Below are 114,111 nucleotides of genomic sequence, written 5' to 3' on the forward strand. Positions count from 1 at the left end.
CGAGCTGAACATCGACACATTCTGTGCGAGCAGCAGTTCGGCCAAGGGACGCGTGGAGCGAGCGCACCTGACGTTGCAGGATCGATTGGTCAAGGAGATGCGATTGCGCGGGATCAATACGGTGGCCGACGCGAACGCTTATGCGCCCTCCTTCATGGCCGCCTACAACGCGCGCTTCGCGAAGCCGCCGAAGAGCGACTTCAATGCGCATCGGCCGCTGCCGGATGACGAGAATCTGAACATGGTGTTGACCTGACGTGAAACACGTCGGGTATCGAGATCGCTGACAGTGTTGCACGACCTCGCCCCACGTGTATTGCCACTTTCAATGTCAATAGATCACTCGTTGTCTCGCTTTCCAAGTACTTACAGCGCACTCACGCTCGAACGAACAGCGTCGAAGCGAGTCTCTTGATTCCCCACCCGACGTTCACCCAAGGAACCGGTTCACGTCGCCCCGCGCATTCAGCTCGACACCCCTACGTTCTACTTACGACCATTGCAAGCTTTGAAACCTTTCTCGGCAACCCTGCCAAACCTCGATCTAAACATTTTAGATTTCATCAAAAAATATTTGACGCTCCGTTTTCTTCCTTGTTATCTTTTCCCGCAATAAATGTCGACAGGAGTTTGAATTGCGCAAATAAACCAAAAACCCGACAAATAACTTCCATTTTAATTACACCATTGTGATGGCGATATCCGGCTCACAAAGCCGCAATTACTTCCGCGAGGGAAAGTTTCTCGACTCACCGCCATCCAGCTTCGCTTCAGGCTGGACCGTTTCGTCACGATGCGTCGCAAGGAAACGTCGTCAGCATCGCGATCTGCTTGACGGCACGGCAGGTTTCATCCGCCGAGCCTAGCTTGCCGAACCACACCGTTCGCACCACACGAAGTTGCATCGTCAGTCCCATGCAGCATTGCAATCGCCTGGAACAACCGTAGCAGCCCAGGGCGTCGAATGGCATCGCAATACGGTCTTTTCGGCTCAAATAACTGGCATTCCTAATCAATAGATAGCGAATCGAAGCTGTTCTATCCGCAAACCGCGGACTGTACCCAAAGCAATTGTCGGACCACCGCACGCAGGATCGCGGCGGGGCCCGACAAACAAGAGGGCCGAGCGCAGAATCGGTGCCCGCGATACGCGAGCCCGATACCCGACCGGCCTCCAATTCTGATGGTGGGTGGGGAGGAATACTAATGTCGCCTTGAATTCTGCTGATCGTTCTGGCTTGCGTCAGGTTGCATCGGCCGCCCTTCGCTACCCGCGATCCGGGCCGCGCGCCGCACCCGTTCTTCGTCGAAATCTCGGAGCTCACAATGCAGAGAACTCAATACGTCAATCGCAAACTCCTGCAACGCTTTGCGCTGACGGCAATTGCAGTTGGAGTAGCAGCCACGATGGTCCCGCTGTCCGCCCAGGCGGCAACCAACTGGGTCCAGACCCGCACCAGCGCGTTCCTCCTGTCCAATGCACCGGCCGCGGCCGCATCGCAGGCACTGGCCGCGTCCGCTGCGGCGCCCAGCTACTCGCTGAACAGCGTCGGCACGCCAGCGCTTACCGATACGAACGTGACGCCGCTCGAATTGAGCCAGCCGCTGCACGTGACCGTGGTTCTGAAGAATCGCAACGCGGACCAGCTCGACACGTTCCTTCGCGACGTCAACCAGCCGGGTAGCGCGAGCTATCACAAGTACCTCACGCCCGCCCAGTTCAAGGCGCGCTTCTCGCCGACCGACGCACAGGTCGCAACCGTGGTCGCTCACCTGAAGGCGAACGGCTTCAGCAACATCACAGTCTCTGACAACAACACACTGATCGCCGCCGACGGCAATGCCGCCAACGTGCAGCGCGGCTTCCAGGCGAGCATCAAGCGCTTCAACTATCGCGGCAAGCCGGTCTACGCGAACGATTCGGCGGCACTGATCCCGGCCTCGCTCGGCTCGATCGTCGATTCCGTGCTCGGCCTGCAGAACGCCGCCGTGCCGCATCGCCTGCTGCACCGCTTCGCGCCGGCCGCCGTCATCGAACCGAATGCGGTTTCGAAGAATGCGTCAGCGGCGTCGCAGCAAGTCGGCCACCAGCCGACCGATTTCGCAAAGATCTATGACGCGAGCGGCCTGCCCGCCGCGACCAACACCACGGTGGGCATCATCACCTGGGGCGACATGACCCAGACCATCGCCGACCTGAACACCTTCACGCAGAACGCCGGCCTGGCAACCGTCAACACGGCAGTGGTCGCGGGCGGCTCCGGCACACTGGCCGACGACGGCGATCCGGGCGAGTGGGATCTCGACAGCCAGGACATCATCGGCACGTCGGGCGGCGTCAAACAGCTGATCTTCTACTCGGCCATCAACGGCGACAGCAACGACAGCGGCCTCACCGACGCGACGCTGACCGCCGCCTACAACAAGGCGGTGACCGACAACAAGGCGACCGTCATCAACGTGTCGCTCGGCCTCGACGAAACGGCCGCCAACTCGGACGGCTCGCTCGCGGCCGACGACGCGGTATTCAAGCAGGCTGTCGCACAAGGGCAAGTCTTCTCGGTCTCGGCCGGCGATGCAGGCGTCTATCAGTGGTCTACGTCACCGCAAGGCGAGCCCGGCTATATCGGCACGTACAACGGCACGTCGGTCAAGACGACGATCAACCTGTCCAAGTACAGCGTGTCGTCGCCCGCGAGCTCGCCGTACGTCGTCGCCGTCGGCGGCACGACGCTCTCGACCACCGGCACCACGACGTGGGCCGGCGAAACCGCGTGGAATGAAGGCGTCGCCTATGCGGACCTCGACAGCAACGGCAACCCGGTCGACAACGCCGTGCGGATCTGGGCAACGGGTGGCGGCGTGAGCGCGTTCGAGACCGCGCCGAGCTGGCAGACCGCCGCGCTCGGCAGCACGGTGACGAAGCGCGTGCTGCCCGACGTGGCGTTCGACGCCGCGCAGGCGACGGGCGCGTACATCGTCATCAACGGGCAGACGAACCAGCTCGTCGGCGGTACGAGCCTCGCGTCGCCGATTTTCGTCGGCGGCTGGGCACGCGTCGAATCGGCCAACAACAACAGCCTCGGCCTGCCGACTTCGGCGTTCTACCAAGGCCTGCCGACCAATACGTCGCTGCTCCACGACGTGTCGTCGGGCAACAACGGCTACAGTAGCCACGGCTACACCGCGAAGGCCGGCTGGGACGACGACACCGGCTTCGGCAGCCTGGATTTCGCGAAGGTCAGCGCGAGCTCCGTCAAGTAACGCGGCACGACCCGATGGGGCGCGGCAAGCTCGCCGCGCCTCTCATTGCAAAGTCGGGCTCACAGGATGGCACTGCTTGCCGGGGCCAGCCTCACATTCGTCCCGCACCTCGATTTTTTGCCGCGAAATACGACCGCAGCCGGCGAGTGTTGTAGCAAGGAAGAACGTGCGATGTCGGCGTAGTCGAAGCGGACGGCTCAGCGCTCGCCCGCTTCGGTGGCGAGCGCGCGTTACTCGCGCATCCCTTCCAGATCGCGAATCAACTCGCTAGCCGAGATTTCGTCGAGCGTCGACAACGCATCAGCGTCGCGAATGCTGCCCCAGTTCGACGGCGAGCCGGCCTGCAACGCACCGAGTTCCTGATCCGGATACATGTCGACCGCCCCGACGATGATCCCCGGGTCAAGCGACAGCTCGATCACCTTGCCCGCGCCGAGCGGCTTCGTGAAATACCAGATGCAGCCGGCATCCTGCACCTGGCCGCGGCGCCAGCCCTTGTTGACGAGCCCGAGCACGCGGCCGGTCGGCACCTTGACGCCCTTCCAGCGTTCGAGCTGCCGCCCGTTGCGCTCATCGTCGGTCAGCCGGTACACGTCGCGGCCAAGCTGGGCGAACGGCTGCAGCAACTCGTAGTCGGCGAACACCTGCCCGAACGCGGCGGCGTCGGCCGGCGCGATTTCCAGCGCATGCGGCACGCCGATGCGGATCGTCGCGCCTTCCGGCAACGTGAACGCATCGTCGTCAGCCGTGGCCGCGGTGCCGTCTTCCGCCACGCGGAAGCAGGCCTTCAGCGTGCCGCCGAAGTTGCCGCCATCGTCCACTTCGTACACCCCCCAGACGAGACGCTGAACCAGGTGGCGCACCAGCGGATGCTCGGCGAGAAACGCGCGAAACACCTCGGGCGTCCAGCGGCGGCGGCCGCACATCGCCACCTCGAGCCGCGCGAGCTGCTGGCTCGCGATGGTGCGCGCATCCTTCTTCAGCAGCTTGAAGCGCTCGACCGCTTCCTTGCTCTTCACCGGATCGTCGGTCTTCTTCGGCTTCGGCAGGTCTGCCAGCCGCGCGCCGGCCACGCCGTCGGCGCCGGTCTCGCGCACATACGGCTTCAGCGTCTCGTCGAAGCCGACCCGGAACGCGCGCGGACCGAAGTCGAGCAGCATCGTGCCCTGCGCGTCGAGTCCGAGATCCGGCGCGAGACGATCTTCCAGTTCCTCCGACGACAGCCCGCGCGCTTCCGCGATCGCATCGATCTTCTCGCGCGCACGGTCCTGCAGTGCACGGAACTTGACCTTCTGCGCGATACCGTTGAGCAGCATCAGCGCGACGTCGCTGCCGATCGAGGCCAGCACGTCGAGGCCGGTCGCCGCGCGCGCGTGGGCCGATTCGCCCGGCCACGTGCGGATCAGCGGCGTCAGCTTGCGTGCGGTGTCGTCGTCGCCGAACAGGCCCAGCGCGGTCAGCGCCCAGCCCTCCTTGCCCGGCGCGCCGGCATCGAGCCATGCGTTGAAGCAGTCCCACGAGAAGTCGGCCAGCGACTCCGCCGTGCATGCATCCTTCACGACGTCGATGCCGCCGTAGATCCCTTCACCGGTCGGGAACGTCAGCATCTGGCCGAGAGCGTCGAGCGCGTCGTCCGGCAGCGCCTTGCCGTTCTTCAGCACCGGCCGGCGCCAGCCGCGCGGCTGCCAGAATTCGGGCAGCTTGCTGCGCTTGGTCGGGAAACGGTCGAGCGGGCTCTCGTCGAGCACCGCGCGCACCGCCTGCGGCACCGCGGGGTCGGCATAGCGCGCAGCGACCTCCATCAGCAATGCCTCGTGGCCGTTCGCCTGCAGCAATCGCAGCGCAGTGCCGGCGCAGTCGCGCGCTTCGCCCGGCTTGCCGAGCGACGGCGCGATCAGGCCGCTGGCCGCATGTTCGGGAAACTTCAGCAGCCACGCACGGCCGTCGTCGCGCAACGTCTTCAGCTTCGCGAACGCGCGGGCCGCGATCGGCGCGCATTCGACGGCGCCGTAGTTCAGCGCGTAACTGAAATTCTCCGTCGGCTTGCTGCGCACGGTCGCGATGAGGCCGGGCAACGCGGGCAAGCCGAAGGTCGCCATCAGCATATTGACGCCGGCCGTGCTGTAATCGCCCGCAATCGCGTTCCAGATGTCGACCGCCACCGCCGCCGGCAGCAGCGTCAGGTACTCGGCGCGCAGCGAGTACCAGAAGTACCGCTCGCGCTTGCGCTCGTCGATCATCGCGCGCCACGCAGCGACGAACGCCGGCGCGTCGCCTTGCCGGATCGCCTTCGCCGCAGCCTCGCCGAGCGGCCCATAGTACTTCTTGCTCGCGTCGAAGCCGAGGCCGGCGACCAGCGTCAACGTGTTCCTTGCCGCTTCGGCGAATCGCTTCGCCTCCCACTGGTTCGGCGTTTTCGCCTGGTTGCGCTTCGCTTCGTCCCAGCATTCGATCGCCGCCAGTTCGAGCGGCTCCAGCGTCAGCACGGCGGCCTTTTTCTGCCGCGCGGCAAGCCACGGCGGCGCCGCCAGCACGCCCGGCAGTTCGTCTGCCGATGCGACGTCGGCCGGGCCGGCCAGCAGCGCGAGCAGCTTGTCGATCACCGCCTGTGCCGGCGCGTCGAGCCACGGCCGCAGCCCGTCGACGTGCGCCGCATGCGCGCGCAGCAGGCGCGTCAGGCTCGGCGTCAGCAGCCCGGCATCCTTGCCGCCCGCGGCCACGAGCCGCGACAGCGCGACCATGCCCGCCACCGGCCAGCGATCGAGCGACAGCGAGAGGCGCGCGAGCGCGCCCTTCGAACCGCTGGCGACCTTGGCCAGCGCGGCCACCGCGTCGGGCGTGCCGATCGCGGCGAGCGCGTCGCCCGCCGCATCGTCGGCGGCGCCGCGTTCGAGTACGTCGAACGCCGCCGCGCCGCGCTCGCGCAGTGCGGTCGCGACCATCCGCGACATCCCCCAGAACGAATGGCCATAGCTGTCCGGGCGGATTTTCGCGGCGACGGCGATCGCATCGGGATCGGTCGCGGTCAGCAGCATCCAGTGCAGCGTCTCGGGCACGTCGCGCTCGGCGCCCAGCCGGCGCACCAGTGCATTCGACAAGTGCGGCGCATCGGGCAACAACAGTGCGGGAATCGGCTGGCGGGTCGGGTGCAGCGTCGGGATCGCGGCTTCGCTCCTGTCGACGCACGCCTGCCAGTCCGCCTCGCTCGCTGCGGCGAGATGCTCGCGCAGCGCCGCCTCGCTGCCGACGATCGGCCCGCGCCAACTATCGCGCACCGGGCCTTCGACATTCGTCGTGAAACGATGGACGCGGCGCTGCGCCTGACGGTCGTAGTCCGCGTGGACCTGGATTTTCAACGCATCGAACAGCACGTCGATCGCGCCCGTCAAACCGTATTGCGCGACCAGGTAGTCGACGACCGGGCGGCCGATCGTGGTTTCGCCGTGATAGTCGCCGACGCTCATCGCCAGCGCGAACAGCGCGGCATCGGCTTGCGCATCCGCCACCGGCCCGGCGATCGGCGTGCGTGCGGCCAGCCGGTCGAGCATCCGCTGGACGGCCGGGCGCAGCGCCGCATCGGTCGCGCCGATGTCGATCGAGTATCCGTCCTTGCCTTCGATCTTCAGCCACGCGGCGCGCACGTCGGGCACGCTCACCTCGACGGGAAAGCGGCGCGACGCATAGGCTTCGCGCTGCATCTGCGGCGACAGGCGCACGGGTTCGCCGTGCGCGAGCCACGGCGGCACGGCGGTGTCGGCGACCGCGGGTGCTGCGTGCGCCGGTGCGGCGGCAGTCTCGGTTGTTACCCATTCGCCGAGTGCCGCCGCAGCAGCCTGCGCATGCTCATGCACGGTGGCCGACGTTCCCCAGCCATACAGCAGCCGGCGCGACTTCAGGACGTCGAACGCCATCGCGGCGCCCTGATCGCCGACGTTGTAACGGCGCTTGATCACGGCGACCGTCAGCGTCTCGCCGGGCTGCATGTCACCGTTCGCGATCTGCGCGCGCACGGTTTCGACGACACGCTCGCACTGGGCATCGAAACTTTCGGCCGCGACGGGCGGCGCGGACGCGGGGGTGGCGGCGGACGTGGCCGTAGAAGCCGGCGTCGATGCGCCCGGCTGGGCCGACGGCGCGGACGGCGCACGCTTCGCCGTCTTCACCGCTGCGGGTTGCGTACTCGCCGCCGATTCTGCCTCTGTGGACGCTTCCGGCACAGCGGACGAGGCTGCCGACGGCGTGGCTGCCGGCGGCTTCGCGGCGGTCGCGCCGATGCTCGCGCCGGCCGCCACCGCGACTTCCGCATAGCCCTTGCCGGTCTTCTCCTTGACGAGCTTGTCGAGCGCGGCGCGCGCCTTCGCGTCGTCCGCGAACGACTTCGTCTGGCTCTGGCCCGCGGTGCCGATGCGGCCCCAGCGGATATTGAGCCCGGAGCCGTCCTGCTCCACTTCCCAGAACTTGCTGGAATTGCCTTCGATCAGTTCAAAACGACGCATCCGTTCCCTCTCACTCGGATCGACGACGCGGCACGATGCCGCGCCTGCATGCCGCGGCCGTCAGGCAGCCACGACGCCCTCTCGTTCATTCATCCCGCGATCCGTACGGCCTGCACGGCGACGCGCGGTGTCGGGCGCTGCCTGCTCGCCCGGTCGACGGTCATGCCGTCATTGCTCGACGATGCCCAGCAGCAGCAACGTCAGCGAACCCAGTTGCGTCAGCAGCGACGCCGATTGCGCCGCGCGCAGGCTGTCGGCCAGCGCGCGCAGCAGCCGGCCGGCGTTGGCGAGGCCGGCGCGCTCCAGCCGCGCGGCCTGCGCCCGCGCACGCTCGACCGCGCCGCCGCCCTGATGCCGCATGCCCTGGCGCAGCCACTCGGCCAGCAGCGCCAGCGTGTCCTCCGCGAGCGCGACCCGCGCGGGCAACGGCTCGCGCCCGCCCGCCAGCGGCAGCGGCTGCGGCGCCGCTGCTTCGGTCTGCAGCACGACGGCGCGCTGTGCGGTCAGCACGGCCAGCGGCCGCATCACGGCCGTGCCCGCATGCAGGCGCACGGTGCCCGCCAGCGCGCGCAATGCACCCCATTCGCCGGACAGCGCGCGCTCCAGCGCATCGACCGCGCCAGGCGCCACGGCGCGATGCGGCAGCGCGAGGTGCAGCACCTCGTCGACGCTCGCGTCGGCCGTCCCGGCTTCGCGCTGCGCAAGCCGCGCGTGCAGCACCTGCGCGGCCGCATCCCAGTGAACCGAGCGCACGACCATCGGCTCGAACGCGACGACGTGCAGTGACCCGGCCGCGCCGGCCGCGGCGCCGTTCGCCGCCTGTCTCGGCCGCACGAAATCGGGCAGCGCGTCACGCAGGTGCGCGACGAGCGCCGCGATGCCCGGCTGGCGGATCGGCGCGGCGAGATCGTCCCAGGATTTCGGTGACAGCGGCAGCACGCCCGTCTGCCGTACGCCGGCCGCGATGTCGACCGCGCCATTCGCGCGACGCTTCGCGGTTTTCGTGACGACCTGCCCGGCCGCGATCTGCCGCAACGGAAAACCCGCGACACGGCGGCCGGCCAGATCCGGTGCCCGGCCGCCGGCCGCGACGTCGGCGGCACGCGGCCAGTTTCGCGTCAGCACCATCACGGTCTGCGTGTCGGGATCGGCGAACAGCACGCTCGCCCCCTCTTCCGCCTCGTCGCTCCACAGCTCGACGCCGAGCGACACCAGCCGCAAATGATCGAGTTCGACCTCGCCCTTCACGCCGATGCCGAGCATCTGACGGGCCGGCACCGCGGCACCGTCGCGCTGCGTCGCGGCGGACATCGCCGCACGCACGCGCGCCCACAGTTCAGCCAGGACCCGCACGAGCCGCAGCGGCTCGAAACGGCTGCTGCGCGCATGTTGCGCGTGAACCAGTTGCCAGGCTTCGCCGAGCGCGTCGTCGACCCATTGCCAGCCGCGCTCGCGAAGGCGCCCGCGCAACGACTCCACCCGCGCGGCCAGCGCGATCGGCGGCTGACTCGAACCGTCCAGCCATAGCGCGTGCACCAGCTTGTCGAGATCGGCGATCAACGCGTGCGCCGCGTCGTCGCGCAACGGCGACCAGTGTTCGTCGCTGTCGCCTTCGTCGCCGGCCGGCGGACGCACCTCGACGATCGCTTCCGATACACCGTCGGCCGGGGCACCGGCCTGGCGAAACGCCCAGACGGCGACCACCACGTGCGCGCAGCCGCTTCCCTGCCGGCAATCGCAGCGCGCATGCGCGAGCGAGCGTCGCGAGAAGAACCGGACCGTGCACATCGGCAGTCGTGCAACCGGAGACCATTGCGCACCGGCCCACAGCTGCACGGCCACGACGGGCCGTGCAGCCGCCATGCGCGCGGCCTGTTCGAGCACCGACGGCGCGAAGCTCGCCGCCAGCGCGGCATCGTCGAAATCGGCGGGGCTCCATGCGCGATCCGCGGGCGACGCGCCGTTCGTGTCGGAATCCTGCGGGGCATCGTCCGGGCCGTCGCGCGCTTCGTCGCTCGCCACGTCATTCCGGTTGCACGCCGCTTCGTCGCGCGGATCGGCCTGCCCCGTCTTGCCGTCACCACCTGCACGCCCATCGGCGGAATCGGCCGCTTCGTTTGCCTGCATGCTCGCCTGATAGGCCAGCACCAGCATCACGCGATGCCGGCACATGCCGCTCGCCGTGCAACTGCACGCCGCATCGCGCAAGGTCCGGCCGGGCGGCAGGCGGGTCCGCACGCCGTCGTCGAACGACGCGTGCACCGTACCGTCGCCGTCGACAGCCAGCGCCGGCACCGCGCCGGCGGCGACATCCTTCTGCGCCCGCTTGACGAACCCGGCGTTGGCGAGCGCGGTCAGCGCCTCCGGCGTCAGTTCGAGCAGATCGTCACGCATCGGGGCGCTCATCCCTGCACCTTCTCGGCGAGCCAGACGGCCAGTTGCCCGGGCGTCATCGCGCCGACTTGCGCGCCGGCGTTCACGAGCCGCGCCGCCATCTCGCGGTCGTACGCGGGCTCGGCCGCCGAATCGAGCGCGGCCAGCCCGAGCACGCGCGCGCCGCTCTCGGCCAGCGCCTTCACGCGGCGCACGAGTTCGTAGCCGCTGCCGCCTTCGTAGAAATCGCTGACGAGCACGACGACCGTGCGTGCAGGATTCGCGACGCAGGATTGCGCATACGCGACGGCTTTCGCGATGTCCGTGCCGCCGCCGAGCTGGACCTTCATCAGCAGTTCGACCGGGTCGGATACGTCGGCGGTCAGGTCGACCACCGACGTATCGAAGGCCACGAGACGCGTGCGCATGCCCGGCAATTGCCACAGGCACGCAGCCATCACCGCGCTGTGGATCACCGAATTCACCATCGACCCGCTCTGGTCGACGAGCAGCACGATGTCCCACGGCTCGACCTGGCGACGCGTGCGACTGTTGAAAACCGGCGTGTCGAGATACAGCTTGCGCCGCTCGGGATGCCAGTGGCGCAGGTTCGCGGCCAGCGTGCGCGTGTAGTCGAAGTTGCGCGCGATCTTCATCCGCGAGCGCCGGCGCCGGTCGCGCGTGCCGCTGAAAGCCTGCCGCACCTCGGTCGCCAGCCGCTCCATGATGCGCCGGACCACCTCGGCAACCAGCCGCCGCGCAGCCGCCAGCACCTCGGGATTCATCAGGTGCTTCGTGTGCAGCACGGCGCGCAGCAGCGATTCGGACGGCTCGATCCGCTCCAGCACGTCGAGGTTCGTGACGACTTCGTCGATGCCGAAACGCTCGACCGCATCGCGTTCGAGCCGGTCGATCACCTCCTTCGGAAACAGCGTGTGGATCGTGTTGATCCAGTCGGGCGTGCTCAGCGCGGATGGCCCGAGGCCGGCACCGCGCTCGCCACGCTTCGCGCGGTCGTCGTCGCGACCGTACAGCCATTCGAGTGCAGCGTCGGCGGCCTGCGCATCGGCGCCCGGCGTGCCGCACGCGGCTTCGGCAGGCTCGCCGAGCAGCAGACGCCAGCGTTCGAGCGGGCCGGGAATGTTCAGCGGCATGGCAGGACTCGCGAAAACCGCGTCGCGCCATGCCGTGACGGCGCGACATCGTGGTGAAGGAACAAGCAGCCGCGCGCGTGGCGGCTCGTCGATCGGTGGGTCACGACGCCTCCGGGTCGGGCGTGAGCCCCCAGCGTCGCAGGCGGCCCAGCACCTGTGCCTCGATGCGTGCGGCGTGCGCGGCCTCCTCAGGCGATGCGTCGTTCGCGTGCCGCTCCGTCAGCACGCGTCGCGACAGGTGCGTCGCCTGGTGCAGCGCGAGCACGTGATCGGCGAGCCGCCCGCGCTCCTGCGGCGGCAACCACGCGAACGCGCCGCGCAGCCCCGGCAGCGCGAGCACGAAATCGGCGTCGTCGAGCGCGCGCACGGTCGCATCCATGCCCGCGACGAACGCTGGCGCGCTCGCCAGCGTCTCGCGCGCCAGCGCAAGCAAGCCACCGAGCGCATCGCCGAGCGCGGCCGCCGGCATCGCCTGCAACAGCGCCATCGCGTCGTCGATGCCGGCGACGGGTCGACCGTCGTCGGTGCCGGCATGCGCGGCGAGGCCGAGCAGTGCCCCGAGCGCCGCGCCGCGACTCGCGGGTGCTGCCGCCGTATCGGCCGCCTTGCGCCGCCAGACGGCCAGCGCGCGCAACGGTTCGATCGTGAGCGGCGTGTGGGCATCACCCTCCGTGCCGGCCAACACGTCGGCCACGATCCGGCGCAGCGCGACGTGCCCCTGCACATGCGCATCGAGATCCGCCGGCGCCAGCGCGGCGGCCGGCTCCAGCAACCATAGTGCGCGATCGAAACCGGCCTCGACGACGATCCGCAACACCGGCGCATCGTTCATGCCGAGCAGATCGCCGTGACGCAGCAGCGTATGCAGGTTGCCGAGCGCGGGTGCGAGCGACTCGAAGCGCTGCTCGCGCGCGACCGCATCGCGCAGCGTATCCAGCAATGTGTCGCTCAGCGCCGCCAGGCCGGCCCACGCGGCGCGGTTCAGGCCATCCGCGAGCGGCGCGATGCGACCGCCGGCCTGACCCAATTCATCCTCGAGCCGCGCGCGCGCCGCGTCGGACAGCGTCGCGCCCCACGCGCCGGCTTCGATCAGCGCCGCCTGCTGCTCGAGCGGCTCGCCGAGCTGCCAGATCTCGTCGCGTTCCCCCGACATCGCGAGCTGCGCACCCTGACGGCGCACGATGCCGGGCACGCGTAGCAGCGCCAGCCGGTGCAGCACGCGGCTGCGCGCACGCCCTTCGTCGGTCAGCAGGTCGAGCGTCAGCGTGCCGCGCAGCACGATGCCGAGCGCGGCCAGTTCGTCGCGCACCGCGGCGACGAGCGGCGGTTGCGGCGTGCCGGGCGCGAGTTCGCCCGCAACGTCGCCGGCCAGCGCATCCATCGCCTCGACCAGCACCGGGTCGGTGCCGGCCCGCAGCGGCCCGCGACAAGTCCACGGCAGCGGCGCGTCGAGCGCGTCCTTCACCAGCGCGCCGGCCAGCGCGTCGAGCCAGTCGCAACGCAGCGGCCGCGCATGGCCGCGCAAGCGTGCCAGTCCTTCGGCCCGCACGTGCACGGCGATCAGGTCGGCCGTCGATACCGGCAGCTTGCGCGCGCGCAGCCGCTGCATCACGTTCTCGAGCACCCGCCGCGCGGCCTCTTCGGCACCGTGCGCCCAGACCCACTGGTAATAGGCCGGCGAAGGCATGCCCGACGCGTAGCCCGCGAACGCGTCGAGGCGCTTGAACGTGTAAGGCACGAGATAGGACCCGTAGCGGACGCTGTGCGCGGCCTCGTCGACAGCCTTCGAATCCGCATCGGGCACGCAGGCGTCGTTCGACGGTTCGTCGAGCACGGTGCCGGCACCATCGTCGATCGAGCCCGGTTCGGGTGTCTCGGGCAACGCAGCCGGCAGCATGCGCCAGAGTCGCGCCAGCGCCGGCGCGTGATAGCCGCCGCAGACGACCAGCACGTCGTCCGCCTGCCCGCCGGCTTCGCCGACCGCCCACGCGATCCAGCGCGCCATCATCCGTTCGCGCGCCTGGTTGCCGAGCGAGCCCGGATCGTCGTCGCGCAGATGCGAGAAGTAGGTCGACAGGCGTTGCGCGAGTTCGTCCAGCGCGCCGGGCGTATCGCCGACGTCCTCGAACAGGTGGTCCCACAACGCATCGCGGCCCTGCACGGCAAGCGTGTCCGCCAGCGCGCGCTCGTAGGCGTCGGCGCGTGCCTCGTGTTCGGCGTCCGCGACATCGGCATAGCGGTTCTCCAGCCGCGAGAACGCCGCGTGCCACGCGGGCAGGTCGATGAAGCGAACCGTCGCGCCGACTTCGCGCCCCGCCTGCAAGGCCTGCCATTCCGGCGAATGCTCGGCGAACGGGGTCCACGAGCCGTAATGCGCGGCATCGCCGGACAGATAGCTGTAGATTGCGATCGGCAGGCGGTGCGGACGATACAGTTCGGCGAGCCGGCCGTTGAAATCGGCCGGCCCTTCGATCAGCACGTAGCGCGGCCGCCGCGCACGGATGCGCTCGGCCACCAGCCGAGCGCAGGCGGGGCTGTGATGCCGGATGCCGACGATGTGAGGTGTGCCGGACGTGGCGGTCTGCATGCGGCGCCCGTCAGTCGACGTCGATGCATGCAGCGGCGCCGATGGCGCCCGACCTGCCCTTGTCGCCGCGCGCAAAGTGCGCGTCGGGCGCGTCGGCCGCGACACGTCCCGGCCCCGGCAGGTCACCGTGAACAGTTTCGTTCATGTCGCGCGTCACGGCAGACGGTGGCGTGCCGCGTAGTACGCACGCCAGTGCGCACCTTCGCGCCGTGCGGCCTTCTGTTCGAAGTAGCGGCGCAGCTTCGCGCGATCGTCGGCGTTGTCCTTGACGACCGTGCCGGCGATGCAGTCGACCAGATCCTGCGGCGACCCTTCGCGCTGCTCGAGAAACCATGCGCGCACCCCGACCGCGTGCGCGACGTTCACCGCTTCGGCCGTCGACATCACCGCCGTCAGACGGTCCATCGCGCCGTCGCTGCCCGTCGCGTCGCCGGCCCCGCCGCGCAGATCGCGGAACGTGGTGACCAGCAGTTCCAGCACCGGCTGCGGCACCGCCGCCGGAATGCCGCTGCCGGCCAGCAGGCGCGCGCTGGCTTCGCGCACGAGTGCGAGTTCGCTGTCGAAATCGAGAATCGGGAACACGGTTTCGAAATCGAAGCGCCGCTTGAGCGCAGCGCTCATCTCGTTCACGCCACGGTCGCGCGTATTCGCGGTCGCGATGATGTTGAAGCCCTCGCGCGCATACAGCATCCCGTGTTCGCCGTGCAGTTCGGGCACCGCCATCACGCGGTCCGACAGCATGCCGAGCAGGCAGTCCTGCACCTCCAGCGGCGCGCGCGTGATTTCCTCGAAACGAACGATCTTGCCGTCGTGCATGCCCTGGTACAGCGGCGCGGGCACGAGCGCGCGCGGGCTCGGCCCTTCGTTGATCAGCAACGCGTAGTTCCAGCCGTACTTGATCTGGTCTTCGGTGATCGATGCGCCGCCCTGGATCGTCAGCGTCGACGTGCCGCCGATCGCGGCCGCCAGCAGCTCGGACAGCATCGATTTCGCGGTACCCGGCTCGCCGACCAGCATCAGCCCGCGGCCGGTGGCAAGCGTGACGAGCATGCGCTCGATGCTCGCGATCGGCGCGACGATCTTCGGCGCAATGCCGAGCGCACGATCGCCGGCAATGAATGCGCGGGCGGCCGTCAGGCTCAGTTGCCAGCCCGGCGGACGTGGTTGGCCGCCATCCTGCGCCTTCAGCTCGGCGAGCTGATCGGCATACAGGACTTCAGCGGGCGGACGCTGCAATGCATGCGGTTGAGACTGAGCCATGTCTGCTTCTTCTTGTCTTGTGATCGCGGTCGGGCTCGAATGCCCTCGGAGCGCGAATTATATCGCCGCGCGCGAGGTCACGATTCGGCGAATCGGCTTTTGTCATCTCGCGGCCGGGTCGCGGGAACAGGTGCCATTGCAGTATTTGCAGAGCCTGCGCATCGCCCGGAGCACGAATCACCGCACCCACAGCTCGGCGAACGACACGAACCCCAGCGGCGCGGCCTCGGCGCCGGCAACGTGCGATGCCAGCTCGACATGCTGGTGCTCGTGCGAGATCGGAATCAACCACGCCGCATCGACCAGCTCCTTGCCGATAGCCTCGAACTCCGCCATCCGCGCGCGCGGATCCGCTTGCGCCTGGACCGCATGCAGCCGGCGGTCCAGGTCGAGCGCGGCAGCCTCCGGCATCCATTGCCGGAACGTACTGTCGGCCCCAAACCATTCGAAGCATCCGAAATCCTCGTCGTCGTGCAGGATCTCGCTGCCCAGTACCAGGTCGGCCGAATCCAGCCAGTCGCGCCGGATCAACGCCGCATAGGGCAGCGTCAACACACGCAGCCTGATCCCCGCGTCGCGCAGTCTGGCCTCGATCGCACGGGCCAGGACGCGTTCGTCGTGGGTCTGCCCCGTGACCAGCGTGAGTTCGGTGTATTTCGGCACGAAGGGTTCGGCGGCTGGCGTCGCGACGCGATGCCGCCAGGCCGGTAGCAACCCGGCCGCGGGCCGCCTCGCGGGATCGTCGTGACCGAACAAGCTGGCGGGCGCGAGCCAATCAGCCAGCGCCAGCCGGTCGGCACGCTCACGGAACGCTTCGCGCGTGGCATTGCAGACCACGTAGGTACAGCCCGCCTGCACGCGCACGATGCCCTTGTTCTCCGGTGCGTGAGACGCGGAGTAGCCGAATCGGAGATCGAATCCGTCCGCCTGCTCGGTCGATGGAAGGAACCAGAGATCCAGTTCGTCAAGCAGCGCGCGTTCGCGATAGTGATCACCGAATGCCGACAACGTGATCCGGTAGTCGCTGTGGCGCGTCAGCTTGAACGGCCCCGTGCCGATCGGCATGCGCGCAAAATCGGCGTTCCTGTGACGTGGCACGATCGACGCGTTGGCGGCCGCGAGGCGCTGCGGCCAGAGATGATCGACGTCGCCGAGGCGACATACGATCCGCCTGCCCTCACCGATTTCCACGTCGAGCAGATGCCGGTACAGGCGCTGGAAATAGCTCGGCTCGTCGCGCATGCGCAGCAAGGTGTACCGCACATCTTCCGGCTCCAGAAGCCTGCCATCGTGGAAACCGACGTTCGGCCTGAGCCAGAAGTGCCAGACGCGCCCAGCCTCTGCCTGCTCCCAGTGATGCGCCAGCGCCGGCACGACGCGCTGCGTGTGCCTGTCGAATTCGGTCAGTCGCGAAAAGATCTGCCGCACCAGATGGGCCTCCAGCCGGCTGATCACCCGATAGGGATCGAGCTCGTCCACCGCCCGATAGAGGGGAATGCGCAGGCGATGGCCGTGCGAGCCGGCAGGATGGATTCCGAGAAAATCCGGAAGCCGCCTCAATAGTTGCTGGCGCTGCTCGTCCCCGAGGCTCGCAAACGCCTGCTCCAGCTCACCGTCCGCCAGCAGGCAGGAAAGGCGATCGAGCACCGCGTGCTGCGGGGCAACCAGTATCGTCAGCCTCGAGAAATGGCCACGGCCACGCGCCGCCTCCCACCGCAACCACCCTTGCGCCTCCATCTTGCGCAGCAGGCCTCGCACGTTGCGCTCGGTGCAGTTCAACGCCCGCGCCAGTGCCGGCAACCCGGGCTGGCTGCCCTGCTCGTCGAGAAACTCGCCAAGCCGATGAAACTGGTCGATCAGTCGCATAAAAGAGGAAACAAAAATTTCTGAATTTGCCGTTTTTATTGTGCTTGCCGTTATGCAGAATGTCCACGCAAATAAAACAAATCGATTCAAATTCACCCACTCAATGCGGGCATGCATCGTTTTGGTGAATTCGTGTTTTTGCAAACAATGACCTAACTGACGACGAATTTAATTCCCCGCACTTTCGATTCGATCGCCATCGTATAAATATCGCTGCTTCAACACGGCGCCGCCCCGGACGTTATCAATCATTCTGGATAGTTAATGAGCGAAATGAATTTCGGATATCAACCGTCCCACAATACGCTGGTTCACCAGGTCGAACGGCCGCATGGAGAACCACGCCGAGAGCATTTCCGTTTCGTCCGGCAGCCGCTGGCGCCATTGGCGCCCGGCGAAGTCCTGGTGAGAAACGTGCATTTCTCGGTCGACCCGTATATGCGCGAATGCATGGACGGCGACTGGGCGCTGCATGCGCCGCTGGAAGGACGGACCATCGGCCAGGTGCTGCACAGCACCGACACATCGATTCGCCCCGGCGACTGGGTATTCCATCGTCAGGGGTGGCGCACCTACGCCCAGGTGCCGGCGCAAGCGCTGCGGGTAATCCGGCCCGCTGACGGGGTGCCGCTCACCGCCTGGTTGAGCATTCTGGGCGGTACCGGATTGACCGCGTGGGTCGCGCTGACCCGCATCGTCCGCCTGCAACCCGGCGAATCCCTCTATGTATCGGCAGCCGCTGGCGGCGTCGGCACCTCGGCCGGCCAGTTCGCGCACCTGCTCGGCGCGAGCCGGATTGTCGGAAGTACCAGCAACGAGCACAAGGCGCGGCAATTGACGAGCGGCCTCGGTTATTCCGATGCGTTCGTCTATCGGCCAGGGCATGTCGGCGCGCAATTGCGCGAACGGATTCCCGAAGGGATCGACGTCTATCTGGACAACGTGGGCGGCGAGCAGCTCGAAGCGGCTATTGCCGCCCTGAAAGACCACGGGCGCGCGGCGCTGATCGGCGCGGTCGCGCAATACAGCGCGCTGCAGCCGCCTGCCGCGCCACGCAATCTGTTCGAGGTGGTGGGCAAGAGCCTGACGCTGCAGGGTTTCCTCGTGAAGGACTACACCAATCTGCAGCAGGAACTCGAAGCATTCGCCATTCCTCACCTCCAGCGCGGCGACATCGTCGCCCCGGAGACGATCACGAAGGGCTTCGACAATATCGTCGAGGCATTTCTCGCGATGCTTTCCGGCGGCAATCTCGGCAAGGCCATCGTCAGTGTCGATACCGACGATGCCGGTGCGTTCTGATTTTTGTGTCCGGGTCGACTGCGGATAATCAGCAAATCAAATAAGAACGATTACCAGCTCCAGTCGAGGCATCTTGATTCGGTCAATTAATGATTTTCCATTCCGGCGACCAAGCGCCGGCCACATCTTTCGTACTGTATACAACCAAGGGTGGGAATAATGTCTACGGTTGAAGCGAAACTCAACTACGCCGAAGTGTTCGGCGATGTACTGGATCAACTCAAATCGACGGATGCCTATCGCCATTTTCTGACCTTCTCACGCAGCGCCGGTCATTTCCCGTTGGCGAATTACCAGGGAAAGACGATCGAAGTGTGGTGCAGCAATGACTACCTGGGCATGGGGCAGCACGAAAAGGTGATTGCGTCGTTCCGGCATGCGCTGGAGCAGTTCGGGGCGGGCTCGGGCGACGCGCAACTGACACGCGCGATCCAGGACCAGTTCTACGGCAAGCGCTCGGGCAAGATTCGCGACCCGTTCGGTTACGATTGGCTGATCGGGCATACGATCGAAGCGGTCGACCCCGAAGAAATGCAGCGGCGTTATACGGCGCTGCTGTCCGGCGACCCGCAGAAAACCTGACCGGCGCACCACGCGCCGGTCGATCACCCCGACATTCGCGATGCACTATCACCCCGACGACATCCGCCAGCTCTACCGGAGCGTGCCGACGCTGCTGCTGAACCGCCCCGCGCCGGCCGAACGATTCCTGGCCGCCGCCGTCGCGACCGGCGCCGAACTCGGGCACGTGCTGCGCGCCTACCCGCAGGTCCGCTATCAGCCGCTCGACTTCCACTACCTGTGCCAGCAAAGCCTGTCCGTGCTGGACGATGCGCTGCTGGCCGACCTCACGTGCGACATGCCGGTTGGATGGCGCGGCGCGCAATGGGCCGCGCTGTTGATCGCGTTATCGGGCGACGCGCGCCATCTGCCGCGCCTCGACGAAGCCAGGCGCCATCGCGGCGTCGAGTGGACGGCCGAGCTTGCCGACGCCGCCGTCCGACCGGAAGCCGCGTCCGCCGGTTTTCGCTGCTGCCGGCTGATCGTCGACCTCCGGACCCAGCTCGCATCGCTGCCGCGCGTCGCCGTGCGTCTGCGAAAACCGTCGCCGCCGGAAATCGCCGCGGCTACGGCAGCAGCCGTCCGAGCCGCGTATCGCCGCGGCGATGTCGCGGCTGCGCTGGCGATCGCCCGCGCCTAGACAAGCAGCGACCGTCCAGCCGTTTTCATCACGGCTTACTCGACGTTGTCCGATACATCCGTCATGCGTATCATGTGCGGCCTCACGCCGTCGTCCATTGTCACCGCCTCCTTCGGATGGATCAGCGCCTCGAGCCGCGCCTTCGTCGCGACGAACGGCCCGAAACAGGACTAACAGGGCTACCAGAGCGGTATCGCGCGATCGGCCGCGAACATCGCGTGCCCGTCGCGGCCAAAGCGTGCCCGAGCACGTCGACGGCCGGCCGCCCCGCCCGCCGCCTGAACATCGCCCCCTCCGCCTCGCCGCGATTCTGCGCGATTTCGCAGAGGACCTTTCCTGTGCAACGCCTTAATCGACCCGCGCACGATCTCCAATAATGGCCGCTCGATCCGCCGGCCGCCAGGCCGGGAAAACGATAAAAACTCCTATGCATTCCTACAAGATGAACAATCACGCCAGCACTCGACTCGCGGGGACCGCCATTGCCACCTGCCTGACCGCCCTCGCGTCGGGCGACGTACACGCACAGAGCAGCGTGACGCTGTACGGCCTGGTCGACACGTCGATCACCTACGCGACCAATCAGCGCACGCACGGCGCCGGCTCGCCGGGTAGCGGCGCCGTCGCGATGACGAGCGGCGCATTGAACGCGGCACGCTGGGGGCTGCGCGGCCGCGAGGATCTGGGCGGCGGGACGGCCGCGGTCTTCACGCTCGAAAACGGCTTTTCGGGCACCACCGGCGCGCTGTCGCAGAAAGGCGTCGACATGTTCGGCCGCCAGGCATGGATCGGCCTGAGTTCGAAGACGGCCGGAGCGCTCACGTTCGGCCGCCAGTACGACCTGATCCTCGATTTCGTGACACCGCTCGGCGCGTCCGGCCCCGGCTGGGGCGGCAACCTCGCGGTGCACCCGTACGACAACGACGATTCGAACCGCAACCTGCGCATCAACCACGCGGTGAAGTACATGAGCCCGACGTACCGCGGGCTGAGGTTCGGCGCGATGTACGGGTTCTCGAACACGGCCGGCCAGTTCTCCAACAACGCGGCATGGAGCGCGGGCGTGTCGTATGAGAACGGGCCGCTGAAGCTCGGCGCCGGCTACCTGAAGATCAGCCGCGACCGCAATGCGCCGAACCCGAATGGCGCACTCAGCACGGTCGACGGCTCGGCGACGATCACCGGCGGCAACCAGCAGATCTGGTCCGCGGCCGGCCGTTATGCCTTCGGGCCGCATTCGGTCGGCGTCGCGTGGTCGCACTCGGCCACCGACGGCGTGACGGGCGTGCTCCAGGGCGGCAACATCGCGCCGCTAAAGGGTGAATCGCTCGTGTTCGACAACTTCGCGGTCGACGGGCGCTTCTCCGTCACCCGCGCATTGAGCCTCTCGGCCGCATACACGTACACGATGGGTCGCTTCGACACGCGCACCGGCCAGACGCGCCCGAAATGGAACCAGGTCGTGGCGCAAGCCGACTATGTGCTGTCGAAGCGCACCGATGCGTATCTCGAAGGCGTCTACCAGAGCGTGAGCGGCGGCAATGGCAATCCCGCGTTCAACGCGACCGTGTGGACGCTGACGCCGTCGGCTAACAGCAACCAGGTCGTCGTCGCACTGGGGCTGCGGCACAAGTTCTGACGACGCGACACGGAGCGGCGCAGCGCAACGCCGCTGCGCCGACCGCGACAGGCATGCATTCCCGCACCGCCCGATCGTCGTGGCCCGGGCCGGAAAGGCCGCGCCCGTGCGCGGCCTTGTCGCCGGGGCATCGCCCGCACCGAGCACGGCGGCAAGAATGCCGCCCGGCTGTCGCGTCGGTGCAAAAAAATGCGGAGAAACTGGTCACGCTGTGACATTTTTCCTAATCTGTTTGCAGCGACGCCGAGATTTGGCGTTCCGGTCGCAACACTCTTTCATATGGCGCACCACCGGCTTACGAACATGATTCACGTCATGGCGCCGGACCTTTCGCGCTGTTGCGGCCGGATACGGACGTGCCGATCGCACGCTCCACGCGTTCAACGCAGTCAACCGCAGGAGACGAACGATGAGCAAAACGAACCGATTTGCGGTCCTGGCAACCGTGGTACTGCTGGCCGGTTGCCACCACGCGGCCAAGACGCCCGAGAATGCCGGCATGGCGCCGACGCCCTCGAGCGAAGCCGTCGCAACGGTGACGGCCGACGAGCTCAACAATCCGAACAGCCCGCTCGCGAAGCGCAGCATCTACTTCGATTTCGACCAGTATTCCGTCAAGCCCGAATACCAGTCGCTGCTGCAGGCGCATGCAGATTACCTGCGCAGCCATCCGGCGCGGCACGTGCTGATCCAGGGCAATACCGACGAACGCGGCACGTCCGAATACAACCTCGCGCTCGGCGAACGCCGTTCGCAGGCCGTGATGAGCGCGCTCGAAACGCTCGGCGTGCAAGCCTCTCAACTCGAGGCGGTCAGCCTCGGCAAGGAAAAGCCGGTCGCGCTCGGCCACGACGAGGATTCGTGGGCGCAGAACCGCCGCGCCGATCTCGTCTATCGTTGATCGCGGGCCGCCGCGACGGCGGCCTTCGCTTCAGTATCCGCGCGAGCACCGGAAACCGGCTGAATCGCACGCGACGCCCCGCGGCACGACTTAACGCATGGCCTTCACGTCGGCCGGCGTGACGCTCGCGGGCTGGCCGCCCCACGTCGCACGCAGGTAGTTCGCGACCTGCGCGAGTTCGTCGTCGCTCAGCGTAGGCGCGAAACCGGGCATCGGCTGCAGGTTCTCGAACCCGGCAAACTTCTGCTCGCCGATGCCGTCGAGCATCGCGACCAGCAGGTTGCGCGGGTCGCCCTGGCGCACCGTCGAATTGCCGTTCATCGGCACCGCCACGTGCGGCTTGCCCTCGCCGTTGAAGCCGTGGCAGCCCGCGCAGACCGCGAGATACACCGAGCGGCCGGCCGCGAGTTGCGCGGCGTCGGCCGACACCGGCTTCACCGGCTGCGGCGCGGGCGGCGTATCGCCCAGCAGGTACACGGACAACGCGCGCAGGTCGTCCTTCGTCAGGTACTGCGTGCTCAGGTGCACGACCGGGTACATTTCGCCGAATGCCGAGCCTTGCGGTGCGATGCCGACGCCGAAGAACGTCTGCAGGTCGGCGCCCGTCCAGCCGCGCGCGGCCAGGCCGGCCGGCGTGATGTCGGGCGCGGCCACGCGGCCGAGCGCGGCGCCGGCGAACGGCTTCGCGCTGTCGAGCTGGCCCGTGAACGCGCGCGGCGTATGGCATTCCGCGCAGTGGCCGAGCGCGCCCGCCAGATAGCGGCCGCGCTGCCAGTCGGCGGACTGGCCGGCCGAGGCATCGGGCAGGCTGTCCTTCAGGAACACCTTGTCCCAGAAGACCATCCCGAAACGCAGGTTGTACGGAAACTTCAGCTCGTGCTCGCGGTTTTCCTGCGCGACCGGCCTGACGGTCTTCAGGTATGCGTACATCGCGTCGGAATCGGCGCGCGTGAGCTGACGGTACGACGTGTACGGCATCGACGGATACAGGCGCTTGCCGGGCGCCTTGCCGTCATGCAGCGCGGCGTAGAAATCGTCCGCGCTCCAGTTGCCGATCCCGTGATCCTTGTCGGGCGTGATGTTCGAGCCGTAGAACGTGCCGAACGGCGATTCGAGGGGCGCGCCGCCGGCGAACGGTGCGCCGTCCTTCGCGGTGTGGCACGCCGCGCAATCGGCGGCCTTGACGAGATAGCGGCCGCGCGCGATCGGGTCGGCGCCAGGCGCGCCGGACGCCGCGTTCGAGGCCGGTGCGTCATGGCCGCCGCACGCGGCGAGCAGCAGCGCGCAAGCCGCGGCGAGCACGGGGCGGCCCGCTGCCCGCGCGACACGATGAGCGAATGTGCGTTTCATGCGGCGTCCTTCACGAGTCCCGGCGTCGTCAGCACCACGTCCTTGACGGCTTCGTAGTAGCGGACATAGCCCGTGCAGCGGCAGAGGTGCGCGTCGAGCGCCTCGGTGATCGTGCGCTCGACGTCGGCCTTCGCAATCGGCTCGCGCTTCAGGCGTTCGATCAGCACGGTTGCCGCATTGACGAAGCCCGGCGTGCAGTAGCCGCACTGGAAGCTGAAATGCTCGAGGAACTTCTGCTGGATCGGCGACAGCTCGACCACTTCGCCCGCTTCGTTGCGCTTCGCGTGACCTTCGATCGTGCGGATCGAGCGGCCATGGAAGAAGTGCGCGCCGGTGATGCACGTGCGCATTTCCTCGCTCGTGCCGTCCGGCTTGTCGACGATCACGACACACGCGTGGCAGATGCCCTGCCCGCAGCCGAGCCGCGAACCGGTGAGGCCCGCGTATTCGTGCAGGAACTCGATCATCATCAGCCCTTCCGGCACTTGCATCGGGCCGACGGACTTGCCGTTGATATTGATCGACAGCGGCTTCGACTGGAACCGGACGAGCGGACGCTCGACAGCGGCCGGAGCCGATGCCGGCACTGCCGGAGCCGAGGCCGGTGCGGCCGAAGCCGCGCTCGGCGCCGAAGCGCCGGTCGCGGCGGCGCTGGCGCTCGCGGCCGAAGCCGCGGGTTGGGCGGTCGTCATGCGAGCACCTCCTGGATCTTTTGCGGGGTCACCGGCAGGTCGGTGAAACGATGGCCGATCGCGTGCGCGATGCCGTTCACGATCGCGCCGACGACGGGAATCATCACCACTTCGGCGACGCCCTTCGGCGGATCGGTCTCGGACAGCGGCGGCAACACGTCGCCCGTCTGCGTCCAGACGGCGACGTCGGACGCGCGCGGCAGCTGATAACGGTTGAAGTTCCACGTGCCGTTGCCGGGGCCGTCTTCATACAGCGGCAGGTATTCGTGCAGCGCGTGGCCGATACCCATCGCGAGACCGCCCTGCAACTGGCCCGACACGAGCTGCGGCGAAATCTGGTTGCCGCATTCCATGATCGAGTGGTGCGTGAGCAGCTCGACCTTGCCGGTCGCTTCGTGCACGGCCAGTTCGACCAGCGTGCCGACTGCCGTGTAGTACGTGACGGCCGCGTTGTTGCGGCTCGTCGGCGGAATGAACACGCGCTTGCGGTCCAGCACGCGGTAGCCGTTCGCGGTCGGCGCCAGCGTGCCGTGCATCGCGGTCGCGCCGGCCGGTGCGGCGGTGCCGGGCACCGGGCCGTCGTCGCCCGTCTTCGGCGCGCCGACGCGCAGCGACAGCCCGTCGATCGGCAAACGCTCGACCGCGCCGCCCACTTCGAACTCGGCGTCGGTCCACTGCCAGCGGTTGAACACGTGCACGACGGCGCCGGTCGGCAAGCCGAGCGCATGCGCCTGCTTCGCGAGCTGCTCGAACGACAGCGGCTCGAGGCCGTCGGCGGTCAGCTTGCCGTCGACCCAGCGCGCGTCCTCGATGCGGATCGTATACGGCGCCGCTTGGCCTCCGCCGAGGCCGCGCGTCCAGATCGACATCGCGGCCGGCCACAGGCCGTAGCGGAACACCGCGCGCGCGGCTTCGCGCGTGCTGTGCGTGAAGTAATACGCGGAGTTCGTCGCGCTCGACGGCGACGCATAGCTCGGCGACCAGCGCGGGTTCGCACTCAGCCGATCCTGGTCGGCCTGTGACATGAGGTACGGATCGCCGCTGGTCTCGACCGGCAGGTCCGGCCATTCGGTCAGGGCCACGCGCACGTCCGTTGCCGGGCGGCCCAGCCATTTCGCGACCGCGACGGCCTGCGACGTCGACATCCCGGTGCCGATCTCGGCCGCCGTGTGCTGCAGCGACACCTTGCCGTTCTCGTCGAATTCGACCTTCGCGAACGATGCTTCCGCCCCCGTGCCGAAATCCTTCTGCACGCAGGCGAAGCCGACGCCGTAGCGCTTGCCCGGATTCGCGGCCTCGTAGTCGGCCTTGCGTGCGGCGCGGTGCGTCCACAGCGGATGCTGCTTCGCGCGCTCGAGCACCTCGTCGACGCGCAGCGCGCCGGCGGGAATCGCGCCCTGCGTGTTCTTCATCCCCGAACGCAGCGCGTTGCGCAAGCGGAAATCGATCGGGTCGATGTTCAGTTGCGCGGCGATCTCGTCGACCGCCATCTCGGTCGCCGCCATGCTCTGCAGCGTGCCGTAGCCGCGTGCGGAGCCGGCATCGATCGCGCGCGATGCAATCGCGACCGCGGCGAGGTCGCTCTTCGGGAAGTAATAGATCGATTGCGCGGCCGTCGCGCCCACCATCGCGACCGACGGCGAGAAGTTGCAGCGCCCGCCGCCATTCGCCTCGAAGTCGCCCTTGAACGACTGCAGCAGGCCCGTGTTGCGGTCCACCGCGATCCGGTAATGCATCTTGAACGCGTGACGCTTCAGCGACGTCTGGAACTGCTCGTAGCGGTCGTTCGCGAAACGCACCGGGCGGCCGTCCGCGTACAGCGCGCAGACGAGGCCGTAGAACGGCACGTTGAAGTGATCCTTGGAGCCGTAGCCGACCGTGTAGCACGGATGCACGAACAGCTTCTTCACCGGGAAGCGGCACTTCGCGACCATCTCGGCCGCGCTCTGCGCCACTTCGAGCGGCGACTGGGTCGGCACGACGAGGTGCAGCGACTGCGTCTCGGCGTCGTACCAGCAGTTCGCGTTGTCCGGCTCGAGCGCGGCCGTATCGACCGACTGCGTGCTGTACTCGCGGTCGAACACGAGCCAGTCGGCCGGCGGATGGTCGAGCTCGCCGGCGATCTGCCCGGCCAGGAACATGCCCTGCTCGTCGAGCTTGCCGTGCTCCTTGCCGTCCGGCCATACCGGCAGGTGCTTGCGCATCATGCTCGGGAAGATCGGCGCGTCCTTCAGGCTCGAATAGACGTCGTCGTCATAGGCCGTCTTGCCGCCCACCCGAACGTAGCGGAAGGTGCCCCACGGATCGCGCTCGAGCGGGCCCGTGACCGCGCCGTAGCGGATCACGTCGTCGCGGAACTTGAGCGCGTTCTTCGCAAAGCGGAAACGCGCGAAGTCGTGGTAGATGAGGATCGCGACCGCATGGCCGAGATACGCGGGCGTCTTGCCGGCCGGCAGCAGCATGTCGTCGCCGTAGAACGCCGGGAACGCGACGCCGTCGCGCACGAGATCGTCGGCCGTGACCACGCGGTCCGGCTTCAGGTCGTCGCCGAGCAGCGACAGGTCGAAGCCTTCGTACGTGCGGTCGGCCTGCGTGACGCGCAGGATCAGCGCATGCGACTGCTGCTGCGGCCAGTGCGGCATGTCGGCTGCGCGCACGTCACGGGCGAACACTTTCGAGCCCGTGACCTTCGCGATACCGTCGATGCGGAACTGGGGGATGCCGGTGACGCTATCCCATTTGACCGGGGTGAGGAGTTTTTCTTCGAAGAGCGCCGCGAATGCGCGGCTGCCAAGGGGCGCGACATACACCGCGACGCCCGCCAGCACGCTGGCTTTCAGAAAACCCCGCCGTGACAGGCCGTGGTTTTTCATTGGGGGAACCTCCTGAGGCGGCTCGGACGGCGATCGGGTGTCGCGACGTTCGGAGCGGCGCGCATTCTGGCATTGTTTTTGATATATCGCCTATAGTATTTCTCGCATGAAATACTTATTGAATTTCTTATAACGGGATTCAGCCGGGCGGCGGCAGCCGGTCGCGGGATGCGATTCGTCTGCATCGCGCACCCGTTCGCAGCGGTTTCGATCGTATTGACCGCGCCCGACGGTGCATGACTGCCGGTCTCCTGCCGGTCGCCGCGACGCATGCGGTTCGCAACGATGCCGCCCCTGCACCGGCGAATGCGCACGACGTTCGCGGGCGTGGTCGACGACTGGCGGGCGGCGGGTTGCCCGCTGCCGCCGGCCTGCCCGGGCAACCCGCGCCGCGCGTGTTTCATGGTAATGTCGTGCGCATCCGGCCTGGCCGGGCTTCCGCCATGTGCCGTGCGGATGCCGCCAGCCATCGCGGCATCACGCGACATCGTGTCGAGGTTAAAAACCATGGCAGTCAGGACATCTCTCCTGCACTCCGTTCTCGCCACTCCTTCCTCCGGCAACCACCGTGTCACGGCGGCGTTGCGCCCGTCGATGCTGGTCACGCTGTTCGAGGATATCCGCCCGATGGCGATGTCCGGGCTCGCGAGCGGCTTCGTCGCGGCCGTCGCGCTGATCCGGCTGCAGCAACTCTGGTGTCTCGTCTGGCTGATCGTCGACATCGGCCTGCTCGCCGCTCGGCTCGCGATCGTGCACGCCTACACCGTGCGCCGCGACGCCGGCGACGATCGTGCCGAATACTGGGCGAGGCGCTATGCGCCCGTGTCGCTCGCCGCGTGCTACGTGCTCGGCCTCGGCGTGATGGGCTGCGTGGACGCCGTCGACGTCGAGCTCGGCACGCTGTCGGTGATGGTCGCGGGCGGCGTATTCGGCGGGATCGCATCGCGCAATTCGGCGCTACCGCGGCTCGCGATGACGCAGGTCACCCTCGGCGTGCTGCCGATCGGCCTCGGTGCCGTGCTGGCGGACCGGCCGGGCGCGTGGCTGCTGCTGCCGCCGCTCGCGATCTATCTCGCGGCCATGCGTACGGTCGTCCAGCGCCATTACCGCGTGCTCGTCGCACTGATCGCCGCGCGCCAGCGCAACGCCGAACTCGTCGCTCACTTCGATGCCGCCCTCACCTACATGCCGCACGGCCTGTGCATGATCGACAGCGAGACGCGCGTGATCGTCGCGAACCGCCGCACCGCGCAGCTGTTTGGCTCGCCGCGCGAGATCATGCTCGATACGCCGCTGGCCGACGTCGTCGCCGCGCTCGGCACGAACGCCATGTGCGATCCCGGCGGCGCCGGTCTCGCCGCGCAGTGCGATGTCTGGCTGACCCGCGACGAACCGGAGCCGTTCGATATCGTGCTCGCCGACGGCCGCCAGCTCGAACTGACACGCCACCGCGTGCCGGACGGCAACGCGGTGATCATCGTCGAGGACGTCACCACGCGCCGCCTGACCGAGCAGCACATCCGGCATCTCGCTCGGCACGACGCGCTGACGGGTTTGCCGAACCGCCACGAACTGCATGCCGAGCTCAAGCGGAGGCTCGCGCACCGGCCGCGCGTGCCGGGCCCCTCGCTCGCCGTCATGTATCTCGACCTCGACGGCTTCAAGGCGATCAACGACCGGTTCGGTCACCAGGCCGGCGACGACGTGCTGACGCAGGTCGCCGCGCGGCTCGGCAAGACGCTGCCGCCCGGCGAGCTGGCCGCGCGAATCGGCGGCGACGAATTCGTCGTCGCGATCGACGACACGACGATGCACGCTTGCTCGCTTCTCGCCGCCCGCATCATCCGGCAGATCTCGGCGCCGTACACGCTGTCGATCGGCGAGACGGTGAGCCTCGGGATCAGCATCGGCATCGCGCTCGACGACGGGCACGGCTCCCCCGACGAGCTGATCCGGCAGGCCGACAGCGCGCTGTACGACGCGAAGTCGGCCGGCAAGGGCATCTACCGCTTCTATTCGAGCGGCAGCAGCCGGGTCACGCCCGTCACCGCAAGCTGACCTGCCCGCGCGCGCCGGCTGCATCTCCCGCTTTCACGCGCCTCCGCATCCCCCGACGATTCAACTCCGAAACGCTTTGCGTCGCCGCACGTGGCGTCGCACGTTCGCGTGTCACGTGACGTGTTCCGTAACATCGCCGCTCGCCACTCGTCACGTTGGCCGCAGAAGGCGGCACGATCGACGCCGTCCCAGGCTTTTCCGACCTGGCACTCTTATTGCTCCCTGTCAGGAAAACAGGTTTCAGGGAGACCCAACATGAATACCGTCGAAGTCCTCAGCCGTAGCGAAACCATCGACGAACTGGATGTGCTCGACGGCGCATCGCTGATCCGCCGGCTCGTCTCCGAACGCCGCATGCCGGCCGTGCGCGAAGCCCGATGCGTCGACAATCCGCCGCTGACGCTGTACGGCGCATTTCGCCAGGGCGTCGCCGATCACGGCGCGCGCCGCGCGAATCCGTATCGCGCCGGCAGCCGTTTCTGGGCACTGTGGGAAGAAGGACGTCTCGAAGCTGAAACATCGGGCCGCTAAGCCGCCCGCACGCGCCGGCCCTGTCGCGGCAAAGGGCCGGCGCGAAACATCAGGCCCGCATGCGGCCGGCCGACCGGCGTGCCGTTCATCGTTGCAACATCGCACGGGGTTTCGCGCATCGGCTTTGCAACTCGCGGGTACGCATTGATGCGCTTGCCGGTTGACGGCGTTCGGCGTTCGGCGTTCGGCGTTGCCCCACCCGGCGCGGCGCGCAGCAGTCGTTTCCCGATAAGATGGCAGATTCCGTTCCTCGAACGATGCCGCCATGACCGCCTCTTCCTCACACCGCAATCCCATCCACTGCGAAATCGATCTCGACGCGCAAGGCAAGCACGCAGGCTACCTGCGGCTGCCGCATTCCGTGCACCGCTCGGCGTACGGCTGGCTGCCGATCCCGATCGCGTCGATCCGCAACGGCGACGGCCCGGTCGCGCTCGTGATGGCCGGTAATCACGGCGACGAGTACGAAGGCCAGATCATCGTGTCGCAACTGATGCGCGAGATCGAGCCCGAAATGGTGAGCGGGCAGTTGATCCTGCTGCCGATGGCGAATTTCCCCGCGGCGGATGCTGGCCTGCGCGTGTCGCCGCTCGACGAAGGCAACCTGAACCGCAGTTTCCCCGGCGACCCGACCGGCACGCCGACGCAGATGATCGCCCACTACATCGAGCATGCGCTGCTGTCGCGCGCGCAGTATCTGGTCGACCTGCATTCGGGCGGCAGTTCGCTGCTATACCAGGGCGGCAACATGCTCGCGATCGATCCGCTCGACGCCGACGAAGCCGCGAAGCTCAACGGGCTGCTGGTCGCGTTCGGGTTGCAGAACGCGCTGCTGCACGCGCCGAACCCTGTCCATTCGGCATCGGCCGCGCGCCGGCAGGGCGCGATCTCGATCGTGACCGAACTCGGCGGCGCGGGCATGGCCGATCCGTCGCTGATCCGGATGGGCCGCCATGGGCTGCTGCACTACCTCGGCTATATCGGGCTGCTGCGCGGCCCGCTCGTGCCCGACGCGCCGCCGACCGTCCCGCGCTTCATGCGCGTCGATGGCGATCGCCATTTCGTCTACGCATACGAGCGCGGGCTGTACGAGCCGCTCGTCGAACTCGGCGACCAGGTGAAGGCCGGGCAGCCGGCCGCGTGGGTGCATTTCCCCGATACGCCGCTGCGCGAGCCGGTGCTGCACCGGTTCAACGGCGACGGCGAAGTGGTGTGCAAGCGCGTGCCCGCGCAGGTGCGGCGCGGCGATTGCCTGTTTCAGCTCGCCGAACCGTCCGCGGCGCCGACCATCGGCCAATAGGCCAATTCCGGATTCATCTCTTTCCCGTGCTGTCTGCCATTCATGGCGGACGGCACGCGTGCGCCATTAACCAACTTGACAAATTAACCCTTTTGGTTATGATCGCAGATGGAAAAGAGCACACCTCACTGCAAGCTGTCTTGAGTCAGAACACTCATCGAGAACGGCAACGTGCGTTTGACCGCGAGTGCGGTATCGGGCGCCCGGCAACTCGGTTTTACGGAAAGGGAGGCGGTCGGTATCGTCATGTCGCTGACCGCCGACGATTTCTACAAGAGCATGACGACATATGCCGACCATACGATCTGGCAAGACGTATATAAGCCTCGTACCGTGCGTGGCGACGTGTATCTGAAGCTGACTGTGGTCGACGACGTCCTGGTCGTGTCTTTCAAGGAGCGGTGGAAATGAAATGCCCTGCCTGCGGTGCCGCCAAGCTGGTCCGCGATACACGAGACATTCCCTATACGTACAAGGGTCGATCGACGGTCGTCCGCGATATCACCGGTGATTTCTGCCCGGCCTGCGGAGAGACGGTTCTCGACCTCGACGAGGCGACCCGTCTCGGCGACGCGATAACCGAATTCAACAAGCAGGTGAACGCGACCATCGTCGACCCGAAGTACATTGCGAAGGTACGCAAGAAGCTGATGCTGGATCAGCGCGAGGCGGCCGAGATATTCGGTGGCGGTGTCAACGCGTTCTCCCGCTACGAAACCGGCAAGACGAACCCGCCGCTCGCCCTCGTGAAGCTGCTCAGGATACTGGATCGTCATCCGGATCTGCTCGCCGAAGTGCGGGCCGCGTAGGCTCGCGTCATTCACCAGTGCGCATGCGTGAAGCACGGCCTTCGACGCATGCGCTTTCCGCCCGCACCCCGCTCCCGCTGCAAGCCTTCTGACGCCTGCCGCGAAATCCTTATCGAAATTGCTTCGTTCGCCTTTGCCGGCCGCGCCGCTAACGTGTTCAAAACGGCGGCGGCCCGCCATCTGCATCGCAGCAGGAAACGCACCGGCCGCCGCCATCACGACAACCGCGCCGCGATAACGGAACAGACCGGACGGGCCGCGTGCCCGCACCCCGCCAGGAACGTCCGCATCGCGCGCCCTTCGCGATGCCCATGGCCACGACCGACCGCCTCATCGACACGACGCCGCTGGACGTCCGCGCGCAGCCGCTGATCGACGCGCTGATCGACGAATATTCGACCCGGTACCACGCATATCGCCCCGACAGCCGCGCGTCGGCACGCGACGAGCTCGCACGCTACCCGGCCGAACGGTTCGCCCCACCCGAAGGCGCCTTCGTGCTGCTGCTGCGCGACGGCGAAACGATCGGCGGCGGCGCGTTCAAGCGCTACGACGCGCAGACCGCCGAGCTCAAGCGCATCTGGACCCGCTCGGACCTGCGCCGCCAGGGCCTCGCCCGCCTCATCGTCGAGGCGCTCGAACTGCGCGCCGTGCTGCAAGGCTATCGCCGCGTCTACCTGACCACCGGTTTTCGCCAGCCCGAAGCCTGGGCGCTGTACGACCGCACCGGCTATACGCGGCTGTTCGATTCGTCGATCGCGCCCGAGGCGTATGACCACCTGCGGTTCGGCAAGGATCTCGCCGATCCGTCGCGCACGTCGACGCTGGCCGACCTGTGGGCGCCCGTGCCCGAACCGGTGCTGTCGCGCTGACCGCGGCCGCCCCTGCCTCCCTCCGATCTCCGCTTGCCACCACAGGACGCTTTCATGCAACGAGCCGTACCGCTTTCTTCCCGTGCCGCGCGCACGCTCGCCACCGCGCTGATCGGCCTGACCGTGTTCGCCGCAGCCGCGGCCGCCGCAACGTTCGACCTGAGTCCCGAACAGCGCGGCCGCCCGCGCGGCACGGCCGATGCGGCCGTCGAGCGCGCAGTGCCCGCGTCGTTCAAGTTCGCCGAGCCCGGCACGCTGACGATCGGCATCGCGCCGAGCCTGCCGCCGATCAGCTCGTATGCGACCGACGCGCGCACGGTGATCGGCTTCGACGCCGATGTCGGCCAGCTCGTGTCCGACAGCCTCGGCCGCAAGCTGAAGATCGTTGCGCTCGCGTGGGCCGACTGGCCGCTCGCGCTCGAATCGGGGAAGGTCGACGCGGTGATCTCGAACGTCACCGTCACCGAGGAGCGCAAGCAGAAGTTCGATTTCTCGTCGTACCGCCACGACCTGGTCGGCTTCTACGTGCGCAACGACAGCAAGATCCAGGCGATCCGCGAGCCGAAGGACGTCGCGGGGCTGCGCGTCGTGACCGACGCCGGCACCAACCAGGAGAAGATCCTGCTCGCCTGGGATCGCGAGAACGTCGCGCACGGGCTGAAACCCGTGCAGATCCAGTATTACGACGACCAGGCGATGCGCATCGTCGCCGTGCAGTCGGGCCGCGCCGATGCCGTGTTCAGCGTGAACTCGGTGCTCGCGTACCAGAGCGCGCAGCAAGGCAAGACGCGCCTCGTCGGCGCGATCAGCGGGGGCTGGCCGCGCACGGCCGACATCGCGATCGCGACGCGCCGCGGCAGCGGTCTCGCCGATCCGCTCACCGCCGCTCTGAACGGGCTGATCAAGAACGGCCGCTACCAGCAGGTGCTCGACCGCTGGAACCTCACGTCGGAAGCGATCGACCAGTCGCGCACGAATCCGCCGGGGCTGCCGAAGAGCTGAGCGCCGCGCGCCCCATCCATCCACGCTCACGCAGGAACGTCGCCCACCATGTCTTATTCGCTTTCGCTGCTGGACAAAAGTCCGATCGCCGACGGCGCGAACGCCGCCGACGCGCTGCGCTTCACCACGACGCTCGCGCAACGCGCCGAGCAGCTCGGCTACGCGCGCTTCTGGGTCGCCGAGCATCACGGCACGCCGGCTTTCGCAAGCTCGGCGCCGGAGATCGTCGTCGCGCACCTGCTCGCGCACACGTCGCGCATCCGCGTCGGCTCGGGCGGCGTGATGCTGCAGCACTACAGCCCGTTCAAGGTCGCCGAAACCTTCAAGGTGCTGGCCGCGCTCGCGCCGGGCCGCGTCGATCTCGGCATCGGCAAGGCGCCCGGCGGGTTGCCGCTGACCACCCGCGCGCTGCAGTGGTTCCACGACAAGGCGCGCAAGCCGGACTTCGCGGGCCAGTTGGCAGAGCTCGACGCGTTTCTCGGCTGGGGCGTCGCCGAGAATCACCCGCTCGCCGGCGCGGTCGCGATGCCGGTGCCGCCGCAGCCGCCCGAACGCATCCTGCTCGGCGGCTCGCCGGACAGCGGCGCGCTCGCCGCGCGCAACGGCTGGCGCTTCTGCTACGCGGGGCATTTCAACGGCGACGACGCGAACCTCGAACGCTCGCTGGACGCGTACCGCTGCGCGGGCGGCACGAAACCGCTGGTCGCGCTGTACGCGGTGGCCGCGCCGACGCGCGACGAGGCCGAGCAGCTGATCGGGCCGCTGAAGATCTTCAAGCTGCAGTTCGCGGGCGGCCAGAGCTTCAATCTCGCCAGCGCGCAGGCGGCTGCCGAATTCGCGCGGCAGAGCGGCGCGTCCGACTACCGGATCGACGAGCTGCGCCCGACGGTGCTGGCCGATACGCCCGAGCGCATCCACCGCGCGCTCGATGCGCTGAGCCGGCGGCTCGACGTCGATGCGTTCGTGATCGACTCGCCGGTGACCGACTACGCGGCGCGGCTCGCATCGGCCGAATGGCTCGGCGGCGCACTGTCGGCCACGCCGTTGCAGGCGGCCCTCGCGGCCGGCCGCTCCCTTTCCCCCGACCAGGACGCGTGACGCTCCCATGACGACCCGACGATCGATCCCCTTCGGCCTGATGCTGCAAGGCGCAGGCAGCCACATGAACGCATGGCGGCACCCGAGCAACCCGCCGGACGCGAGCATCAACCTCGATTTCGCGATCGGCATCGCGCGCCAGGCGGAAGCCGCCGGCATCGCGTTCGCGTTCGTCGCGGACGGCCTCTACATCAACGAGAAGTCGATCCCGCACTTCCTGAACCGCTTCGAGCCGCTGACCGTGCTGTCGGCGCTCGCGGTCGCGACGAAGAAGATCGGGCTCGCGGGCACGATCTCGACGTCGTACAGCGAGCCGTTCACGGTCGCGCGCCAGCTCGCGTCGCTCGATGCGATCAGCGGCGGGCGCGCGGGCTGGAACGTCGTGACGACGCCGCTCGAAGGCACCGCGAAGAATTTCGGCAAGGCGCATCCCGATCACGAGCTGCGCTACGAGATCGCCGACGAATACCTCGCCGTCGTGCAGGGCCTGTGGGACAGCTGGGACGACGACGCATTCGTGCGCGACCGCGCGAGCGGCCGCTTCTTCGACCGCGACAAGCTCCACACGCTCGATCACCACGGCCGCTTCTTCCAGGTTGCGGGCCCGCTCAACATCCAGCGCTCGCCGCAGGGGCAGCCGGTGATCTTCCAGGCCGGTTCGTCCGACACCGGCATCGGGCTCGCGGGCAAGTATGCGGATGCCGTGTTCACGCATTCGCCGTCGCTCGACGAAACGGCCGCGTTCACGCGGCGCGTGAAGCAGAGCGCGATCGAGCACGGCCGGCAAGGCAGCGACGTGAAGATCTTCCCCGGCATCGGGCCCATCGTCGGCCGCACGGCGGCCGAGGCCGAGGACAAATACCAGGCGATCCGCAACCTGCTGACGATCGACGAGGCGCTCGCGTACCTGGGCCGCTATTTCGATCACCACGATTTCACGCAGTACGCGCTCGATGCGCCCTTCCCGGAACTCGGCGAGCTCGGCCGCAACAGCTTCCGCTCGACCACCGACCGGATCAAGGCCGACGCGAAGCGCAAAGGCCAGTCGCTGCGCGAGACGGCGCTCGCGGTCGCCACGCCGCGCCCGAACTTCATCGGCACGGCCGAGCATGTCGCCGACGAGCTGATCCGCTGGCACGACGCGGGCGCGGGCGACGGTTTCATCCTCGGCTTCGCGGTGCAGGCGCAGGGCGTCGAGGATTTCGTCGAACTCGTGATTCCGGCGCTCGAGGCGCGCGGCCGCTACAGCCGCGACCTGCCCGGTGCAACGCTGCGCGACCACCTCGGGCTGCCGCGCAAGGCCAGTCGCCACGCGGCGCCCGATGCGTCGCGCGAAACGGCGGCCGAAGCGCACGCCTGATGCCCGCTGCCGCGCCGCCCGTGCGCGGCGCGCCCGCCCGACCGATTCGAGGATCTCCACCGACATGAGCGATACGACCCACCTCGGCGGCGCGCTGCCGCCGCTCTCTTCCCCCGGCGCGCGCGACGCCGGCACGCGTTTCCGGATCGTGCCCGCGCGCCACCGGTCGCGCACGGCCGGCTCCGTGCTCGCCGTCGCGCTGATCGCGATCGTCCTGCATTCGATCCTCGGCAACCCGCAATGGGGCTGGCCGGTGTTCGCCGAATGGTTCCTGTCGCCGCCGGTGCTGTCGGGGCTCGCGCGCACGCTGGTGCTGACGCTGCTCGGCGCGGTATTCGGCCTCGTGCTCGGCGCGTTCGTCGCACTGGCCCGGCTGTCGCGTTCGCGGCTGCTGTCGGTGAGCGCATGGACCTTCGTGTGGCTGTTCCGCTCGATTCCGCTGATCGTGCTGCTGCTGATCCTGAACAACCTCGGCTACCTGTACGAGCATGTGCGGCTCGGCGTGCCGTTCACCGACATCGTGTGGTTCGACACGCCGACGACCGACCTGATCAGTCCGTTCCTCGCCGCCGTGCTCGGCCTCACGCTGCACCACGCGGCGTTTTCCGCGGAGGTGATCCGGGGCGGCATTCTCGCGGTCGACCAGGGGCAGCTCGAAGCGGCCGCCGCGCTCGGGCTGCCGCGCGGCCGCCAGACCACGCGGATCGTTTTGCCGCAGGCAATGCGCGCGATCCTGCCGACCGCGTTCAACGACCTGATCTCGCTCGCGAAAGGCACGTCGATGGTCTACGTGCTCGCGATGCCGGAGCTGTTCTATACGGTACAGGTGATCTATCGCCGCAATCTCGAAGTGATTCCGCTGCTGATGGTCGCCACCGTCTGGTACCTGATCATCCTGACCGTGCTGTCGGCCATCCAGGTGCAGGTCGAGCGGCACTATGCGCGCGGCGCGCTGCGCAACCCGCCGCCGTCGGTACTCACGTTCGCGCTCGCACGCATCGGCGTGCTGTGGCGGCGCGTCACGTCCCGTCACGCGGCATCGGTCGCGCAGGCTGAGGGCGATCACGACGCCGCGACCGCCGTCGCACCGCGCGCCGGCGGCGAAGTGGCCGTGCATGGCGTCTCGAAGCAGTTCGGCATGCAGCGCGTGCTCGACAACGTGTCGTTCGTCGCCCCGCGGGGCAGCGTGACCGTGATCGTCGGGCCGTCGGGCTCGGGCAAGTCGACGCTGCTGCGCACGATCAACCATCTCGAACGCGTCGACGACGGCTTCATCGACATCGACGGCGAACTGATCGGCTATCGCCGCGACGGCGACGTGCTCCACGAGCTGAAGGAACGCGACGTGCTGATACGGCGCACCGCCGTCGGGATGGTGTTCCAGAACTTCAACCTGTTCCCGCACCTGACAGTGCTCGAAAACCTGGTCGAGGCGCCGGTCGTCGTGGGCGGCGTCTCGCGCGACGCCGCCGAGCGCATCGCCCGCACGCTGCTCGCGCGTGTCGGTCTCGCGGATAAAGCCGATGCGTACCCGCGCCAGTTGTCGGGCGGCCAGCAACAGCGCGTCGCGATCGCGCGGGCGCTCGCGCTGCGTCCGAAGGTGCTGCTGTTCGACGAGCCGACGTCGGCGCTCGATCCCGAGCTCGTCAACGAGGTGCTCGACGTGATCAAGGAACTCGCGCGTTCCGGCACGACGCTCGTGATCGTCACGCACGAGATCGGCTTCGCGCGCGAAGTCGCGGACAACGTGCTGTTCATGGAGCGCGGGCGCATCGTCGAAGCCGGGCCGCCGGCCGCCGTGCTCGACGCGCCGTCGCATCCGCGTACGCGTGCGTTCCTGTCGAGGGTGCTGTGATGCGCGCCGCGCCCGACCCGCGAGGGTCCGCACGATGACCGACCGACGCCGGTTCATGACCGCCGCGCTGGTCGCGGCGGCGGGCTTGCCGTGGCACGCGGCGAACGCGGCCGCCGCCACGGCCGACCTCGACCCGCGCCAGGCCGGCCGCCTGCGCGCGCCACCCGACGATGCGGCGATCCGCGCGGCGGCCGGCTACCGCTGGGTGCGCGACGGCGCGTTCACGGTCGCGATTTCACCGCACGCGCCGCCCGTGTCGACCTACGCGACCGATGCGCGCACCGTGGTCGGCGCCGATCCCGACTATGCGCAGCTCGTCGCGGACACGCTCGGCCGCGCGCTCGTGCTGCTGCCGATCGCGTGGGCCGACTGGCCGCTCGGGCTCACGTCCGGCAAGTACGACGCGGTGATCTCGAACGTCGGCGTGACCGAGAAGCGCAAGGAGAAATACGATTTCACGACCTACCGGCTCGGGCTGCACGGCTTCTATGTACGCACCGGCAGCCCGATCGCGAAGATCGCCGAGCCGAAGGATATCGCCGGCCTGCGCATCATCACCGGCGCGGGGACTAGCCAGGAGCGCATCCTGCTCGAATGGAACAAGCGCAACGTGGCGCAGGGGTTGAAGCCGGCCGAGCTGCTCTATTTCGACGACGATGCGACCGCGCGCGTCGCGCTGCTGTCGGGCCGTGCCGATGCGGAGCTGAACCCGAACGCGTCGCTCGCGTACGAGGCCGCGCGCACGGGCAGGATCCGCCGCGTCGGCGTCGTCAATGCAGGCTGGCCGGCCAATGCCGACGTGGCGATCGCGACGCGGCGCGGCAGCGGGCTCGCGCCCGCGCTGACGCTGGCGACGAACGCGCTGATCGCGAGTGGCCGCTATGGGCAGGCGCTCGCGCGCTGGGGCTTGCAGAGCGAGGCGATCGCGCGCGCCGAAACCAATCCGCCGGGGTTGCCGTCGTTCTGAGCGCGTTGACAGGACGATGCCCGACACGACATCGCCCCGGCATTCCATGTCGGCCATGCCGGGGTGCGCGACACAACGCCGTTGGGTGGAGCGCCGAGCCTACGCCGTCACCGCCGCGCGCGACCGGTCAAGCTCCGCGACCTGCGCATGAATCGCCGGAATCAGGTCACGCCCGTAATCGAGCGCATCGTCCAGCGGATCGAACCCGCGAATCAGGAACGTCGACACGCCCAACCGGTAATACGCGCCGAGCGCCCGCGCAACCTGTTCCGGCGTGCCGACCAGCGCGGTCGAATTCCAGCGCGCGCCGGTCAGGTTCGCGACGCCCATCCACAGCCGCTCGTCGAGCACGTCGCCCTGCGCGGCGGCCGCCATCAGCCGTTGCGAACCCGCATTCTGCGGCGCATGGCCGGCGATCGGCTGGCCGTTCGCGAGCCGTGCCGCGCGTACGCGCGCGCGGATCGCCTCGGCCTTCTCCCATGCGGCAGCCTCGGTGTCGGCGACGATCGGCCGGAACGACACGCTGATGCGCGGCGCACGCCCGAATGGTGCGGCGGCCTCACGCACGCGTGCGATCTGCTCGCGCACCGACGCGAGCGGCTCGCCCCACGTCATGTAGACATCGGCATGCTCGCCCGCGACCGCCAGCGCGGCCGGCGACGACCCGCCGAAATAGATCGGCACGTGCGGCCGCTGCACGCCCTTCACGAGCGGCGACGCGCCGCGCAGCCGGTAGAACGCACCGTCGTGGTCGACCAGTGCGTCGGCCTGCCAGATCCGCTTCAGCACGTCGAGATATTCGCCGGTGCGGCGGTAGCGCGCATCGTGCGGCACGAAATCGCCGTCGCGCTGCAGGTCCGTATCGTCGCCGCCCGACACGACGTTCAGCGCGAGCCGGCCGCCGCTGAATACGTCGAGCGTCGCGACCTGCCGCGCGGCGGCCGACGGCACGATCACGCCCGGCCGATGCGCGAGCAGGATGCGGATGCGCTCGGTCGCGGCGGCCGCGAACGACGCGACGATGAAACCGTCCGCCGCGTTGCTGAAATGGCCGACCAGGATCTGGTCGAAGCCGGCGGCCTCGTGCGCCTGCGCGAAGCGGCGCACGTAGTCGGGCTGGACGGCGGCGCCGCCCGGTACGTCGACCTCCGCGCCGGGCGTCGCGGTGATCATGCCGATGATGTCGACTGGCATGTCGGGGAATCCTCGTGGTTCTCGATCGGAAATCGTGGCCGGAGTGGCCCGCTTACTGCGCGGCGGCCGCCTTCTGCGCAGGCGCCGCGAACGCGCCCGCATACGAGCGGTCGAGCAGCTTCGACGTGTCGTACGCGGCCGGAATCACGCCGGCCTTGTGCAGGAAGTCGGCCGTGTTCTGCGCGTCCTTCGCGGCTGTCTCGTCGACCGGGCCGACGCGCTGCTTCGCGTTGTCGAGCCAGCGGTACGCAACGTCGGGCTCGAGCTTCGCGCGCTTCGCCCACAGGTCCGCATACTCGCGCGGGTGGCTGTCGACCCACTGGCGCGCGGCCACGACGCGTCGCAGGAAATCGGTGATCTCGGCGCGCTTGGCGGAGGCGGCCTGCTCGTTCGCGGCCACGAAGCTCAGCGCCGGCATCAGCCCCTGCGCGGTCGTCACGGGCCGCGCACCCTGTCGCAACGCGAGCGTGCTGACGAACGGCTCCCACAGCGACACGGCGTCGACCGAGCCGTTCGCGAACGCGTTGGTCGCATCGATCGGCATCAGGTACGCATACTTGACCGAATCCGCGCGCAAGCCCGCGTGTTCGAGCGCGCGCAGCACGAGCTGCTGGCTCCACGCACCGCGCCACACGGCGATGGTCTTGCCTTGCAGGTCGGCCACGGTGCGCACCGGCGAGTTCTTCGGTACGAGAATCGCGACGCCGTCGAGGCTCTGCCTCGACACGGCGACGACCCTCACCGGCGCGCCGCGCGCGGCCAGCGTCAGCAGCGCGGAATCGCCGAGAAAGCCGACGTCGATCGCATTGCCGTTCAGCGATTCGGCAACGGGCGCGGCGGCCTGGAAATGCTTCCACTCGATCGTGTAAGGCAGGTCCTTCAGCACGCCGGACGCCTCCATCGACGCCTGGATGTTGAAGTAGTTCTGTTCACCGACGCGCAGCGTGACGGTGTCTTTGGCAATGCCCGGCTGCGCGGCAAGCGCCAGCAAGAGCGCCATGACGATTCGGCTCGACAACGTGATCTCCCGGAGGGTTGGCAAACGGCCGCGCGATGGCGGCGCCTCGCGATCCGCCGTGCACGGCGGCCGGCGGAATGGATGGAACCGGTGACGATACGTCGATCTTCATCATGAAACAAACGCAATATTCTTCTATGCAAAGATGCAAACATTTTATGACGTGACCGGCGTCGCCGGATCCCGCCCGTCGCGCTCACGGAAACCCGGTTCGAATGAATCCTCGACAGATATTTCGTGCACGAAATAAATCACGCACTATATTTCGTATACGAAATAACTACCCGAACGAGGACGGCCGTGACCTCCCAACCCATCGAGTTTTCCGCCGCCGACGGCTACGCGCTGCGCGGCACGCTGTGGTCGCCGGACGCCGAGCCGCGCGCGCTGGTGCTGATCCATCCGGCGACGGCCGTGCCGGAGCGGCTGTATGCGGGCTTCGCCCGCTTCCTGACCGAACGCGGCTTTGCGGCGCTCACCTACAACTATCGCGGCATCGGCGCGTCGCGGCCCGCGCGCCTGGGTGCGCTGAAGGCCCGCATGCGCGACTGGATGGAACTCGACGTGGGCGGCGCGACCGCGTGGGCGCGGCAGGCGTACGCAGGTTTGCCGCTGCTGGCGGTCGGGCATAGCGTCGGCGGGCATGCGATCGGGCTATCCGCCGCCACGCCGCACCTGCGCGCGGCCGTGCTGGTCGCCGCGCATGCGGGCAGCACGCGGCTGATCGCGCAGGCGGCCGAACGCCTGAAGGTGCGGCTGATCCTGCGCGTGCTCGGCCCGCTGATGTCCGCGCTGCTCGGCTACGTGCCCGGCAAGCGGCTCGGGCTCGGCGAGGACATGCCGGCCGGCGTGTTCCGCGAATGGAGCCGCTGGACGACGCTGCCGCACTATTTCTTCGACGATCCGACGCTCGGCGCGGCCGAGCGTTACGCGAAACAGCAGTTGCCGATCCTCGTGCTCGGCTTCGACGACGACCCGTGGGCGAACCCGGCCGCGATCGGGCTGCTGGTAAGCTATCTGACCCGCGCGACGGTCGAACGCCGCCAGATCGATCCGCACGTGGCGGGCAGCGGCCCGGTCGGGCACATGGGCTTCTTCCGCAGCCGCCCCGGCACCGTGCTGTGGCCCGGCGTGGCCGACTGGCTCGCGCAGGCACTGGACACGCCGCGCGCCGCGGGCCGTCCCTCCCTTTCCATTGCAGCCGGGAACCCAGCTTGAGCGAAGACCGACGACTGTTTTTCCTGTTGAACATCGGCCAGCGGCGCGTGCAGCGCTGGATCGACCGCAAGGCGGAGACCGAGACGCGCGCGAGCGCCGCGCAGGCCGGCGCGCTGTTCTGCCTCGCGAAACAGGATGGCGCGCTGATCGGCGAAGTCGGCGCCGCGCTGCAGCTTGCGCCGTCCGCGATGACGGGGCTCGCCGACCGGATGGCGAAAGCCGGCCTGATCACGCGTCATGCCGATTCGGACGACGGCCGTGCGACGCGCCTGTACCTGACCGACGAAGGCCGCGCGGCACTCAAGCGTGCACGCGTGCTGCTGCGCGAACTCAACGGCAAGCTGTGCGACGGGTTTTCCGACGACGAACTCGATGTCGTCGCGCGCTGGCTGCATGCGCTGCAGGAGCGGTTTCCGGCGGAACGATGAGCAGCGCGGCGACGTCGCTCCATCGACGTCACGCGCTGCGTGCAGCGCATCAATGCATGTCGGTCAGCACGACGCGCCCGTCGACCTTGCCTGCGCGCAGTTTCGCGAACACGTCGTTGATGTTGCCGAGCCGGTCGCGATGGATGTGCGCGCGCACCAGGCCGTCGGCCGCGAAATCGAGCGATTCCTGCAGGTCGCGCCGCGTACCGACGATCGACCCGCGCACGGTGATGCCGTTCAGCACGGTCGAGAAGATCGGCAACGGGAAATCGCCGGGTGGCAAGCCGTTGAGCGCCACCGTGCCGCCGCGCCGAACCATCCCGAGCGCCTGTGCGAACGCGCTGCGGGACACGGCCGTGACGAGCACGCCGTGCGCACCGCCGATCTCCTTCTGGATGACCTTGGCCGGATCGTCGATCGACGCGTCGATCGTCAGTTGTGCGCCGAGCTGCCGCGCCAGCGCGAGCTTGTCGGGTGAAATGTCGATGGCCGCGACGTGCAGGCCCATCGCGCGCGCGTACTGCACGGCCACGTGCCCGAGGCCGCCGATACCGGAAATCGCGAGCCACTGGCCCGGGCGCGTATCGGTGACGCGAATGCCCTTGTAGACGGTGACGCCCGCGCACAGGATCGGCGCGATCTCGTCGAACGCAACCTGCGCGGGCAAATGCCCGACGTAGTCGGGATCGGCCAGCACGTATTCCGCGTAGCTGCCGTTCACCGAATAGCCGGTGTTCTGCTGGTCATGGCACAGCGTTTCCCAGCCCGTGTAGCAGTACTCGCAATGGCCGCAGGCCGTATAGAGCCAGGGCACGCCCACGCGATCCCCTTCGCGCACATGCGTGACGCCCGCGCCGACCGCCGCGACGATGCCCACGCCTTCATGGCCCGGAATGAACGGCAACGACGGCTTGACCGGCCAGTCGCCGTCGGCCGCGTGCAAATCGGTATGGCACACGCCCGATGCCTGGATGTTGACGAGGATCTGGCCGCGCCCCGGCGTCGGCACGGGCACCTCCTCGATGCGTAGCGGTTCGCCGAATGCGTGCACGACGGCCGCTTTCATGGTTTGGGTCATGGATCGCTCCTGCCTGGTCGGTAGGCGATCCAGTATCCGGATTCGGACTCGAAGGACGTTGATACGTATCAACGCGCGGGACGATGCACGGCGATGGCCGCGGCTTCAAGGCGTCGCACCGGGGCGCGACGCCGGATCGCACCCCGTCAGGCCCGCGCACCGAACGCGGGCGGCGACCTCAGCGTGGTCAACGGACAAGCGTTCCGCTCAGGTTCACAACCTGGACGTCCGGACAGAACCCCGCGCGGGCGCGCCCCGCCGCTCCCGCTGCCATTTCACTCATCCGACAGAAATCCGACAAAACCCTGTCATCTTGCTTGGAATTTGAAATGATATAACATATCATTTCACGTGCTCGCCCGCCTGACGCCGTTCTCCTGCGGGTGGCCGAGCCTCGCCGAGCCATGTTCCAACGGGTCACAGCGCGTCGCAGACGCAACAATATATCGTATCCAGCGGTGACCCGCATCGCTCGTTATCCGATCCGATTCCAACCGATTCACCGACCATGCGTGACCTCCCTCGTCTACCGCTTCGCCCGCTCTCGTCCCTTTCGCTGATGCTGTTCGCCGCCGTCGCGCACGCGCAGACCGATACGCCCGCCGGGTCCGGCACGCCACCGGCCACCGCGCTCGCCCCGATCTTCGTGACCGCGAACCCGCTCGGCGACAACGAACTGATCGCGCCGACCGTCCAGCTTTCCGGCGATGCGCTGACACGCCGCCAGGCCGATTCGCTCGGCGAGACGCTCAACGGGCTGCCCGGCGTATCGACCACCACCTACGGGCCGATGGTCGGCCGCCCGATCATCCGCGGGATGGACGGCGACCGGATCCGGCTGCTGCAGAACGGCGTCGCGGCCTACGACGCGTCGTCGCTGTCGTACGACCATGCGGTGCCGCAGGATCCGCTGTCGATCGAACGCGTCGAGATCGTGCGCGGCCCGGCCGCGCTGCTGTACGGCGGCAACGCGGTGGGCGGCGTCGTCAACACGATCGACAACCGGATTCCGCGCGAAGCGATCGAGGGCGTGACGGGTGCGCTCGACGCGCGCTACGGCGGCGCAAACTCGGTGCGCGCGGGCGCCGCGCAAGTCGAAGGCGGCAATGGCCGCTTCGCGTTCCACGTCGATGCGTTCGACCGCGAAACGAGCAAGCTGCGGATTCCCGGCTACGCGCGCAGCAGCGCACAGCGCGCGATCGACGGCCCCGACACGCCGCAGCCGTATGGCAACGTTCCGAACAGCGACGGCCGCGTGCACGGCGGCTCGGCCGGTGCGTCGTATACGTGGGCGGACGGCTTCGCGGGCCTGTCGTACAGCGGCTACGAATCGAACTACGGCTCCGTCGCGGAAAGCGACGTGCGACTGCGGATGCGCCAGGAGCGCCTTGCACTCGCGTCCGAGTTGCGCAACCTGAGCGGGCCGTTCACGAAGCTGAAATTCGACTTCGCGTACACCGACTACCGTCACAAGGAAGTCGACAATGGCGAGACCGCGACCACCTTCCGCAATCGCGGCTACGAGGCGCGCATCGAGGCAACGCATCGCAAGATCGGCCCGCTCGAAGGCGCGATCGGCGTGCAGTTCGGCCAGAACACGTTCTCCGCACTGGGCGACGAGATGCTCGTGCCGTCCACGCGCACGAACAGCGTCGCGCTGTTCGGCCTCGAGGAATGGCAGGTCGTCCCGGCGCTCAAGCTGAGCCTCGGCGGCCGCTTCGAGCACGTGAAGGTCGATCCCGATCCGGCCGGCGTCGAGAAATTCGCGGGAGCGCAGCCGCGCGAGTTCAACGCGGGCAGCCTGTCGGCCGGCGCGCTGTTCTCGCTGACGCCCGTGTGGTCGGTGGCAGCCAACGTCGCGTACACCGAACGCGCGCCGACCTTCTACGAACTCTATTCGAACGGCCCGCACGATGCGACCGGCCAGTTCCTGATCGGCAACCCGAACGCGTCGAAGGAAAAGGCCGTGTCGACCGACCTGTCGCTGCGCTACGCGAGCGGCCCGAATCGCGGCAGCGTCGGCGTGTTCTACAACCGCTTCTCGAACTACCTGACCGAGTACAACACGGGCCGCGTGGTGAACGACGACGGCGAACCGGTCGCGCCCGGTACCGACGGCTCGCTCAACGAGGCGATCTACCGTGGCGTGCGCGCCGAGTTCTACGGCATCGAGCTGGACGGCAAGTGGCGCGCCTTCGCGCGGCGCGGCCATACGGTCGACCTGGAACTGACGGCCGACTACACGCACGCTCGCAACGTCGACACGGGCCAGCCGCTGCCGCGCATCGCGCCGCTGCGCGCGACGCTCGCGGCCGACTACGGCTACGGCCCGTTCGGCGCGCGCGCGCAAGTCACGCATGCGTGGTCGCAGCATCGCGTGCCCGAGAACGACTTTTCGACGGACGGCTACACGTCGCTCGGCGTGATGCTCACCTACAAGTTCCGCGTCGGCCCGACGCACTGGCTCGCCTACCTGCGCGGCGACAACCTGACGAACCAGGAAATCCGCTATTCGACCTCGGTCGTACGCGGCTTCGCACCGGAAGGCGGCCGCAGCGTGATGGCCGGGTTGCGCACCACGTTCTGACCCTCTCACGGCCCGCGGCGCCCGCCGCGGGCCACTTTCCGGCACCCCTGCCCGCCGCGAAATTCCGTTTATCCGCCATTACCGGCAATCGCGCGGCACTCGCCGACGACGCGAACCGGTTCCCTACCCGATTCAGTCGAAACCACATTCCGGCATTCATCGATAAATCGAAACAAATTCATCATACTATTATTAGCAAAACGACAGCTTTTGTTTCACCAAAGAAAACCGGTTTCAAATTCCACGTATAAACCTTTTAATCACGGGCACTCCACCGATTCTTGATCAAAATCAAAAGCGCCCGCCTGACAACGGTTCCAGCGATAAAAAAACTAATATCAGGGTTTTCGAAGGGTAAAGAATCATCCGATATACCCGTTAATGCCGGCACGAGCCCGTATCTGGTCGAACAATAATTTCAATTCGCCAACCACACGCACAGAGGCACACTGTGAAAATCGCCAGAATGAGCATCAAAACAAAACTCCTTGGCGGCTTCGGCCTGCTCGCCGCGGTCGTCGTGATCGTGTCGGGCATGGCACTCAAGGCGCTATCCGATACGAACGCCGAGTTTTCCCGCTACATGAACGGCATCAATGCGCGGGCGACCCTTTCCGCGCAAATCCGCACCGCCGTCGACCGGCGCGCGATCGCCGCGCGCAACCTCGTACTGGTGACCAAACCGTCCGACCTCGAGCTCGAACTGGCCGAGGTGAACCAGTCGCACAAGGACGTGCAGGACCATCTCGCGAAGCTCAAGGACATGATGGCGAACGCGACCGACACCTCCGACCGCGCGCGCGAACTGGTGGCCGACATCGCGCGCATCGAAGGCAGCTACGGGCCCGTCGCACTGCGTATCGTCGGGCTCGCGCAGGCCGGCAAGAAAGACGAGGCGATCGCCGACATCGACGACAACTGCCGGCCACTGCTCGCGCAACTGGTGCGCGCAACCGATGCCTACGCGACCTATACGCATGAACGCGAACTCGCGATCGCGCAGCAATTCGCGGATCGCTATGCGATGGAGCGCAACCTGCTGGCCGGGATCTGCCTGATCGCCGTCGCGGTTGCGGTATGCGGCGGCCTGTGGCTGACGCGCAAGATCACGGTGCCGATCGGCTCGGCCGTGGACGTCGCACGCACGGTCGCGAACGGCGATCTCGGCAGCCGCATCGACGTGAGCGGCAACGACGAGACGCGCGATCTGCTCGAAGCGTTGCGAACGATGAACGAACGATTGATCGGCATCGTCGGCCGCGTGCGCGATTCGTCAAACAGCATCGCGCATGCGGTCGGCGAGATCGCATCGGGCAACCTCGACCTGAGCCAGCGCACCGAGGAACAGGCCGCATCGCTGCAGGAAACCGCCGCGACGATGGAGGAATTCACGTCGACGGTGCGATTGAACGCGGAGAACGCGCAACAGGCCAGCTCGCTCGCCGCGAACGCATCGGACGTCGCGCAGCGCGGCAGTTCGGTGGTCGGCCGCGTGGTCGAGACGATGACGGAGATCGGCCACAGCTCGTCGAAGATCGCCGACATCACCGGCATCATCGAAGGCATTGCGTTCCAGACCAACATCCTCGCGCTGAACGCGGCCGTCGAAGCCGCGCGCGCCGGCGAACAGGGGCGCGGTTTCGCGGTCGTCGCGAGCGAGGTGCGCAGCCTCGCGCAACGTTCGTCCACGGCGGCGAAGGAGATCAAGGAACTGATCTCCGCGTCGGTGCAGACGATCCGCGACGGTTCCGAACTCGCGGGCGAAGCCGGCAAGACGATGTCCGACGTCACGCAGGCCGTTGCGCGCGTGACGGACATCATGGGCGAGATCGCGGCCGCGTCGGCCGAGCAGAGCCGCGGCATCGACCAGGTGAACCTGACGATCACGCAGATGGACGAGACGACGCAGCAGAACGCGGCGCTCGTCGAGCAGGCCGCAGCCGCATCGAAGTCGCTCGAGGCGCAAGGCCGCGAGCTGTCCGAAACGGTTGCGGCGTTCCGGATGCCGTCCGGCACGCACGTGACGTCGCCGGGCGCGTACGCGCAAGCGCCCGCCGCGCATCACTGGCAACCGGCCACCGCGTAATCGATACCGCAACGAGGCGACGATGCGCACGCCGTGCCGCCGCACTGCCTGCGTCACGCTTGTGCGCGCCGCGCGATGCGCGGCCGCACGCGGCATGCGGGGCTGCTGCGCATCGTCATCGTCTGGCGCAGCGGGTTCACGTGCACGACGTCGCGCTTCGCCGATCCGCGTCCCGCGCTCGCGGCACGCATACGTTTAGCTCGGTGGAACCGCAGCGTCGACGATCGTTTCCATCGACCGGCGCGGCGTCGTACGCGCGACCTGACCTGCACGTCGCCACGCACGATCGCGCGTAATGCGCCCTGTTGCGCCTCGCATGGCGCACGCTGCGCGTGCAGCGTTGCGCAAGTTTCGATCCCGCCCGTGTATCGTGCGTTGCCACACCGGCGACATGGAGATCGCGCTGCATTCGCCCGCACATCGCTCGCCGAGGCAGACTTTTAAAACGCACGAATGACGAGTATGCTAAAAAAAGCACTCCCCGGTCGGACGGCGAATCGCGTACCCTGGCTCCCGTCCGATCGCATTGCGGCCCCCTCGTTGCGCACATCGCGCGTCGATGGCGGCGTCTGTTTCTCGCGCCACGGCCGCACGAACCTTTCCCCCAACAATCGTCAGGAGAGCTAGTGAGCCGACTCGTCGTCGTATCCAATCGCATTGCAGATCCTCGTAAAGCCGCGGCCGGCGGGCTCGCCGTCGCCGTGAAAGACAGCCTGCAGGAATCCGGCGGCGTCTGGTTCGGCTGGAGCGGGAGGCTACGCGGCGGCGACGATCAGCCTACGCATGGCGACGAGGTGCAGATCCAGAACGTCGGCGGCATCCAGCTCGCGACGATCGATCTCGACCCGCAGGATTACGACGCGTACTACCTCGGTTATTCGAACAACGTGCTGTGGCCGGTGTTTCACTACCGGCTCGATCTCGCGCAGTTCGACCGCCGCTTCGCCGACGGCTACCGGCGCGTCAACCAGCTGTTCGCGCGCAAGCTGCGCACGCTGCTGCGGCCCGACGACACCATCTGGGTCCACGACTACCAGCTGATTCCGCTCGCCGCCGAATTGCGCGCGATGGGCTGCACGAATCCGATCGGTTTCTTCCTGCACATCCCGATGCCGCCGCCGCCGATCATGGCCGCGATCCCGGAACACGAATGGCTGATGCGCTCGCTGTTCGCGTACGATCTCGTCGGCTTCCAGACCGAGTCGGATCTGCTCCACTTCGAGCATTACGTCGAAGCGGAAGCCGGCGCCGCACGGCTGCCGGACGGCCGCCTGCGCGCGTTCGGCCGCACGCTGTCGGCCGGCGCGTTCCCGATCGGCATCAATGTCGACGAGTTCGAATCGCTCGCGCGCGATCGCGACGGGCTCGACATGTTCGCGCGGATGCGCGACGAGTATTCGCGCCGCCAGTTGCTGGTCGGCGTCGACCGGCTCGACTACACGAAGGGGCTGCCGCAGCGCGTGCATGCGTTCCGCCAGTTGCTCGAGCAGTATCCGGAGAACCGCAACCGCGCGACGCTGATCCAGATCGCCGCGCCGAGCCGCGAGGATCTCGGCGCGTACGACGACCTGCGGCGCGAGATGGACAGCCTGTGCGGCGCGATCAACGGCGACTACGGCGAACTCGAGTGGATGCCGATGCGCTACATTCACCGCACCGTCGCGCGCAAGCGCCTGCCCGGCCTCTATCGCGCAAGCCGCGTCGCACTCGTCACGCCGCTGCGCGACGGGATGAACCTCGTCGCGAAGGAATTTCTCGCCGCGCAGGACGCAGCCGACCCGGGCGTGCTCGTGCTGTCGCGTTTCGCCGGCGCGGCCGAGCAGTTGAAGTCGGCGCTGCTCGTCAATCCGTACGACACGCAAGGCACCGCGCAGGCGATCCAGCGCGCGCTCGCGATGCCGCTCGAGGAACGCCGCCAGCGTCACGCGGCGTTGATGGCGCTCGTGCGCAAGACCGACGTGCACTGGTGGCGCACGCGCTTTCTCGACGCGCTCGCCGAAGCGGCCGAAGTCGCGGCCGCAACCCCATCCTGACGCGCGCTCACGCGTCCGTCGCCACGTATTCGAGCGCCGCGCCGTTCACGTCGCACAGGTCGACCGAAACCGGAATGCCTTCGCGCAGGCTCGCCGTCAGTACGCAGTACGCATCGAACTGATCGAGCACGCGCGTCGCTGCCGCGAGATCGGCCCACGTCTTGCCGATCGACAGTCGTACCGACATCGCGCCCACCCGCACCCTGCCTGCTTCGTTCTGCACCATGTCGACGTCGATATGCGCGGCAATCGGCTGCGGATCGACACGCTGCTTTTCCAGCGCGAACAGCAGGCTCGCCGCGAGGCAGGTCGCGACGGCCGCGGCCAATAACCGGATCGGGTTCGGCCCGCGTCCGTCGCCGAGCGGCGGCGGCTCGTCGGTCAGCACCGGCGCCAGCGTCGTGCCGGCAAAAGCCACTTCGAAACAGAAACGCGCCTGCTGCGCGACATCGACCGATACGTGCGCCTCGCTCATGGCGACTCCGTGGAGATCAACGGGGAAAGGAATGCCGGCGCGCAGTCGCTGCGACGCGCGCCGCGCGCGGGTTCGCGGCACCTTCAGCGATCGGGTTCGCGTGGCGGCCCGTACGCGACGAAATCGCGCTCGACCGCGGACGCATGCTCCGTTTCGATCGCGCCGCCGCGTGCGCCGGCTTCGTCGTCCGGCGCTGCCGTCGTTGCGGACGGTGGATCGACGCGCCCGTCGATCAGCGCCTGCAGCGCGTCGCGTTCGAGCACCTCGCATTGCAGCAGCCGGCGTGCGATGCGTTCGAGTGCATCGCGGCGTTCGCCGAGCGTCGTCGCAACCCGCGCATGCGCATCGGTCAGCAGCGTGCGCACCTCGTCGTCGATCATGCGCGCGGTGTGCTCGCTGCAGCGCATGTCGCCCGCATGCCATGCGCCTGGTATGCCCTGGCGCGCTTCGCCATCGTCGAACGTCGCGAGCCCGATCTTCTCGCTCATCCCGTACTGCATGACCATGTGACGCGCCATCGCGGTCGCGCGTTCGAGATCGTTCTGCGCGCCCGTCGACACGTCGCCGAACACGAGTTCTTCGGCAACGCGGCCGCCGAGCAGGGCGTCGATCCGGTCGAGCAGCTCGCTTCGGCGCAACACGTAGCGATCCTCGGTCGGCACCTGCTGCGTATAGCCAAGCGCCGCGACGCCGCGCGGAATGATCGACACTTTCTTCACCGGATCGCAATGCGTGCGGCTTTCCGCGACGAGCGCGTGACCGGCCTCGTGATACGCGATGGTCAGCTTCTCCTGTGCGTTCATCACGCGGCTCTTGCGCTCGAGGCCCGTCAGCGCGCGGTCGATCGCCTCGTCGAAGTCGGCCATGCCGATCGCCGGCTTGCCGAGTTCGGCCGCATGCAGCGCGGCCTCGTTGACGACGTTCGCGAGATCCGCGCCGACGAAGCCCGGCGTGCGCGACGCGAGTTCGCCGAGATCGACGTCGGCCGCGAGCTTCACGCGCTTCACGTGCACGCCGAGGATCTGCCGCCGGCCGTTCACGTCGGGCCGGTCGATCGCGATGTGGCGATCGAAGCGCCCGGGCCGCAGCAGCGCCGGATCGAGGATCTCGGGCCGGTTGGTCGCGGCCATGATGATCACGCCGGAGCCGGCCTGGAAGCCGTCCATCTCGACGAGCAACTGATTGAGCGTCTGCTCGCGTTCGTCGTTGCCCGACATCGGCCCCACGCCGCGCACCTTGCCGAGCGCATCGAGCTCGTCGACGAACACGATGCACGGCGCCTTCTGCTGCGCCTGCTCGAACAGGTCGCGCACGCGGGCCGCGCCGACCCCGACGAACATCTCGACGAACGCCGAGCCGCTGATCGAGAAAAACGGCACGGCCGCCTCGCCGGCCACCGCACGCGCGAGCAGCGTCTTGCCGGTGCCCGGCGCGCCGACCACCAGCACGCCCTTCGGGATCTTGCCGCCGAGCCGCTGGTAACGGTCGGGGTTGCGCAGGAATGCGACGAGTTGCTGCAGCTCGGCCTTCGCTTCGTCGATGCCCGCGATATCGTCGAACGTGATGCCGGTTTCCTGCTGCACGTACACCCGCGCGCGGCTCTTGCCCATCCCGGTGAAATCCTGCAGCCCGCCGCGCTTGCGCAGCATCATGTTCCAGATGAACACGAACAGCACGAGCGGCAGCAGCCACGACGCAAGCGACGCGATCCAGCTCGTGTCCGGTGCGCCGTGATAGCGGATGCCGGCGGCGGTCAGCGTGTCGGTCAGGTGCTCGTCGGTCACGCGGTTGGTCGTGAAGCGCCACGGCGCGCCAGCCTGCTGCACGGCCGCGACTTCGGACGCCGGCAGCATCGTGCCAGCCTGCGGCATCTTCAGCGTGCCCGTGATCGATGCCGGGCCGACTTCGAGATCGTCGACGAGCCGTGCGGCGACGAGCCGGTGGAAATCGCTGTACGCGATCGACGCCGACGACGGATGCAGCATCAGCAACTGCGCGGCGAACAGCACGAAGAAGCCCGCCGCGATCAGCAATCCCGGGTAGTCGAATTTCCTGTCCATGGCATCGGGCCGGACGTGCGCGCTACGCTAGGCGGCGCGGCACGGCGGACGGCGGACACGCGCGCAGCCGGCGCGCGGCATCGGCGGCCATGCGGAAGCGGCATTCATGCGGGCCATCGTCGCCTCGCTTCATCGCCTCGTTCGTCGCATCAATGGCGCCGCGACGACGCCTTGGGCCGGCGCCGCCGGGCAATCCTCGCCCGGGCGGCACGCTGCGACGCGCCGCCCCTGAATCAAGTCTAGCTCGCGCGCAGGCGTCGCGCATCGCCCGCGGCGCGGCTCGAATCGTCCGACCAACACCTTTCATCTGCCCCCGTTGCCGCGTTATAGTCGCGCTCATGACATTTTTGTGACAAATGCATCGCACCTGCCCATCCGCAACGCGGGCTGTTGCCTTCCATCCCGCGGCGCGGCAGCCTGTGCGACGCCGCCGCGCATCACGCCCCCGTCCACCCGCCCATTCGAGGAACCCACGACGTGAACGACACCCCCGATCGCCCCGACGACCTTCCCGCCGATCCCGACCGCCGCCGCCTGCTCGGCGGCCTCGCCGCGCTCGGCGCGGGTGTCGCGCTCAGCGGCTGCGAAACCACGGCAGGCAGCGCGCCGCGCTCCGCCGCCGACCTGCGCATCGACGAAGCGTTGCGCCAGCGCGTGCGCCACATCGTCGTGATCTATGCGGAAAATCGCAGCTTCGCGAACCTGTACGGCGATTTCCCGGGCGTGCGCCATCCGCTGAGCGAGGTGCGCCCCGAGCACGCGCAGCAGCTCGATCGCGACGGCAAGACGCCGCTGCCCGTGCTGCCGAAGATCTGGGGCGGGCTCGTGCCGCAGGCGCAGGAAGTGGACGGCAAGCGCTACGCGATCGCCGAGCGCGACATCGACAAGCTGCCGAACGCGCCGTTCCTGATTTCGGACGCACAGGGCAAGGCGCTGCCGAACGGCGTGATCACGCGCGACCTGTGGCACCGCTTCTACCAGAACCAGATGCAGATCGCGGGCGGCCGCAACAACCAGTTCGCCGCGTGGGCCGATTCGGGCGGCCTGGTGATGGGCCACTACCGCAATTCGGCCGACACGCTGCGGCTGTGGAATCTCGCACGGCAATACACGCTGTGCGACAACTTCTTCATGGCCGCTTTCGGCGGGTCGTGGCTGAACCACATGTACCTGATTTCCGCGCAGCCGCCGCTGTATCCGGACGCGCACAAGCATCCGCACGCAGCCAAGCTGCTGTCGAAAGTCGAAGGCGACGATCCGGCCGGCACGCGCCTGAAGCTCGCCGACGATTCGCCGGCGTCCGCGCTCGACGGCCCGCCCAAGTTCGCGGGCGACGGCCCGCTGACGCCCGACGGCTATGGCGTGAACACGATGGCGCCGCCGTACCAGCCGAGCTATGTGCCGCCGGCCGACCCGGGCAATGCCGCGTATGCGGATCCGGCCGATCATCGCGTGATGCCGCCGCAGGGCCATGCGACGATCGGTGACCGCCTGTCGGAAAAGAACGTCGATTGGGCGTGGTACAGCGGCGCGTGGCAGTACGCGCTCGAACATCGCGACACCGGCAACGTGCCCGATTTCCAGTACCACCACCAGCCGTTCAACTATTTCGCGAACTACGCGCCCGGCACCGACGCGCGCAGCAAGCACCTGCGCGACGCCGGGCTCGGCGACGAGCCGTCGACCAACCACTTCATCGCCGACATCGACGCAGGCCGCCTGCCGGCCGTCACGTTCTACAAGCCGCAGGGCAACCTGAACATGCATGCAGGCTACGCGGACATCGAATCCGGCGACCGTCACATCGCGACCGTGATCGACCATATCCGGCGCGGGCCGCAATGGGACAACACCGTGATCGTGATGACGCACGACGAGAACGGCGGCTGGTGGGATCACGTCGCGCCGCCGGTCGGCGACCGCTGGGGGCCGGGCTCGCGGATTCCGGCGCTCGTGATCTCGCCGTTCGCGAAGAAGGGTTTCGTCGATCACACGCTGTACGACACGAACTCGATCCTGCGCTTCATCAGCCGCGTGCACGGGCTCGCGCCGCTCGACGGGGTGGTCGCGCGCAACCAGGCGTTCGCCGCGCGCGGCGCGACGCCGCCGGGTGATCTGACGAATGCGCTCGATCTCGGCTGATGGCAGGCCGGCCGGATTGCTCGGCCGGCAATCCGCAGGACGTGCCGTCGCTCGACCAGGAGCATCCGCTGCTGCCCGACCTCGCGATCTACACGGGGCGCGGCAACGTCATGTCGTACGAGCCCGATCCGGCCGACAGCGCGCTGCTGTGCTACCGGCGCGGCGACATGCAGCGCGCGATGGACGAAGTCGTCGCTCATTGCCGCGCGCAATGAGCGAACGGCGCGCGTGCGCGGCGGATGCAAAAACGTCCCGCCGCCGGCGATGCATGCCGGCGGCGGGACGTTGACGAACGCATCGGCATCTGTCGTCGCGACCATGTCTATGCCTTCGGCTCCATCATGGGCGTCGGTCACGCTGTGCGTCGGCAGGGTTCCACCGGTGCCGGCCGATGCAGATGAGCGAGGCCTCGCAGTCGGTTTCAATACATTTACTTGCCCAGCGCGTTGAACCATCCCGGACCGATCGGCGCATAACCCGCGGTGCCCGCCGCCGCGGCGCGTGCATTGACACCGAAATCCGGCCACGCGGGATAGTACTGGCTCGACTTCGCCTGAGGCGTGCCGGCTATCTTCGCTGCACCGGGGGTACCCGACGAACCGGTCGTCAAGCCGAGCGTGACGATGCCGAAATACGGCTCGTAGATGTTCGTGCTGTTCGGCAACGACAATGCCATGTCCGAATAGCAGTACACATACACCGGACCGTATGCGCCCTTCGGTTGCTGCGCGATCCATGCCATCAGCGCCCGGTATTCGCGCGCCTGGTTCACCTGCGTCAGAAATGGCGCATTCTGCATGGTCCGGAAATTGGCATTCGTATATTGCGTCGATGAGCCGCCCAGTTGACCGGTAAAGTTGGTCGCACCGTCCGTACCGGTTGTGGGCGCACCGAACTCGGTGAGCGCGATGGCCTTTGCGCCGTCGCCCGCCGCATTCATCTGATCGCGCAGGCTCGTGCCGGTGTAGCTCGAGAACGTATCGCCGCTGCTCGACGGCCACGCATACGACGGCGACGTGAAGGTATGCCACATCATGCTGAACGCATTCGAGTATTGCGGATACGTGGTGTTGAGCGTCGTGCTCGGGCATTGGTCAGGCGCCGATTGCCAGTCGTCGGAATAGCAGTACGGGTGATGCGCAAGTGCATCGAAGTATCCCTTCGCACCGCTCGCGTACATCACGGCCAGCCAGTCGCGCGGATCCCACTGCGTCGGCGCGGGATAACTCGGATCGGTCGAATTGACGAGCCCCGCCACACCATTCGACGGCAGCGCGCCGCTCGTGTTGTTCGGATAAGTCGTGCAGGCCGCGCTGCCGCCCGCATACACGTAGGCGCCCGGATTCGCCTGCTTGATCGCCGGGTAGGCGCTCTTCAGGATCTGCGTATACAGCACCGGATCGTGGGGCATGAAATCGGTGCCGCAGTTCGGCTCGTTCCAGATTTCCCACGCATCGACCTCGCCGCCGTAACTGTCGCTGCCGTAATGCCTGGCCGCTGCCCGCGCAAAATTGGTATAGAACGTCGGATCCGGTGCGCACAGCCAGGATGGAACCCCGTTCGCTTGCTGATAGCTGCTCGAACACTTCGAACTGGCAGCCCACGGCGGCGTCAGTAAAACCAGGCCCAGCACGCGCAGGCCATTGTTGCGGGCCGCCCGGATGACCGTATCCGTCACGCCCCAACTCAATCCGCTGCTGGCCCCTGGGTTGGGATCGTTGACATCGATCGTCGTTTGCAACGGTTGAATGCGCGCCCAGTTGATATCGATCCGGACCCAGCGCGCATTCGTCGCCGCGAGGCCGGCCATATAGTTGTTGATGGCTTGCGTGGGGTCGCTGGCGTTGCGGTTGATGATGTCGTTGATTTCGCTGCCCAGGTTGATGCCGGGCACGGGTGTGTTGGTCTGGCCGATTGCGGGTTGCCCCGCCAGCAGCGCCGCAATGAACGCGGCACACCCCAAGCCGGCCCGAGCGGACGACTGCGCACCGGCAGCAGCACGTGACAGCCATTTCATTATTCTGGAAATCATCGAGGCACCCTCTCAGTTTGTATCAAGGTGCCGGCAACCTCGCAGCCGAACTCACGGGCAGGAATACGTTGCCCGATACGATAGCCGCCCCTGCCCGCGCGTCCACGGCCTGGTATCGCTTGCGGTTCGACAAGACTGGCCGGCTACTCTACGAGCACAACCCGTTTCGATTTTCCCGAACCTGTCAGCGCACAACCGTGCGCTATCGAACTCATCCATCTGACGGATGTTGCCGATGCCGCGACGCTCGTCGCGGCAGGCCACTGAAGCGCACATCGTGCGACGCCGAAATGCAAAAACGTCCCGCCGCCGGCGATGCATGCCGGCGGCGGGACGTCAGGGTACGACGTCGATGCGAACCGTCAGGCGCCGATGCGCTGCTCGATCTTCTTCATCGTGTCGGTCATTTCGGCCGGCAGGCGTAGCTTCAGCATATCGAACAGCGCCGCATGAAGCTTCAGCTCCTCGCGCCATTCGTCGGCGTTCATCGACGTCACCGCCTCGAACTGCTCGCGCGTGAAATCGAGGCCGTCCCAGTGCAGGTCCTCATACGCCGGCGACACGCCGAACGCATGCTCGCCGCCGCCACCCGTGCCTTCGAGGCGGTCGAGCATCCACTTCAGCACGCGCATGTTCTCGCCGAAGCCCGGCCACACGAACTTGCCGTTCGCATCCTTGCGGAACCAGTTCACGCAGTAGATCTTCGGCAGTTTCGCGCCCGCGCCTTCGAGCTGCTTGCCGAGTTTGAGCCAGTGCGCGAAATAATCGCTGACGTTGTAGCCGCAGAACGGCAGCATCGCGAACGGATCGCGACGCACGATGCCCTGTTGACCGACCGCCGCGGCGGTCGTCTCCGAGCCCATCGTCGCGGCCATGTACACGCCTTCGACCCAGTCGCGCGCCTCGGTCACCAGCGGCACGGTCGTCGAACGGCGGCCGCCGAAGATGAACGCGTCGATCGGCACGCCGGCCGGGTTCTCCCAGTCAGCGTCGATCGACGGGCACTGCGCGGCCGGCGCCGTGAAGCGCGAATTCGGATGCGCCGCCTTGCGGCCCGTTTCCTTGCCGATTTCCGGCGTCCACGGGTTGCCCTGCCAGTCGGTCAGCTTCGCGGGCGGCGTGTCGGTCAGCCCTTCCCACCACACGTCGCCGTCTTCCGTCAGCGCGACGTTCGTGAAGATCACGTTTTCGGTGAGTGTCGAAATCGCGTTCGGGTTGGTCTTCACGCCGGTGCCCGGTGCGACGCCGAAGAAACCGGCTTCCGGGTTGATCGCATACAGCCGGCCGTCGCGGCCCGGCTTCAGCCACGCGATGTCGTCGCCGATCGTCGTGACCGTCCAGCCGTTGAAGCCCCGCGGCGGAATCAGCATCGCGAAGTTGGTCTTGCCGCACGCGGACGGGAACGCGGCCGCGACGTGATATTTCTTGCCCGCCGGCGACGTCACGCCGAGGATCAGCATGTGTTCGGCAAGCCAGCCCTGGTCGCGGCCCATCGTCGACGCGATACGCAGCGCGAAACACTTCTTGCCGAGCAGCGCGTTGCCGCCGTAGCCCGAGCCGAAGCTCCAGATCTCGCGCGTTTCGGGGAAATGCACGATGTACTTGACCGGGTTGCACGGCCACGGCACGTCCTGCTGGCCGGCTTCGAGCGGATGGCCGACGCTGTGCACGCACGGCACGAACTCGCCGTCCTCGCCCAGCACGTCGTACACCTCACGGCCCATGCGCGTCATGATCCGCATGTTCACGACGACGTACGGGCTGTCGGACAGTTCGACACCGATGTGCGCGATCGGCGAGCCGAGCGGGCCCATCGAAAACGGCACGACGTACAACGTGCGGCCACGCATCGAGCCGCGGAACAGGCCGCTGAGCGTCTCGCGCATTTCGGCGGGTTCGATCCAGTTGTTGGTCGGGCCGACGTCGTCGCGCGATGCCGCGCAGATGAACGTGCGATCCTCGACGCGCGCGACGTCGGACGGATCGGATTGCGCGAGATACGAGTTCGGGCGCTTCGCCGGGTTCAGGCGCGTGAGCGTGCCCTGGTCGACCATCGCCTGGCACAGCGCGTCGTTTTCTTCCTGCGAACCGTCACACCACACGACGCGCTCGGGCTCGGTCAGCGCCGCGATGCGCGACACCCAGTCGATCAGCTTGCGATGTTTGACGAAAGCCGGCGGAGCGACGAGCGGGCCGTGCGTGGCTGCGGCCAAAGAGTTTTGCGACATGAGGATGTCTCCAGATTATTGGGCGGGGATGGGGGTTGCGGGGCGAGCCCGCGAGATGGGGGATGCGATTGGAGCGCAGGGTGCGGCGGCGCGCAGGACGGGACGCGCGAGCGGAGCGCGCGTCGATACCGCGATGCATGCGAGAGAAGGTGATGTCTCTTTAGTAATTGCGAACGCGAGTTTCGCCATACAAGCAACCTGCCGTACAACGTCATGACGGCCAGCATACCATCGCCGTTATTCGGCAGACGTTGCGTTGCAACAAGAAACAACTCTGCCGGCGAGCGGGCACGCCGGTTGCCTGTGCGTTCTTTTTTGCAGCGCCATTGCGCGCGCTTTGGGGACGAAACGGCCAGGACGGCCGCCCGCCAACGGTTTCGCGGGAGCGGCAAATCTGGCGCGCCGCTCCCGCGCGAGGCCAACGCGAACATGGGCCGTGCGAATTCACGTTTTCGCTACTCAGGCAAACCCTGAATTAGGTTGCGTACACAAACATCTGACGTGAAGGCTCGGCAGGCACCCCTGCTCAAAACGGCGCGCCGGGCAATCCGGGGTAATACGCGCCTGCCGCCATCCCGCCGTCGACGGCCAGCTCGGCGCCGTTGCAGTACGACGCTTCGTCGCTCGCGAGGAACAGCGTCGCACGCGCGATTTCGTCGGGCAGGCCGACGCGCTGCAGCGGCACGTTCGCATAGTGCTTGTTGATGTCCTCGAGCGGCGCGCCGGTCGGGTTCGACATCGCGGTGTTCACGCCGCCCGGATGAATCGAATTCACGCGCACGCCCTGATGGCCGAGTTCGAGCGCCGCGACCTTCGTCAGCCCGCGCACACCCCACTTGCTCGACACGTACGCGGCCAGTGCGTTCACGCCGCGCAGCCCGTCCACCGACGAGATGTTGACGATCGACCCGCTCTTCCGCGCGATCATGCGCGGCGCGATGGTTCGGATTCCGACGAACGTCCCGACGAGGTTGATCGACACCGCGCGCTCGAAATCGCGTTTCGACAGTTCGGTGATGCCGCCGAACGTCAGCACGGCTGCATTGTTGACCAGTACGTCGATACGGCCGAACTGCGCCATCGTCGCTTCGGTCACGCGCACCCAGCTCGCTTCGTCGGCGACGTCGAGCCGCATGAAGCGCGCCGCGTCGCCGAGCTCGCGCGCGAGCGCTTCGCCTTCCGCGTCGAGCACGTCGCCGATCACGACGCGCGCGCCCTCTTCGACGAACAGCCTGCACGTCGCCGCGCCCATGCCACGCGCACCGCCCGTGACGATCGCTACCTTTCCTTCCAGTCGACCCATGTCGTCCTCCGTTCGAATCCGGTTTGCCGGCTGCGACCTACGCGCATGCGTGAGCGTGCTTGCCGGATCATGATTGGCACGCGGCCAGCGCCGCGCGCTTGTCGGCCTCAGCCGTCAGCCCCAGTAAGCCTGCCCGCCGTCGAGCGGCAGCGTCGCGCCCGTCAGGTATGCGGCGTCGCGGCTCGCCAGGAACACGATCGCGCGCCCGATGTCCTGCTCGCAGTCGCCGACGCGGCCGAGCGGAATCGTGCGGAAGAACGCGGCGGCTTCCTGCGGATTGGCGTCGATCCAGCCTTTCAGGCCCGGCGACAACGCATGCGGCGCGACCGCGTTCACGCGGATGCCGTCCACGCCCCATTCGCACGCCGCCGCGCGCGTCAGCGCACGAATCGCCTCCTTGGTCGCGGCGTACGCGCCGTAGCCGGACGCATCCCAGCGCACCGCGGCCGACGAAGCGAAATTGACGATCACACCGTCGCCCTTCAGATACGGATGGCACGCGCGCATCATTCGCAGCGTCGCGATCGGCCCCGATTCGAGCCCCGCCAGGAAATCCGCGTCGGTCACGTCGAGCAGGCGGCCGAGCGGCACGACCTGCGCGTTGTTGATCAGGATCTGCACGCCGCCCAACCGCGCGACGACGCTGTCGACGCACTGCTCGATCTGCGTGGCATCCATCACGTCGCACACGAACGGCTCGGCCACGCCGCCGCGCGAGCGGATCGTCTCGCAGGTCGCGAGCAGCTTGTCGCGGGTACGACCGACCACCGCGACCCGCGCGCCTTCCGCCGCGAGCGCCTGCGCGACGCCCTGGCCGACGCCCTGCCCCGCGCCCGTCACGAGCGCGACCTTGCCTTTCAGGATGTCCATGCGCGCGCCTCAGGCGACGATCGCCGGATGCGCCTGCACGGGCCCGCCGAGCAGTTCGCGGTACGACGGCGGCTGCTTGCCGTCGAGATCGGCGATGCCGTACCGCAGCGCGGCTTCCGCGCCGACGAGCACCTGCCCCGACAGCGCCATGCGCTGCGGGTCGCCGTGAATCGCGTGAATCACGCGGCCCGTGAACTCGGGGCTTTCCGCGACGAGCGAAAATTCCTTGTACAGATCCGGGTGTGCTTCCCACACGCGCGTCGTGCGCTCGGTGCGCAGCGGACCCATCCAGATCGACACGGCCGCGACGTCGAACGGCTTCAGGTCGACGGCCATGTCCTTCGCGAACTTGTCGACGCCGGACTTCTGGGCGCCGTAAGCCGCGCCGTGCATGTAGCAGCTCGCACCGAACGACGACGTGAACGCGATCAGCCCGCTGCGGCGTTGCGCCATCAGCCGCGCCGCGTGCCAGCTCGCGACATAGGCCGAGCGCAGCCCGACATCGAGGATGTTGACGAGGTCGAGCGACTTCTCCCAGAACGGGCCCGGCAGGATCAGCTGATCGTGCAGGCAAGTCGCGTTGTTGACGAGAATGTCGAGCCGGCCGCTGTCGCGTTCGACATGCTCGAACAGCGCCTTCACTTGCGCATCGTCCGCGTGGTCGCAGGCCACCGCGATCCCGCGACCGCCGAGCGCATCGATCTCGCGTGCGGTCTCGTGAATCGTGCCGGGCAGCGGCGCGTCGCCTTCGTTCTGCGAGCGGCCCGTTACATAGACGGTCATACCGGCCGCGCCAAGCGCACGCGCGATGCCCTTGCCCGCGCCGCGCGATGCGCCCGTCACGACGGCAACCGGCGCATCGTGATTCCGTGTCATGTTCGATGTCTCCTGTGGAATGTGCGCCACGTGCGTGGCGCTGGCGCGCGTCAGGCGGCCGGCGGCTGCGCGCCGGCGAACAGCACGCCGGGCGCATCGCCTTCGTAACGCGCCGACAGCGTCGACGTGACGACGCAGCGCGTGCCCGCGATCCGCCATTCGCCGTCGACCTTCCGGTATGCGTCGTCGTAGTACGCGCCGAGCTGCGTGAGCGTGCGCGCGTTCGTGTCGATCATCTGGTAGTGCAGGCCCCACGTGCCGCGTGCATGCGTCGCGTCGAGCACGTCGATCTCGGGATTGACGCCGTGGTGCATCTCGACGATGTGCGGATGGCAGCCGAGTTGCGCGAACACGTCGACGAGCGCGTCGCGCGTGTCGAACGTGCCGATCCGGCCGTAGTCGATATGCACGGGGCCCGGCGCGAAGCAATCGCGCATCCCTTGCTGATCCTTGCGGTCGCAGCACGCGAAGTAGCGCGCCTTCAGCCGGCGGATCGCGTCGGCGTCCTCGAGCCGGCGCACGCGCGCTTCCAGCGATTCGATGAGGGTCATCCTGTCTCCTTGTTCGGTGCCGCGCGGTTCGAACGCCGCGTCGATGCCACGTTACCGCCGCGCGATGCACCGGCCATCACCCGTTCGGATGAAATCCGTGATTCGTTTCGGCAGCGCCGTTCAGGTGCGACAACGGCGTTCGTCCGAACAGACGATGTGATGCAAGCGGCTTCGTTCCTACCATCGAACGACACCACCACGAGACCCGGCGATGGACGACACGACCCGCACGCTCCATGAGTACGAGCAGATCCGACAGTTGAAGTACCGGTATTTCCGCGCGGTCGACACGCACGACTGGGCGCTGCTCGCCGATTGCCTGACCGAAGACTGCGAGGCGCGGCTGTACGGCGGCCGCTATGCGTACGACGGCCGCGACGCGTTCGTGTCGAGCCTGCGCGCGCTGATCGGCAAGCCGACCTTCCTGACGATGCATCACGGCCACCATCCGGAGCTCACGCTGGTGTCGGCCGATCACGCGTGCGGCGTGTGGTTTCTCGAGGATCATGCGATCAATCTGGAGGATGACTACCTGCTTCACGGCACCGCGTTTTACGACGACCAGTACGTGAAACGCGATGACGGTTGGCGCATTCACGCGACGCGCCACGAGCGCCTGTTCGAAACCGTCACGTCGCCGATCCCGCCGTCGTTCACGCTGACCGCGAACCGGTTTGCGCCGGGTGCGGATGGTGTGCATGGCGCGGTCGCCACCGCTTCCTGAACCCCGGCGGCACCGCCGCCGATCCCGTCAATCCCCGTGGAGCCGAAGCAATGGAGAAAGTCATTTACGTGTTGTGGCGCGACGCGCAGGCCGCGCCCGATCAGTGGAGCCGCGCGGTGCGCACGCAACTCGCCGACACGCTGCTGTCGCTCGGCGCGCACGGCGTGCAGGTGAACGTCGCCGATGCGGATGTCGCGCCGGCCGCCGGCCTGAAGCAGACCAACACGCACCCGGGCATCGACGGGATCGTCGCGGTGTGGGTCGATAGCGCGAACGCGATGTTCCGCCAGCCGTTCGACGATGCGGTGCGCGCGGTGGTCCCGCACATGGCCGCGTATCTCGTCACCGAGTCGCAGCCGATTCCGAATACGCGCTTTCCGGCGCGGCCCGGCGAGCGCACGACGGGCTTTTCTCAGCTCGCGTTCCTGAAGCGGCCGCCGCGGCTGACGCACGAAGCGTGGCTCGACGTGTGGCACGGGCATCACACGCGCGTCGCGATCGATACGCAGGACAATTTCCTGTACGTGCAGAACGTCGTCGTGCGCGCGCTCACGCATGCGGCGCCCGGCTACGACGCGATCGTCGAGGAATGCTTTCCGGCCGCGGCGATGACCGATCCGCATGCGTTCTTCGACGCGGTCGGCGATGACGGGAAATTCCAGCGGAATGTGGCGGAGATGATGGACAGCTGCGGACGCTTCATCGATTTCGACAAGATCGACGTGGTACCGACGAGTCAGTATGTGGTGAAGGCGGTTCGAGGGTAGGTTCGGGCGACCGCGTGGTGCGGTCGGCTCACGCGAACTTGCCGAAATCCACGTCTTCCTTGACGAACTTTCCTGTCGACAGAAGTGCGCGTTCGATGTCCGCGACGATCGAAACATTGTCGCGCGTCGCGGTCACGAACAGCCCCCAGAGATCTTCGTCTATTTCGTACGCGCCCCGTGCATAGGTCCAATAGCTGAAAAATTGGTCGTGAGACAAGGTGACTGCGGGTTCGTCGAGGCCGTGCGGATGCGGAACCCTGACGGCATGCAGGGCATCCCGCAGGATCGCCGCGACATCCGGAAAATCGGCAGCGCGATGGTCATCCAGGATCTCGACCAGAAGATCGCTGCCGTGGAAGACCGGCCGGATACGGAACCGAATCAGGTTTGTCATGCTCGTTCTCCTGCTTTCATCCACGGCCGAACGAGCGCCCATGGCCCGCCGCCGCCCGAAGTTGACTCATGTATCCACCCACCGTTACGGACAATGGACGTTCGACGTCATCCGGCCGTATCAGGCCGCCTCGCCGGACAAACCGGATTCGCACGAACCCTGGCGCCGACTCACGGTCGATCCGGTCACAAACTTTGAAACCGCAGCCACCACGCCATCCGCGAGCGGCAGATCCGGGTTCGAGTACGCAGCGAGGTTTTCGTGCAGATCCGCGGTGCGGACCGTCTTGAGGGCGTGATTGGCGTCGGCGATCAGCGCCATTCCGGCTCGTGGATTGGCACGCTGCAGAAGCTCCGCGTCCTCTATGGCAACCTGGATATCCCGCGTGCCCTGCACGATGAGCACCGGCTTCGTGTAATCCGCCAGCACGGCCGCCGGATCGACGCTCAGTTCGCTCATCAGGAAACGCTGGACTTGCGGCCTGAACAACGGCATGAGTGCTGGATCGATGCGGGTCGCGTCTACGCGTTTCCCGGCTTCCAGGGATGCGAGGATCGATAGCGCATTTTCCAGAACCGGCGCATTGGCCGGGTTCGATTGCAGTTGTTGCCGCAGTACTTGCACGAGCGGGCGCCCCGCCGTGGAAACCAGGATCAGGCCGGCGATGTCGGCCGATTGCCGAGCAGCCAGCATTGCCACCAGCCCGCCCTCGCTATGCCCCAACACCCATACGCGGGGCGCCCCCGTCCGCGCCCGGATGGCCGCTACCCACGCATGGACGTCGGCCGCGTAGTCGTCGAGCGTGACGTCATCGGCATCCGGAACCGCCGACGCGCTGCCGTACATGCCGCGCTTGTCGATTCGAACCGACGCGATGCCTGCATCGCGCAATCCCTCCGCGAGCAACCGGTAGGTCAACGCCTGGATCCAGTTCGGCGCGTTGCCGTTCCTGTCGGTCGGGCCCGAACCCGGCACGATCAGCACCACCGGGGCGTCGCCGGTATCCGGCGACAAGAGCGTGCCTCTCAGCGGGCCGACGGGGCCCGGCGCTTCGATTTCCGTCTGCATGGTTTGTAAGGGGTCTCGCTGTGAAAAACCATAGCCAACGGCTGCAAATGTGCATGAGACCGTCGATACCGGGCCCACACGCAGCCGGCTTTCAGTGCCAGTCGCCGGCGAATCGACGCGGCTGATACGTCTTCTCGTTCCAGGTAAACCGCGCAGCCTTGCCCGACGCGGCCTTGCCCTTCGGACGCACGACGAGGTCGTAATGCCCGTTGGTCATGTGAGGGCTGAACGACAGCGCGTAATGAACCTGCTGCGTGTTTTCCGCATCGCACGCATCCTGCGCTGCGTCGCCCTGATCGTTGCCTTTCCCGGCCTTCGCCGCGACGCATTCCGCCGCCCCGTCCTTGTCATAGGTCGACCAGTCGGTCACCGCGGTGAAGATGGGCGTCACGCGAGCATCGGCATAACGATACAGGCTCAGTATCTCGTTCGTATCGCTATGCGCGGTCGATGTGTAGTTATTGCTGAACCGAACGCCAAACGCGGTTTCCTGCGCGCTGATTCGGTAGGGGATCACGTCCATGGTCAGGAACGCGTTCCACAACATCGGTGACGTATCGACGCGCTCGCTTCGATCGCTCGCGAGCAGGTGGAACCCTTGCCCGTCGCGGGTCAGGACACCTGTCCACAGCGCCGCGTCGACGTCGTCGGTCGAGCGCTGGACCAATGCAGCCACGACCCACAGCGGCCCTGCAGCTGCCGGCCCATGCGCCCATGGCGACAGCGCGACGCCCTTGATGCTGTCGGCCGGCGCGGGATCGTTGCCCATCAGCGTACGCAACGCAGCTTGCTGGTCCAGGTCGCTCACATCGCCCGCGGCAAATGCGCAATTGGCAACAAATGCCAGTATGAGCGCCAGCATCGCCTGTCCGTAAAAGTGACGTTTCTTCCTGTTTCTGTCGCCTGGATATCGCTGCCCCGAGAATGAATCGTCTCGGCGCTTTTCCTGCATGTCGGTCAACATTGTTCGTGTATTCCTCGTCGATCCATCTTCCAACCGGTTTCAAGCAAGCTTCGTCCGGGCCTCGGATTTGGCCGACCGCCATTGTCGACGACTTGCGCAGCAACGTCGACTGACCGTCGCTCCCCGCCCCGCTCTTTACCGCGCCATGACAAAACGTCTATACTTGGACATTCCATCGACCGACTCGCCGAAGCCCCCGCCCCGGCGCGCCGCGATCCCCCGGCCCCACCTGCCCGGAGCGACATGAGCGACTACTCCGTTTTCGACACGCTTTGCAATCTGCTGAACACGTCCGGCGCGCGGTTCCGTGTGCTGGAGCATCCGGCCGAAGGGAAATCCGACGCGATCGCCGCGCTGCGCGGCACACGCCCCGAACAGGGCGCGAAGGCGATGCTGTGTGCATTCAAGGATGGCGGCGACGCCACCGCGCTCGCGGTCATTCCGGGCCACCTGAAGATCGATTTCCGCAAGGTCGCCGATGCGCTCGGCCGCCGCAAGGCAACACTCGCGTCGCCCGACCTCGCGGCCGCCGTCACGCGCTGCGTGATGGGCGCCGTGCCGCCGTTCGTGTTCGCCCCCGGCGTGACGCTCGTCGTCGATCCCGCCCTGGTCGAACGCAACACCGAGATCGCTTTCAACGCCGGCCGCCTCGACCGCTCCGTCGTGCTCGACGCGGCCGACTATGTGCGGATCGCGCAGCCGCTGCTCGCCGACATCACGCGGCCGGAAGCCGCGGACGGCGAATAACTCGGCGGTTGCCCCTTTCCCGAAGCCGTCGCATCGATCCGAAACCTGACCGCGAAACCATCATGACCCCCACCCGGAAACGCGCGCCGTCCGAGCAGGCATCGCTGATCGAACAGGTGCAGCGCATTGCCGAAGGGCTCGGCGCGATGTTCGCGCCGTTCACCGAGGTCGTGGTTCACGACCTGCGCACGCCGAAGCACGCGATCCTCGCGATCCACAACAACCTGTCGGGGCGCGCAGTCGGCGATCCCGCGACCGAGCTCGGCCTCGCCCGCATCGCGGACGAAGATTTCCCGCCAGTGCTCGCGAACTACCCGAACCGCTTCGCCGACGGCCGCACCGCGAAAAGCACGTCGATCGGCATCAAGGATTCGACCGGCCGCTATGTGGCCGCGCTGTGCCTGAATGCCGACGTCACGCTGTTCCGCGGTTTCCAGGGCATGCTGAACCAGTTCTGCAGCACCGACGGCGAAGCGGTTGCGGAAACGCTGGACCCCGCCGGCGCGGATGCGATCCGGCAACGCATCGACGCATTCGCGATGCGCCTCGCGACGACGCCGCGCGAACTGAAGACCGACCAGCGCCGCGAGCTGATGCAGACACTGAAGGCCGACGGTTTCCTCGAGGTGCGCCGCGCGATGGAGATCGTGTCGCAGCATCTCGGCGTCTCGCGCGCGACCGTCTACAACGATGCGAAATGACCCACGCGCGATACCCGCGCGGCTTTCCTGCTGACCGATTCTTACGACCACCGGGCATCCCATGAACTCTCCGACTCTCCCCACCTACGACGACGTTGCCGCCGCCGCGGCCCGACTCGAGGGCCATGCGCACCGCACGCCGGTGATGACGTCGCGGACGATCGACGAAGCGCTCGGCGCGCAAGTGTTCTTCAAGTGCGAGAACCTGCAGCGCATGGGCGCATTCAAGTTCCGCGGCGCGTTCAACGCGCTGTCGCGTTTCGACGCGGAGCAGCGCCGCAACGGCGTCGTCGCCTTTTCGTCCGGCAACCATGCGCAGGCGATCGCGCTGTCCGCGCGCATGCTCGGCATTCCCGCGACGATCGTGATGCCGCAGGATGCGCCGGCCGCGAAGATGGCCGCGACGCGCGGCTACGGCGGCAACGTCGTGACCTACGACCGCTACACCGAGGATCGCGAACAGATCGGGCGCGATCTCGCCGCGCAGCACGGACTCACGCTGATTCCGCCCTACGACCACCCGGACGTGATCGCCGGCCAGGGCACGGCGGCCAAGGAACTGTTCGACGAAGTCGGCCCGCTCGATGCGGTATTCGTGCCGCTCGGCGGCGGCGGGCTGCTGTCGGGCACCGCGCTCGCCACGCGCGCGCTGTCGCCGCACGCGGCACTGTACGGCGTCGAGCCGGAAGCCGGCAACGACGGCCAGCAATCGTTCCGGTCCGGCGCGATCGTGCATATCGACACGCCGCACACGATCGCCGACGGCGCGCAGACGCAGCACCTCGGCAGCCTGACGTTCCCGATCATCCGGCGCGACGTCGACGACATCCTGACCGCGACGGATGCGGAACTGGTCGACTGCATGCGCTTCCTCGCCACTCGTATGAAGATTGTGGTCGAGCCGACCGGCTGCCTGTCGTTCGCCGCGGTGCGACGGATGAAGGACGCGCTGCAGGGCAAGCGCGTGGGCGTGGTGATCAGCGGCGGCAACGTCGATCTCGAGAACTTCTGCGCATTGGTGTCGGCGCCGGCATGAGCGGCGCGGCGCGCATGAACATTCCGTCATGCGCGCCGCATCACGCCTTCACGGCGCGTTAAGTTTCGCGCCCTAGACTGATTAGGTTGTCCCGTAGTCAGTCGTGAAGGAGCCACCATGAAATCGCACGCGATCGTCGCCGCCGCCCTGGCGGCTGCTTCCCTTTCGGCGTTCGCTCAACCGGGCGTGACGTCATCCGGTTTCCCCGCCGCGTCGCCGCACGACGCCGTTGCGCAGGCGACGCACCGTTCGCCCGCCACGTTGCCGCACGCCGGCTTCGTGCTCGCGAAAATCGATCAGAACAATACGCCGCCCGATCGCGGCGGCGACCCGAGCGGCCGCACGCATTCCGGCACGCACATGTGACGGCGGGCGCCGGGCGCGGCTGCCGCGCCCGGCCCTCAGAACGACGGCAGCGACGGATCGCGTGAAGCGAGAATGGCGTCGGTGCGCCGCTGCAGCGCGCCGTCGATCGTCTCCGGTTGCGGAATCAGCCAGTAGCGCCCTTCACGAATACCGTCGAACACGCGCTCGGCGAACGCGTCGGGCGTGAGCCCGTGCGCGTTCAGCATCGCGCGCATCGTATCGACGAAGCCGCGCACTTCGGGCCGGTCGTGCGCCGCGCCGAACGGGTCGTTGAAGATGCCCGACTGCACGGGGCCCGGCGCGAGCAACGACACGCCGACCGGCGCACCCAACATCTTCAGTTCTCCGTACAGCGATTCCGTCAGCGCGACCACCGCGAATTTCGTCGCCGAGTAAGGCGACATCAGCGGGCTCGGCAGGAACCCGCCGACCGACGCGGTATTCACGACCCGCGCCGGCACGTTGCGCTCGAGCATCCGCGGCACGAAACTGCGGATCCCGTTCAGCACGCCGTGCACGTTGATCGCGAAGCTGCGCTCGAAGCGTTCCGGCGTGATTTCCCAGGTGAAACCGGTCGCCATCACGCCCGCGTTGTTGAACAGCAGGTCGACACCGCCGAACCGCTGCCAGGCGGCCTGCGCCAACGCGTCGACGGCTTCCGGCCGGCTGACGTCGGTCGGCACGCACAAGACGTCCGTGTCGAGCGTCGCGGCGAATGCGTCGAGCTTCGCCGGGTCGAGATCGGCCAGCACGACGCGCATGCCGAGCCCGGCCGCGTGGCGCGCGAGCCCGCTGCCGATGCCGCTGGCCGCGCCGGTGATCACGGCGGTGCCGCCGTCGAAACGAATCGAGTTCGTCATGTCAATCAAAGTCCTGTCGGGTCGAGGTGGGGATGCGCATACGCGGGAATCGCCGGCTGCGGCACCGTGCGGCCGTCGAGGGAACGCACCGCGCGTTGCTGCGCGCCGTCACGAAGACGGTCGCGCCCTCGGATGCGAGTCGCTGCGCGATCGCACGGCCAATGCCACGGCTTGCACCCGTCACGAGCGCGCGCTTGCCGGCCAGTACGCCGGTTTGGGTGTCGGTCATCGTTGTCTCCAGTGATGAGCGCACGGGCCGCTCAGCCGGCGATATCCGCAACATGAAGGACCCGCTTGGTTTTTGCCTCGCCCGTTTGAACGAGATCGAGTGCGCGGGCCGCCTGTTCGAGCGGAATATGCTCGAAACGCGGCACGCGCAGCGCGCGCTTTTCGAGCAGCCCGGCGATCCGGCCGAGCGCGCCGCCGCTCGGCATCCGGCCATAGATCATCGCGGCGCGCAAGCCGCGCCGGGCGCGCCAGCATGCACCGCGAGCCGCATCGCGAACGTGCCGACCGCGCCCGCGCCGCCGTGCACCAGCACGGTCTAGCCCGCGCGCAGCCCGCCATCGTCGAACAGGCCGGCCCATGCGGCGAGCGCAGGCTTGAGCACCGTGGCGGCTTCTGCCACGCTCACCGCATCGGGCATGCGCACAACCGAGTCGCGGCGCACGACCACGTATTCCGCTCCCGCTCAGTCGAGCCCCAGCGGATTCGAAATGCGCAGCTTCCAGCCGCCGCCCGCGCTTCGCGCCATCACCTGCGTCGCCGTGCCGGTTTCGGTCCGCGTCATGCCGTCCGGACGCGCGATCGTGAGCGTCCAGTCGAGCAGCACCAGCGCGACATCCCCGCTGACGAGCGTGCGGCGCACCCGATTGACGATCCGCGGACGCATGGCCAGCAGCGCGGCGAATTGCGACCGCAATGCCTCACGATCGCCGGCGACGATCTCGCCGTTCGTCATCCGCATCGTCGCGCCCTCGCTGAACAGCGCGACGACCGCGTCGGCGTCGCCGGCATTGAACGCCGTGTCGAATGCAGGCGGCACCTGCTCCGGCGTACGCGCTGTGTGGCCCAGCCCGTCGACGAAACGGCGGATCAACCCCGCGACCGCGGACGGCGCTTCCAGCGGCGACAGGTGGCCGACACCCTCCAGGATCTCGAGACGGGCTCGCGGAATTCTCGGCAGCAGCTCGGCCTGCAATGTGTCGACGCGATCCACCTGATCGTGCTCGCCGGCGATTACGAGTACCGGCACGTCGATCGCCGCGACCTCGGCCGTGATGTCTTCCCGCATCGCGATGTTCGGCCACGCGAATTTCGCTTGCGGCGCCCCGCGCAGGCTGTCCTCGATCACCTGCTCGCGGCGGGCCGGTTCGAGCGGGCTGCCGGCAAGCACATGATCGACCAGCTGGCCAATCGACTCGCGCGTATCGTATGCACCAGCCATGCCCGCGCGCTGCGCGTCGGGAAGTTGCATGGGCGACGGCGGCGACGGCGCGACCAGCACGACGCCTTCGAGCCCGCGCGGCCGGCGCGACGCCAGCAACTGCGCGGTCTTGCCGCCCATCGAATGGCCGACGAGCACGTAGCGCTTCAGTCCGAGCGCGGCGATCACGCCCTGCGCGTCGTCGGCCAGGTCGGCGATCGTGTAGCCGGCTTCAGGCGCCTCCGAATGCCCCCAGCCGCGATGATCGGTCGCGACGGTCCGGTATGCGTCGGACAGTTCGTCCGCGACGAATCGCCAGGTGCGGGACGAGCCGCCCCAGTAATGCAGAAAAACCAGTGCCACTTCGCCGTGCCCCTGTTCGCTGACGCGAATCCGGATGCCGTTTGCGTGAATGTCGGTTGCCATGATTGCTCCGTCAAAACCTGATGAAGAAAGGTGGAACGCGGCCTTCGCCCGGTCGGGCCCGGCCCGCGTTCGACCGTGACGTCATCGTAGAGTCGGGCACCGGATTTGATAATTGGCGATTCGCGACGTGCAGTCGATAATCAGGCTATCGAATCGAGGAGAGGGTTCATGGACCGCTTCACCTGCATCGGCGTGTTCGTGGCGGCCGTCGACGAGGGCAGCCTCGCGGCGGCGGCGCGGCGTTACGGGCTGTCCCCGGCGATGGCCGGCAAGTACGTGAGCGCGCTCGAAGCCGAGCTGAACGCGCGGCTGCTGCAACGCACGACACGCCGCCTCAGCCTGACGGAGGTCGGCCATACCTACTACGACCGCTGCAAGCGGATACTCGAGGCGTTCGACGAGGCGAATCGCGAGGCGAGCGATTCGCAAGGCGTCGCGCGCGGCGTGTTGCGCGTCGCCGCGCCCGTGACGTTCGGCGCGATGCACCTGGGGGACGTGGTCGCGCGCTACCTGGACGCGCATCCGGGTGTCGACGTCGAGGTGCTGCTCGACGATCGCTATGCCGACCTGCTGAGCATCGGCGCGGATCTCGCGATCCGGATCGGGCGCTTGCCCGATTCGGGGCTCGTCGCCCGACGCATCGCGCCGTGCCGCATGACGGTGTGCGCGTCGCCCGCGTATCTCGCGCGCCACGGCACGCCACGCACGCCCGACGACCTGCGGCGCACGCACCGGCTCGCGTTCAGCGAAGCCGTGTCGGCCGGTGACTGGACGCTCGTCGATGCGGACAACCGTGCGCATGCGATCGACGGCGCCTGCCGGCTGTCCGCCAACAACATGCAGATGCTGCTGGCGGCCGCGCTGGCCGGCGCGGGCGTCGCCTACGGGCCGACCTTCGTGTTCGGCGGCCATCTGGCGCGCGGCGAACTCGTCGCGCTGCTGCCCGACTATCACGCGACGGCGCTGACGATTCAGGCCGTGTACCCGAGTGCACGCCACGTGTCGCTCAAGATGCGCCGGTTCGTCGACTATCTGGTCGACGCGTTCGGCGAGTCGCCGCCGTGGGACGGCCCGTGGCCCGCGCAACCGGCGCCTCCGATCGCGTAACCCCGCCGCCATTCATCAGACTTGAGCGCATTTCAATGCACGTTCCGGCACCAACTTGAAAGAAATTGGAAAGGAACTGTTGCCATTCGCGCGCATTCCGGGCGGCACGCACATGAACGATTGACGCGCCGCCGACGTGCCCATTACCCTTGCGCGCTGATGGTTCCCGGGAACGGGATCAAAAGGGAACGCAGGAGAGGCCGCGCCTCGAATCTGCGGCTGCCCCCGCAACTGTGAGCGGCGAATCCGTGCCACCGCATGCCACTGGGAAACCGGGAAGGCTGGCACGAATCAGGACCCGCGAGCCAGGAGACCTGCCATCGACCCGAGGTCCAAGCAACCGCACCGGGCGGGGTGTCCCGATGCGCCAGCACCGCCTTTCGCGGTGCCCGTTGCATGGACGGCCCGACCTCAGGATCCGCCCGATGTCCACCGTTACCGCATCCGCTTCCGCTCCGGAAGCGTCGCACCGGCACGCCGCCGGCATGCACGGCCCGCCTGCTCGCGCGCGCCGTTCCCGCTCGATCGCGTCAGCCGGCATGCGCCGCGCCGACGCCCGCGACAAGGGCCTGCCCGGCCCGGTCGCGCGATAACCCGATCACCGATAACAAAACCGGTGCTGCCCGCCGCCCGCTCACGATCGACGCATGCGCAGCCCGGCAACAGCGACAGCCAGATGAAGATTCGACACCTCCTTGCCACGTCCGCCGCGACCGCGCTCCTCTCGCCCCTCGCCCACGCAGCCGGCGACGCCGCGGTTTCGCAACCGGCCCCGGCCGCCGAAAGCGCCGACCTGCCGACGATCAACGTGACCGACACGCGTCGGCTACCCGAGTCGTTCGACCAGCGCTATGCGACGACCCAGGTGCTCACGCGCACCGATCTCGACCGGCTGTCGCCGAGCGATCCGAGCATCACGCAGGCGCTTGCAACGCTGCCCGGCGTGACGGTCTCGCAGAACGGCGGGCCCGGTTCATCCGCGTCGGTCAGCATCCGCGGCTCGTCGGCCAGCCAGGTCGCCGTGTTCATCGACGGCATCCGGATCGGCTCGTCGACCACCGGCATCGCGCCGTGGGCGGATCTGCCGACCGAAGCGTTCGAACGCGTGGAAGTGATCTCGGGGCCGGCCGCCGCTTCGTTCGGCGCCAATGCCATGGGCGGCGTCGTGCAGCTCTTCACCCGCCGCGCGGCCAACCAGCCGAACCAGACCACCGTGTCGTTCGGCGGCGGGTCGAACAAGACGTTCGACACGCAGCTGCGCACGTCGGGCACGGTGCCGTCGACCGGGCCGCTCGCCGCGCTCGGCGGGCTCACGTACTCGCTCGGCCTGCACTCGTACAACACGGCCGGCATCGACTCGACGCGGCCTTTCGCGTACGGGCATGAGGACGGCCGCAACCCGTACCACGCGCAGGATCTCGATGCGCGCCTCGGCTACGCGCGCGACAACTGGTCGATCTCGACGTTCGCGCTGTATCACCGGTCCGATCTGTCGTTCGATAATCTCGGCGGTGGCAACCGCCAGCTCGATCATCAGTTGACGACCGGTGTCGCGTTCCATCTCGACATCACGCCGGACACGCAGTTCGACCAGTCGTTCGGGTATTCGAACGATCGCGAGTTCATCTACGCAAACGATCCGACGATCCCGACCGACCAGATCAATTCGCAGCGCATCAGCACGTCGACGTCGCTGACGCATCAGGAGCGCGGGTTCCATCTGTTCGGACTGCCGCTGTCGGGCGAAACCAAGCTCGCGTACGACTTCACGCGTGAGCAGGCATTCCTGCCGATCGACATTCCGAACGGCGTGCCGACGCGCAACGATTCGGCGTTCTCGCTGCATCAGTCGGCGACGCTCGGCAGCGTGACGATGTTCCTCGCGGGGCGTCATGAAATCATCGCCGGGCAGTCGGTGAATACGGGCAACGCGGCGCTGTCGTGGGCGATCACGCCGGTGTACACGGCGCGCGTGTCGTACGGCAATGCGTTCCGGCTGCCGACGTTCAACGACCTGTACTACCCCGGCTACGGCAATCCGAATCTCAGCCCCGAGCGCAGCAATTCGGTCGAGGCCGCGATCGACGCGAACACGTCGTACGGCACGTTCACGGCCGCGATCTACGACACGCGCGTCAGCAACCTGATCGCGTACAACCCGGCGACGTTCTCGCCGATCAACATCGGCCGCGCGCATATCCGCGGGATCGACCTGTCGTACAAGGGGACGATCGGCCGCTCGACGCCGGTAAGCCTCGCGGTCGGGATCCTGAATCCGCAGGACGAGACCAACGATTCGTGGCTCAACCGCCGGCCGCGCCAGACGGTCAGCCTCAACATCGATCACACGTGGGATGAACTACACCTGCATGCGTTGAGCACCGGGGCATCGCTGCTTTATGGCGGCACGACGTTCGACGACCCGGCGAACTCGACCTATCTGCCTTCGTATCTGACGGTCGGGCTGCGCGCGTCGTACCGGATCAATTCGCACCTGACCGTGTCGGCGACGGTGTCGAATCTGTTCGATCGGCAGTATATGACCGCGTACGGGTACAACACGCTTGGGCGGACGGCGTTCGGGAAGGTGAGCTACACGTTCTGACACGTTGACGGGGAGGCCTTGGCGCGGTGTGCGGCAAGGCCTGGGGGCAATGCGGCATGCGGGGCTTGGGTCATCGGGCGGTGGAACGGGTGATTTCGACCCGTTGCTGCCGGTCGCCGTCGCGTGACCCACGCGGCGCGTTCCGATGTAGAGCGGCCATTCCCGGGACGAATATGGGTAGCAATGGCGACAAACTGGAGCGGTTGATGTGCCGCGAGAGCTCTATTTTAGTGGCCAACCCGATATATGCGGCCGCTATGCACGCCCTCCACGCTGCGCCGATAGGCAATTGCCACACGTGTCGCCGGCACGCCTTCGTAACCGGGAAAGAAGGGACCAAACCGTTCCACGGATTCGATCAGCATGGTTGGGCTGACGGCATTGATTCGGATACCCCGGCGAAAATCGCACGCAGCTGCACGCACGAACCCTTCGATCCCGGCATTCGACGCTGCGGCGTGAGAACCCTGCGCAATCGGATCATCGACGGCAATGCCAGACGTCAGCGTGATTGAGCCGCCATCGCTCAGGTAATGCTGACCAACCAGCGCGACGCGCACCTGACCGAGCAACTTGTCCTGCAGGCCTTTATGGAAATCGGACGCCGTCATTTTTTCGATCGGCGCCAGTATGACATTACCTGCGGCGACAACGATGGCATCGACGCACCCGATCTGCTCGAACAGCAAACCAACGCTGTCGTCACGGGTGATGTCGACCTGATGGTCTCCATGGGTGCGGCCAACACGAATGATTTCGTGCTTGCTATCACGCGCAAGCTCATCTGCCGCGGCACGACCGACGTCCCCGCCGGCACCGATTACGACGATCTTCATCGAACACTCCTTTTCGCGTTCAGGTTGGAACGTCGCCATTCTTCACCGAACCAACGATCCGATAAATGTGCTCTAATTTCCGACACTACTAATCTACAGTTCGCAATATGGACAGACTGCGTGCCATGGAAACCTTTGTTGCCGTCGTCGAAGGCGGCAACTTCACCGAGGCAGCGCGGCGGCTGGAAATCTCGGCGGTCATGGTCGGCAAGTATGTGCGCGAACTGGAGGAGCGTCTCGCTGCGCGCCTGCTCGAGCGCACTACCCGGCGCCAGAGTCTGACTGACGCCGGTCGCGTGTTCTACGAAGACGCCAAGCGTGCACTCGAACACATGCGCATCGCCGAAACGTCGGTTGAACGGCTACGCGCGTCACCCTCCGGTACGTTGCGAATCAGCGCGCCGATCACCTTTGGCGCCTGTGTCATTGCGCCGCTAGCCGCGACTTTCCGGCAGATGTATCCGCTCGTGCGTGTCGAGCTGGAATTGAGCAATCGCAACGTCGACCTGATCGACGAGGGTTTTGATCTAGCGATCCGCATTGGCGAATTGGGTGATGCCGACCTCGTCGCAAGGCCGTTGACCCGGTATCGCATGGTGATCTGTGCATCGCCGGGCTATCTCGCTCAGTACGGGCGTCCGGAGACGCCACAGGATCTGAGCGCGCATCACTGCCTGTCTCACACGGTGTGGAACAGCCGAAACGGCTGGAAGCTCGGGGACGATGACAGCACGCACTTTACGGCTGAATCGGTGTTCACTTGCAATGACGGCAACGGCCTGCGGATGGCCGCAATCGCAGGCGCGGGATTGCTGCTGCAACCGGAAGTCCTGGTGAGCCACGATCTGGCAAGCGGCGCGTTGGTACAAGTGCTACAAGGTTACTCGCCGAAGCCACACCCCGTTCATATCGTGTATCGACACGACCGGCGCCCGCTGCCCAAGCTCACCCGCTTTGTAGCGCATTTGCTCGAGCATGTGACGGAGCGTGAGGCGTCGTAGTGTGCTTTTCGGCTTGGTGATATGCGCGAAGAATAGCGCCTTCGTTTCGGCTGAGGCACCTCGGGACACAACGCAAACGCTCGCTTTCAAAGACACAACAGGCGCTCACGCAAAGGACACAAGATGCGAGGTGGCCCCGCCGACCGAATGACGGCTTGCGGAGTGGCGCAGTCATGTGAATGTCCGACCAACGCATCCGACGAGGGCCGCTCCTGGCCGAACGCGGCCGGCCACCGCCCTACAAAGTGCGACCGGCGCAGATCGACCCGAAGTGGACAGTCGAGGTTACCGGAAACGGACATTGGGGAGGAATATTGATGGTCTCTGAGACTCCCATGCCACAATGGCAACACCTCGTACTACCCGCGACGATGTATGACTCTCATTCAACCAACTGCAAACGCGACCCTATTCAGTTCATTCATAGCGGCTTTTCCGAAGGCGTTGCGCTCGGATGTGAGTGTCGTCGCGGATTTGATTGGACGTGGCAACGCAACCGATGATGGATTGCAGGTCGTTGTTCGAGGCGAATCGCTCTGCATACCATATCGGATTTACGACGATCCCGACGAAACCTTGTTCTCATGTCTGAATAAAATTCAAGCCACCGTATACGCGTGCTTGCTAACGAGACATCATGATGGCCATGTACGCCAGCGCTTGATCGAACGGGTAATAGCGTCTCCTGAACCTTGGGTTGCACCATTCGTTGTGCAGCTGTGCGGCGAATATGTCATTGAGATTCTCGATACCGTCGAAGCGCACTTGCCCTCCATGGATCAATGTATCTACGGGGCGTTTTTCCGAGAGAATTCGCTCTTTTTCCAAAGAACTCGCGATCGAATGATTAGCTACTGGGATTGCTACTATCGTTGGCTATACAAGCGGGAAGCTGACTATGTTGGATTCCGATTATTCAATCGATTCTGCGAATGGAGTGCTGCAGAGTAAGCTGTTCCTCCTCTACTAATCGCAACGATTTTCGCCACGCGGGCGAATGTCTCTTGCTGGCTGCGGATTCAACCCGTCTATGCAACACACTTGAGGCTGCATAGCAGCAAGGAGTGTTGTCATGAAACAGAGACGGCGGATCTACTATACAGACACCCAGAAGGCGTTAATGTGGGAGCGTTGGCGCACGATCCGCGCTCGCAATACCAACGCCTGCGCCGCCTTACATCGCATCGTCAGGGCCGTGAGTTGATCGCGCTCCGATTCGCTCACCTTCGGTCGTCCGCCCATCGCCGCCTCGTCGTGTTCGTGCATTCACCAAACACTACTACAGGTGGCAATTTATTCAACGAATTTCTAACTCACAACACTAGCGCTACGCTAATCATGACTCACTTGCTTAAGCCACGCGTTTAATTCACGCGTACGATCACGTGTTCTGTCGATTTCGCAAGTCAGTAGATCAAGATTGCGATCTTCACCCGCCTCGTTTATCAGATACCAAGCGGTACACTCGTTTCCCAGAAAACGAACCCATTGCCGCTGAGCCTCGACAAATTTCACCTTGAGTACCGGATAGTTGACGTACTCGTCACGTGGCCGAGACATCGACTTCAAAACCTTTTGGTAAGTGCGGTTCAATTCGTCGTCTGCTTGCTGAAATTCATCTTGACTACGCTGCAGCAAGCACTCGCGCGCCACGCTATCCGGTGCGCAGCTCTGCGCTTGCGCAGCGGTGAACCACGACAATGTCAGTGCCATGGCGACGCCGAACACTACGCGACGGGCGCTGGACGCCGATGTGCCAATATGCATTCTTGCTCCTGTTCCGGCTTTTCTCATCCGCATGGCGATCGGAGTAATTCTGGTGCCGATCGCTGTCGATAGCGCCGACTGAAACACATACCATTGACTTGTTTTTAACAAGCGCGACCAACTTCGGAAAAGCTGATTGTCAACGAACTATACGACCATGTCGAGTGACTGAAAATGGCAGCCGATACGAGCCAATCGCAGCGCACCTCGGATCGAAACAATCTTGATGACGGTTCCACATCTGATTCCAAACATTCGCCGGGCGCTGCCGGACGCATCCGCTTCGACCAACACCACACATCCCGCGACGGCATGGCGTCACCTTTCCGCTCTCGGGAGGATTATGATGACTCGTTCGGCAGCCAAGGGTTCGCCTGCCGGCGCCTCCCCGATGCCCATCCCGTAACGCGACGCGGCAATCCTCCAAGCCGCGACTGGGGCGAACCATGGATCAACGCGAAGACTTCATCGTGCGCACCATGTCGGCCGACGAGGTCGCCATGGCGGTCGAATGGGCGGCTGCGGAAGGCTGGAACCCCGGCCTGCACGATCCGTCGTGTTTCAGGGAAGCGGATCCGGCCGGCTTTTTCGTCGGCGTCTGGCGCGGCGAGCCAGTCGCGTGCCTTTCCGCCGTCGCCTACGACGAACGCTTCGGCTTCATCGGTCTCTACATCGTCAAACCTGGGTTTCGCGGCAAGGGCTTCGGCATGCGAATCTGGCGGCACGGCATGCATTACCTTGGAGACCGCAACATCGGGCTCGACGGGGTCGTCGCCCAGCAGGCGAACTACCGGAAGTCCGGGTTCCGGCTCGCGTACCGCAACATCCGCTACCAGGGGCGCGTGGACGGCATCGGGTGCGCGCATGTGGCGGCAGCGGCCGACGTGCCGTTCGAGCCATTGCTCGCTTACGATCGCCAGTGTTTTCCCGCAGTGCGCGAGCGTTTCGTTTCCGCGTGGATCGCGCAACCGGATGCGTTTGCGCTCGCGACAGTCGACGCCGGCCGTATCGCCGGTTACGGTGTCGTGCGCCGTTGCAAGACCGGCTGCAAGATCGGCCCGCTCTTCGCCGATGACGCCGGCGTCGCCACCGGGATATTTCGTGCGCTGGCGGCGCGCATGCCCGGCGAGGTCATCGTGCTCGACGTACCGGAAACGAACCCCGCGGCCGTCGCGCTGGCGGAACGGCACGGCATGACGAGCGTCTTCGAAACCGCCCGGATGTACACGAAAGACGCGCCGGCGATCGCAATCGATCGCGTCTTCGGGGTGACGTCGTTCGAGCTGGGGTGATCGTCACGAGCAAGGCGACTGAACGCGCATCGAGCGGGATCGCGGTGCCGTTTTCGCCGTTGTAAACTGCGGCAAACAACCACGAAAATTCACGACATGTCATTGCATACCTACCTGCTGTTTCTGCCGGCCTGCTTTGCGCTCAATATGGCCTTCGGACCGAACAACGTCCTTTCGCTGTCCAACGGGGCACGCAACGGTGTGCTGCATTCGGTGACCGCATCGTTCGGGCGTCTCGCGGCGTTTGCCATCATGATCGCGATAACCGGGTTCGGCCTCGGCGCATTGTTGCTCGCTTCCGAAACCCTGTTTTCGGTATTGAAGTTCGGCGGTGCAGCCTACCTCGTCTGGCTAGGTATCAAGTTGCTGCGTTCGAAGCCTGCCGAACAGCCTGTCGTCGAGACGGAGCCGGCGGTGGCCCGGAAGGACCGGGCGGACTTGCTGGTGAAGCACTGCAAACAGGAATTCTATGTGGCGGCCGGCAATCCGAAGGCCATTCTGATTTTTACGGCATTCTTTCCCCAGTTCGTCGACCGAACGCACTACGCCCTCAGCTTCACCGCCCTCGGCGCGACGTTCCTGATGCTGGAACTCGTGGCCATCGTGACCTACGCCGTGATCGGCGCACGGTTGCGCTCGCTGGCGACGAACCCCAAGGGCTTCACGTGGCTGAACCGGGCCAGTGGTTCGCTGATGATCGGGTTCGGCGTGTTGCTGGCAATGCTGCGTCGGCCTGCCGCGTAATCTCTCCCCCCGGGGATGGCCGCGTGCTGTCCTCGATGTCGGGACGCTCGATGACCTGATTCGACGCATCCGGTCACAACGCGACACGCGCGACGACGTATCGACCTAAACGACGCCACGCACGCCCGCGACGACCTGAATCACGCCGAATACCGCGATGACCGCGGCCGACACGCGCGACAGCCCGTGCATGAACGCAAACGACATCTTCGTGCGCAGCGCGGCGGTCGTACCGCTCAGGCACAGCCACCACGTCGCGGAACCGATGAACACGCCGGCGACCATCGACGCCACGGCCGGCCACATCGCCCCCTCCCGCGCCCCGGACAGCGGGCCGAGCGCCGCGAAGATCCCGACGAACGACAGGATCGTCATCGGGTTCGACAGCGTCAGGCCGAACGTCGTCACGAAATCGCGCAGCACGGTCGTGCGCGGCAGGTTGCGTTGCGCGGTCGACGCGGCCGGCACCTGGCGCGCGATAGTCCACGCGAGCCACACGAGAAACGCGCCGCCGCCGATTTTCAGGCCGACGGTCAGCATCGGGAATGCCGTGACGATGCCCGCGATGCCGAGCGCACCAAGCAGGCCGTAGATCGCATCGGCGCACGCGGCGCCGACGCCGGTCGCGAATCCCGCCTGAAAACCGCGGCTCAGGCTGCGCTGGATGCACAGCATGCCGATCGGCCCGACCGGCACCGCGATCGACAGCCCCATCACGACTGATTTGATGAACAGCATCGCCTGCTCCTTGCGAGATGCAACGGGTGGAACAGGCATCGTAGGGAAAGTCCCGTCATCGCTGAATGCGGTTTTTAAGGAAAAATGGCCACTCCACCTTAAAAAATCCCGCCGCGATGGACGATCTGGACTGGAAGGTACTGACGCTGTTGCAGGCCAACGGCCGCATCAGCTACACGGAGCTGGCGCGCCAGGTGCACCTGTCGGTGCCGGCGGTGACGGAGCGCGTGAAGCGGCTTGAAGCGGCCGGGGTCGTCGAGGGCTATACGGCCCGGATCAATCCGGCCGCGGCCGGCTATCCGGTCAGCGCGCTGATCGGCATCACGGTGCCGCAGCCGGCGAAAGCGAAATTCCTCCGGTTGCTGGAGACCATTCCCGAAGTGGTCGAATGCCATCACGTGACGGGCGCGGACTCGTACATGATGCGGCTCGCCGCGATCAGCATGACCCATCTCGAACAACTGATTGAACGCATCAACCTGTACGGCGAAACACGCACGTCGATCGTGATGTCGACGCCGCTGCCCGCACGCGGGCTGGCGCGGCCGCCGTCGCAACGCGACGTCGTTCGCGATTGACGCATCGAGCAGCCGCGTCCGATCCGGTTCCCGCAGGGGATCATCCAGCAATCCTGGCCGGCGGTAACCGGAGGCCGAGGTTGCTTGGCCGGTTGCCGCCGTGACGATCGGAATCGATCGCCTACTTGCCGGCCAAGCCGCCAAGCAGGCCGCCCACCAGCCCCGTCACGGGCGCGAGCGGATTGGAGAGACCACCCAGCGGCGAGCCGCCGCCCGTGCCGGTCGCGGAACCGTCGTGGACGGTCGCCGGCATGCCGCCGACCACGCTCGTCACCAGGCCAGCGACCGGCACCGCGCCGTTCGCACCGCTCGGGTTCACGAGGCCGCCCACATTGGTCACGGTGTTGCCGACCGCACGAACGAGTCCGCCGACGCCACCGACCAGCGGCTGGGGCGACGTGGACGTCACCTTCCATCCCGCCGACGTGATCGCGCCGCCGATCTGCCCGAGCAGGCCGGCGACCGGCTGCCCGAGGCCGGTTGCCGTGCCGACCTGCTGCGTGACCTGGCCGACGGTCGTGACGAGCGGCGTGATCGCCGTGCTGATCGCCTGCGTCGTCTGCTGGACCGGGCCCGACGAAAGCGCCGAGCCGAGCATGGTGCCGCCCGTCTTGATGCCGCCTGCCACTGTATCGAGCAGGCCGCCGACCGGCGTCGTGAGCGGCGCCAACGGCGACAGCGGGCCGGTGCCGAGCGCCTTCACCGTTTCGCCGAGGCCGGTGACCGGGTTGCTGACCGAGCCGACGATGGAGCCCAGCCCGGCAACCGTCGTGCCGACGGGGTTCGCCGTGAAGCCGATCTGGCCGATGCCGTTGCTCACGGCGTTCGACGTGTCGCGGATGATCGTGCCGGCGCCCGTGACCGTATCGCCGAGGCCGGTGGTCACGCCCTTGCCCACGGGCGGGCTCACGCCGCTGATCGTGACGCCCGCGTCAATGACGGCCGCGCCGACGGAACTGATGATGCCGTTGGTGCCTGGGGTGCCGCTGGTCCCACTCGTACCGCCGGTTCCACTGGTTCCACTGGTTCCACTGGTTCCACTTGTGCCACTTGTGCCACTTGTGCCACTGGTTCCACTTGTGCCACTGGTTCCACTCGTGCCGCTGGTGCCACTCGTCCCGCTGGTCCCACTCGTGCCACTCGTGCCACTCGTGCCACTGGTCCCACTCGTCCCGCTGGTCCCACTCGTACCGCTGGTCCCACTCGTACCGCTGGTTCCGCTCGTACCGCTGGTTCCGCTCGTGCCACTGGTCCCACTCGTACCGCTGGTTCCACTCGTACCGCTGGTTCCACTCGTACCGCTGGTCCCACTCGTACCGCTGGTTCCGCTCGTGCCACTGGTTCCACTCGTACCGCTGGTTCCGCTCGTGCCACTGGTCCCGCTCGTGCCACTGGTTCCACTCGTGCCGCTGGTTCCACTCGTGCCGCTCGTACTTGTCGTTCCGACGTTGTTACCGCCCGGCGTCGGCGATGTGACGTCGCTGCCGCCGCACGCAGCCAATGCGCAAGCCGCGGCAATGGCTGCGACCGCAGCATTCGCCTTGATGAAATGATTTTGCATGGAAGCCCCCGTTCGCTTTTTTTCAGCTCGATCATCTCGACAAGCATCTATCGTGCCAATGCGATCGGCATCGTCGACGGCTTCACACATACGCCGGACTACCGCGTTCCAACGAACATCCGGGCGGCGACGCGAGACATCCGCACTCGCCCCCACTCCTGCGATCAACCCCGCGTCTCGGGTAACACGTACGTAACGCGGGCCCTGCGTTACGTAGCATCGTGTGACGAAAGACGCGGTCCCGCCCCTATCGCCATCGCTTCGTGCGATGCACGGGGAAATCGAAACCGCCACGACAGCCCGAGTTGACGCTTGAAAACCGTGTGTCAAGAACGCACGCAAGGCGTTTCGACACGCTCGCACGGGGCCGCGCCGGCGAGCGCCGGCTCACCCACTCCCGCCCGAATCTCACACGAACAGCGATGCGACGATCGCACACCACACCGCACTCACGCCGCACAAAAACACGCGCCGCGCGACGAACATCCGCGCCTCGTCATCGGGTGCTTTCATCGGCGACGTCGCGAGAAACGGCACGCTGGCGAGGCACGCGAAGCCGGCCAGCGCGGGCAGGATCACGACGTAGTCGCCGAACCGCCACGGCAGCGGCTCGTGCAAACCCCAGTAGCCGAGAAACAGCATGCCCATCGAAAACATCGTCGCGGCGGCCGAACTGAGCGCGACCACCGATCCCGTCGGAAATTGCATGGGAGCCTCCCCTCGCGCGGCGTGCGCGACGCCGGATCATTATCCGGGCACGGAAGGAATCAGCACAACGACCGCCGATGGCGGCGGATGGAAATCGAGGCCCGTAGCAGCGTCTGTGCCGACGGTGCATCGACGATCGAAAGAATCCCGATCCTGTTGACCGGTTGCGCCCGCGGCACGGGGATCCGGGTGCAACACGGACGATTGCGGCGGCGCCGCGCGGACGATCGTTGTCACGGATTGACAGCAATCGCTTTCGCGCGCAAGACACGCCAGCCTTCAACCCGGCTTCTTCGCGGCCTGCACGACGGAAATCCAGCCCACCACCGCCGCCGCGACCCAGCAGCAGGCGATCATCAGGTCGAGATCCATCCAGCCTTCGAAGTTCGCGCTGTTTTCGAAACTGCAGCGCTGATGGCCCCTGACCCACACGCAGCCACCGATGAATTGCTGGATGTGCATATAGACGCTGTAGACGGCAAAAGCCGACGCAATGACTGTGAGCCGCAAACGGATGGTCTTTTTCATGACATGCGGATGCCGGTGGGAAAGCCTGTGACGATCTTACGGCAACGGCAACCTGCCCGGCAATCCGTCACATCCTGGGTCGCCCGGATGCCCGCCGCTCACCCGTCGATCCGCCTGATCCTCCTCAGGCAGTCCGCCGCCAGTTGCTGATAGATCCGCGTGCCGTTCGCCTTCGCGTCGATCTCCGCATCACTCAGCCGCCGCACGACGCGCCCCGGCATGCCCGCGAGCAACACGCCGCCTGGCACGTCGTAACCGGCCTTCACGAACGCGCACGCGGCGACGATCGTCGTGGCGCCGATCGTCGCACCGTCCATCACGACCGCATTCATCCCGATCATCGTGTCGGGCGCGAGCGTCGCACCATGCACGATCGCACCGTGGCCGAGGTGGCTGTTGACGCCGAGCCGGCAGGTCTCGCCGATCCCGACGTGCAGCACGCAGCCGTCCTGCACGTTGCTGCCGTCTTCGACGACGATCGCGCCGAAGTCGCCGCGCAGGCTCGCATGCGGGCCGATGTAGCAGCGCGCGCCGATCGTCACGTCGCCGATCACGACCGCGCTCGGATCGACATACGCGGTTGGGTCGATGCGCGGGCGCATCCCGTTGAATTCGAACAGCGGCATCGGTCAGAGCGCCGCGGCCGCTTCCGGCACGAGCGTGAACAGGTCGCCGACCACACCGTAGTCGGCCACGCTGAAGATCGGTGCTTCCGGATCCTTGTTGATCGCAACGATCACCTTCGAATCCTTCATGCCGGCCAGGTGCTGGATCGCACCCGAGATACCGACCGCGATGTACGGCTGCGGCGCGACGATCTTGCCGGCCTGGCCGACCTGATAGTCGTTCGGCACGTAGCCGGCGTCGACTGCCGCGCGCGAGGCGCCCATTGCCGCGTTCGGCTTGCCGGCCAGCGGCTCCGGCACCTTCGCGTAGTTCTCGCCGCTACCGAGGCCACGGCTACCCGACACGACGATGCTCGCGGTCGTGAGTTCCGAACGGTCCAGCTTCGTCACGTCACGACTCACGAACTGCGTCGCGTTCGCGATGTCGACGCCCGTCCGGTCGGATTTCACGCCGACCTTCACGTTCGCGTCGACCACGCGTTTTACTGCCACGAGCGCTTTCAACCGCCTGTCTCCTGTTCCGTTGCGTGCGCCGCGTCAGCGCGCGGTAAACCCGCCGTCGATCACGAGCTCCGCGCCCGTCACGTAACGGCCCGCCGGCGACACGAGATACAGGATCCCGGCCGCGATGTCGCGCGGGCTGCCGATCTTCGCCATCGGCACGTTGGTCTGCATGTACTCGAAGGCACGATCGGGGTCCTGCCCCATCTGGCGAAACGCTTCCTCAAGCATCGGCGTGCGGATATAGCCGGGATGCACGGAGTTCGCACGGATGTTCTTCGCCGCGTAGAGCATCGCGTCGACCTTCGCCATCATCCGTACCGCAGCCTTCGACGCGTGATACGCGGGCACGTCGGGCCCGCCGACGATCCCGTACATCGACGACAGGTTCACGATCGAGCCGCCGCCGGCCGCGTCGATATGCGGAATCGCGGCACGCGTGCACAGGAACACGCCGTTCACGTTCACGTCCTGCACGCGCTGCCATTGCGCGAGGGTGAGCTCGTGCGTCGGCACGTTGTGGCCTTCGATGCCCGCGTTATTCACGAGCACGTCGAGGCGCCCGAAGCGCGCGACGATCTCGCCGAACACGCGCGCCACGTCGGCCTCGTGCGTCACGTCGAGCGACCAGCATGCGGCCTGGCCGCCCTGCGCGCGGATGTCCTCGACCAGCGCTTGCGCCGGTTGCGACAGCACGTCGAGAATCGCGACGCTCGCGCCGGCGGCAGCCAGCGTGCGCGCGGTCTCCGCGCCGATGCCGCGCGCGCCGCCGGTGATCGCGGCCACCTTGCCGCGCAGGTCGAACAGGTCTTCGATGAGCTTCATGTCGTCTCCATGTAGGTGTTCAGGCGGGCCGCCCGCACCCAGGCCGGCCGTCAGAGGCATCCGGCGTTATCGCGTATTGCGCGTCGCAAGAAAATCGAGGCATTCCCGATTGAAATAGCCGGCGTGTTCCACCATCACCCAGTGGCCGCAGCGGTTCATCAGCACGAAGCGCGCATCGCGGCAGCGTTCGAGGAACTTCAGCGCGCCGCCGACCGGATTGAAGCGATCGTCCGTGCCCCAGAAGCCGAGCACCGGCGTGCGCAGGTCGCCGAGCGCGTCGGTCAGGTTCGGCACGCTCATCGTCGACAGCACTTCGGTCGGCTGCTCGACGCACACCGTCATCCGCTCCGCGACGAGCGCGTCGGTGACGATCGCCGGGTCGTGCACGAGCAGTGTCAGCAGTTCGCGCATCGTGTCGTCATTCATCTGGCGATGGGTGAACAGCTGCACCATCCGCTGGATGCCTTCCATCCGGAAATAGGCGTCGCGATCCTCGACGCCGCCCGGCGCCATCATGATCAGCCCGTCGACTTCGTCCGGGTAGTCGAGCGCGTACTTCAGCGCGATCGCGCCGCCGAGCGAATTGCCGAGCAGCACGGCCGGACCGATCCCGAGCGCGTCCAGCTGCGCATGCAGCGCGCCGACGAAGAAATCGAGCGTATAGGCAACGTCGGACGGCTTCGACGACTGCCCGTAACCAGGCAGATCGACGACGATCGCGCGATAGCCGGCCGCCGCGAAGGCGGGCACGTTGTGCTTGAAGTTGCTGAAACCGCTGGCGCCCGGGCCGCTGCCGTGGATGAACACCACGGGCCGGCCTTCGCCCGCCTCGTAGTGGTGCAGGCGCAGGCCGCCCGGCACGTCGGTGAAGATGCCGGCCGGCGGCGTCGTGGGGATCGTCATCGCGGGTTGTCTCCTTCGTCGTTCGATGGATGTCTGCCACGATGATTGCGCGGCCGGCGCCGGCCGGCATCATCCTTTCAGACTACGAAGCCGCGCGCGCTTCTTCCTATCATCGGCCCACCGAAACGGAGGCGACGATGAACGGATTCGACTACAGCGGCAAGACGGTGCTCGTGACGGGCGGCACCAAAGGCATCGGGCGGCGCATCGCCGAGCGCTTTCTCGCGGCGGGGGCGCGCGTGTTCGTCTGCGGACGCAGCGCGCCCGACACACCGCCGTCGGCCGGCGGCCGCACGGCGGCATTCGTCGCGGCCGACCTGCGCGACCTCGAACAGGTCGACGCGATGCTCGCGACGATCCGCGATGCGGCGGGCGGTCTCGATGTGCTCGTCAACAACGCGGGCGGTTCGCCGTTCGCGCTCGCGGCCGATGCCTCGCCGCGCTTCACCGAATCGATCGTGCGGTTGAACCTGATCGCGCCGCTGCAGCTCGCGCAGCGCGTAAACGCGATCATGCAGCCGCAGCCCGACGGCGGCGTGATGCTGTTCATCGCGAGCGTCAGCGCGTCGCGGCCATCGCCCGGCACGGCAGCATACGGCGCCGCGAAAGCGGGCCTCGTCAACGCGGTCACGTCGCTCGCGGTCGAGTGGGCGCCGCGCGTGCGCGTGGGCGCGATCAGCCCGAGCCTCGTGCAGACGGAATCGGCCACCGAAGGCCACTACGGCGACGACGATGCGCTCGACGCCATCCGCGCGACGATTCCCGCCGGACGGCTCGCGACACCCGACGACGTCGCGTCCGCATGCCTGTTCCTCGCGTCGCCCGAAGCGTCGTACACGTCGGGCGCGAATCTGCGGCTCGACGGCGGCGGCGAGCGGCCCGCGTTCCTGTCGGCCGCGCAGGCGGCCGCGCGCTGATACACGCATGACAAACGGTGCGGCGCTTTTCAACAGCCTGCTAGGGAAGTCATCTAGTTCATTTTGACGATTCCCTGCTACCGCGATCTCCCTACTCTGCCTCTCACGACAACACAAAGTCGACCGACGTCGATACCCCCCAGAGGAGACACCATGCATCAACGGATTTCGCGCCGTACCGACAAGCGGGCAACCGCCACGCTGTCGACGCTGGCCGCCGCGCTGCTGGCGTGCACCGCTCCCGGCGCACACGCAGGCAGCACGATCGAGCTGGGCGCCGACACGACGCTGGACTACACGTTCACGCTCAGTTACGGCCTCGGCATGCGTACGCGTGCGCCGAGCGGCAATCTCCTCACGCCGGCGAACATCAACGGCGACGACGGCGACCGCAACTTCGCGAAGAACAAGCTGATCGAGAACCAGGTCAGCCTGCTCGGCGAAGTGAACCTGAAGCACGACGACTGGGGCGTGTTCGTGCGCGCGGATACGTTTTACGACCAGGCGTATCGCCATCCTAACTACAACGACGCGCCGGGCACCGTGAACCAGTCGGGCCAGTACAACACCTTCACGAGCGACGCGCGCTACTGGTCGGGCGGCCACACCACGCTGCTCGCCGCGTATGCGTACAACACGTTCAGGATCGGTTCGACGAGCCTGAACGTGAAAGTGGGCGACCAGGTCGTCGCGTGGGGCGAGAGCCTGTTCTTCCCGAACATCGCGGGCGCACAGGGGCCGTCCGACGCGACCAAGTCGTACATGGCCGGCGCCGAAGTGAAGGACATCCTGTTGCCGGTGCCGCAGATCTCGACGCAGTGGCAGATCACGCCGAACTTCAGCCTGCTCGGCTACTACCAGCTCTCGTTCCAGCAGAACCGGCTGACCGCGCCCGGCACGTACTGGAGCTATTCCGACGTCACGGGCCCCGGTGCGCAGTTCATCATCGGCCCGGGCGGGATGATCATTCCGCGCGGCCCCGACGACAAGCCGAGCGCCCGCAACCAGTGGGGGATCGGCGCGCGCTTGCGCGTACTCGGCGACACCGAGCTCGGCCTGTACCACCTGCACTACAACGACATGAACCCGAGCGTCGTCACGACGTACTTCCCGACGCTCCAGTACCAGCAGACCTACTTCAGCAACATCAAGCTGACCGGCGCGAGCTTCTCGACACAGGTCGGCCCGGTGAACGTCGCGGGCGAAGTGTCGTACCGCCAGGGCGCGGCGGTGCTCGTCAACACGCCGACGGGCCCGCAGTCGACCCGTGCGAACGTGCTGCAGACCAACCTGTCCGGCATCTACTCGATCGGGCCGAGCTTCCTCGCGAATTCGCAGTCGCTGATCGGCGAACTCACGTACGTGCACGCCGGCGGCATTTCGGAACTCGACGGCTCGACCACGCTCGCGAATTCGCGCAATGCGCTCGCGATGGAGATCGCATGGACGCTCAGCTACAAGAACGTGTTCAACGGCTGGGATCTCGACGTGCCGCTGACCTACACGCACGACCTGACGGGCACGTCGCCGCTCGCCGGTGCGCTCGGCTCGCTGACGGGCCAGGGCGACCACCGCGTGACGGCGGGCGTCACTTTCACGCGCCTGAGCAACCTGCAGCTGTCGCTCGTCTACGCAAAGTTCCTCGGATCGCCGAACCCGGTCACGCGCCCGCTCGCGGATCGCGACTACGTGCTGGCCACGGCGACCTACCACTTCTGAGCGGCCCGGCCGCTCGTCATTCAGCAATATGAGGATCGATATGAAACGCATTCATCTCCCCCTCCTGCGCGCGTCGGTGATGGCCGCGTGCGCGGTCGTCGCGACGGCGTCGTTCCCGAAGGTCACGCCGGACGACCTGAAGGCGCTCGACGGCCCGCTGACGCCGATGGGCGCGGTGCGCGCCGCGAGCAAGGACAGCGGCGTGCCGGAGTGGTCAGGCAAGTGGCTCGGCACGCCGCCGGACGTGCAGTACAAGCGCGGCAGCCGCTACCCCGATCCGTTCGCGAACGACAAGCCGATCGCGACGATCACCGCGGAAAACATGGCGCAGTACGCCGAGCACCTGACCGACGGCCAGAAGGCGATGTTCAAGCGCTACCCGGCCACGTTCAAGATCAACGTCTACCCGAGCCATCGCGATTTCCGTTACGCGGATTCCGTCTACAAGGACATCCGCACCTACGCGCCGGATTCGACGATGACGTCCGACGCGAACGGCCTCACGAACGCGCCACCCACGGTGCCGTACCCGATCCCGAAGACCGCTGCCGAGCTGCTGTGGAACCAGCGCTTCTCGTCGGCGATCGGCGCCGAGCAGGCGACCTACGACCAGGCGGTCGTGTACTCGGACGGCAACATCGCGTGGGGCAAGGTGCGCTACGACATCTACTCGCCGCGCAATTCCGGCAAGTTCGACGTGAAGAGCGACCTGAACAACCGCACGTACTACCGCAACGCGACGGAGCTGCCGCTGTCCGATCGCGGCTCGCTGATCGTCGGCTTCACGAACTGGGACAAGGCCGGCGCGGACAACTCGTCGCGCACGTGGATGTACAACCCCGGCACGCGCCGCGTGCGCCAGGCGCCCGAGTACGGCTACGACCAGCCGCAAGGCCCGGGCGGCTTCCGCACCGTCGACGATGACCGCCTGTACAACGGTCCCGGCGACCGCTATGACTGGAAGATCGTCGGCAAGCGCGAGATCTACGTGCCGTACGACAACTACAAGGCGATGGACAGCTCGGTGAAGTACGCCGACCTGCTGACCAAGGGCCACGAGAACCCGTCATACATCCGCTACGAGCTGCATCGCGTGTGGGTGCTGCAGGCGACGCTGAAGAGCAACTACCGTCACCAGTATGCGAAGCGCGTGCTCTACATCGACGAGGATTCGTGGATGACGCTGCTCGCCGACAACTACGACGCACGCGGCCAGCTGTGGCGCACCAACGTCGCGACGACGCTGTACGCGTATGACGCGAAGGTGTTCTACCCCGGCGTCGTGTTCTACCACGACCTGATCTCCGGCGCGTACATGGCCGACCGCCTGACGAACGAAGGCCCGATGCCGAAGCTCGACAACAGCCCGCAGTTCAACGAGGCGTACTTCTCGCCGGACGCGATCCGCAGTTCGGGTAACTAAGCAACGTGTCGGCGCGGCATGCCCGCGACCCACGCGCCGGCGCACGGTGCCGCCCGCGACGGCGGCCTGTTCCATTCGAGATTCGAGGGCCCTTTCATGTCTTCCCGCCTGCATACGTCGCTCGGCGACGAGCTGTACGCCGCGTGGCACGCGCGTGCGCCGGTCGCTCCGCTGTCGAGCCGCCCGCGCCGCCTGTCGCTCGACGATGCCTACCGCATCCAGCAGCGCTTCATCGAACGCCGTGTCGAACACGGTGAGACCGTGGTCGGCAAGAAGATCGGCGTGACGAGCCAGGCCGTGCAGGACATGCTGAACGTGCGCCAGCCCGATTTCGGCATCCTGCTGTCCGGCATGCACTACGCGGCCGGTGAAGCGATCGTCGCCGATTCGCTGATCGCGCCGCGCGCCGAGGGCGAGATCGCGTTCATCCTCGCACGCGACCTGCGCGGCCCCGGCATCGACCGCACCGACGTGATCGCCGCGACGGCCGCCGTCGCGCCCTGCTTCGAGATCGTCGATTCGCGCATCCGCGACTGGGCGATCCGCATCGAGGACACCGTCGCCGACAACGCGTCGTGCGGCGTGTACGTGCTCGGCGACGCGCGTGTCGATCCGCGCACGCTCGATCTCGCGGCGTGCGAAATGACGATCGACAAAAACGGCGAGCGCGTCGCGCAAGGGCGCGGAGACGCCGCACTCGGCCACCCTGCCGATGCGGTCGCGTGGCTTGCGAACACGCTCGCCGCTTACGACGTGCCGCTGCTCGCCGGCGAGATCGTGCTGTCCGGCTCGCTCGCGAAACTGATTCCGGTCACGGCCGGCGACGCACTGTCGATGCAGATCTCGGGCATCGGCGGCTGCGACGTCCGCTTTATCTAAAGGAACCCTCCTGATGAAGAAAATCCAATGCGCACTGATCGGGCCCGGCAACATCGGCACCGACCTGCTCTACAAGCTGCGCCGCTCGCCGGTGCTCGAACCCGTGTGGATGGTCGGCGTCGATCCTGCATCCGACGGTCTCGCGCGGGCGCGCGAATTCGGCCTGAAGACCACCGACCAGGGCGTCGACGGACTGCTGCCGCACGTGGCCGCCGACGACATCCGCATCGCATTCGACGCGACGTCGGCCTATGTGCACCGCGACAACTCCGACAAGCTCACCGCGCTCGGCGTGAAAATGATCGACCTGACGCCCGCCGCGATCGGGCCGTACTGCGTGCCGCCGGTCAACCTCGACGCGCATCTCGACAGCGCGCAGGCGAACGTGAACATGGTGACCTGCGGCGGCCAGGCGACGATCCCGATGGTGTACGCGGTATCGCGCGTGCAGCCGGTCGCGTACGGCGAGATCGTCGCGACCGTGTCGTCGCGCTCGGTCGGTCCCGGCACGCGCAAGAACATCGACGAATTCACGCGCACGACGTCCGGCGCGATCGAACAGGTCGGCGGCGCACGCAAGGGCAAGGCGATCATCGTGATCAACCCGGCCGAGCCGCCGCTGATCATGCGCGACACGATCCACTGCCTGACCGACGGGCCACCCGACGTCGACGCGATCACGGCATCCGTGCATGCGATGGTCAAGGAGGTGCAGCGCTACGTGCCCGGCTACGCGTTGAAGAACGGCCCCGTGTTCGACGGCAATCGCGTGTCGGTGTTCATGGAAGTCGAGGGGCTCGGCGATTACCTGCCGAAGTACGCGGGCAACCTCGACATCATGACCGCCGCCGCGGCCGCCACGGCCGAGCGTTTCGCCGAACAGATGCTGGCCGCGACGGCCGCCACCGCTTGAGTCGAGGAGCCACGCGATGTCACTTGCAGGCAAGCAGATCACCGTCCACGACATGTCGCTGCGCGACGGCATGCACCCGAAGCGCCACCAGATCACGCTCGACCAGATGCGCGACATCGCGCGCGGGCTCGACGCGGCCGGCGTGCCGCTGATCGAGGTCACGCACGGCGACGGGCTCGGCGGCGCATCGGTCAACTACGGGTTTCCCGCGCATACCGACGAGGCGTACCTGAGCGCCGTGATTCCGGAGCTGAAGCAGGCGAAGGTGTCGGCGCTGCTGCTGCCGGGCATCGGCACCGTCGAGCACCTGCGCATGGCGCACGCGCTCGGCGTCGGCACGATCCGCGTCGCGACGCACTGCACCGAGGCCGACGTGTCGGAGCAGCACATCGGCCTCGCGCGCACGCTCGGGCTCGATACGGTCGGATTCCTGATGATGGCGCACATGTCGTCGCCCGGGCAGCTCGTCGTGCAGGCGAAGCGGATGGAATCGTACGGCGCGAACTGCATCTACATCACCGATTCGGCCGGCCACATGCTGCCCGACGATGTGACCGCACGGATCGCCCAGGTGCGCGACGCGCTGAAGCCGGAGACGGAACTCGGTTTCCACGGCCACCACAACCTCGCGATGGGCGTCGCGAACTCGGTCGCGGCCGTCGCTGCCGGCGCGAACCGGATCGACGCGGCCGCGGCCGGCCTCGGCGCCGGCGCGGGCAACACGCCGATGGAAGTGTTCGTCGCGGTATGCGACCGGATGGGGATCGAGACGGGCGTCGACGTGTTCGCGATCTCGGACGTCGCCGAGGATCTCGTCGTGCCGATCATGGATGCGCCGATCCGCCTCGACCGCGACGCGCTGACGCTCGGTTATGCGGGCGTCTACTCGTCGTTCCTGCTGTTCGCGAAGCGTGCGGAAGCGAAGTACGGGATTCCCGCGCGCGACATCCTCGTCGAGCTGGGCCGGCAGCGGCTCGTCGGCGGGCAGGAAGACATGATCGAGGACGCGGCGCTGACGATGGTGCGGGCGCGGTCGGTGGCGGCGTAATCGCATACGGCCGTCTTCCATCCGGAAGCGGTGTGAACGGGGCGCTAGCCCCGTTTTCTTTTGACGGGGGTAGGCGCGCTGCGCGCCCGGCAGGCCGCGTGACGCGTCGCGGCCGCTCTCACCGAGACACCGCCTTCAACACGCCCCAACCTCGCGCAGCCATATCCGTCAACGATGTTTCCCGCCATGCCGGCGCCGCCGATGTTCCGCACGCGCCTGCAGCAGCGACGGCATCAGTTCCTCGATGTATTGCCGCGCCTGCCCGCGCGTCACGATCTCGCTGAAGCGCTGATGAGCCTTGTCATGGCCGACCAGCGCCGCATGCGCTTTCTTCAGGATGTGCAGGAACGCGATCAGGCTCGTGCCGTCGCGCACGGGCAGCGCATCGCGCGGGTCGGGGGCCGGTGTGGTACTCATGATCCGATCCTTTGCGGGCAGTCGCTGCGGCAGGTCGTGGTGACGAGCGCCAGCAGGTCGTTCGCGAGACGGTCGCGGTCCGTCAGCGGCGCAAGGCCGAACAGCCGCTCGAGCGTCGCGGCGACCGACGCATGGTCGTACGGCGTATGGTCGACCTGCCCGGCCGCGACCCACGGCGAAATCACGATCGCCGGCACCCGCACGCCGTACACGTCGAACCCGAAGCCGCTCGCGTTCAACGTCGCCGCCGCGCCATCGTTCGGCGGCGGCGCGGCGCCCGGCCTGACCGAATCGTAGAAGCCGCCATGCTCGTCGTAGCAGATCACGAGCAGGCTGCTGTTCCACACCGGCGAATTGCGGATCGCGTCGTACACGCGCGCGGCGAGCTGGTCGCCACCGGCCAGGCCGTCCATCGGGTGCTGCGAGCTGCCGTCCTGATAGGTACCGTGCACGATGTCGCCGTAGCCGGGCTCGATGAACGTATAGCGCGCGGTATAGCCGGCCGCGAGATCGGCCTCGAAATGCGCGAGATCGTCGATGTCGAAGAAGCTGATGCCCTTCAGCGACGCGACCTGCGGCACGTGGCCGAGCGGGTCGCCCGTCTGGTCCTGGTAGATGCGCCAGTTGTCGTCGCCGAGCGCGGCGAAGATCGAACCCTTCGGATAGGGAAAGCCGTCGAACACGTCCCACCCGGCCATTTCTTCCTTGGTCGGCGAATGGTCGAGCCCGGCCGACGACGCCCCGTGCAGGAAGAACCGGTTCGGCCAGGTCGGCCCCGGCATCGACGCATGCCACGCGTCGCACAGCACGAATGCGTTCGCCAGCGCGTACAGCGACGGCGCCTGCGTCGCGATATTGACGCCCTGCATGACCTTGCCCGCATCGGCCGGCTGCGGCGGCGTGCCTTCGGAATGCGACGTCGCGTAATTCGACACGAACCCGGTATTGGCGATCGGCGGATACGGCTGCCCTTTCACGAACGGCACGCCCGCGCCGCAAAGCTGCTCGAGCACGTCGGTGAATTCGTGGCACGGATCGGTCGGCATCCGGTCGGGCGCGCCGCCGCCGAACGGGTAGACCGCATCGCCATACGCATTGCTGTTGCCCGGTGACGCGGCAACGATGTCGGGATAGCCCGACAGCGCGAACAGGTGATCGAAGGAGCGGTTCTCGAGCATCAGCACGAACACGTGCCGGATGCGGTCCTGAACCGACGGGGATGCGGGGGCTGCGTCTGCACTCATGGCGCCTCCTGGCGTCGCGCGACGAAAGTCCTGCTTGGCACGGTCGTTGGCCCGCTGAAAGCCGCTGAAGGCATTGAAAGCCACGGCGCGGGCCGCGAATTGCCGACGAGTGTACGACCGCGCCGCCCCGCACGTAAAGCCGCACGCGAACCGCGTTGCGGCGCGCGCGTTCAGCGGTAGGCCGACGCGGTTTTTCCGCGTAACGCACATCGGGTCGACGATCGCGGCGCTGGTGTCGCACGACAACCACCGGGTCAATGCGCAGCGCATCGACGTTTCGGGCGGGACGGTGCGCCGAGCGTTGACTTTCGCCGGTCGGCCCGATACGATCGATGCACGTTCAAGACGCCCTCCCGGTCCGCCGGGAGGGCGTTTCGTTTTGGTTCACCCACCAAACGGAAATCACTTGAAATGAACCCTGTCGACACCCTCGCCTCCCACCCGAACGCCGACCACGACGGCCTCGGCTATCAGCGGCACGGCACGGGCCCCGAAGGTGTGTTGGTCCTGCACGACTGGCTCGGCGACCGCACCAACTACGCGGCGCTATTGCCGTATCTCGACGAAACTGCCTTCACCTACGTCTTCGTCGACCTGCGCGGCTACGGCGCATCCATCCACCTGAACGGCGCCTGCACCGTCGACGAGATCGCGGCAGATTGTCTCGCGCTCGCGGACCGGCTGGGTTGGCAGCGCTTTCACATCATCGGCCATTCGATGACCGGCATGGCAACGCAACGGATCGCCGCCGACGCGCCATCGCGCATCAAGAGCGCAATCGCCGTGTGCCCGGTGTCGGCGGCCGGCAACCGCCTGAACGACGACGCACGCGCGTTCTTCGCGAGCACGACTGTCAACGACGATGCGTTTCGCCGGCTCATGCGTTTCGTGACGGGGGATTGTCGGCGCGCTGGGCCGACTTGAAGCTGCGGCAGAACCGCGAGCGCGTGGCGCCGGCTTGCCGGCTCGCGTATCTCGACATGCTGACGGGAACGGATTTCGTCGACGACATACGCGGGCTGGACACGCGCTTTCTGGTGATCGTCGGCGACAAGGATCCGGGGCTCGACGAAGCGGCGATGCGCGCGACGTTCCTGGCCTGGCACCCGAACGCGCGGCTCGTGACGATCCCGAATTGTGGGCATTACCCGATGCAGGAATGCCCGCCGTACTTCGCGACGGTCATCGAGGATTTCCTGCGGGACGCGGCCGCTTGAGCGTTGCGCACGCGCGGCGGCCGGTAACGGCGGTGTGGCCGCCCCGGCATGACGATGCCGGCGGTGGCCGGTGAACGGCACGCGATGTGTCGTCCACCCGGTTCGTCCAGCCTCGTCGGCCGGACGGGATTCGATCGGCGAGGCGGTGCTGCGGGCCCGCGCCGATCGTTGCCGCTTAACGGCGCGGCTGGCCGGTGCGCTGCGGACGCGTCGAATTCGCGTCCTTGTGCCGGAAGTTGATGCGGCCCTTGGTCAGGTCGTACATCGACAGTTCCAGCGTCACGCGATCGCCCGCGAGAATGCGGATGTGGTTCTTGCGCATGCGGCCCGACGCGTACGCGCCGACCACGACGCCGTTTTCCAGCGTGACACGGTATTTGCTGTCGGGCAGCACTTCGTCGACGATTCCGTCCAGTTCCAGCAGTTCTTCTTTTGCCAAACCAATTCCTCCAGACAAGGTAATTGACCGCAGCCGCGGCGATCTGCCCGCCGCCGTACCTGCAACGGGACGGCGGCCGGCAGGCTGCCGGGGATCGGTTCGTTCAGACGGGCCCAGGGCCTGTCTTGCGATCGGAGCCCGGCGCGTTGCGGCGTTCGGGCGGTCAGTGGCGGCGGCGCATGGAGCGCCGCGCAAGTCGGGACCGCGCCGGCTACTACGGCATGGCGGCGGTCTGCTCGGGTTGATGCGTTGAAGCGGTGATGCGCTCGCGAAGCGGCGGGCGCTTCACGAAGGCGTTGCGTCGCACGCGGATCACGCATGCGTTGAGGGAGGCGTCACGACCGATGCATCGTGGATGTCGCGATGCATCGGTCGTGCGCATCGGAAGCGCGCCGGCTGCCGCCGAAGCGGCGCCCTGCGCGCGAATCCGTCCGGCGGCGGCCACCGCTTGGCGGCCGCTGCCGATGCGGCTTACTGCGGCGTGATGTTCGATGCTTGCAGACCCTTCGGGCCGCGCTTCACTTCGAAGCTGACCTTCTGGCCTTCGGCCAGGGTCTTGAAGCCCGTGCCGCGAATTTCAGAGAAATGGGCGAACAGATCGTCGCCGCCGTTGTCCGGGGAAATGAAACCAAAGCCCTTGGTTTCGTTGAACCACTTGACGGTACCGGTATCCACAAATACTTCCTTAATACAAATGACGAATAATTGAACATGCGCCCGCAACGGGCACAGAAAGAATCTAAAGAGGGAGAGACCAACGACCGCCGCACGGAGTGCGGCCAATGATGAGCAATCGAACTTCTTGGACACTTCGGTCATGGACACTACGCGGTAGCGGCCGTTTCGTCAAGACATTTTGATGCGGCGCACCAGCGCGCCCGCCCCGTGCGCCTTGCGCGGCGTGCATTGCCGGCCGATGGCACATATTTCGATGCCCCCCCTTTTTTCGGCCGGCGCACCGGTTTTTACCCCGGCTCGAACACGTGATGCAGCGCCGGCGGCGCGGCGCCTTCGCGAATCCGCATCTCGAACGCCTTGCGCGCGACGCTCGTCGGCCGCACGTCCGCCACGTCCAGGTAGAACTGCGAATACCAGTCGCGCATCTGGTACAGCGGCCCGTCGCCTTCGCACAGCAGCGGATTGTCGATCCGCGTCTTGCTGTGCCAGATGTCGACGTCCTCGTAGAACGCGCGCTGCGCTTCCTTCACGTACGCGTTCGCGATCTCCATGTTCTGCGCGTCGGTCAGCCCGGCCACCTTCTTCACGATCACGCCGTAACGCAGCTCGAAGCTGTTCATGTCGATCGGCACATGGCAGTTCAGCAGCACCGAGTGGATCGGCTGCCCGCCGCTCTGCCCCGTCATCTGCGTGATGTGCACGGCCGGCCCGAAATACGTCGACAGCGCGGTCAGGGCGTCGCCGCCGAGCTTCTCGCTGCGGCCGACCATCAGTTGCGTCGCCTTGTGATCCTCGAACAGGTTCGCGAAATAGTCGATCGGCGCGAGGTGCACGGTCGCGAAGTGCGCGACATCGGAGATGTTGTCGACCAGTTCGCGGCAATTGGCCTGGATCACCATCTTGTCGACGACCCAGTCCGACCATTCGTCGGAGAAACACACGTCGAGACGCGGAATCGCGACTGCCTCCGGCGGCGCGTTGCCTTCCGGGTCGTTCCACACGAACAGCAGGTTGTTTTGCTCGCAGGTCGGCCACGCGCCGATGCGCGCCTTCGGCGGGATCCGCTTGCAGTACGGGATCGACGCGCACTGCCCTTCGCCGTTCCAGGCCCAGCCGTGGAACGGGCACACGAGCGTGTCGCCGTCGACCGTGCCGAGGCTCAGGTCCGCGCCCATGTGCGGGCAATACGCGTCGACGATGTTGACCTTGCCGGTCGAATCGGCGAACGCGGCGAGCTTGCGGCCGAAAATGTTCAGCGTATGCGGCTTGCCGTCCTTGTAGTCGCGGGCGAGCCCGAGGCAGTGCCAGCCGCGCGCATAGCGCTGCACGAGCGGCTGGGCTTCGATCTTGTAGGGGCGTGCGGACATGGTGTGTCGTCTCCTGGTGGACGCGCGCGGCGGCCCGCCGCGCGCTCGGGGTGATGAGGGGCGCGCTCAGCGCACCGGATTGCCGGATTCGAGTGCACGCGCCGGCTTCGGCGGCAGCGCGGCCGCCGGCGCCTGCCGGGGCTGCGCCGCCGGCACGCGGCGCTCGGCGCGCTCCACGCCGAGCCATGCGGCCAGCGCGGGCAGCAGGAACACCGCGCCGAACAGGTTCACGAGGAACATGAACGCGAGCAGCACGCCCATGTCGACCTGGAACTTCAGCGCGGAGAACGCCCAGGTGCCGACGCCGATGAACATCGTGACGGCCGTGAACAACGCCGCCGTGCCGCGCTGGCGCATCGCGTCGGCGAATGCGTCGGGCAGCGTCGCGCCGTGACGGAGGTCGTGCTGCAGGCGCTCGTACAGGTAGATCCCGTAGTCGACGCCCACGCCGACGCCAAGCGTGATCACCGGCAGCGTCGCGACCTTCAGCCCGATGCCGAGCCGCGCCATCACCGCGTTGCACAGGATCGACACCAGCGTGAGCGGCACGACGATGCACAGCACCGCGCGCCACGAGCGGAACGTGACCGCGCAGAGCAGCGCGATCGCGCCGAAGATCGACAGCAGCATCGCGATCTCCGCGTCGCCGACGGCCTCGTTGGTCGCGGCCATCACGCCGACGTTGCCGCCCGCGAGCCGGAACGCGACGTTCGGTGTCGGGTTCCCGGCCGCGAAGCGCTTGATCTCGTCGACGATGTGCGCGAGGGTCGTGCCTTCGTGGTTCTTCGTGTAGATCAGTACCTGGATCGCCTTGCAGTTCGCGGTGTTCATCCCGTTGTCGGGGTCGAACGCGCTGGAACCCTGCGTGAGCCCGTCGCTGGAGCGCGGCAGCGCGGCCCAGCGCGGGTTGCCCTCGTTGAACGCGGCGATGAACACCTTGCCCTGCGACGACACGCTCGTCACCGACTGCACGCCGGCCACGCCGCGCATGGTCATCTCGAACTTCTCGATCGCGCTCATCACCGGGTAATGCAGGCACGCGTCGTCGAAGCCGGTCGTCTCGACGATCACCGACAGCACGTCCACGCCGATGTTGTACTGGTGCGTGATCGCCGCGTTGTCGATGTTGTAGCGCGAGTTCACGCGCAGTTCAGGCGCGCCGGTGCCGATGTCGCCGATCTCCAGCTTGCGCGATTCGAGCGTGCCGTACGCGAGCAGCGCGAGCGCCGCCGCGAACACGCCGAGCGCCGACGCCGGCCGCGCGAACACCGCGAAGCGCGACCACCTCCGGCTGCCGCCGGCCGCCGCGCTGCGCTGCGCATGGGCCAGCGCGCCGTGCTCGAGGCGCGTGTACGACAGCAGGATCGGCAGGAACACCTTGTTCGTCACGATCATCAGCAGCACGCCGAGGCACGCGGTGATGCCCAGCTCGCGCACGATGTCGATCCTGATCCGCATGATCACCATGAAGCCGAGCGCGTTGGTCAGCAGCGCGACCGTGCCCGGCACGAACAGCTTGCGGAACGCGTCGCGCGCGGCCTCCGCCGACGATGCGCCGCGCACCAGCGCCTGCTTCCACGCGTTGGTCATCTGCACCGCATGCGACACGCCGATCGAGAAGATCAGGAACGGCACGAGGATCGACATCGGGTCGATGCCGAGCCCGAGCAGCGGCAGCGCGCCGAGCAGCCAGACGACCGGCAGCAGCGCGACGGCGAGCACCAGCACGGTGGTCTTCAGCGAACGCGTATAGGCGAGCAGCAGCGCGGCCGTGACGAGAAAGGCCAGCGCGAAGAACGCCACGACGCCCGCGATGCCGTTCTCGACGTCGCCCACCAGCTTCGCGAAGCCGATGATGTTCACGTCGATGCCCTGCTTCGCGTACTTCGCGCGGATCTCCTCGAGCTGGCGCGCGACCGCGCTGTAGTCGAGCCGCTTGCCGGTGGCCGGGTCGGTCTCGCGCAGCTCCGCGCGGATCAGCGCCGACTTCAGGTCGTTGCCGACGAGGCGGCCGATCTGCCCGGAACGCGCGACATTGCGGCGCACCTTCGCGAGATCGTCCGGGTTCGCGCTCGAGAACTGGCCCGGCACGACCACGTCGCCGCGAAAGCCGGCCTCGGTCACCTCGGTGTAGTGGACGTTCGGCGTGAACAGCGAGAACACGCGCGAACGGTTCACGCCGGGAATGAAGAACACGTCGTCGGTCGCATGGCGCAGCGCGTCCATGAACGCCTGGTTGTAGATGTCGCCGTCGCCGTTCCAGCGCAGGCTCACGAGGATCGTGTTCGCGCCGGGAAACGCACCCGCATAGCGCTCGAACACCTGCATGTACGGGTGCTGCATCGGGATCATCTTGTTGAAGCCCGGATCGAGCTTCAGGCGCGTCGCGGACAGCCCGAGCGCGAGCGTCACCGCGACGCACAGCAGCATCAGCAACCGGCGCCGGCGGATGATCGTGTTGGCGCAGCGCTCGACGAACGCGCCGAGGCGCGACGCGGGAACGGCTTCAGGAGAGCGTGACAGGTCGTTCATGGAATTCTCTGGTCGATGCGAAACGAACGGGAGCAGCCAGCAGGACGGCCGGGCGTCAGGACGGCGAACCGGCGAGCAGCGCGACGCCGGCTTCGCCGCCGAGCAGCAGCGCGCCTTGGCCCATGTCGAGCACGGCCGCGAGGCTCTGCACGCCGCCGAGCTTGCGCACGTCGAAGGTCAGCCCGCCGTCGCGCGACGCGACGATCGCGCCGCCCTGGCCCACCAGCACGAGTTCACCGTCGGCGAGCTGGGTCGCGCCGAAGTACGACACCGGCACGTGGCTGTCGACATGCGTCCAGGTCGCGCCGCGATCGGTGCTGCGCACCACGTTGCCGCGCATCCCGTACGCGACCCAGTCGCCGTTCGCGAGCATCAGCGCGCCGAACAGCGAGCCGGCGTACGGCGACGGCAGCTTGTCCCACGCGGCGCCGTTGTCGGTCGAGCGCAGCAGCGTGCCGCTCTCGCCCGCGACCAGCAGGTTGCCGTGGCCGTCGCCGACGATCGCGTTCAGGTGGCGGTCGCCGGCCGGGGTCTTCACGGTCTGCCAGTGGAGGCCCGCGTCGTCCGAACGCAGCAGCTGGCCGAAGCTGCCGGCCGCGAACAGCGGGCCGTCGGCCGTGCCCCACACGGACAGCAACGGATCGGAATGCTCGTGGTCGATGTGCACTTCGCGCCAGTGCATGCCGGCGTCGTCGCTGCGCACGATCCGGCCGTCGTGGCCGACCGCGATGCCGAGCGTCGGCGTGACGAAGCGCACCTGCGTGAGCGTCGATGCCTGGTCGGGCGTGACCGATGCCGGTCGCCAGCGGGCGCCCGCGTCATCGCTCAGCAGGATCACGCCGCGTTCGCCGACCGCGACGATGCGTGCGCCGGCCCGGGCGAGCCCGTTGATCTGCAGCCGGTCCGCGTGGATCGCCGTGACCGGGAACGCCGGCAGCGGGCGCGGAGAAAACGCGAACAGCGCGGCGCCGAGCACCAGCGCCGATATCGCGAGTCCGGGCAAAGTTCGTTTCATCGCTTGTCTCCTGTGTCTGCGTTCGACGACGGTTCGCGCCATGGCGCTCACCACCTTCGCCCGCAAGTCTCCGGGCCGTCGGTCGTTGCCGCGGCCTCGAATGGTCCTGAATGGAGGGCCGCTTGAGCGGCGCGACCCGCCCGCGTGCCGCTACGCGCCGACTTCGAACAGCGCGGCGGCGCCCATCCCGCCGCCGATGCACATCGTCACGACCGCGTGCCGCACGCCGCGCCGCGCGCCTTCGAGCAGCGCGTGCATCGTCATCCGCGTGCCCGACATGCCGAACGGATGGCCGAGCGCGATCGCCCCGCCATCCACGTTCAGCCGATCGTCTGGAATGCCAAGCGTGTCGCGGCAGTACAGCGCCTGGCACGCAAAGGCCTCGTTCAACTCCCACAGCCCGATGTCACCGACGGTCATCCCGACGCGCGCCAGCAGCTTCGGAATCGCGAACACCGGGCCGATGCCCATCTCGTCCGGCTCGCAGCCGGCCACCGCGAGGCCGCGGAACGCGCCGAGCGGCGTCAGGCCCCGGCGCGCCGCTTCGCTGCGCGACATCACGACGACGGCCGCCGCGCCGTCCGACAGCTGCGATGCATTGCCGGCCGTCACGAATTCGCCCTGCTCGACGACCTTGCCGCCGCTCCACGACGGCTTCAGCCCCGCGAGCCGCTCGGCCGTCGTGTCGGCACGCACGCCTTCGTCGCGCGCCGCGTGCACGTTCTCGTAACCGGCCGGGTTGCCTTCCTTGTCGAACCGCGCGCGCCGCACGTCGAGCGGCGCGATTTCCGCGTCGAAGCGGCCGGCCGCCTGGGCATCGGCCGTGCGCTGGTGGCTCTGCAGCGCGAATGCATCCTGGGCGGCGCGCGAGATCCCGTAGCGGCGCGACACGATCTCGGCCGTTTCCATCATCGCCATGTACGCAGCCGGCTGGTGGTCGAGCACGGCCTGCGAACGCGCGCGATATGCGTTCTTGTGCCGGTTCTGCGTGAGCGAGATCGACTCGACGCCGCCCGCGACGACGATCCGCGCGTCTCCCGCGCCGATGCTGCGCGCAGCGCTCGCGATCGACATCAGGCCCGACGAGCACATGCGGTCGATCGCCATGCCCGGCACCGACGCCGGCAGCCCGGCCGCGGCAGCCGACAGGCGGCCGATGTTGTAGCCCTGCGTGCCCTGCTGCGCGGCACAGCCGATCAGCACGTCGCCGACGTCGGCCGGCGCGACGCCGGCGCGTTCGAGTGCCGCGCGCACGACGTGGCCGCCCAGCGCCGGCGCCTCGGTGTCGTTGAACATGCCGCGAAACGCCTTGCCGATCGGCGTGCGTGCGACGGAAACGATGACTGCGTCTTCCATGTGTGTGGCTCTCCGAATCTAGAAGGTGTAACGGCTGATCGTGTCGGCCACGCAACCGGGCTTCGCTTCGCCTTCGATCTCGACGGTCACGCGAATCCATGCCTGCACGCCGCCTTCGAGCGGCTCGACGCGCAGCAGCTCGCCGACGCCGCGCACACTCGCGCCGACCTTCACCGGCGACGGGAAACGGATCCTGTCGCAGCCGTAGTTGACGCCGAGCCGCGCGCCGTCGATCCGCACGATCTGGGGCAGGAAGGCATTGACGAGCGACAAAGTCAGGTACCCGTGCGCGATGCACGCGCCGAACGGGCCGTCCTTCGCGCGCGCCGGGTCGACGTGCACCCACTGGTGGTCGCCCGTCGCATCGGCGAATCCGTCGATGCGGGGCTGGTCGATCGCGAGCCACGCGCTCGCGCCGAGCGTCTCGCCGACGGCCGCCGCGAGTTCGCCGGGATGCGCGAACACGCGGGGCGTCGCGCGCACGGGGTCGAGGGTCGTGCTCATCATGCGTGCTGGCTGCTGACCGACAGCACTTCGCCGGTCATGTACGACGCGTAATCGCTTGCAAGGAACACCATCACGTTCGCGACCTCCCAGACTTCGGCGGCGCGCCCGAAGGCTTCGCGCGACGCCAGTTGAATCAGCAGGTCGGCCGGCGCCGACTTCTTCAGAAAATCGTGCATCGCGATGCTCGGCGCGACCGCGTTGATGCGCACGCCGTACGGCGACGCCTCGAGCGCCGCGCAGCGCGTGAGCGCCATCACGCCCGCCTTCGCGGCCGCGTAGTGCGCCTGTTCCGCCTGCGCGCGCCAGCCGAGCACCGATGCGTTGTTGACGATCGCGCCGCGGCCTCGGGCCTGCATGTGCGGCAGCATCGCGCGCGTCATCCGGAACGTCCCGGTCAGGCTAATGTCGATCACGCGCGACCATTCGGCATCGTCCATATCGACGATGCGGGTCGAGCCGCCGAGCCCGGCGTTGTTGATCAGCACGTCGACGCCGGCGAGCGTGTCCTGCGCTTGCGCGACGAGCGCCTGCACGTCGGCCTCCACCGCGACGTTGCACAGGCGGCCGTGGACCTGTTGCAGCCCCGTTTCGGCGCGCAGCGTCTCGACCGCCTGCTCGAGCCGCTTTTCGTGGATGTCGGAGATGAACAGCGCGCGGCAGCCTTCTTCCGCGCAGCGGCGCGCGGCCGCGAAGCCGATGCCGGCGCCGGCGGCAGCCGTGATCAGCACCGATTTGCCGGCGAGCAGCTGGTGGCCCGGCACGTAGGCGTGCGCTTTCTGGATCTGGGGTGCGGTCATGCGGTTCCTCTTGTCTCCCTGGGCATGCCGAGCCCGCGCTCGGCCATGATGTTGAGCTGGATTTCGTTGGTGCCGGCATAGATCGTGTCCGCACGGGAAAACAGGAACACGCGCTGCAGATGGGTGAGCTTTTCGTCGGCCGGATCGATCACGTTCGCGCGGGATCCAAGCGCATCCATCGCGAGCTGGCCGAGGTCGCGGTGCCAGTTCGACCAGAAATACTTGTAGATCAGCGCCTCGCGGCGCAGCGGCGCGGCGGCCCCGCCATCGGCGTCGTCCGCCCCGGACAGCATTCGCAGCGCGTTGTAGCGCATCACGCGCAGCCCGACCCACGCGCGGCCGATCCGCTGGCGCAGCACCGGGTCGCGGTCCGCGCCCGATTCGCGCGCGGCGTCGATCACCCATTCGAGTTCGCGGACGAACTGCATCTGCTGGCCGAGCGTCGACATCCCGCGCTCGAAGCCGAGCAGCGTCATCGCGATCCGCCAGCCGTCGCCGGGCGCGCCGACGAGGTCGCGGGCTTCCGCACGCGCGCCGTCGAAAAACACTTCGTTGAATTCCGCGCCGCCGTTGAGCTGCTTGATCGGCCGGATCTCGATGCCCGGCTGGTCGAGCGGCATCAGCAGGAACGACAGCCCCTTGTTGCCCTTCGACGCGGGATCCGTGCGCGCCAGCACGAAGATCCAGTTGGAATCGTGCGCGAGCGACGTCCAGACCTTCTGGCCGTACACGCGCCACGCGCCGTCCGCGCCCGGTTCGGCGCGCGTGCGCACGTTGGCCAGGTCGGAGCCCGCGCCGGGCTCCGAATAACCCTGGCACCAGAACTGCGTGCCGGCCAGGATGCCGGGCAGGAAGCGCGCGCGCTGGTCGTCGGTGCCGCACGCGACGAGCGTCGGCCCGAGCAGCCCTTCGCCGATGTGACCCATCCGCCCGGGGCCGCCCGCACGGGCGTATTCCTCGTGGAAGATCACCTGCTCGGCGACCGGGAAGCCGCGCCCGCCGGCGTCCGTCGGCCAGCCAAGGCCGGTCCAGCCGCCCTTCGCCAGTTCCTGCTCCCACGCCTTGCGCAGCTCGGGCCAGGCTTCCTCGTCGCCGGGGCCGCCGCGGTATTTCAGGCACGCGAAGTCGCCGGTCAGGTGCGATCGCACCCAGTCGGCCACTTCATGCCGCAATTGCCGTTCGCGCGTGTCGCTGTTCATTGGAGGGCTCCTGTGCGTGCTGCCGATGGACGAGATGCCGCCGCGGCGGGGGGTGCGAGCGCTTCGTCGCGACGCGATGCGCCGCCGTCGATCGCATGGGACGCGATCCATTCGAGCAGTTGCGGCGTGCTGCCGAACTGCGCACCCGACGCCTGCGCACGCTTGAAGTAGAGATGCGGGTCGTATTCCCACGTAAAGCCGACGCCGCCGTGCAACTGGATCGCTTCCTGTGCGCAGAACGCATACGCATCGTTCGCGGCGGATTTCGCGGCGGCGATATCGGCGCGCAATGCGTCGCCCGGCAGCACGCTGGCGGCTTCCGCATCCCATGCATGCGCGGCGCCGAGCACGGCCGAGCGCGCCGCTTCGATCAGCACCATCATCTGTGCGCAACGGTGCTTGACGGCCTGGAACGACGCGATCGCGCGGCCGAACTGCACGCGCTGGCTCGTGTAGTCGAGGGTCAGGTCGAGGCATTGCTGTGCGCCGCCGAGTTGTTCGGCGGCCAGCGCGAGTGCCGCGAACCATGCGGTACGTTCCAGCAACTGCGCCGCCGTCTTGCCACACGCGAGCAGCGTGTCGCGGCTCACGCGGGCCTCGTCGAGCACGATCCGTGCGATCGGCCGCGTCGCGTCGAGCGTGCCGAGCGGCGTGACGTTGAGACCCGACGCCGTTGCGACGTCGATCGCGAACAGCCCGACCGACCGCCCTTCGTTCGCGATCCGCGCCGGAACCAGCAGCAGGTCGGCGCGCGCGCCGTCGAGCACGTGTGCTGCGACGCCGGACAACGCGAAGCCAGCCGCGGTTTCTTCCGCGATGAACGGAAGCGGTCGAGCACTGGCCGGTTCGTCGAACGAGTCGCCGAAAGACGCGCCGAATGCGTTGGCGTCCGGCCCGCCGCATGGCCGGCCGACCCGCGCGCCACTTGGCTCGCCGAACGGCCAGTCGAACGGCAGCGCCAGCGTCGCGCTGCACGCGCCTTCGGCAATCTTCGCGAGCCAGCCGGTCGCCAGCGGCGTATCGCAGCCGGCCAGCGCCGTCGCCGCGAGGCATGCGGTCGAAAAATACGGCACGCACGCGACGCGCCGGCCGAGCTGCTCCATCAGCACCGTCTGCTCGACCGCACCGAGCCCCAGCCCGCCGGCCGCCTCGGGCAACGCAAGCGCGTTCCAGCCGAGTTCGCCCGCGAGCGCGGCCCACAGCGCATCGTCACGGCCGGCCGACTGCGCGAGCGCGCGGCGCACGTCGGCGGACGCGCTGCGTTGCGCAAGCACGTCGGCTGCCGCATCGCGGATCATCGCCTGTTCGTCGGTGAGCGCCAGATCCATCGCTCAGCTCCCGTACACGCGCTGCGCGGGACGCGCATCGGCAAGCAACTTCGCCACCGCCGGGCCGACCTCGGCCGCTGCCCAGCGTGCGCCGCGATCGACGCTCGGGCCGGTGCGCCAGCCTTCCGCGACTGCGATCATCCCGCCCGCGACCTCGAACACCTGGCCCGTCACATCGGCCGATAGCGCGCTGCCGAGCCACACGACCAGCGGCGCAACGTTGGCCGGATCGAAATAGTCGAAGCCGCCGTCCTCGGGCTGCTTCATCATGTCGGCGAACACGCCTTCGGTCATCGACGTGCGCGCGGCCGGCGCCAGCGCATTCACGCGCACCCCGTAGCGCTGCAACTCGGCCGCCTGCATCAGCGTGAGCGCGGCGATCCCGGCCTTCGCCGCGCCGTAGTTCGACTGGCCGATCGAGCCTTGCAGCCCGGCGCCCGAACTCGTGTTGACGATCCGCGCATCGACCGTGCGGCCGGCCTTCGCCGCATCGCGCCACACCCGCGCCAGCACGCTCGACAGGCAGAAGTGGCCGCGCAGGTGCACGCGCATCACGTCGTCCCAGTCGGTTTCGGTCATGCTCGTGAACATCTTGTCGCGGCAAATGCCCGCGTTGTTGACGAGCACGTGCACGTCGCCGAACGCTTCGCGCGCCGCGTCGACGATCCGCTGCGCGGTGTCGACGCGCGTGATGTCGTCCGCATTCGCAAGCGCGCGGCCGCCGCGTTGCGCGATTTCGTCGACGACTGCTTGCGCGGCATCGCGCCGGATGTCGTTGACGACGACCGCCGCGCCTTCGGCCGCGAACGCAAGCGCGTATGCGCGCCCGAGCCCGCCGCCCGCGCCGGTGATGATGACGGTGCGTCCGTTACAGATTCCCATGCTTGTGCCTCGTGGATCGTGAAGGTGACGCGCTCACAGGCGCTCGATGATCGTGACGTTCGCGAGGCCGCCGCCTTCGCACATCGTCTGCAGCCCGTAGCGGCCGCCCGTACGCTCCAGTTCGTGCAGCAGCGTCGTCATCAGACGCGCACCGGTCGCGCCGAGCGGATGGCCCAGCGCGATGCCGCCGCCGTTCGGGTTGGTCTTTTCGTGCGGGAAACGCGTGTCGGCGAGCCATGCCTGCGCGACCGATGCGAACGCCTCGTTCATCTCGACGACGTCGATCCGCGACCAGTCGAGGCCGGCCTTCTCGAGCGCGGCCTGCGTCGCCGGGATCGGTGCGGTGAGCATCCACATCGGATCGTCGCCGAGCACGCTCAGGTGATGGATGCGTGCGCGCGGCGTGAGCCCGTAGCGCGTCAGCGCCTCCTCCGACACGATCAGCAGCGCGGCGGCCGCATCGCAGGTCTGGCTCGCGACGGCCGCCGTCAGCGAACCGCCCGGCGTCAGCGGTTCGAGCGTCGCCATCTTTTCCAGCGAGGTATCGGGGCGCGGCGTCTCGTCGTGCACCACGCCTTCGAGCGGCACGATTTCCCGCTTGAAATGGCCGGCCTCGATCGCCGCAACCGCGCGGCGGTGGCTTTCGAGCGCATACCGCTCCATCGCGTCGCGCGACAGGTTCCAGTGATCGGCGATCCGCTGCGCGGCGACGAATTGCGACACCGGCGCGTCGCCGAAGCGCGCACGCCAGCCGTTGCTGCCCGAGAACGGGTCGTTGAAGCCGAGCGGCGCCGCGCAGGTCATCGCGGACGAGATCGGGATCTGCGTCATCGTCTGCACGCCGCCGGCCACCACCACGTCCTGCACACCGCTCATCACGGCCTGCGCGGCGAAATGCACGGCCTGCTGCGACGAGCCGCACTGGCGGTCGACCGTCACGCCCGGCACCTGCAGCGGCAGCCCGGCCGCGAGCCAGCAGGTGCGCGCGATGTTGCCCGCGAGCGGGCCGATCGTGTCGACGCAGCCGAACACCACGTCGTCGTATTCGTCCGCGGGAATCGCGTTGCGCCCGACCAGCGTCTTCAGCACGAAGCCGCCGAGGTCCGCCGCATGCACGTGCGCGAGCCCGCCCTTGCGGCGGCCGGTCGGCGTGCGCAGCGCGTCGACGATATAGGCTTGTTTCATCCGTTCAACTCCTCGAGGTCGAAGGTCTGCGCGGGGCCGATCGGCAACGCATCGCCGAGGATCGCGTCGGCCATGCGCCCCTTGTGGAACGCACTGTCGCCCCAGCTGCCGGAGAGCGCCCAGATGCGCTTCATGAAGATCTGCAGGTCGAGCTCCCACGTGTAGCCGATCGCGCCGTGCACCTGCATCGCGTGGCGTGCGGCAAGCTGTGCGGCCGACGTCGCCGCGAGCTTCGCGTGCGACACGAACACCGCGCGCTGCGGGTGATCGTCGGCGATCGCCTGCGCGGCGCGTGCGACCACCGGCCGCGCGAACTCGTAGCGGATCGCGACGTCGGCGAGCAGGTGCTTGAGCGCCTGGTACGAACCGATCGCCTTGCCGAACTGCTTGCGCTGCGCGCTGTAGTCGATCGCGACGTCGAGCACGCGCTGCGTGAGGCCGAGCAACTGCGCGGCGACCGCGAACGCACCGTGGTCGAGCGCGCGCGCCAGCAGCGGCGCGGCTTCGTCGGCGCTCGCGATGCGCGTGGCGGCCGACGGCTCCCAGTCGAGCGTGAACAGCCGCCGCGACGGGTCGACGCTGTCCACCGCGCGCCACGCGCACTGCGCGGGATCGACGCGGTGCAACTCGCCGCGGTGTTCGCACAGGAGCGTCTGCGCGACATGCACGTCGGCCGCATACGGGTTCACCGGATGCACGAGCGCCACACGCGCGCGCCCCTCGGCGATGTCGCGCAGCAGCGCGTCGCGCCAGTCGCTCGCCGGCAGCCGCGCGAGCATGCCGGCCGACACGAGCGCCGTGTCGAGCAGCGGCTCGGGGCTGCCGAAATAGCCGTAGGTCTGCGCGAGCAGCGCCCATTCCGCTTCGCCCAGGCCGAGCCCGCCGTGCGCCTCGGGCACCGACACGGCGGTCAGCCCCTGCGACGCGAACAGCGCCCACAGGTCGTCCGAGCGCCCGGTCGGCGTGGCCCAGAGCTCGCGGATCAGCTCGGGCGTCATCTCGGTCATCAGCAGGCGCTTCACGCTGTCCGCGAGCGCTTCCTGGTCTTCATCGAATACGAAATCCATACGATGTCCGTTCTGTAAGGGTGGCGCCGGCGCGCTCAGGCGCGCGGCATGCCGAGCATCCGTTCGGCGACGATGTTGCGCTGGATCTCGTTGGTGCCCGCGTAGATCGTGCCGGCCTGCGCGAACAGGAAGCCGTCGAGCCAGTGGCCGAGCGCCGCGTGCTGCGCGGCCGTTTGCGGGACGACCTCGCCGTGCGCACCGAGGATGTCGAGCGCGGTCTGGTGCATGCGCAGGTCGAGCTCCGACCAGAACACCTTGTTGGTGCTCGACTCCGCGCCGATATGGCCGCCCTTCAGCAGCCGGCTTGCGGTCGCGTAGGTCGACAGCGCATACGCCTGTGCATCCATCCACGCCTGCACCACCCGTTCGCGCAGCGTCGGATCGCGGTCGGCGCTGTCGCGGTGGGCGAGATACAGGTCGCGCAGCGCCTGTGCGGTGCGCTGGAACCGCGCCGGCGAACGCAGCATCAGCCCGCGCTCGAACCCGGCCGTCGCCATCGCGACCTGCCAGCCCGCGCCTTCGGCCGCGAGCCGGTTCTCGACCGGCACGCGCACGTCATCGAAGAAGATTTCCGCGAAACCCGTCTGCCCGTTGAGCTGGCGGATCGGCCGCACCGTGATGCCCGGCGCGGACAGCGGCACCATCAGGAACGTGAGCCCGTGGTGACGCGACGATTCCGGGTCGCTGCGGAACAGGCCGAACAGCCAGTCGGCCCACACCGCGCGGGTCGACCAGATCTTCTGGCCGTTCAGCACGTATTCGTCGCCGATGCGGGCGGCCGTCGTGCGGATCGCGGCCATGTCCGAGCCCGCGTTCGGCTCCGACCAGCCCTGCGCCCACACGTGCTCGCCGGCCGCCATCGCGGGCAGGAAGCGCGCCTTCTGCTCCGCCGTGCCGAAATCCATCAGCGTCGGGCCGAGCAGGAAGATGCCGTTCTGGTTCACGCGCATCGGTGCGTCGGCACGCCAGTACTCTTCCTCGAAGATCAGCCACTCGATCAGGTCGCAGCCGCGCCCGCCGAGTTCGCGCGGCCACGTGACCATGCTCCAGCGGCCCGAGTGCAGCGTGCGCTCCCATTCGCGGTGCGCGGCGAAGCCGGCCTCGGTGTCGAAGCTCGGCAGCCGCTCGCGCGGCACGTGCGCGGCGAGCCATTCGCGGATCTCCGCGCGGAACGCCTGTTGTCGCGGCGTATAG

99 protein-coding genes, 6 pseudogenes and 1 riboswitch (1 of these 106 only partly in view) are annotated in these 114,111 nt (G+C 67.3%); of the genes and pseudogenes, 47 read left to right on the forward strand and 58 right to left on the reverse strand.

Going from position 1 to position 114,111, the window contains the following annotated elements; translation table 11 throughout:
• Positions 1–220: pseudogene (locus tag LGN17_RS15105) on the forward strand (ISNCY family transposase); the annotation flags it as partial.
• Between the two features lie 568 nt (positions 221–788).
• On the opposite strand, the gene LGN17_RS36510 reads toward LGN17_RS15105, so the two are convergent.
• Complete coding sequence (locus LGN17_RS36510; RefSeq protein WP_264165957.1) at positions 789–917, reverse strand: hypothetical protein; 129 nt, start codon at positions 915–917, stop codon at positions 789–791.
• Positions 918–1,326: 409 nt separating this feature from the next.
• Between LGN17_RS36510 and LGN17_RS15110 the strand changes: the two genes are divergently transcribed.
• Positions 1,327–3,264 (forward strand): protease pro-enzyme activation domain-containing protein, encoded by a 1,938-nt coding sequence (locus LGN17_RS15110; protein WP_226197509.1) that lies wholly within the window; start codon positions 1,327–1,329, stop codon positions 3,262–3,264.
• 230 nt (positions 3,265–3,494) lie between these two features.
• Here the strand turns inward: LGN17_RS15110 and LGN17_RS15115 are convergent, their stop codons facing one another.
• The 7 genes from LGN17_RS15115 to LGN17_RS15140 all read right to left on the reverse strand — a co-directional run bounded on the left by LGN17_RS15115 (position 3,495) and on the right by LGN17_RS15140 (position 17,144).
• Complete coding sequence (locus LGN17_RS15115; RefSeq protein ID WP_226197510.1) at positions 3,495–7,760, reverse strand: WGR and DUF4132 domain-containing protein; 4,266 nt, start codon at positions 7,758–7,760, stop codon at positions 3,495–3,497.
• 168 nt (positions 7,761–7,928) lie between these two features.
• Positions 7,929–10,166: an SWIM zinc finger family protein gene (locus LGN17_RS15120; protein WP_226197511.1), complete on the reverse strand. Its 2,238-nt coding sequence runs from the start codon at positions 10,164–10,166 to the stop codon at positions 7,929–7,931.
• Entirely contained in the window at positions 10,163–11,287 is a 1,125-nt protein-coding gene (locus LGN17_RS15125; protein ID WP_226197512.1) for a vWA domain-containing protein, read from the reverse strand. The genes LGN17_RS15120 and LGN17_RS15125 overlap by 4 nt, the downstream gene beginning before the upstream one ends.
• Before the next feature lie 100 nt (positions 11,288–11,387).
• Positions 11,388–13,874, reverse strand: a complete 2,487-nt coding sequence (locus LGN17_RS15130) for a DUF5682 family protein (protein ID WP_226197513.1) — start codon at positions 13,872–13,874, stop codon at positions 11,388–11,390.
• A 10-nt stretch (positions 13,875–13,884) separates the two neighbouring features.
• On the reverse strand, positions 13,885–14,019 hold the full coding sequence (locus LGN17_RS36515) for a hypothetical protein (protein WP_264165958.1): 135 nt from the start codon (positions 14,017–14,019) through the stop codon (positions 13,885–13,887).
• A gap of 8 nt (positions 14,020–14,027) precedes the next feature.
• Positions 14,028–15,134 carry an ATP-binding protein gene (locus tag LGN17_RS15135; RefSeq protein ID WP_226197514.1) on the reverse strand — a complete coding sequence of 369 codons (1,107 nt, stop codon included), beginning with the start codon at positions 15,132–15,134 and terminating at the stop codon, positions 14,028–14,030.
• A gap of 177 nt (positions 15,135–15,311) precedes the next feature.
• A complete protein-coding gene (locus LGN17_RS15140) occupies positions 15,312–17,144 on the reverse strand; it encodes an SgrR family transcriptional regulator (protein ID WP_226197515.1) in 1,833 nt (610 codons plus the stop codon).
• Between the two features lie 120 nt (positions 17,145–17,264).
• Between LGN17_RS15140 and LGN17_RS15145 the strand changes: the two genes are divergently transcribed.
• From LGN17_RS15145 to LGN17_RS15155, 3 genes are all read left to right on the forward strand, one after another.
• A complete protein-coding gene (locus tag LGN17_RS15145; RefSeq protein WP_226197516.1) occupies positions 17,265–18,302 on the forward strand; it encodes an MDR family NADP-dependent oxidoreductase in 1,038 nt (345 codons plus the stop codon).
• A gap of 159 nt (positions 18,303–18,461) precedes the next feature.
• Positions 18,462–18,884: a hypothetical protein gene (locus LGN17_RS15150; RefSeq protein WP_226197517.1), complete on the forward strand. Its 423-nt coding sequence runs from the start codon at positions 18,462–18,464 to the stop codon at positions 18,882–18,884.
• A gap of 40 nt (positions 18,885–18,924) precedes the next feature.
• Positions 18,925–19,503: a hypothetical protein gene (locus LGN17_RS15155; protein ID WP_226197518.1), complete on the forward strand. Its 579-nt coding sequence runs from the start codon at positions 18,925–18,927 to the stop codon at positions 19,501–19,503.
• Positions 19,504–19,538: 35 nt separating this feature from the next.
• Here the strand turns inward: LGN17_RS15155 and LGN17_RS36715 are convergent.
• Positions 19,539–19,658: pseudogene (locus LGN17_RS36715) on the reverse strand (ABC transporter ATP-binding protein); the annotation flags it as partial.
• A gap of 272 nt (positions 19,659–19,930) precedes the next feature.
• Here LGN17_RS36715 and LGN17_RS15160 point away from each other — a divergent pair.
• Both LGN17_RS15160 and pal read left to right on the forward strand, forming a co-directional pair.
• Complete coding sequence (locus tag LGN17_RS15160; RefSeq protein WP_226197519.1) at positions 19,931–21,142, forward strand: porin; 1,212 nt, start codon at positions 19,931–19,933, stop codon at positions 21,140–21,142.
• A gap of 409 nt (positions 21,143–21,551) precedes the next feature.
• Positions 21,552–22,043 (forward strand): peptidoglycan-associated lipoprotein Pal, encoded by a 492-nt coding sequence (pal, locus tag LGN17_RS15165; protein ID WP_175953723.1) that lies wholly within the window; start codon positions 21,552–21,554, stop codon positions 22,041–22,043.
• Positions 22,044–22,133: 90 nt separating this feature from the next.
• Here pal and LGN17_RS15170 read toward each other — a convergent pair whose 3' ends face one another.
• Genes LGN17_RS15170 through LGN17_RS15185 form a run of 4 tightly spaced genes read right to left on the reverse strand, consistent with a single transcriptional unit; the run spans position 22,134 to position 27,467 of the window.
• Positions 22,134–23,393: a cytochrome c gene (locus LGN17_RS15170; RefSeq protein ID WP_226197520.1), complete on the reverse strand. Its 1,260-nt coding sequence runs from the start codon at positions 23,391–23,393 to the stop codon at positions 22,134–22,136.
• Positions 23,390–24,085: a (2Fe-2S)-binding protein gene (locus LGN17_RS15175; protein ID WP_226197521.1), complete on the reverse strand. Its 696-nt coding sequence runs from the start codon at positions 24,083–24,085 to the stop codon at positions 23,390–23,392. Before LGN17_RS15175 ends, LGN17_RS15170 begins: the two co-directional genes overlap by 4 nt.
• A complete protein-coding gene (locus LGN17_RS15180; protein ID WP_226197522.1) occupies positions 24,082–26,958 on the reverse strand; it encodes a xanthine dehydrogenase family protein molybdopterin-binding subunit in 2,877 nt (958 codons plus the stop codon). Before LGN17_RS15180 ends, LGN17_RS15175 begins: the two co-directional genes overlap by 4 nt.
• Positions 26,955–27,467 carry a hypothetical protein gene (locus LGN17_RS15185; RefSeq protein WP_226197523.1) on the reverse strand — a complete coding sequence of 171 codons (513 nt, stop codon included), beginning with the start codon at positions 27,465–27,467 and terminating at the stop codon, positions 26,955–26,957. Before LGN17_RS15185 ends, LGN17_RS15180 begins: the two co-directional genes overlap by 4 nt.
• On the opposite strand from LGN17_RS15185, the gene LGN17_RS15190 reads away from it, so the two are divergent.
• From LGN17_RS15190 to LGN17_RS15245, 11 genes are all read left to right on the forward strand, one after another.
• Positions 27,466–29,016, forward strand: a complete 1,551-nt coding sequence (locus tag LGN17_RS15190) for a sensor domain-containing diguanylate cyclase (RefSeq protein ID WP_226197524.1) — start codon at positions 27,466–27,468, stop codon at positions 29,014–29,016. The two genes, LGN17_RS15185 and LGN17_RS15190, sit on opposite strands and share 2 nt — an antisense overlap.
• A gap of 255 nt (positions 29,017–29,271) precedes the next feature.
• Positions 29,272–29,547: a hypothetical protein gene (locus tag LGN17_RS15195; protein WP_226197525.1), complete on the forward strand. Its 276-nt coding sequence runs from the start codon at positions 29,272–29,274 to the stop codon at positions 29,545–29,547.
• A gap of 265 nt (positions 29,548–29,812) precedes the next feature.
• Positions 29,813–30,847, forward strand: coding sequence for a succinylglutamate desuccinylase/aspartoacylase family protein (locus LGN17_RS15200; protein ID WP_226197526.1), 1,035 nt, complete (start codon positions 29,813–29,815; stop codon positions 30,845–30,847).
• A 156-nt stretch (positions 30,848–31,003) separates the two neighbouring features.
• Positions 31,004–31,258 (forward strand): type II toxin-antitoxin system MqsR family toxin, encoded by a 255-nt coding sequence (locus LGN17_RS15205; protein ID WP_226197849.1) that lies wholly within the window; start codon positions 31,004–31,006, stop codon positions 31,256–31,258.
• Complete coding sequence (locus LGN17_RS15210) at positions 31,255–31,656, forward strand: type II toxin-antitoxin system MqsA family antitoxin (protein ID WP_226197527.1); 402 nt, start codon at positions 31,255–31,257, stop codon at positions 31,654–31,656. Before LGN17_RS15205 ends, LGN17_RS15210 begins: the two co-directional genes overlap by 4 nt.
• Positions 31,657–31,967: 311 nt before the next feature.
• Positions 31,968–32,528 carry a GNAT family N-acetyltransferase gene (locus LGN17_RS15215; RefSeq protein ID WP_175953741.1) on the forward strand — a complete coding sequence of 187 codons (561 nt, stop codon included), beginning with the start codon at positions 31,968–31,970 and terminating at the stop codon, positions 32,526–32,528.
• Between the two features lie 54 nt (positions 32,529–32,582).
• Positions 32,583–33,530, forward strand: coding sequence for an ABC transporter substrate-binding protein (locus tag LGN17_RS15220; protein WP_226197528.1), 948 nt, complete (start codon positions 32,583–32,585; stop codon positions 33,528–33,530).
• Between the two features lie 48 nt (positions 33,531–33,578).
• Positions 33,579–34,628: an LLM class flavin-dependent oxidoreductase gene (locus LGN17_RS15225; RefSeq protein ID WP_226197529.1), complete on the forward strand. Its 1,050-nt coding sequence runs from the start codon at positions 33,579–33,581 to the stop codon at positions 34,626–34,628.
• 7 nt (positions 34,629–34,635) lie between these two features.
• Positions 34,636–35,988: an LLM class flavin-dependent oxidoreductase gene (locus tag LGN17_RS15230; protein WP_226197530.1), complete on the forward strand. Its 1,353-nt coding sequence runs from the start codon at positions 34,636–34,638 to the stop codon at positions 35,986–35,988.
• A 64-nt stretch (positions 35,989–36,052) separates the two neighbouring features.
• A complete protein-coding gene (locus tag LGN17_RS36720) occupies positions 36,053–37,843 on the forward strand; it encodes an amino acid ABC transporter permease/ATP-binding protein (protein ID WP_319000829.1) in 1,791 nt (596 codons plus the stop codon).
• Positions 37,844–37,877: 34 nt separating this feature from the next.
• Positions 37,878–38,810, forward strand: coding sequence for an ABC transporter substrate-binding protein (locus LGN17_RS15245; protein ID WP_226197531.1), 933 nt, complete (start codon positions 37,878–37,880; stop codon positions 38,808–38,810).
• Between the two features lie 99 nt (positions 38,811–38,909).
• Here the strand turns inward: LGN17_RS15245 and LGN17_RS15250 are convergent, their stop codons facing one another.
• Both LGN17_RS15250 and LGN17_RS15255 read right to left on the reverse strand, forming a co-directional pair.
• Entirely contained in the window at positions 38,910–40,004 is a 1,095-nt protein-coding gene (locus tag LGN17_RS15250) for an LLM class flavin-dependent oxidoreductase (RefSeq protein ID WP_226197532.1), read from the reverse strand.
• A 52-nt stretch (positions 40,005–40,056) separates the two neighbouring features.
• Positions 40,057–41,004, reverse strand: a complete 948-nt coding sequence (locus LGN17_RS15255) for an ABC transporter substrate-binding protein (protein WP_226197533.1) — start codon at positions 41,002–41,004, stop codon at positions 40,057–40,059.
• Positions 41,005–41,322: 318 nt separating this feature from the next.
• On the opposite strand from LGN17_RS15255, the gene LGN17_RS15260 reads away from it, so the two are divergent.
• Both LGN17_RS15260 and LGN17_RS15265 read left to right on the forward strand, forming a co-directional pair.
• On the forward strand, positions 41,323–42,240 hold the full coding sequence (locus LGN17_RS15260; RefSeq protein ID WP_226197534.1) for a serine aminopeptidase domain-containing protein: 918 nt from the start codon (positions 41,323–41,325) through the stop codon (positions 42,238–42,240).
• Positions 42,237–42,668 (forward strand): MarR family winged helix-turn-helix transcriptional regulator, encoded by a 432-nt coding sequence (locus LGN17_RS15265; RefSeq protein ID WP_226197535.1) that lies wholly within the window; start codon positions 42,237–42,239, stop codon positions 42,666–42,668. Before LGN17_RS15260 ends, LGN17_RS15265 begins: the two co-directional genes overlap by 4 nt.
• Before the next feature lie 49 nt (positions 42,669–42,717).
• On the opposite strand, the gene adhP is transcribed toward LGN17_RS15265, so the two are convergent.
• Positions 42,718–43,746, reverse strand: coding sequence for an alcohol dehydrogenase AdhP (gene adhP, locus LGN17_RS15270; RefSeq protein ID WP_175953762.1), 1,029 nt, complete (start codon positions 43,744–43,746; stop codon positions 42,718–42,720).
• Positions 43,747–44,254: 508 nt separating this feature from the next.
• Here adhP and LGN17_RS15275 point away from each other — a divergent pair.
• On the forward strand, positions 44,255–46,333 hold the full coding sequence (locus LGN17_RS15275) for a TonB-dependent receptor (protein WP_226197536.1): 2,079 nt from the start codon (positions 44,255–44,257) through the stop codon (positions 46,331–46,333).
• Positions 46,334–46,799: 466 nt separating this feature from the next.
• Positions 46,800–48,419 carry a methyl-accepting chemotaxis protein gene (locus LGN17_RS15280; protein WP_226197537.1) on the forward strand — a complete coding sequence of 540 codons (1,620 nt, stop codon included), beginning with the start codon at positions 46,800–46,802 and terminating at the stop codon, positions 48,417–48,419.
• 53 nt (positions 48,420–48,472) lie between these two features.
• On the opposite strand, the gene LGN17_RS15285 is transcribed toward LGN17_RS15280, so the two are convergent.
• On the reverse strand, positions 48,473–48,610 hold the full coding sequence (locus LGN17_RS15285) for a hypothetical protein (RefSeq protein WP_226197538.1): 138 nt from the start codon (positions 48,608–48,610) through the stop codon (positions 48,473–48,475).
• Between the two features lie 435 nt (positions 48,611–49,045).
• On the opposite strand from LGN17_RS15285, the gene otsA reads away from it, so the two are divergent.
• Positions 49,046–50,452, forward strand: a complete 1,407-nt coding sequence (otsA, locus tag LGN17_RS15290) for an alpha,alpha-trehalose-phosphate synthase (UDP-forming) (protein WP_226197539.1) — start codon at positions 49,046–49,048, stop codon at positions 50,450–50,452.
• A 7-nt stretch (positions 50,453–50,459) separates the two neighbouring features.
• Here the strand turns inward: otsA and LGN17_RS15295 are convergent, their stop codons facing one another.
• On the reverse strand, positions 50,460–50,927 hold the full coding sequence (locus LGN17_RS15295) for an OsmC family protein (protein WP_175953767.1): 468 nt from the start codon (positions 50,925–50,927) through the stop codon (positions 50,460–50,462).
• 83 nt (positions 50,928–51,010) lie between these two features.
• On the reverse strand, positions 51,011–52,987 hold the full coding sequence (ftsH, locus tag LGN17_RS15300; RefSeq protein WP_226197540.1) for an ATP-dependent zinc metalloprotease FtsH: 1,977 nt from the start codon (positions 52,985–52,987) through the stop codon (positions 51,011–51,013).
• Positions 52,988–53,464: 477 nt separating this feature from the next.
• On the opposite strand from ftsH, the gene LGN17_RS15305 reads away from it, so the two are divergent.
• Both LGN17_RS15305 and LGN17_RS15310 read left to right on the forward strand, forming a co-directional pair.
• Entirely contained in the window at positions 53,465–55,129 is a 1,665-nt protein-coding gene (locus LGN17_RS15305; RefSeq protein WP_226197541.1) for an acid phosphatase, read from the forward strand.
• A gap of 20 nt (positions 55,130–55,149) precedes the next feature.
• Positions 55,150–55,344, forward strand: a pseudogene (locus tag LGN17_RS15310) (nucleoside-diphosphate sugar epimerase); the annotation flags it as partial.
• Between the two features lie 215 nt (positions 55,345–55,559).
• Here LGN17_RS15310 and LGN17_RS15315 read toward each other — a convergent pair.
• From LGN17_RS15315 to LGN17_RS15340, 6 genes are all read right to left on the reverse strand, one after another.
• Positions 55,560–57,161: a cellulase gene (locus tag LGN17_RS15315; RefSeq protein WP_413227026.1), complete on the reverse strand. Its 1,602-nt coding sequence runs from the start codon at positions 57,159–57,161 to the stop codon at positions 55,560–55,562.
• A gap of 362 nt (positions 57,162–57,523) precedes the next feature.
• On the reverse strand, positions 57,524–59,389 hold the full coding sequence (locus tag LGN17_RS15320; protein WP_226197543.1) for a phosphoenolpyruvate carboxykinase (GTP): 1,866 nt from the start codon (positions 59,387–59,389) through the stop codon (positions 57,524–57,526).
• 526 nt (positions 59,390–59,915) lie between these two features.
• Positions 59,916–60,692, reverse strand: a complete 777-nt coding sequence (locus LGN17_RS15325; protein ID WP_226197544.1) for a glucose 1-dehydrogenase — start codon at positions 60,690–60,692, stop codon at positions 59,916–59,918.
• A gap of 114 nt (positions 60,693–60,806) precedes the next feature.
• Positions 60,807–61,562, reverse strand: a complete 756-nt coding sequence (locus LGN17_RS15330) for an SDR family NAD(P)-dependent oxidoreductase (protein WP_226197545.1) — start codon at positions 61,560–61,562, stop codon at positions 60,807–60,809.
• A gap of 9 nt (positions 61,563–61,571) precedes the next feature.
• Entirely contained in the window at positions 61,572–62,438 is an 867-nt protein-coding gene (locus LGN17_RS15335; protein WP_226197546.1) for an SDR family NAD(P)-dependent oxidoreductase, read from the reverse strand.
• A gap of 50 nt (positions 62,439–62,488) precedes the next feature.
• Positions 62,489–62,989, reverse strand: coding sequence for a nuclear transport factor 2 family protein (locus LGN17_RS15340; protein WP_226197547.1), 501 nt, complete (start codon positions 62,987–62,989; stop codon positions 62,489–62,491).
• A gap of 211 nt (positions 62,990–63,200) precedes the next feature.
• On the opposite strand from LGN17_RS15340, the gene LGN17_RS15345 reads away from it, so the two are divergent.
• Both LGN17_RS15345 and LGN17_RS15350 read left to right on the forward strand, forming a co-directional pair.
• On the forward strand, positions 63,201–63,713 hold the full coding sequence (locus LGN17_RS15345; RefSeq protein ID WP_226197548.1) for a nuclear transport factor 2 family protein: 513 nt from the start codon (positions 63,201–63,203) through the stop codon (positions 63,711–63,713).
• 50 nt (positions 63,714–63,763) lie between these two features.
• Positions 63,764–64,480, forward strand: a complete 717-nt coding sequence (locus tag LGN17_RS15350) for an EthD domain-containing protein (RefSeq protein ID WP_226197549.1) — start codon at positions 63,764–63,766, stop codon at positions 64,478–64,480.
• 28 nt (positions 64,481–64,508) lie between these two features.
• On the opposite strand, the gene LGN17_RS15355 is transcribed toward LGN17_RS15350, so the two are convergent.
• The 3 genes from LGN17_RS15355 to LGN17_RS15365 all read right to left on the reverse strand — a co-directional run bounded on the left by LGN17_RS15355 (position 64,509) and on the right by LGN17_RS15365 (position 66,906).
• The gene (locus LGN17_RS15355; RefSeq protein WP_226197550.1) at positions 64,509–64,874 is read right to left on the reverse strand and encodes a hypothetical protein; all 366 of its coding nucleotides are present in this window, start codon (positions 64,872–64,874) and stop codon (positions 64,509–64,511) included.
• A gap of 120 nt (positions 64,875–64,994) precedes the next feature.
• Positions 64,995–65,942, reverse strand: a complete 948-nt coding sequence (locus LGN17_RS15360) for an alpha/beta hydrolase (protein WP_226197551.1) — start codon at positions 65,940–65,942, stop codon at positions 64,995–64,997.
• Positions 65,943–66,033: 91 nt separating this feature from the next.
• Positions 66,034–66,906, reverse strand: coding sequence for a hypothetical protein (locus tag LGN17_RS15365; protein WP_226197552.1), 873 nt, complete (start codon positions 66,904–66,906; stop codon positions 66,034–66,036).
• Positions 66,907–67,149: 243 nt separating this feature from the next.
• On the opposite strand from LGN17_RS15365, the gene LGN17_RS15370 reads away from it, so the two are divergent.
• The 4 genes from LGN17_RS15370 to LGN17_RS15385 all read left to right on the forward strand — a co-directional run bounded on the left by LGN17_RS15370 (position 67,150) and on the right by LGN17_RS15385 (position 69,756).
• Positions 67,150–67,653 (forward strand): YbaK/prolyl-tRNA synthetase associated domain-containing protein, encoded by a 504-nt coding sequence (locus LGN17_RS15370; protein WP_226197553.1) that lies wholly within the window; start codon positions 67,150–67,152, stop codon positions 67,651–67,653.
• 62 nt (positions 67,654–67,715) lie between these two features.
• Positions 67,716–68,354, forward strand: coding sequence for a transcriptional regulator (locus tag LGN17_RS15375; protein WP_226197554.1), 639 nt, complete (start codon positions 67,716–67,718; stop codon positions 68,352–68,354).
• A 61-nt stretch (positions 68,355–68,415) separates the two neighbouring features.
• Complete coding sequence (locus LGN17_RS15380) at positions 68,416–69,390, forward strand: threo-3-hydroxy-L-aspartate ammonia-lyase (protein ID WP_226197555.1); 975 nt, start codon at positions 68,416–68,418, stop codon at positions 69,388–69,390.
• A gap of 117 nt (positions 69,391–69,507) precedes the next feature.
• A complete protein-coding gene (locus LGN17_RS15385) occupies positions 69,508–69,756 on the forward strand; it encodes a hypothetical protein (RefSeq protein WP_226197556.1) in 249 nt (82 codons plus the stop codon).
• Between the two features lie 35 nt (positions 69,757–69,791).
• Here LGN17_RS15385 and LGN17_RS15390 read toward each other — a convergent pair whose 3' ends face one another.
• The 4 genes and pseudogenes from LGN17_RS15390 to LGN17_RS15405 all read right to left on the reverse strand — a co-directional run bounded on the left by LGN17_RS15390 (position 69,792) and on the right by LGN17_RS15405 (position 72,468).
• Complete coding sequence (locus tag LGN17_RS15390) at positions 69,792–70,616, reverse strand: SDR family NAD(P)-dependent oxidoreductase (RefSeq protein WP_226197557.1); 825 nt, start codon at positions 70,614–70,616, stop codon at positions 69,792–69,794.
• Between the two features lie 97 nt (positions 70,617–70,713).
• A pseudogene (locus tag LGN17_RS15395) lies at positions 70,714–70,845 on the reverse strand (SDR family NAD(P)-dependent oxidoreductase); the annotation flags it as partial.
• A gap of 31 nt (positions 70,846–70,876) precedes the next feature.
• Positions 70,877–71,307, reverse strand: a pseudogene (locus LGN17_RS15400) (zinc-binding dehydrogenase); the annotation flags it as partial.
• Positions 71,308–72,468, reverse strand: a complete 1,161-nt coding sequence (locus LGN17_RS15405) for an alpha/beta fold hydrolase (RefSeq protein WP_226197558.1) — start codon at positions 72,466–72,468, stop codon at positions 71,308–71,310. It lies immediately after the preceding pseudogene.
• A gap of 168 nt (positions 72,469–72,636) precedes the next feature.
• On the opposite strand from LGN17_RS15405, the gene LGN17_RS15410 reads away from it, so the two are divergent.
• The 3 genes from LGN17_RS15410 to LGN17_RS15420 all read left to right on the forward strand — a co-directional run bounded on the left by LGN17_RS15410 (position 72,637) and on the right by LGN17_RS15420 (position 76,180).
• Positions 72,637–73,575, forward strand: coding sequence for a LysR family transcriptional regulator (locus tag LGN17_RS15410; protein WP_226197559.1), 939 nt, complete (start codon positions 72,637–72,639; stop codon positions 73,573–73,575).
• A 143-nt stretch (positions 73,576–73,718) separates the two neighbouring features.
• Positions 73,719–73,912, forward strand: a riboswitch (cobalamin riboswitch).
• An 88-nt stretch (positions 73,913–74,000) separates the two neighbouring features.
• On the forward strand, positions 74,001–74,168 hold the full coding sequence (locus LGN17_RS15415; RefSeq protein ID WP_226197560.1) for a hypothetical protein: 168 nt from the start codon (positions 74,001–74,003) through the stop codon (positions 74,166–74,168).
• 83 nt (positions 74,169–74,251) lie between these two features.
• The gene (locus tag LGN17_RS15420; RefSeq protein ID WP_226197561.1) at positions 74,252–76,180 is read left to right on the forward strand and encodes a TonB-dependent receptor domain-containing protein; all 1,929 of its coding nucleotides are present in this window, start codon (positions 74,252–74,254) and stop codon (positions 76,178–76,180) included.
• Between the two features lie 227 nt (positions 76,181–76,407).
• On the opposite strand, the gene LGN17_RS15425 is transcribed toward LGN17_RS15420, so the two are convergent.
• Entirely contained in the window at positions 76,408–77,016 is a 609-nt protein-coding gene (locus LGN17_RS15425) for a short chain dehydrogenase (RefSeq protein ID WP_226197562.1), read from the reverse strand.
• Between the two features lie 107 nt (positions 77,017–77,123).
• Here LGN17_RS15425 and LGN17_RS15430 point away from each other — a divergent pair, with 107 nt between their 5' ends.
• Positions 77,124–78,017, forward strand: a complete 894-nt coding sequence (locus tag LGN17_RS15430) for a LysR family transcriptional regulator (RefSeq protein ID WP_226197563.1) — start codon at positions 77,124–77,126, stop codon at positions 78,015–78,017.
• 375 nt (positions 78,018–78,392) lie between these two features.
• Positions 78,393–78,968 (forward strand): hypothetical protein, encoded by a 576-nt coding sequence (locus LGN17_RS15435; RefSeq protein ID WP_226197564.1) that lies wholly within the window; start codon positions 78,393–78,395, stop codon positions 78,966–78,968.
• A 381-nt stretch (positions 78,969–79,349) separates the two neighbouring features.
• On the opposite strand, the gene LGN17_RS15440 is transcribed toward LGN17_RS15435, so the two are convergent.
• Complete coding sequence (locus LGN17_RS15440) at positions 79,350–79,784, reverse strand: lysozyme inhibitor LprI family protein (protein WP_226197565.1); 435 nt, start codon at positions 79,782–79,784, stop codon at positions 79,350–79,352.
• A 446-nt stretch (positions 79,785–80,230) separates the two neighbouring features.
• Between LGN17_RS15440 and LGN17_RS15445 the strand changes: the two genes are divergently transcribed.
• Both LGN17_RS15445 and LGN17_RS15450 read left to right on the forward strand, forming a co-directional pair.
• Positions 80,231–81,076 carry a GNAT family N-acetyltransferase gene (locus LGN17_RS15445; protein WP_226197566.1) on the forward strand — a complete coding sequence of 282 codons (846 nt, stop codon included), beginning with the start codon at positions 80,231–80,233 and terminating at the stop codon, positions 81,074–81,076.
• A gap of 96 nt (positions 81,077–81,172) precedes the next feature.
• Positions 81,173–81,820 carry a LysE family translocator gene (locus LGN17_RS15450; protein ID WP_175966143.1) on the forward strand — a complete coding sequence of 216 codons (648 nt, stop codon included), beginning with the start codon at positions 81,173–81,175 and terminating at the stop codon, positions 81,818–81,820.
• Positions 81,821–81,925: 105 nt separating this feature from the next.
• Here the strand turns inward: LGN17_RS15450 and LGN17_RS15455 are convergent, their stop codons facing one another.
• The gene (locus LGN17_RS15455; protein ID WP_226197567.1) at positions 81,926–82,558 is read right to left on the reverse strand and encodes a LysE family translocator; all 633 of its coding nucleotides are present in this window, start codon (positions 82,556–82,558) and stop codon (positions 81,926–81,928) included.
• A 116-nt stretch (positions 82,559–82,674) separates the two neighbouring features.
• On the opposite strand from LGN17_RS15455, the gene LGN17_RS15460 reads away from it, so the two are divergent.
• Entirely contained in the window at positions 82,675–83,136 is a 462-nt protein-coding gene (locus LGN17_RS15460; RefSeq protein ID WP_226197568.1) for an Lrp/AsnC family transcriptional regulator, read from the forward strand.
• A gap of 121 nt (positions 83,137–83,257) precedes the next feature.
• Here the strand turns inward: LGN17_RS15460 and LGN17_RS36870 are convergent, their stop codons facing one another.
• From LGN17_RS36870 to LGN17_RS15495, 7 genes and pseudogenes are all read right to left on the reverse strand, one after another.
• Complete coding sequence (locus tag LGN17_RS36870; protein ID WP_264165959.1) at positions 83,258–84,697, reverse strand: collagen-like triple helix repeat-containing protein; 1,440 nt, start codon at positions 84,695–84,697, stop codon at positions 83,258–83,260.
• 408 nt (positions 84,698–85,105) lie between these two features.
• The gene (locus tag LGN17_RS15470) at positions 85,106–85,405 is read right to left on the reverse strand and encodes a hypothetical protein (protein WP_226197570.1); all 300 of its coding nucleotides are present in this window, start codon (positions 85,403–85,405) and stop codon (positions 85,106–85,108) included.
• Positions 85,406–85,684: 279 nt separating this feature from the next.
• Positions 85,685–85,933, reverse strand: a complete 249-nt coding sequence (locus LGN17_RS15475; protein WP_226197571.1) for a hypothetical protein — start codon at positions 85,931–85,933, stop codon at positions 85,685–85,687.
• Between the two features lie 98 nt (positions 85,934–86,031).
• Complete coding sequence (locus LGN17_RS15480) at positions 86,032–86,559, reverse strand: transferase hexapeptide repeat family protein (RefSeq protein ID WP_226197572.1); 528 nt, start codon at positions 86,557–86,559, stop codon at positions 86,032–86,034.
• 3 nt (positions 86,560–86,562) lie between these two features.
• Positions 86,563–86,979: pseudogene (locus tag LGN17_RS15485) on the reverse strand (electron transfer flavoprotein subunit alpha/FixB family protein); the annotation flags it as partial.
• A gap of 117 nt (positions 86,980–87,096) precedes the next feature.
• Entirely contained in the window at positions 87,097–87,885 is a 789-nt protein-coding gene (locus LGN17_RS15490; protein WP_226197573.1) for an SDR family NAD(P)-dependent oxidoreductase, read from the reverse strand.
• A gap of 66 nt (positions 87,886–87,951) precedes the next feature.
• The gene (locus tag LGN17_RS15495) at positions 87,952–88,788 is read right to left on the reverse strand and encodes an alpha/beta fold hydrolase (RefSeq protein WP_226197574.1); all 837 of its coding nucleotides are present in this window, start codon (positions 88,786–88,788) and stop codon (positions 87,952–87,954) included.
• A 137-nt stretch (positions 88,789–88,925) separates the two neighbouring features.
• Here LGN17_RS15495 and LGN17_RS15500 point away from each other — a divergent pair, with 137 nt between their 5' ends.
• The 6 genes from LGN17_RS15500 (at position 88,926) to dmpG (ending at position 95,687) form a co-directional block, all read left to right on the forward strand.
• Entirely contained in the window at positions 88,926–89,705 is a 780-nt protein-coding gene (locus LGN17_RS15500; protein ID WP_175966166.1) for an SDR family oxidoreductase, read from the forward strand.
• A 153-nt stretch (positions 89,706–89,858) separates the two neighbouring features.
• A complete protein-coding gene (locus LGN17_RS15505) occupies positions 89,859–91,424 on the forward strand; it encodes a DUF1302 domain-containing protein (protein ID WP_226197575.1) in 1,566 nt (521 codons plus the stop codon).
• A 40-nt stretch (positions 91,425–91,464) separates the two neighbouring features.
• Positions 91,465–92,847, forward strand: a complete 1,383-nt coding sequence (locus tag LGN17_RS15510) for a DUF1329 domain-containing protein (RefSeq protein ID WP_226197576.1) — start codon at positions 91,465–91,467, stop codon at positions 92,845–92,847.
• Positions 92,848–92,943: 96 nt separating this feature from the next.
• Positions 92,944–93,726, forward strand: a complete 783-nt coding sequence (gene dmpE, locus LGN17_RS15515) for a 2-oxopent-4-enoate hydratase (protein ID WP_226197577.1) — start codon at positions 92,944–92,946, stop codon at positions 93,724–93,726.
• Between the two features lie 13 nt (positions 93,727–93,739).
• Positions 93,740–94,639, forward strand: coding sequence for an acetaldehyde dehydrogenase (acetylating) (locus LGN17_RS15520; protein WP_226197578.1), 900 nt, complete (start codon positions 93,740–93,742; stop codon positions 94,637–94,639).
• Between the two features lie 16 nt (positions 94,640–94,655).
• On the forward strand, positions 94,656–95,687 hold the full coding sequence (dmpG, locus tag LGN17_RS15525; RefSeq protein ID WP_226197579.1) for a 4-hydroxy-2-oxovalerate aldolase: 1,032 nt from the start codon (positions 94,656–94,658) through the stop codon (positions 95,685–95,687).
• Positions 95,688–95,855: 168 nt separating this feature from the next.
• Here the strand turns inward: dmpG and LGN17_RS15530 are convergent, their stop codons facing one another.
• Entirely contained in the window at positions 95,856–96,104 is a 249-nt protein-coding gene (locus tag LGN17_RS15530; RefSeq protein ID WP_175966179.1) for a hypothetical protein, read from the reverse strand.
• Positions 96,101–97,348, reverse strand: a complete 1,248-nt coding sequence (locus tag LGN17_RS15535; RefSeq protein WP_226197580.1) for an alkaline phosphatase family protein — start codon at positions 97,346–97,348, stop codon at positions 96,101–96,103. Before LGN17_RS15535 ends, LGN17_RS15530 begins: the two co-directional genes overlap by 4 nt.
• 411 nt (positions 97,349–97,759) lie before the next feature.
• Here LGN17_RS15535 and LGN17_RS15540 point away from each other — a divergent pair, with 411 nt between their 5' ends.
• Both LGN17_RS15540 and LGN17_RS15545 read left to right on the forward strand, forming a co-directional pair.
• Entirely contained in the window at positions 97,760–98,272 is a 513-nt protein-coding gene (locus tag LGN17_RS15540; RefSeq protein ID WP_226197581.1) for an alpha/beta fold hydrolase, read from the forward strand.
• On the forward strand, positions 98,248–98,565 hold the full coding sequence (locus LGN17_RS15545) for an alpha/beta fold hydrolase (protein ID WP_226197582.1): 318 nt from the start codon (positions 98,248–98,250) through the stop codon (positions 98,563–98,565). Before LGN17_RS15540 ends, LGN17_RS15545 begins: the two co-directional genes overlap by 25 nt.
• Positions 98,566–98,740: 175 nt before the next feature.
• Here LGN17_RS15545 and infA read toward each other — a convergent pair whose 3' ends face one another.
• The 14 genes from infA to LGN17_RS15615 form a co-directional block, all read right to left on the reverse strand.
• The gene (gene infA / locus LGN17_RS15550) at positions 98,741–99,004 is read right to left on the reverse strand and encodes a translation initiation factor IF-1 (RefSeq protein WP_226197583.1); all 264 of its coding nucleotides are present in this window, start codon (positions 99,002–99,004) and stop codon (positions 98,741–98,743) included.
• A 471-nt stretch (positions 99,005–99,475) separates the two neighbouring features.
• Positions 99,476–99,679, reverse strand: coding sequence for a cold-shock protein (locus LGN17_RS15555; RefSeq protein WP_006483056.1), 204 nt, complete (start codon positions 99,677–99,679; stop codon positions 99,476–99,478).
• A gap of 290 nt (positions 99,680–99,969) precedes the next feature.
• Complete coding sequence (locus tag LGN17_RS15560; RefSeq protein WP_226197584.1) at positions 99,970–101,049, reverse strand: Rieske 2Fe-2S domain-containing protein; 1,080 nt, start codon at positions 101,047–101,049, stop codon at positions 99,970–99,972.
• A gap of 66 nt (positions 101,050–101,115) precedes the next feature.
• Positions 101,116–103,581, reverse strand: coding sequence for an efflux RND transporter permease subunit (locus LGN17_RS15565; RefSeq protein ID WP_226197585.1), 2,466 nt, complete (start codon positions 103,579–103,581; stop codon positions 101,116–101,118).
• Positions 103,582–103,636: 55 nt separating this feature from the next.
• A complete protein-coding gene (locus tag LGN17_RS15570; RefSeq protein WP_226197586.1) occupies positions 103,637–104,596 on the reverse strand; it encodes a WD40/YVTN/BNR-like repeat-containing protein in 960 nt (319 codons plus the stop codon).
• Between the two features lie 150 nt (positions 104,597–104,746).
• Positions 104,747–105,952, reverse strand: coding sequence for an acetyl-CoA C-acyltransferase (locus LGN17_RS15575; RefSeq protein WP_226197587.1), 1,206 nt, complete (start codon positions 105,950–105,952; stop codon positions 104,747–104,749).
• Positions 105,953–105,970: 18 nt separating this feature from the next.
• Entirely contained in the window at positions 105,971–106,456 is a 486-nt protein-coding gene (locus LGN17_RS15580) for a MaoC family dehydratase (protein ID WP_226197851.1), read from the reverse strand.
• Positions 106,456–107,256 (reverse strand): SDR family oxidoreductase, encoded by an 801-nt coding sequence (locus tag LGN17_RS15585; protein WP_226197588.1) that lies wholly within the window; start codon positions 107,254–107,256, stop codon positions 106,456–106,458. The genes LGN17_RS15580 and LGN17_RS15585 overlap by 1 nt, the downstream gene beginning before the upstream one ends.
• Positions 107,253–108,455, reverse strand: a complete 1,203-nt coding sequence (locus LGN17_RS15590; protein ID WP_226197589.1) for an acyl-CoA dehydrogenase family protein — start codon at positions 108,453–108,455, stop codon at positions 107,253–107,255. Before LGN17_RS15590 ends, LGN17_RS15585 begins: the two co-directional genes overlap by 4 nt.
• Entirely contained in the window at positions 108,452–109,783 is a 1,332-nt protein-coding gene (locus LGN17_RS15595; RefSeq protein ID WP_226197590.1) for an acyl-CoA dehydrogenase family protein, read from the reverse strand. The genes LGN17_RS15590 and LGN17_RS15595 overlap by 4 nt, the downstream gene beginning before the upstream one ends.
• 3 nt (positions 109,784–109,786) lie before the next feature.
• On the reverse strand, positions 109,787–110,665 hold the full coding sequence (locus tag LGN17_RS15600) for an SDR family oxidoreductase (protein ID WP_226197591.1): 879 nt from the start codon (positions 110,663–110,665) through the stop codon (positions 109,787–109,789).
• A gap of 33 nt (positions 110,666–110,698) precedes the next feature.
• Complete coding sequence (locus tag LGN17_RS15605; protein ID WP_226197592.1) at positions 110,699–111,850, reverse strand: acetyl-CoA C-acetyltransferase; 1,152 nt, start codon at positions 111,848–111,850, stop codon at positions 110,699–110,701.
• Entirely contained in the window at positions 111,847–112,917 is a 1,071-nt protein-coding gene (locus LGN17_RS15610) for an acyl-CoA dehydrogenase family protein (protein ID WP_226197593.1), read from the reverse strand. The genes LGN17_RS15605 and LGN17_RS15610 overlap by 4 nt, the downstream gene beginning before the upstream one ends.
• A gap of 35 nt (positions 112,918–112,952) precedes the next feature.
• A protein-coding gene (locus LGN17_RS15615; protein ID WP_226197594.1) for an acyl-CoA dehydrogenase family protein crosses the window boundary here: on the reverse strand, positions 112,953–114,111 show its 3' portion. 11 nt of this gene lie beyond the right edge of the window; only the last 1,159 of its 1,170 coding nucleotides appear in the window; the start codon falls outside the window, past its right edge — the gene reads right to left on this strand; the stop codon is at positions 112,953–112,955.

Source organism: Burkholderia sp. AU30280 (assembly GCF_020420125.1).
Lineage (GTDB): Bacteria > Pseudomonadota > Gammaproteobacteria > Burkholderiales > Burkholderiaceae > Burkholderia.

What these genes read in the sequence shown, in the direction of transcription:
- LGN17_RS36510 (WP_264165957.1), bottom strand. Translation starts at nt 917, where the DNA reads ATGGGACTGACGATGCAACTTCGTGTGGTGCGAACGGTGTGGTTCGGC.
- LGN17_RS15340 (WP_226197547.1), bottom strand. Translation starts at nt 62,989, where the DNA reads ATGACCCTCATCGAATCGCTGGAAGCGCGCGTGCGCCGGCTCGAGGAC.
- LGN17_RS15425 (WP_226197562.1), bottom strand. Translation starts at nt 77,016, where the DNA reads ATGAAGATCGTCGTAATCGGTGCCGGCGGGGACGTCGGTCGTGCCGCG.
- LGN17_RS15390 (WP_226197557.1), bottom strand. Translation starts at nt 70,616, where the DNA reads ATGACGAACTCGATTCGTTTCGACGGCGGCACCGCCGTGATCACCGGC.
- LGN17_RS15180 (WP_226197522.1), bottom strand. Translation starts at nt 26,958, where the DNA reads ATGAAAAACCACGGCCTGTCACGGCGGGGTTTTCTGAAAGCCAGCGTG.
- LGN17_RS15190 (WP_226197524.1), top strand. Translation starts at nt 27,466, where the DNA reads ATGGCAGTCAGGACATCTCTCCTGCACTCCGTTCTCGCCACTCCTTCC.
- LGN17_RS15215 (WP_175953741.1), top strand. Translation starts at nt 31,968, where the DNA reads ATGGCCACGACCGACCGCCTCATCGACACGACGCCGCTGGACGTCCGC.
- pal (WP_175953723.1), top strand. Translation starts at nt 21,552, where the DNA reads ATGAGCAAAACGAACCGATTTGCGGTCCTGGCAACCGTGGTACTGCTG.
- dmpE (WP_226197577.1), top strand. Translation starts at nt 92,944, where the DNA reads ATGTCTTCCCGCCTGCATACGTCGCTCGGCGACGAGCTGTACGCCGCG.
- LGN17_RS15130 (WP_226197513.1), bottom strand. Translation starts at nt 13,874, where the DNA reads ATGCAGACCGCCACGTCCGGCACACCTCACATCGTCGGCATCCGGCAT.
- LGN17_RS15480 (WP_226197572.1), bottom strand. Translation starts at nt 86,559, where the DNA reads ATGCCGCTGTTCGAATTCAACGGGATGCGCCCGCGCATCGACCCAACC.
- LGN17_RS15375 (WP_226197554.1), top strand. Translation starts at nt 67,716, where the DNA reads ATGACCCCCACCCGGAAACGCGCGCCGTCCGAGCAGGCATCGCTGATC.
- LGN17_RS15605 (WP_226197592.1), bottom strand. Translation starts at nt 111,850, where the DNA reads ATGAAACAAGCCTATATCGTCGACGCGCTGCGCACGCCGACCGGCCGC.
- LGN17_RS15295 (WP_175953767.1), bottom strand. Translation starts at nt 50,927, where the DNA reads ATGAGCGAGGCGCACGTATCGGTCGATGTCGCGCAGCAGGCGCGTTTC.
- LGN17_RS15355 (WP_226197550.1), bottom strand. Translation starts at nt 64,874, where the DNA reads ATGACAAACCTGATTCGGTTCCGTATCCGGCCGGTCTTCCACGGCAGC.
- LGN17_RS15225 (WP_226197529.1), top strand. Translation starts at nt 33,579, where the DNA reads ATGTCTTATTCGCTTTCGCTGCTGGACAAAAGTCCGATCGCCGACGGC.
- LGN17_RS15610 (WP_226197593.1), bottom strand. Translation starts at nt 112,917, where the DNA reads ATGGATTTCGTATTCGATGAAGACCAGGAAGCGCTCGCGGACAGCGTG.
- LGN17_RS15490 (WP_226197573.1), bottom strand. Translation starts at nt 87,885, where the DNA reads ATGAAGCTCATCGAAGACCTGTTCGACCTGCGCGGCAAGGTGGCCGCG.
- LGN17_RS15230 (WP_226197530.1), top strand. Translation starts at nt 34,636, where the DNA reads ATGACGACCCGACGATCGATCCCCTTCGGCCTGATGCTGCAAGGCGCA.
- LGN17_RS15580 (WP_226197851.1), bottom strand. Translation starts at nt 106,456, where the DNA reads ATGAGCACGACCCTCGACCCCGTGCGCGCGACGCCCCGCGTGTTCGCG.
- LGN17_RS15145 (WP_226197516.1), top strand. Translation starts at nt 17,265, where the DNA reads ATGAGCGAAATGAATTTCGGATATCAACCGTCCCACAATACGCTGGTT.
- LGN17_RS15150 (WP_226197517.1), top strand. Translation starts at nt 18,462, where the DNA reads ATGTCTACGGTTGAAGCGAAACTCAACTACGCCGAAGTGTTCGGCGAT.
- LGN17_RS15255 (WP_226197533.1), bottom strand. Translation starts at nt 41,004, where the DNA reads ATGGCGCTCTTGCTGGCGCTTGCCGCGCAGCCGGGCATTGCCAAAGAC.
- LGN17_RS15160 (WP_226197519.1), top strand. Translation starts at nt 19,931, where the DNA reads ATGCATTCCTACAAGATGAACAATCACGCCAGCACTCGACTCGCGGGG.
- LGN17_RS15440 (WP_226197565.1), bottom strand. Translation starts at nt 79,784, where the DNA reads ATGCATATTGGCACATCGGCGTCCAGCGCCCGTCGCGTAGTGTTCGGC.
- LGN17_RS15470 (WP_226197570.1), bottom strand. Translation starts at nt 85,405, where the DNA reads ATGCAATTTCCGACGGGATCGGTGGTCGCGCTCAGTTCGGCCGCCGCG.
- LGN17_RS15595 (WP_226197590.1), bottom strand. Translation starts at nt 109,783, where the DNA reads ATGGATCTGGCGCTCACCGACGAACAGGCGATGATCCGCGATGCGGCA.
- LGN17_RS15195 (WP_226197525.1), top strand. Translation starts at nt 29,272, where the DNA reads ATGAATACCGTCGAAGTCCTCAGCCGTAGCGAAACCATCGACGAACTG.
- LGN17_RS15560 (WP_226197584.1), bottom strand. Translation starts at nt 101,049, where the DNA reads ATGTCCGCACGCCCCTACAAGATCGAAGCCCAGCCGCTCGTGCAGCGC.
- dmpG (WP_226197579.1), top strand. Translation starts at nt 94,656, where the DNA reads ATGTCACTTGCAGGCAAGCAGATCACCGTCCACGACATGTCGCTGCGC.
- LGN17_RS15575 (WP_226197587.1), bottom strand. Translation starts at nt 105,952, where the DNA reads ATGGAAGACGCAGTCATCGTTTCCGTCGCACGCACGCCGATCGGCAAG.
- LGN17_RS15285 (WP_226197538.1), bottom strand. Translation starts at nt 48,610, where the DNA reads ATGCGTGCCGCGAGCGCGGGACGCGGATCGGCGAAGCGCGACGTCGTG.
- LGN17_RS15435 (WP_226197564.1), top strand. Translation starts at nt 78,393, where the DNA reads ATGACTCTCATTCAACCAACTGCAAACGCGACCCTATTCAGTTCATTC.
- LGN17_RS15450 (WP_175966143.1), top strand. Translation starts at nt 81,173, where the DNA reads ATGTCATTGCATACCTACCTGCTGTTTCTGCCGGCCTGCTTTGCGCTC.
- LGN17_RS15445 (WP_226197566.1), top strand. Translation starts at nt 80,231, where the DNA reads ATGGATCAACGCGAAGACTTCATCGTGCGCACCATGTCGGCCGACGAG.
- LGN17_RS15500 (WP_175966166.1), top strand. Translation starts at nt 88,926, where the DNA reads ATGAACGGATTCGACTACAGCGGCAAGACGGTGCTCGTGACGGGCGGC.
- LGN17_RS15275 (WP_226197536.1), top strand. Translation starts at nt 44,255, where the DNA reads ATGCGTGACCTCCCTCGTCTACCGCTTCGCCCGCTCTCGTCCCTTTCG.
- LGN17_RS15455 (WP_226197567.1), bottom strand. Translation starts at nt 82,558, where the DNA reads ATGCTGTTCATCAAATCAGTCGTGATGGGGCTGTCGATCGCGGTGCCG.
- LGN17_RS15585 (WP_226197588.1), bottom strand. Translation starts at nt 107,256, where the DNA reads ATGACCGCACCCCAGATCCAGAAAGCGCACGCCTACGTGCCGGGCCAC.
- LGN17_RS15415 (WP_226197560.1), top strand. Translation starts at nt 74,001, where the DNA reads ATGTCCACCGTTACCGCATCCGCTTCCGCTCCGGAAGCGTCGCACCGG.
- LGN17_RS36870 (WP_264165959.1), bottom strand. Translation starts at nt 84,697, where the DNA reads ATGCAAAATCATTTCATCAAGGCGAATGCTGCGGTCGCAGCCATTGCC.
- LGN17_RS15475 (WP_226197571.1), bottom strand. Translation starts at nt 85,933, where the DNA reads ATGAAAAAGACCATCCGTTTGCGGCTCACAGTCATTGCGTCGGCTTTT.
- LGN17_RS15315 (WP_413227026.1), bottom strand. Translation starts at nt 57,161, where the DNA reads ATGATTTCCAGAATAATGAAATGGCTGTCACGTGCTGCTGCCGGTGCG.
- ftsH (WP_226197540.1), bottom strand. Translation starts at nt 52,987, where the DNA reads ATGGACAGGAAATTCGACTACCCGGGATTGCTGATCGCGGCGGGCTTC.
- LGN17_RS15600 (WP_226197591.1), bottom strand. Translation starts at nt 110,665, where the DNA reads ATGGGAATCTGTAACGGACGCACCGTCATCATCACCGGCGCGGGCGGC.
- LGN17_RS15280 (WP_226197537.1), top strand. Translation starts at nt 46,800, where the DNA reads ATGAGCATCAAAACAAAACTCCTTGGCGGCTTCGGCCTGCTCGCCGCG.
- LGN17_RS15410 (WP_226197559.1), top strand. Translation starts at nt 72,637, where the DNA reads ATGGACCGCTTCACCTGCATCGGCGTGTTCGTGGCGGCCGTCGACGAG.
- LGN17_RS15320 (WP_226197543.1), bottom strand. Translation starts at nt 59,389, where the DNA reads ATGTCGCAAAACTCTTTGGCCGCAGCCACGCACGGCCCGCTCGTCGCT.
- LGN17_RS15155 (WP_226197518.1), top strand. Translation starts at nt 18,925, where the DNA reads ATGCACTATCACCCCGACGACATCCGCCAGCTCTACCGGAGCGTGCCG.
- LGN17_RS15530 (WP_175966179.1), bottom strand. Translation starts at nt 96,104, where the DNA reads ATGAGTACCACACCGGCCCCCGACCCGCGCGATGCGCTGCCCGTGCGC.
- LGN17_RS15380 (WP_226197555.1), top strand. Translation starts at nt 68,416, where the DNA reads ATGAACTCTCCGACTCTCCCCACCTACGACGACGTTGCCGCCGCCGCG.
- LGN17_RS15200 (WP_226197526.1), top strand. Translation starts at nt 29,813, where the DNA reads ATGACCGCCTCTTCCTCACACCGCAATCCCATCCACTGCGAAATCGAT.
- LGN17_RS15570 (WP_226197586.1), bottom strand. Translation starts at nt 104,596, where the DNA reads ATGAAACGAACTTTGCCCGGACTCGCGATATCGGCGCTGGTGCTCGGC.
- LGN17_RS36720 (WP_319000829.1), top strand. Translation starts at nt 36,053, where the DNA reads ATGAGCGATACGACCCACCTCGGCGGCGCGCTGCCGCCGCTCTCTTCC.
- LGN17_RS15405 (WP_226197558.1), bottom strand. Translation starts at nt 72,468, where the DNA reads ATGGCAACCGACATTCACGCAAACGGCATCCGGATTCGCGTCAGCGAA.
- LGN17_RS15115 (WP_226197510.1), bottom strand. Translation starts at nt 7,760, where the DNA reads ATGCGTCGTTTTGAACTGATCGAAGGCAATTCCAGCAAGTTCTGGGAA.
- LGN17_RS36515 (WP_264165958.1), bottom strand. Translation starts at nt 14,019, where the DNA reads ATGAACGAAACTGTTCACGGTGACCTGCCGGGGCCGGGACGTGTCGCG.
- LGN17_RS15370 (WP_226197553.1), top strand. Translation starts at nt 67,150, where the DNA reads ATGAGCGACTACTCCGTTTTCGACACGCTTTGCAATCTGCTGAACACG.
- LGN17_RS15540 (WP_226197581.1), top strand. Translation starts at nt 97,760, where the DNA reads ATGAACCCTGTCGACACCCTCGCCTCCCACCCGAACGCCGACCACGAC.
- LGN17_RS15325 (WP_226197544.1), bottom strand. Translation starts at nt 60,692, where the DNA reads ATGGGTCGACTGGAAGGAAAGGTAGCGATCGTCACGGGCGGTGCGCGT.
- LGN17_RS15360 (WP_226197551.1), bottom strand. Translation starts at nt 65,942, where the DNA reads ATGCAGACGGAAATCGAAGCGCCGGGCCCCGTCGGCCCGCTGAGAGGC.
- LGN17_RS15330 (WP_226197545.1), bottom strand. Translation starts at nt 61,562, where the DNA reads ATGGACATCCTGAAAGGCAAGGTCGCGCTCGTGACGGGCGCGGGGCAG.
- LGN17_RS15460 (WP_226197568.1), top strand. Translation starts at nt 82,675, where the DNA reads ATGGACGATCTGGACTGGAAGGTACTGACGCTGTTGCAGGCCAACGGC.
- LGN17_RS15420 (WP_226197561.1), top strand. Translation starts at nt 74,252, where the DNA reads ATGAAGATTCGACACCTCCTTGCCACGTCCGCCGCGACCGCGCTCCTC.
- LGN17_RS15495 (WP_226197574.1), bottom strand. Translation starts at nt 88,788, where the DNA reads ATGACGATCCCCACGACGCCGCCGGCCGGCATCTTCACCGACGTGCCG.
- LGN17_RS15385 (WP_226197556.1), top strand. Translation starts at nt 69,508, where the DNA reads ATGAAATCGCACGCGATCGTCGCCGCCGCCCTGGCGGCTGCTTCCCTT.
- LGN17_RS15175 (WP_226197521.1), bottom strand. Translation starts at nt 24,085, where the DNA reads ATGACGACCGCCCAACCCGCGGCTTCGGCCGCGAGCGCCAGCGCCGCC.
- LGN17_RS15220 (WP_226197528.1), top strand. Translation starts at nt 32,583, where the DNA reads ATGCAACGAGCCGTACCGCTTTCTTCCCGTGCCGCGCGCACGCTCGCC.
- LGN17_RS15520 (WP_226197578.1), top strand. Translation starts at nt 93,740, where the DNA reads ATGAAGAAAATCCAATGCGCACTGATCGGGCCCGGCAACATCGGCACC.
- LGN17_RS15590 (WP_226197589.1), bottom strand. Translation starts at nt 108,455, where the DNA reads ATGAACAGCGACACGCGCGAACGGCAATTGCGGCATGAAGTGGCCGAC.
- LGN17_RS15350 (WP_226197549.1), top strand. Translation starts at nt 63,764, where the DNA reads ATGGAGAAAGTCATTTACGTGTTGTGGCGCGACGCGCAGGCCGCGCCC.
- LGN17_RS15565 (WP_226197585.1), bottom strand. Translation starts at nt 103,581, where the DNA reads ATGAACGACCTGTCACGCTCTCCTGAAGCCGTTCCCGCGTCGCGCCTC.
- LGN17_RS15120 (WP_226197511.1), bottom strand. Translation starts at nt 10,166, where the DNA reads ATGAGCGCCCCGATGCGTGACGATCTGCTCGAACTGACGCCGGAGGCG.
- LGN17_RS15110 (WP_226197509.1), top strand. Translation starts at nt 1,327, where the DNA reads ATGCAGAGAACTCAATACGTCAATCGCAAACTCCTGCAACGCTTTGCG.
- LGN17_RS15185 (WP_226197523.1), bottom strand. Translation starts at nt 27,467, where the DNA reads ATGGTTTTTAACCTCGACACGATGTCGCGTGATGCCGCGATGGCTGGC.
- LGN17_RS15250 (WP_226197532.1), bottom strand. Translation starts at nt 40,004, where the DNA reads ATGCCAGTCGACATCATCGGCATGATCACCGCGACGCCCGGCGCGGAG.
- LGN17_RS15125 (WP_226197512.1), bottom strand. Translation starts at nt 11,287, where the DNA reads ATGCCGCTGAACATTCCCGGCCCGCTCGAACGCTGGCGTCTGCTGCTC.
- LGN17_RS15365 (WP_226197552.1), bottom strand. Translation starts at nt 66,906, where the DNA reads ATGTTGACCGACATGCAGGAAAAGCGCCGAGACGATTCATTCTCGGGG.
- LGN17_RS15170 (WP_226197520.1), bottom strand. Translation starts at nt 23,393, where the DNA reads ATGAAACGCACATTCGCTCATCGTGTCGCGCGGGCAGCGGGCCGCCCC.
- LGN17_RS15505 (WP_226197575.1), top strand. Translation starts at nt 89,859, where the DNA reads ATGCATCAACGGATTTCGCGCCGTACCGACAAGCGGGCAACCGCCACG.
- LGN17_RS15535 (WP_226197580.1), bottom strand. Translation starts at nt 97,348, where the DNA reads ATGAGTGCAGACGCAGCCCCCGCATCCCCGTCGGTTCAGGACCGCATC.
- LGN17_RS15245 (WP_226197531.1), top strand. Translation starts at nt 37,878, where the DNA reads ATGACCGACCGACGCCGGTTCATGACCGCCGCGCTGGTCGCGGCGGCG.
- LGN17_RS15335 (WP_226197546.1), bottom strand. Translation starts at nt 62,438, where the DNA reads ATGACACGGAATCACGATGCGCCGGTTGCCGTCGTGACGGGCGCATCG.
- adhP (WP_175953762.1), bottom strand. Translation starts at nt 43,746, where the DNA reads ATGACCCAAACCATGAAAGCGGCCGTCGTGCACGCATTCGGCGAACCG.
- LGN17_RS15345 (WP_226197548.1), top strand. Translation starts at nt 63,201, where the DNA reads ATGGACGACACGACCCGCACGCTCCATGAGTACGAGCAGATCCGACAG.
- LGN17_RS15510 (WP_226197576.1), top strand. Translation starts at nt 91,465, where the DNA reads ATGAAACGCATTCATCTCCCCCTCCTGCGCGCGTCGGTGATGGCCGCG.
- LGN17_RS15135 (WP_226197514.1), bottom strand. Translation starts at nt 15,134, where the DNA reads ATGGCTCAGTCTCAACCGCATGCATTGCAGCGTCCGCCCGCTGAAGTC.
- LGN17_RS15430 (WP_226197563.1), top strand. Translation starts at nt 77,124, where the DNA reads ATGGACAGACTGCGTGCCATGGAAACCTTTGTTGCCGTCGTCGAAGGC.
- LGN17_RS15210 (WP_226197527.1), top strand. Translation starts at nt 31,255, where the DNA reads ATGAAATGCCCTGCCTGCGGTGCCGCCAAGCTGGTCCGCGATACACGA.